The 115343-nt window shown below is 33.1% G+C and carries 114 protein-coding genes (2 of these 114 running past the window's edge); 41 read left to right on the forward strand and 73 right to left on the reverse strand.

Translation table 11 applies throughout. The features are described 5' to 3' along the window. Together Q0783_RS08635 and Q0783_RS08640 are read left to right on the forward strand one after the other, a co-directional pair. A protein-coding gene (locus Q0783_RS08635) for a hypothetical protein (RefSeq protein WP_298894489.1) crosses the window boundary here: on the forward strand, positions 1–1368 show its 3' end. It extends 1857 nt beyond the left edge of the window; only the last 1368 of its 3225 coding nucleotides appear in the window; its start codon lies beyond the left edge, outside the window; it ends in the stop codon at positions 1366–1368. 21 nt (positions 1369–1389) lie between these two features. Further along, entirely contained in the window at positions 1390–3342 is a 1953-nt protein-coding gene (locus Q0783_RS08640) for a prolyl oligopeptidase family serine peptidase (RefSeq protein ID WP_298894490.1), read from the forward strand. An 88-nt stretch (positions 3343–3430) separates the two neighbouring features. Here the strand turns inward: Q0783_RS08640 and Q0783_RS08645 are convergent, their stop codons facing one another. Further along, positions 3431–4252 (reverse strand): universal stress protein, encoded by an 822-nt coding sequence (locus Q0783_RS08645; RefSeq protein WP_298894491.1) that lies wholly within the window; start codon positions 4250–4252, stop codon positions 3431–3433. Positions 4253–4335: 83 nt separating this feature from the next. Further along, positions 4336–5700 carry an oxygen-independent coproporphyrinogen III oxidase gene (gene hemN / locus Q0783_RS08650; protein WP_298894492.1) on the reverse strand — a complete coding sequence of 455 codons (1365 nt, stop codon included), beginning with the start codon at positions 5698–5700 and terminating at the stop codon, positions 4336–4338. Positions 5701–5795: 95 nt separating this feature from the next. Between hemN and Q0783_RS08655 the strand changes: the two genes are divergently transcribed. The 5 genes from Q0783_RS08655 (at position 5796) to Q0783_RS08675 (ending at position 9411) form a co-directional block, all read left to right on the forward strand. After that, on the forward strand, positions 5796–6284 hold the full coding sequence (locus Q0783_RS08655) for a YdeI/OmpD-associated family protein (protein WP_298894493.1): 489 nt from the start codon (positions 5796–5798) through the stop codon (positions 6282–6284). An 82-nt stretch (positions 6285–6366) separates the two neighbouring features. Further along, entirely contained in the window at positions 6367–6990 is a 624-nt protein-coding gene (locus Q0783_RS08660) for a superoxide dismutase family protein (protein ID WP_298894494.1), read from the forward strand. Positions 6991–7074: 84 nt separating this feature from the next. Further along, positions 7075–7605 (forward strand): sigma-70 family RNA polymerase sigma factor, encoded by a 531-nt coding sequence (locus tag Q0783_RS08665; RefSeq protein ID WP_298894495.1) that lies wholly within the window; start codon positions 7075–7077, stop codon positions 7603–7605. A 1-nt stretch (position 7606) separates the two neighbouring features. Then, entirely contained in the window at positions 7607–8410 is an 804-nt protein-coding gene (locus Q0783_RS08670) for an anti-sigma factor (RefSeq protein ID WP_298894496.1), read from the forward strand. A 164-nt stretch (positions 8411–8574) separates the two neighbouring features. After that, positions 8575–9411, forward strand: coding sequence for a LapA family protein (locus Q0783_RS08675; protein WP_298894497.1), 837 nt, complete (start codon positions 8575–8577; stop codon positions 9409–9411). A 136-nt stretch (positions 9412–9547) separates the two neighbouring features. Here the strand turns inward: Q0783_RS08675 and Q0783_RS08680 are convergent, their stop codons facing one another. Further along, entirely contained in the window at positions 9548–10927 is a 1380-nt protein-coding gene (locus Q0783_RS08680; protein WP_298894498.1) for a serine hydrolase, read from the reverse strand. A gap of 10 nt (positions 10928–10937) precedes the next feature. After that, the gene (locus tag Q0783_RS08685) at positions 10938–11279 is read right to left on the reverse strand and encodes a DUF6249 domain-containing protein (RefSeq protein WP_298758692.1); all 342 of its coding nucleotides are present in this window, start codon (positions 11277–11279) and stop codon (positions 10938–10940) included. A 131-nt stretch (positions 11280–11410) separates the two neighbouring features. On the opposite strand from Q0783_RS08685, the gene Q0783_RS08690 reads away from it, so the two are divergent. After that, a complete protein-coding gene (locus Q0783_RS08690; RefSeq protein ID WP_298894499.1) occupies positions 11411–11977 on the forward strand; it encodes a sigma-70 family RNA polymerase sigma factor in 567 nt (188 codons plus the stop codon). A 6-nt stretch (positions 11978–11983) separates the two neighbouring features. Then, positions 11984–12457: a hypothetical protein gene (locus Q0783_RS08695; protein WP_298894500.1), complete on the forward strand. Its 474-nt coding sequence runs from the start codon at positions 11984–11986 to the stop codon at positions 12455–12457. Positions 12458–12634: 177 nt separating this feature from the next. Here the strand turns inward: Q0783_RS08695 and Q0783_RS08700 are convergent, their stop codons facing one another. From Q0783_RS08700 to Q0783_RS08715, 4 genes are all read right to left on the reverse strand, one after another. Continuing rightward, positions 12635–13120 (reverse strand): TonB-dependent receptor, encoded by a 486-nt coding sequence (locus Q0783_RS08700; protein WP_298894501.1) that lies wholly within the window; start codon positions 13118–13120, stop codon positions 12635–12637. Positions 13121–13123: 3 nt separating this feature from the next. Beyond that, on the reverse strand, positions 13124–14422 hold the full coding sequence (locus Q0783_RS08705) for a tetratricopeptide repeat protein (protein WP_298894502.1): 1299 nt from the start codon (positions 14420–14422) through the stop codon (positions 13124–13126). A gap of 93 nt (positions 14423–14515) precedes the next feature. Further along, positions 14516–15067: a DUF4331 family protein gene (locus tag Q0783_RS08710; protein ID WP_298894503.1), complete on the reverse strand. Its 552-nt coding sequence runs from the start codon at positions 15065–15067 to the stop codon at positions 14516–14518. A gap of 25 nt (positions 15068–15092) precedes the next feature. Beyond that, positions 15093–15746: a DUF4331 family protein gene (locus Q0783_RS08715; RefSeq protein WP_298894504.1), complete on the reverse strand. Its 654-nt coding sequence runs from the start codon at positions 15744–15746 to the stop codon at positions 15093–15095. A 96-nt stretch (positions 15747–15842) separates the two neighbouring features. On the opposite strand from Q0783_RS08715, the gene Q0783_RS08720 reads away from it, so the two are divergent. Continuing rightward, complete coding sequence (locus Q0783_RS08720) at positions 15843–17081, forward strand: LETM1-related biofilm-associated protein (protein WP_298894505.1); 1239 nt, start codon at positions 15843–15845, stop codon at positions 17079–17081. On the opposite strand, the gene Q0783_RS08725 is transcribed toward Q0783_RS08720, so the two are convergent. Beyond that, positions 17082–18686 carry a lipocalin-like domain-containing protein gene (locus Q0783_RS08725; protein ID WP_298894506.1) on the reverse strand — a complete coding sequence of 535 codons (1605 nt, stop codon included), beginning with the start codon at positions 18684–18686 and terminating at the stop codon, positions 17082–17084. It lies immediately after the preceding gene. A 148-nt stretch (positions 18687–18834) separates the two neighbouring features. Here Q0783_RS08725 and Q0783_RS08730 point away from each other — a divergent pair, with 148 nt between their 5' ends. Together Q0783_RS08730 and Q0783_RS08735 are read left to right on the forward strand one after the other, a co-directional pair. Continuing rightward, positions 18835–19857, forward strand: a complete 1023-nt coding sequence (locus Q0783_RS08730; protein WP_298894507.1) for a hypothetical protein — start codon at positions 18835–18837, stop codon at positions 19855–19857. Between the two features lie 6 nt (positions 19858–19863). Next, positions 19864–20307, forward strand: coding sequence for a DnaJ domain-containing protein (locus tag Q0783_RS08735; RefSeq protein ID WP_298894508.1), 444 nt, complete (start codon positions 19864–19866; stop codon positions 20305–20307). Here the strand turns inward: Q0783_RS08735 and Q0783_RS08740 are convergent. The 7 genes from Q0783_RS08740 to Q0783_RS08770 are packed head-to-tail and all read right to left on the reverse strand — an operon-like array spanning position 20304 to position 24521. After that, positions 20304–21059, reverse strand: a complete 756-nt coding sequence (locus tag Q0783_RS08740) for a LytTR family DNA-binding domain-containing protein (RefSeq protein ID WP_298894509.1) — start codon at positions 21057–21059, stop codon at positions 20304–20306. The genes Q0783_RS08735 and Q0783_RS08740 overlap by 4 nt on opposite strands. A gap of 54 nt (positions 21060–21113) precedes the next feature. Further along, positions 21114–21443: a 2TM domain-containing protein gene (locus Q0783_RS08745; RefSeq protein WP_298894510.1), complete on the reverse strand. Its 330-nt coding sequence runs from the start codon at positions 21441–21443 to the stop codon at positions 21114–21116. 22 nt (positions 21444–21465) lie between these two features. Next, a complete protein-coding gene (locus Q0783_RS08750; RefSeq protein WP_298894511.1) occupies positions 21466–21768 on the reverse strand; it encodes a 2TM domain-containing protein in 303 nt (100 codons plus the stop codon). Next, on the reverse strand, positions 21768–22106 hold the full coding sequence (locus Q0783_RS08755; RefSeq protein WP_298894512.1) for a 2TM domain-containing protein: 339 nt from the start codon (positions 22104–22106) through the stop codon (positions 21768–21770). The genes Q0783_RS08750 and Q0783_RS08755 overlap by 1 nt, the downstream gene beginning before the upstream one ends. A 12-nt stretch (positions 22107–22118) precedes the next feature. Next, positions 22119–23465 (reverse strand): 2TM domain-containing protein, encoded by a 1347-nt coding sequence (locus Q0783_RS08760; RefSeq protein WP_298894513.1) that lies wholly within the window; start codon positions 23463–23465, stop codon positions 22119–22121. A gap of 5 nt (positions 23466–23470) precedes the next feature. Beyond that, on the reverse strand, positions 23471–24094 hold the full coding sequence (locus Q0783_RS08765) for a hypothetical protein (protein WP_298894514.1): 624 nt from the start codon (positions 24092–24094) through the stop codon (positions 23471–23473). A gap of 4 nt (positions 24095–24098) precedes the next feature. Continuing rightward, positions 24099–24521 (reverse strand): DUF2141 domain-containing protein, encoded by a 423-nt coding sequence (locus Q0783_RS08770; protein WP_298894515.1) that lies wholly within the window; start codon positions 24519–24521, stop codon positions 24099–24101. A gap of 190 nt (positions 24522–24711) precedes the next feature. Between Q0783_RS08770 and Q0783_RS08775 the strand changes: the two genes are divergently transcribed. Next, entirely contained in the window at positions 24712–26508 is a 1797-nt protein-coding gene (locus Q0783_RS08775; protein WP_298894516.1) for a serine hydrolase, read from the forward strand. Positions 26509–26556: 48 nt separating this feature from the next. On the opposite strand, the gene Q0783_RS08780 is transcribed toward Q0783_RS08775, so the two are convergent. Next, positions 26557–26985 (reverse strand): hypothetical protein, encoded by a 429-nt coding sequence (locus Q0783_RS08780; RefSeq protein ID WP_298894517.1) that lies wholly within the window; start codon positions 26983–26985, stop codon positions 26557–26559. Between the two features lie 176 nt (positions 26986–27161). Then, complete coding sequence (locus tag Q0783_RS08785) at positions 27162–27590, reverse strand: hypothetical protein (RefSeq protein ID WP_298894518.1); 429 nt, start codon at positions 27588–27590, stop codon at positions 27162–27164. A 122-nt stretch (positions 27591–27712) separates the two neighbouring features. Between Q0783_RS08785 and Q0783_RS08790 the strand changes: the two genes are divergently transcribed. Further along, positions 27713–28093 carry a hypothetical protein gene (locus Q0783_RS08790; protein WP_298894519.1) on the forward strand — a complete coding sequence of 127 codons (381 nt, stop codon included), beginning with the start codon at positions 27713–27715 and terminating at the stop codon, positions 28091–28093. A gap of 60 nt (positions 28094–28153) precedes the next feature. Here the strand turns inward: Q0783_RS08790 and Q0783_RS08795 are convergent, their stop codons facing one another. Next, the gene (locus Q0783_RS08795) at positions 28154–29086 is read right to left on the reverse strand and encodes a peptidylprolyl isomerase (RefSeq protein ID WP_298894520.1); all 933 of its coding nucleotides are present in this window, start codon (positions 29084–29086) and stop codon (positions 28154–28156) included. 109 nt (positions 29087–29195) lie between these two features. Here Q0783_RS08795 and Q0783_RS08800 point away from each other — a divergent pair, with 109 nt between their 5' ends. Then, the gene (locus tag Q0783_RS08800) at positions 29196–29648 is read left to right on the forward strand and encodes a hypothetical protein (RefSeq protein ID WP_298894521.1); all 453 of its coding nucleotides are present in this window, start codon (positions 29196–29198) and stop codon (positions 29646–29648) included. 4 nt (positions 29649–29652) lie between these two features. On the opposite strand, the gene Q0783_RS08805 is transcribed toward Q0783_RS08800, so the two are convergent. The 5 genes from Q0783_RS08805 to Q0783_RS08825 form a co-directional block, all read right to left on the reverse strand. Beyond that, positions 29653–30258, reverse strand: coding sequence for a MarR family winged helix-turn-helix transcriptional regulator (locus Q0783_RS08805; protein ID WP_298758751.1), 606 nt, complete (start codon positions 30256–30258; stop codon positions 29653–29655). A gap of 49 nt (positions 30259–30307) precedes the next feature. After that, on the reverse strand, positions 30308–30571 hold the full coding sequence (locus Q0783_RS08810; protein ID WP_298894522.1) for a DUF2024 family protein: 264 nt from the start codon (positions 30569–30571) through the stop codon (positions 30308–30310). Then, positions 30571–31293, reverse strand: coding sequence for a hypothetical protein (locus Q0783_RS08815; protein ID WP_298894523.1), 723 nt, complete (start codon positions 31291–31293; stop codon positions 30571–30573). The genes Q0783_RS08810 and Q0783_RS08815 overlap by 1 nt, the downstream gene beginning before the upstream one ends. 69 nt (positions 31294–31362) lie before the next feature. Continuing rightward, positions 31363–31596: a thioredoxin family protein gene (locus Q0783_RS08820; RefSeq protein ID WP_298894524.1), complete on the reverse strand. Its 234-nt coding sequence runs from the start codon at positions 31594–31596 to the stop codon at positions 31363–31365. Positions 31597–31715: 119 nt separating this feature from the next. Continuing rightward, positions 31716–33917 carry an ATP-dependent DNA helicase RecQ gene (locus Q0783_RS08825; protein WP_298894525.1) on the reverse strand — a complete coding sequence of 734 codons (2202 nt, stop codon included), beginning with the start codon at positions 33915–33917 and terminating at the stop codon, positions 31716–31718. 86 nt (positions 33918–34003) lie between these two features. Between Q0783_RS08825 and Q0783_RS08830 the strand changes: the two genes are divergently transcribed. The 4 genes from Q0783_RS08830 to lptB are packed head-to-tail and all read left to right on the forward strand — an operon-like array spanning position 34004 to position 36938. Beyond that, positions 34004–34969 (forward strand): KpsF/GutQ family sugar-phosphate isomerase, encoded by a 966-nt coding sequence (locus Q0783_RS08830; RefSeq protein ID WP_298758765.1) that lies wholly within the window; start codon positions 34004–34006, stop codon positions 34967–34969. Beyond that, positions 34969–35802 (forward strand): twin-arginine translocase subunit TatC, encoded by an 834-nt coding sequence (tatC, locus tag Q0783_RS08835; protein WP_298894526.1) that lies wholly within the window; start codon positions 34969–34971, stop codon positions 35800–35802. Before Q0783_RS08830 ends, tatC begins: the two co-directional genes overlap by 1 nt. Next, positions 35795–36142: a carboxymuconolactone decarboxylase family protein gene (locus Q0783_RS08840; protein ID WP_298894527.1), complete on the forward strand. Its 348-nt coding sequence runs from the start codon at positions 35795–35797 to the stop codon at positions 36140–36142. Before tatC ends, Q0783_RS08840 begins: the two co-directional genes overlap by 8 nt. Before the next feature lie 52 nt (positions 36143–36194). Continuing rightward, positions 36195–36938 (forward strand): LPS export ABC transporter ATP-binding protein, encoded by a 744-nt coding sequence (lptB, locus tag Q0783_RS08845; protein WP_298894528.1) that lies wholly within the window; start codon positions 36195–36197, stop codon positions 36936–36938. Positions 36939–37008: 70 nt separating this feature from the next. On the opposite strand, the gene Q0783_RS08850 is transcribed toward lptB, so the two are convergent. The 4 genes from Q0783_RS08850 to Q0783_RS08865 are packed head-to-tail and all read right to left on the reverse strand — an operon-like array spanning position 37009 to position 39681. Beyond that, a complete protein-coding gene (locus tag Q0783_RS08850) occupies positions 37009–37428 on the reverse strand; it encodes a 5-fold beta-flower protein (RefSeq protein WP_298894529.1) in 420 nt (139 codons plus the stop codon). A 59-nt stretch (positions 37429–37487) separates the two neighbouring features. Beyond that, positions 37488–38084, reverse strand: a complete 597-nt coding sequence (locus Q0783_RS08855; RefSeq protein ID WP_298894530.1) for a hypothetical protein — start codon at positions 38082–38084, stop codon at positions 37488–37490. Positions 38085–38093: 9 nt separating this feature from the next. Further along, complete coding sequence (locus Q0783_RS08860; protein WP_298894531.1) at positions 38094–38927, reverse strand: tellurium resistance protein TerC; 834 nt, start codon at positions 38925–38927, stop codon at positions 38094–38096. 10 nt (positions 38928–38937) lie between these two features. Next, a complete protein-coding gene (locus tag Q0783_RS08865; protein WP_298894532.1) occupies positions 38938–39681 on the reverse strand; it encodes a CDP-alcohol phosphatidyltransferase family protein in 744 nt (247 codons plus the stop codon). 123 nt (positions 39682–39804) lie between these two features. Between Q0783_RS08865 and Q0783_RS08870 the strand changes: the two genes are divergently transcribed. Both Q0783_RS08870 and lnt read left to right on the forward strand, forming a co-directional pair. Next, the gene (locus Q0783_RS08870; RefSeq protein ID WP_298758789.1) at positions 39805–40869 is read left to right on the forward strand and encodes a PorV/PorQ family protein; all 1065 of its coding nucleotides are present in this window, start codon (positions 39805–39807) and stop codon (positions 40867–40869) included. Beyond that, positions 40869–42461: an apolipoprotein N-acyltransferase gene (lnt, locus tag Q0783_RS08875; protein ID WP_298894533.1), complete on the forward strand. Its 1593-nt coding sequence runs from the start codon at positions 40869–40871 to the stop codon at positions 42459–42461. Before Q0783_RS08870 ends, lnt begins: the two co-directional genes overlap by 1 nt. 10 nt (positions 42462–42471) lie before the next feature. Here lnt and Q0783_RS08880 read toward each other — a convergent pair whose 3' ends face one another. From Q0783_RS08880 to Q0783_RS09070, 39 genes are all read right to left on the reverse strand, one after another. Beyond that, positions 42472–43866, reverse strand: coding sequence for a sugar transferase (locus Q0783_RS08880; protein WP_230936170.1), 1395 nt, complete (start codon positions 43864–43866; stop codon positions 42472–42474). A 57-nt stretch (positions 43867–43923) separates the two neighbouring features. Then, positions 43924–44934 (reverse strand): glycosyltransferase family 4 protein, encoded by a 1011-nt coding sequence (locus Q0783_RS08885; protein ID WP_298894534.1) that lies wholly within the window; start codon positions 44932–44934, stop codon positions 43924–43926. Then, on the reverse strand, positions 44888–46249 hold the full coding sequence (locus Q0783_RS08890; protein WP_298894535.1) for an O-antigen ligase family protein: 1362 nt from the start codon (positions 46247–46249) through the stop codon (positions 44888–44890). Before Q0783_RS08890 ends, Q0783_RS08885 begins: the two co-directional genes overlap by 47 nt. 45 nt (positions 46250–46294) lie before the next feature. Then, positions 46295–47038, reverse strand: coding sequence for a hypothetical protein (locus Q0783_RS08895; RefSeq protein ID WP_298758803.1), 744 nt, complete (start codon positions 47036–47038; stop codon positions 46295–46297). A 180-nt stretch (positions 47039–47218) separates the two neighbouring features. Next, a complete protein-coding gene (locus Q0783_RS08900) occupies positions 47219–48346 on the reverse strand; it encodes a glycosyltransferase (RefSeq protein ID WP_298894536.1) in 1128 nt (375 codons plus the stop codon). Then, positions 48346–49446 carry a glycosyltransferase family 4 protein gene (locus Q0783_RS08905; protein WP_298894537.1) on the reverse strand — a complete coding sequence of 367 codons (1101 nt, stop codon included), beginning with the start codon at positions 49444–49446 and terminating at the stop codon, positions 48346–48348. The genes Q0783_RS08900 and Q0783_RS08905 overlap by 1 nt, the downstream gene beginning before the upstream one ends. Beyond that, positions 49439–50752 carry a glycosyltransferase family 2 protein gene (locus Q0783_RS08910; protein ID WP_298894538.1) on the reverse strand — a complete coding sequence of 438 codons (1314 nt, stop codon included), beginning with the start codon at positions 50750–50752 and terminating at the stop codon, positions 49439–49441. The genes Q0783_RS08905 and Q0783_RS08910 overlap by 8 nt, the downstream gene beginning before the upstream one ends. 42 nt (positions 50753–50794) lie before the next feature. Beyond that, positions 50795–52654, reverse strand: coding sequence for a hypothetical protein (locus tag Q0783_RS08915; RefSeq protein WP_298894539.1), 1860 nt, complete (start codon positions 52652–52654; stop codon positions 50795–50797). A 45-nt stretch (positions 52655–52699) separates the two neighbouring features. After that, positions 52700–53563, reverse strand: a complete 864-nt coding sequence (locus Q0783_RS08920) for a sulfotransferase (protein ID WP_298894540.1) — start codon at positions 53561–53563, stop codon at positions 52700–52702. Further along, positions 53556–54716: a glycosyltransferase family 4 protein gene (locus tag Q0783_RS08925; protein WP_298894541.1), complete on the reverse strand. Its 1161-nt coding sequence runs from the start codon at positions 54714–54716 to the stop codon at positions 53556–53558. The genes Q0783_RS08920 and Q0783_RS08925 overlap by 8 nt, the downstream gene beginning before the upstream one ends. 114 nt (positions 54717–54830) lie before the next feature. Further along, positions 54831–56267 carry an MBOAT family O-acyltransferase gene (locus tag Q0783_RS08930; RefSeq protein ID WP_298894542.1) on the reverse strand — a complete coding sequence of 479 codons (1437 nt, stop codon included), beginning with the start codon at positions 56265–56267 and terminating at the stop codon, positions 54831–54833. Further along, positions 56268–57377: a glycosyltransferase gene (locus tag Q0783_RS08935; RefSeq protein WP_298894543.1), complete on the reverse strand. Its 1110-nt coding sequence runs from the start codon at positions 57375–57377 to the stop codon at positions 56268–56270. Position 57378: 1 nt separating this feature from the next. Next, positions 57379–58755 carry an asparagine synthase-related protein gene (locus Q0783_RS08940; protein WP_298894544.1) on the reverse strand — a complete coding sequence of 459 codons (1377 nt, stop codon included), beginning with the start codon at positions 58753–58755 and terminating at the stop codon, positions 57379–57381. A gap of 23 nt (positions 58756–58778) precedes the next feature. Next, on the reverse strand, positions 58779–59957 hold the full coding sequence (locus tag Q0783_RS08945) for a glycosyltransferase family 4 protein (RefSeq protein WP_298894545.1): 1179 nt from the start codon (positions 59955–59957) through the stop codon (positions 58779–58781). Then, positions 59954–61789 (reverse strand): asparagine synthase (glutamine-hydrolyzing), encoded by a 1836-nt coding sequence (gene asnB / locus Q0783_RS08950; RefSeq protein ID WP_298894546.1) that lies wholly within the window; start codon positions 61787–61789, stop codon positions 59954–59956. The genes Q0783_RS08945 and asnB overlap by 4 nt, the downstream gene beginning before the upstream one ends. A gap of 6 nt (positions 61790–61795) precedes the next feature. Next, positions 61796–62545, reverse strand: coding sequence for a methyltransferase domain-containing protein (locus Q0783_RS08955; protein WP_298894547.1), 750 nt, complete (start codon positions 62543–62545; stop codon positions 61796–61798). 34 nt (positions 62546–62579) lie between these two features. Continuing rightward, complete coding sequence (locus tag Q0783_RS08960; protein WP_298894548.1) at positions 62580–63599, reverse strand: glycosyltransferase family 4 protein; 1020 nt, start codon at positions 63597–63599, stop codon at positions 62580–62582. 11 nt (positions 63600–63610) lie between these two features. Beyond that, a complete protein-coding gene (locus Q0783_RS08965; protein ID WP_298894549.1) occupies positions 63611–64471 on the reverse strand; it encodes a glycosyltransferase family 2 protein in 861 nt (286 codons plus the stop codon). After that, positions 64472–65194: a sulfotransferase family 2 domain-containing protein gene (locus tag Q0783_RS08970; RefSeq protein ID WP_298894550.1), complete on the reverse strand. Its 723-nt coding sequence runs from the start codon at positions 65192–65194 to the stop codon at positions 64472–64474. Positions 65195–65217: 23 nt separating this feature from the next. Next, on the reverse strand, positions 65218–66099 hold the full coding sequence (locus tag Q0783_RS08975) for a hypothetical protein (RefSeq protein ID WP_298894551.1): 882 nt from the start codon (positions 66097–66099) through the stop codon (positions 65218–65220). Between the two features lie 6 nt (positions 66100–66105). Next, entirely contained in the window at positions 66106–67020 is a 915-nt protein-coding gene (locus Q0783_RS08980; protein WP_298894552.1) for a glycosyltransferase family 2 protein, read from the reverse strand. 1 nt (position 67021) lies between these two features. Further along, the gene (locus Q0783_RS08985) at positions 67022–67855 is read right to left on the reverse strand and encodes a glycosyltransferase family A protein (protein WP_298894553.1); all 834 of its coding nucleotides are present in this window, start codon (positions 67853–67855) and stop codon (positions 67022–67024) included. Then, positions 67848–68705 carry a glycosyltransferase family 4 protein gene (locus Q0783_RS08990; protein ID WP_298894554.1) on the reverse strand — a complete coding sequence of 286 codons (858 nt, stop codon included), beginning with the start codon at positions 68703–68705 and terminating at the stop codon, positions 67848–67850. The genes Q0783_RS08985 and Q0783_RS08990 overlap by 8 nt, the downstream gene beginning before the upstream one ends. 311 nt (positions 68706–69016) lie before the next feature. Next, positions 69017–69976 (reverse strand): glycosyltransferase family 2 protein, encoded by a 960-nt coding sequence (locus tag Q0783_RS08995; RefSeq protein ID WP_298894555.1) that lies wholly within the window; start codon positions 69974–69976, stop codon positions 69017–69019. A gap of 84 nt (positions 69977–70060) precedes the next feature. Next, positions 70061–71008: a sulfotransferase domain-containing protein gene (locus Q0783_RS09000; RefSeq protein ID WP_366915436.1), complete on the reverse strand. Its 948-nt coding sequence runs from the start codon at positions 71006–71008 to the stop codon at positions 70061–70063. Beyond that, positions 71008–72111, reverse strand: a complete 1104-nt coding sequence (locus Q0783_RS09005) for a glycosyltransferase (protein ID WP_298894556.1) — start codon at positions 72109–72111, stop codon at positions 71008–71010. The genes Q0783_RS09000 and Q0783_RS09005 overlap by 1 nt, the downstream gene beginning before the upstream one ends. Before the next feature lie 21 nt (positions 72112–72132). Then, entirely contained in the window at positions 72133–73365 is a 1233-nt protein-coding gene (locus Q0783_RS09010) for a polysaccharide pyruvyl transferase family protein (protein ID WP_298894557.1), read from the reverse strand. Between the two features lie 9 nt (positions 73366–73374). Continuing rightward, the gene (locus Q0783_RS09015; RefSeq protein ID WP_298894558.1) at positions 73375–74616 is read right to left on the reverse strand and encodes an ABC transporter ATP-binding protein; all 1242 of its coding nucleotides are present in this window, start codon (positions 74614–74616) and stop codon (positions 73375–73377) included. A 33-nt stretch (positions 74617–74649) separates the two neighbouring features. Then, a complete protein-coding gene (locus tag Q0783_RS09020; protein WP_230936142.1) occupies positions 74650–75504 on the reverse strand; it encodes an ABC transporter permease in 855 nt (284 codons plus the stop codon). Then, positions 75505–77130 (reverse strand): hypothetical protein, encoded by a 1626-nt coding sequence (locus Q0783_RS09025; RefSeq protein ID WP_298894559.1) that lies wholly within the window; start codon positions 77128–77130, stop codon positions 75505–75507. It abuts the gene before it with no gap. After that, a complete protein-coding gene (rffA, locus tag Q0783_RS09030) occupies positions 77120–78247 on the reverse strand; it encodes a dTDP-4-amino-4,6-dideoxygalactose transaminase (RefSeq protein ID WP_298894560.1) in 1128 nt (375 codons plus the stop codon). The genes Q0783_RS09025 and rffA overlap by 11 nt, the downstream gene beginning before the upstream one ends. Next, on the reverse strand, positions 78244–79380 hold the full coding sequence (locus Q0783_RS09035) for an acyltransferase (RefSeq protein ID WP_298894561.1): 1137 nt from the start codon (positions 79378–79380) through the stop codon (positions 78244–78246). Before Q0783_RS09035 ends, rffA begins: the two co-directional genes overlap by 4 nt. A 22-nt stretch (positions 79381–79402) precedes the next feature. After that, the gene (locus tag Q0783_RS09040; protein ID WP_298894563.1) at positions 79403–80092 is read right to left on the reverse strand and encodes a GNAT family N-acetyltransferase; all 690 of its coding nucleotides are present in this window, start codon (positions 80090–80092) and stop codon (positions 79403–79405) included. Continuing rightward, entirely contained in the window at positions 80085–81017 is a 933-nt protein-coding gene (locus Q0783_RS09045) for a glycosyltransferase family 2 protein (protein WP_298758888.1), read from the reverse strand. Before Q0783_RS09045 ends, Q0783_RS09040 begins: the two co-directional genes overlap by 8 nt. 54 nt (positions 81018–81071) lie before the next feature. Further along, the gene (locus tag Q0783_RS09050; RefSeq protein ID WP_298894564.1) at positions 81072–82052 is read right to left on the reverse strand and encodes an SDR family oxidoreductase; all 981 of its coding nucleotides are present in this window, start codon (positions 82050–82052) and stop codon (positions 81072–81074) included. After that, on the reverse strand, positions 82052–83344 hold the full coding sequence (locus Q0783_RS09055; RefSeq protein ID WP_298894565.1) for a nucleotide sugar dehydrogenase: 1293 nt from the start codon (positions 83342–83344) through the stop codon (positions 82052–82054). Before Q0783_RS09055 ends, Q0783_RS09050 begins: the two co-directional genes overlap by 1 nt. 2 nt (positions 83345–83346) lie before the next feature. After that, positions 83347–83934 (reverse strand): sugar transferase, encoded by a 588-nt coding sequence (locus Q0783_RS09060; protein WP_298894566.1) that lies wholly within the window; start codon positions 83932–83934, stop codon positions 83347–83349. 10 nt (positions 83935–83944) lie between these two features. Continuing rightward, entirely contained in the window at positions 83945–86431 is a 2487-nt protein-coding gene (locus Q0783_RS09065; RefSeq protein ID WP_298894567.1) for a tyrosine-protein kinase, read from the reverse strand. 3 nt (positions 86432–86434) lie between these two features. Further along, entirely contained in the window at positions 86435–87226 is a 792-nt protein-coding gene (locus Q0783_RS09070) for a polysaccharide biosynthesis/export family protein (RefSeq protein ID WP_298758902.1), read from the reverse strand. Positions 87227–87329: 103 nt separating this feature from the next. On the opposite strand from Q0783_RS09070, the gene Q0783_RS09075 reads away from it, so the two are divergent. The 11 genes from Q0783_RS09075 (at position 87330) to Q0783_RS09125 (ending at position 101871) form a co-directional block, all read left to right on the forward strand. After that, a complete protein-coding gene (locus tag Q0783_RS09075) occupies positions 87330–89198 on the forward strand; it encodes an ABC-F family ATP-binding cassette domain-containing protein (protein ID WP_298894568.1) in 1869 nt (622 codons plus the stop codon). Between the two features lie 2 nt (positions 89199–89200). Continuing rightward, positions 89201–89971 (forward strand): class I SAM-dependent methyltransferase, encoded by a 771-nt coding sequence (locus tag Q0783_RS09080; RefSeq protein ID WP_298894569.1) that lies wholly within the window; start codon positions 89201–89203, stop codon positions 89969–89971. Between the two features lie 75 nt (positions 89972–90046). Continuing rightward, positions 90047–90730, forward strand: coding sequence for an ABC transporter ATP-binding protein (locus Q0783_RS09085; RefSeq protein ID WP_298894638.1), 684 nt, complete (start codon positions 90047–90049; stop codon positions 90728–90730). A gap of 2 nt (positions 90731–90732) precedes the next feature. Next, positions 90733–91149: a hypothetical protein gene (locus Q0783_RS09090; protein WP_298894570.1), complete on the forward strand. Its 417-nt coding sequence runs from the start codon at positions 90733–90735 to the stop codon at positions 91147–91149. A 116-nt stretch (positions 91150–91265) separates the two neighbouring features. Then, positions 91266–91841, forward strand: a complete 576-nt coding sequence (locus Q0783_RS09095; protein WP_298894571.1) for a cob(I)yrinic acid a,c-diamide adenosyltransferase — start codon at positions 91266–91268, stop codon at positions 91839–91841. Between the two features lie 150 nt (positions 91842–91991). Then, complete coding sequence (locus tag Q0783_RS09100) at positions 91992–92213, forward strand: DUF2795 domain-containing protein (protein WP_010177336.1); 222 nt, start codon at positions 91992–91994, stop codon at positions 92211–92213. A 178-nt stretch (positions 92214–92391) separates the two neighbouring features. Next, positions 92392–95748: a preprotein translocase subunit SecA gene (gene secA / locus Q0783_RS09105; RefSeq protein WP_298894572.1), complete on the forward strand. Its 3357-nt coding sequence runs from the start codon at positions 92392–92394 to the stop codon at positions 95746–95748. Positions 95749–96029: 281 nt separating this feature from the next. Beyond that, a complete protein-coding gene (locus Q0783_RS09110; RefSeq protein ID WP_298894573.1) occupies positions 96030–99656 on the forward strand; it encodes a COR domain-containing protein in 3627 nt (1208 codons plus the stop codon). A gap of 171 nt (positions 99657–99827) precedes the next feature. Next, positions 99828–100595, forward strand: coding sequence for a hypothetical protein (locus tag Q0783_RS09115; protein ID WP_298894574.1), 768 nt, complete (start codon positions 99828–99830; stop codon positions 100593–100595). A 156-nt stretch (positions 100596–100751) separates the two neighbouring features. Beyond that, positions 100752–101234 carry a hypothetical protein gene (locus tag Q0783_RS09120; protein WP_298894575.1) on the forward strand — a complete coding sequence of 161 codons (483 nt, stop codon included), beginning with the start codon at positions 100752–100754 and terminating at the stop codon, positions 101232–101234. A 199-nt stretch (positions 101235–101433) separates the two neighbouring features. Further along, positions 101434–101871: a hypothetical protein gene (locus Q0783_RS09125; protein ID WP_298894576.1), complete on the forward strand. Its 438-nt coding sequence runs from the start codon at positions 101434–101436 to the stop codon at positions 101869–101871. A 74-nt stretch (positions 101872–101945) separates the two neighbouring features. Here Q0783_RS09125 and Q0783_RS09130 read toward each other — a convergent pair whose 3' ends face one another. Beyond that, positions 101946–102332, reverse strand: coding sequence for a hypothetical protein (locus Q0783_RS09130; RefSeq protein WP_298894577.1), 387 nt, complete (start codon positions 102330–102332; stop codon positions 101946–101948). Positions 102333–102486: 154 nt separating this feature from the next. On the opposite strand from Q0783_RS09130, the gene Q0783_RS09135 reads away from it, so the two are divergent. The 6 genes from Q0783_RS09135 to Q0783_RS09160 all read left to right on the forward strand — a co-directional run bounded on the left by Q0783_RS09135 (position 102487) and on the right by Q0783_RS09160 (position 106470). Continuing rightward, entirely contained in the window at positions 102487–103308 is an 822-nt protein-coding gene (locus Q0783_RS09135) for a DUF695 domain-containing protein (RefSeq protein WP_298894578.1), read from the forward strand. 126 nt (positions 103309–103434) lie between these two features. Continuing rightward, on the forward strand, positions 103435–104214 hold the full coding sequence (locus Q0783_RS09140; protein WP_298894579.1) for a hypothetical protein: 780 nt from the start codon (positions 103435–103437) through the stop codon (positions 104212–104214). Between the two features lie 67 nt (positions 104215–104281). Next, positions 104282–104773: a hypothetical protein gene (locus Q0783_RS09145; RefSeq protein ID WP_298894580.1), complete on the forward strand. Its 492-nt coding sequence runs from the start codon at positions 104282–104284 to the stop codon at positions 104771–104773. Positions 104774–104827: 54 nt separating this feature from the next. Continuing rightward, a complete protein-coding gene (locus Q0783_RS09150) occupies positions 104828–105328 on the forward strand; it encodes a PEGA domain-containing protein (protein WP_298894581.1) in 501 nt (166 codons plus the stop codon). A gap of 94 nt (positions 105329–105422) precedes the next feature. Then, on the forward strand, positions 105423–105875 hold the full coding sequence (locus Q0783_RS09155; protein WP_298894582.1) for a DUF1761 domain-containing protein: 453 nt from the start codon (positions 105423–105425) through the stop codon (positions 105873–105875). 34 nt (positions 105876–105909) lie between these two features. After that, positions 105910–106470: a hypothetical protein gene (locus tag Q0783_RS09160; RefSeq protein ID WP_298894583.1), complete on the forward strand. Its 561-nt coding sequence runs from the start codon at positions 105910–105912 to the stop codon at positions 106468–106470. A 53-nt stretch (positions 106471–106523) separates the two neighbouring features. Here Q0783_RS09160 and Q0783_RS09165 read toward each other — a convergent pair whose 3' ends face one another. Then, entirely contained in the window at positions 106524–107483 is a 960-nt protein-coding gene (locus tag Q0783_RS09165; protein WP_298894584.1) for an alpha/beta hydrolase, read from the reverse strand. Between the two features lie 74 nt (positions 107484–107557). Continuing rightward, the gene (locus Q0783_RS09170; RefSeq protein WP_298894585.1) at positions 107558–108115 is read right to left on the reverse strand and encodes a TetR/AcrR family transcriptional regulator; all 558 of its coding nucleotides are present in this window, start codon (positions 108113–108115) and stop codon (positions 107558–107560) included. A gap of 210 nt (positions 108116–108325) precedes the next feature. On the opposite strand from Q0783_RS09170, the gene Q0783_RS09175 reads away from it, so the two are divergent. From Q0783_RS09175 to Q0783_RS09185, 3 genes are read left to right on the forward strand one after another with little or no spacing between them, the layout of a single operon-like run. Then, positions 108326–109144 carry a hypothetical protein gene (locus tag Q0783_RS09175; protein ID WP_298894586.1) on the forward strand — a complete coding sequence of 273 codons (819 nt, stop codon included), beginning with the start codon at positions 108326–108328 and terminating at the stop codon, positions 109142–109144. Then, the gene (locus tag Q0783_RS09180; RefSeq protein WP_298894587.1) at positions 109141–109974 is read left to right on the forward strand and encodes a hypothetical protein; all 834 of its coding nucleotides are present in this window, start codon (positions 109141–109143) and stop codon (positions 109972–109974) included. The genes Q0783_RS09175 and Q0783_RS09180 overlap by 4 nt, the downstream gene beginning before the upstream one ends. Before the next feature lie 6 nt (positions 109975–109980). Then, the gene (locus tag Q0783_RS09185) at positions 109981–112230 is read left to right on the forward strand and encodes a hypothetical protein (protein ID WP_298894588.1); all 2250 of its coding nucleotides are present in this window, start codon (positions 109981–109983) and stop codon (positions 112228–112230) included. On the opposite strand, the gene Q0783_RS09190 is transcribed toward Q0783_RS09185, so the two are convergent. The 3 genes in view from Q0783_RS09190 to Q0783_RS09200 are tightly spaced (at most 42 nt apart) and all read right to left on the reverse strand, a layout consistent with a single transcriptional unit that may run on beyond the window. After that, positions 112227–112919, reverse strand: coding sequence for a peptidoglycan DD-metalloendopeptidase family protein (locus Q0783_RS09190; protein WP_298894589.1), 693 nt, complete (start codon positions 112917–112919; stop codon positions 112227–112229). The two genes, Q0783_RS09185 and Q0783_RS09190, sit on opposite strands and share 4 nt — an antisense overlap. A 3-nt stretch (positions 112920–112922) precedes the next feature. Continuing rightward, on the reverse strand, positions 112923–114434 hold the full coding sequence (locus Q0783_RS09195) for a serine hydrolase (RefSeq protein WP_298894590.1): 1512 nt from the start codon (positions 114432–114434) through the stop codon (positions 112923–112925). A 42-nt stretch (positions 114435–114476) separates the two neighbouring features. Next, positions 114477–115343, reverse strand: the 3' portion of a protein-coding gene (locus Q0783_RS09200; protein ID WP_298894591.1) for a hypothetical protein. 705 nt of this gene lie beyond the right edge of the window; 867 of the gene's 1572 nt are visible here — the last part of the coding sequence; its start codon lies beyond the right edge, outside the window — the gene reads right to left on this strand; the stop codon is at positions 114477–114479.

Below are 115343 nucleotides of genomic sequence, written 5' to 3' on the forward strand. Positions count from 1 at the left end.
TTACTCATTGCAAATGATTATAGACGCTTTAATTATACACCTTATGCTTACCGAACAAAAGACTATGGAAAAACATGGCAACGAATTGTAGATGCCAACGACGCCCAAAGTTATACCTTATCTATTGTTGAAGATCCTATAGAAAAAAACTTGATGTTCTTAGGAACTGATGACGGTCTCTATATTTCATTTGATGCTGGAAATAAATGGACTAAATGGACCAATGGCTTCCCAACAGTTTCTGTAAAAGACCTAGTTATTCATCCGCGTGAACACGATTTAATTATCGGAACTTTTGGTCGTGCTGCTTGGGTTCTGGATGATATTCGTCCGTTACGTGCCTTAGCAAAAAACAAAGAAGTACTCAATCAAAAGCTTGAACTTTTTGAGCCTCCAACGGCCTATCAAGCTGCTTACCAACAACCTACAGGAAGCCGCTTTGGGGCAGATGCCATGTACCATGGTGATAATAGAGGTTATGGTGCCATTTTATCCTATTTTGTAAAAATCGATGTAAAGAAAAAAGCATCCGAAGACAAAAAAGGGAAGAAAGACAAGAAAGAGGACAAAAAAGATATGACTTCAGAAGAAAAAGAAGCTAAAAAAGTGAAATGGGATTCTATCCATCTTAAAATTTATGATGGTGATCGTTTAATAAGAACCCTAAAACGTAAGGCTCCAGATTCTACTGGTTTATATAAATGGACATGGTTTATGAATGAAGCTGGAGTAGATTTTCCTTCAAAGCGTATCAGGAAGCGTAATAGTGAACCAGGTGGCGTATCTGTAAAACCAGGAAACTATAAAGCAGTGATGAGTTTTGGCGATCAGTCTTCCGAAGAAATGGTAACTGTAAAACTAGATCCTAGAGTTAATGCGTCTATGGCAAACATCAATGCTGTTTACGATACCTCAAAACGCTTGGAGACCATGCAACAAACCGCTGCAGATGCTGTAAAACAACTTATCGAAAGTAAAAACATTGCAAAAGATTACCAATCTTTACTCGGTAAATTAGATAAAGACAAGTACAAAGATGATATTAAAGCTTCTAAAGAGGTTGTGAAAAACATCGATAGTATTGTCGATAAATTTTTAGGCAAAGAAGATAGCAGACAAGGGATTACAAGAAACCCTGAAGTCACTGTGATGCAACGTTTGGGGCTGGCTAGACGTTATGTTGGTTCTAGACAAAATGGCATTACAACTACCGAAACCACATTGATTAAAAACGCAAAAGAAGCTCTAGAAGACGTGCTTAATGAAGTCAATACGTTCTTCATTAAAACATGGGCTCCTTATCGTACAAAAATGGAACAGGTACAAACCAATCCATTTAAAGACTTAAAGACTTTTAAATTAGATTAGCAACACACTAAAACAAACATTATGAAAACAAAATTTTTAGGATTATGCATAGCTGTTCTCCTCTTTTCATGTAAAGAGGATGCTAAGGACAAGGCTATTGCCGAACGAGAAATTCAGCAATATACTATTGAACAATTTATGGATAACGAAGCCGTTGGAGGCGGAAGTTTTTCGGCAGACAATAGTAAATTACTGGTCTCGAGTAATCGTTCTGGAATTTACAACGTCTATACAATCCCATCAACAGGTGGTGAAATGACACCTATAACGCAATCGGATAGCACTTCAATTACTGCACGTTCATATTTTCCAAATGATGACAGAATGTTATTAAATGCTGATGGAAATGGTGATGAAATTGATCACTTATTTGTTAGAGAATTAGATGGTACAATAAAGGATATCACTCCAGAAAAAGGAGCCAAATCTAGTTTTTATGGTTGGTCAAAAGACGACAAATACCTTTATTTTGGTTCAAATAAAAGAGACCCTCGATTTTTTGACGTTTATAAAATGTCTATACATGACTATGCTTCTGAAATGATTTATCAAAATAATGACGGACTTAACTTTAGCGGTATGTCTGACGATGAAAATTATTTTGCGCTTTCAAAAACAGTGAATACTAACGATAGTGATCTATTTGTCTATGATTCAAAAACCAAGGAAATGGTACAGATCAATGATACACAAAGTGGAAATTCGGCTCAAGATTTTTCAAAAGACAATGGAATGTTCTATTATACTACAGATGATGGTGCAGAATTTTCATATTTAATGTCTTATAATTTGGCGACAAAAGAAAAGAAAAAAGTCGTAGAGAAGAAATGGGATATTATGGGTAGCGGATTTACTTCTGAAGGTTCTTATATGATCGTTTATGTTAATGAAGATGGAAAAAATGCCATTGAAGTTATTGATACCGAAAGTTCAATGCCTATAGACCTTCCAGATTTTGGTGATAAAAGTATTACTAGTGTTAGCTTTAGTGATGATGAACAATGGATGCGCATGTATGTTGGTGGCTCAAATTCACCTTCAGATTTATACACTTACAATTTAGATACTAAAGAACAACACAAGCTTACAGATGTTCTTAATGATGATATCAATGCTGAAGATCTAGTAACTGCAAAAGTGATTCGTTATAAATCATTTGATGGCACTATTATTCCTGCCATCTATTACCTACCACATCAAGCTTCGGCAGAAAACAAAGTGCCTGCTATGGTTTGGGTTCATGGTGGTCCAGGAGGACAAACACGTCAAGGATTTAGCTCTTTAATTCAGTACATGGTTAATCATGGCTATGCTGTATTAGCTGTTAATAATCGTGGAAGTAGTGGTTATGGAAAAACATTCTATCAAATGGATGATCTAAATCACGGAGAGAAAGATCTACAAGATTGCGTTGAAGGTAAAAACTGGTTAACGACTCAATCTGAAATTGATGGTGACAAAATTGGAATCATTGGAGGTTCATATGGTGGTTATATGACTATGGCTGCATTAACTTATACACCTGAAGAATTTGACGTTGGTGTAAATTTATTTGGAGTGACCAATTGGATACGAACATTAAAAAGTATTCCACCGTATTGGGAATCGTTTAGAGAATCCCTTTATAAAGAATTGGGTGACCCATTTTCTGCAGATTCTGTACGTTTAAAACGTATCTCCCCTCTATTTCACACAGATAAGGTAACGAAACCTTTGATTGTATTACAAGGTGCTCAAGATCCTAGAGTCTTACAGGTAGAATCTGACGAAATTGTTGCAGGTGTTAGAAAAAATAATGTACCTGTGGAATATGTCCTCTTTGAAGATGAAGGTCATGGCTTTGTTAAAAAAGAAAACCAAATTGAATCTTACAGTAGAATTCTTAAGTTTTTAGACACGCATCTTAAAAAAGAAAAAATGCCAATAGATGGAGAAACTGAAGGCACTGAAATTGAAGTTGAAGACAGCAAGTAGTCTTTATTAAAGCATAACACTAAAAAAGCTTGAGCGAATCGCTCAAGCTTTTTTTCGTTTTAGTAATTGACCTAATAACTAACTAAAACTATATTTTAAATGTAATCACAGGAAGAGATGCGTGATTAGCAACATCTTCAGAAACACTTCCTGTAAAAAAATGCGCTAAGCCCTTTCTTCCATGTGTAGGAACAGCAATAAGGTCAGCTCCTAAAAGATTAGATGCATTTAAAATTCCTTTCTCCACCGTATAATCTGATGTATAATGTACATCATTTAACTTGTCTAAATTGCCATCAGCTTTTTTAAGAAAATCTGCCACTTTCACTTCCATTTCCGAAGAACTACTAAAGCCCTCTCCTGGAACATTAACGTGAACTAATTTCAAATTATCGAACAATTGTCGTGCTTTTAAATAAGGTTCTACCATTTCAATAGAAAAGTCACTTGCGAATGTAACCGTATCAAAACTCAAATTCACTGGTTTCTGTTTCACCACCAACACTGGAATATCAGAGTGACGTACAACTTTTTCGGTATTCGAACCTACAAAAATCTCAGATAAACCACTTGCACCATGAGACCCCATAACAATCATATCAGCATTGTGTTCTTTGGCTACTTCGGCAACCTCACTAAATACTTTAAAATGTTTTACAATAGGTGTCACACTAACGCCTTCGAGATAGTCATTAGACAAAAAATTGTCAAATTTTTGTTCGGCCAACTTCAAGAAGAACACCATTTTTTCATTGAGTTCATTACTTGAATCGGTTACACGTCCTTTTTCAATCTCGAGCATATGTAATGCTAAAATTTCAGCATTATTTCGTTTAGCAAGAATAGCTGCAGTTTCTAAAGCGTATTCAGAATATTCAGAAAAATCTATTGGTACTATTATCTTTTTCATTTGATTATGTTTTTGGGTTAAGTGTTTGTAAGTTACATGTTATTGAGGTTTTTCTAAACCTCATGAGTTAATTTAACAATCATTTAAACTGTCATTGAAAACAATCTGGTTTCTGGTTGTCTTCGCTGTAGCAATACATCAAAGGCCATACATACATTTCTCACATATGGTTGTCCTTTTTGAGTTACTTTTATGGCATCTTTCTGAAATTCAACCAACCCATCATCTTCCATTTCTTTTAATTTAATAGCTATATCTTTTAGCTCATCTATATATAATGACTTATCTATCCATTGAGTTTCAAAATGACACATCAGGTTTAGGATGTGCTGTCTTACTATAAGATCTTCTGTATTTAAAATATGACCTCTATATACTGGAATTATGTTTTGCTCTACCAAGTGGTAATACTCTTCAATGCCTTTCACATTTTGAGCAAACCCATACCAACTATCACTAATAGAGGATACACCCAGACCAATCATTGCTTGAGTTTTAGAGGCTGTATACCCCATAAAATTTCGATGTAATGTATTAGTCTTCATTGCTCGGAATAATGAATCAGTTTCCAAAGCGAAATGATCCATTCCTATTTCATGATAACCTGTTTCATTAAGTAGACTTTTACCTAACTCGTATTGTGCGCGTTTTGATGCTCCTGATGGCAAATCTGCTTCCTTATATCCGCGTTGTCCATTTCCTTTTAACCATGGTACATGCGCATAGCTGTAAAATGCTATACGATCTGGCATCAATGCTTTGGTGAGTTCAATAGTTTTAGCAACATGAGCTTCGGTTTGAAATGGTAAACCAAAAATAATATCGTGACCTATAGACGTATAACCAATTTCTCTAGCAGAAAGTGTTGCCTGTTTTACATTGTCAAAAGGTTGAATACGATGAATCGCTTTTTGAACGGTTTCATTATAGTCCTGAACTCCAAAACTCACACGAGAAAAACCTAAGTTATAAAGTGTTTGCAAATGTTCACGGGTTGTATTATTAGGGTGCCCTTCAAAACTAAATTCATAATCTTCGACGAGATTTGCTTTTCGTAAAACCCCTTTAATTAAAAACTCTAAGTTTTCAGGAGAAAAGAACGTAGGTGTTCCGCCTCCAAGATGAAGCTCTTTAATTTTTGGTCGTCCATCTAAGAGATCACAATACAAACTCCATTCTTTTAGTACTGTTCTAATGTAAGGACCTTCAACATCATGACGTTTTGTAATACGCTTGTTACAACCACAAAACGTACACATACTTTCACAAAAAGGTAAATGAATGTAGAGACTAATACCCTCAGTATTATTGCTTTCGCTAAAAGACACAGATAATGACTCTTTCCATTGCTTTAATGAGAAAGATGTGTTGTCCCAATAAGGAACTGTTGGATAACTTGTATAACGTGGTCCAGCCACATTATATTTATTGACTAATGAATTGCACATACCTATAACAATTATAACTCAAAATTACGTGCATTTGTTTGCAAAAAACATGATATATATCATATCTTGAAAATAAATTAAATCGGATATCTTTTATGCTTAAAAGTGAACCCTTTGAAGTTACCTTAGCCAACAAACAGAGTATTATTTTACCTGAAGCTATTGCACATTTATTTCTGAAAAACAACCATAAACGGGTCAAAGTTGTGGCAACATTCAAGGAACAGAGCATCAATTATCATGGCGCTTTAATTCCTAAAAAAAACGGTTTATGTGTGATGTATTTTAGTAATGAAAAACAGAAAGCTCTTGGTATATTTATGAATGATTATTTTGAAATACAACTGTTTGAAGACCAGTCCAAATATGGTGTAGACATGCCAGAAGAGTTGGATGCAGTTTTGATGAGTGATCATGAAGCCTATACAATTTTTGAAGCGCTAACACCAGGTAGACAACGCAGTATCATATATACAATCAAACGCTATAAATCGACACAGACTAAAGTAGATAAAGCTATCTTGCTTACAGAAAACCTCAAACGAGGTGTCACAGATCCCAAACTATGGCTCAAACAATTTTGATAGAATTTTGAAGCAATTGTTTTTTATCATTTCAAATAATGATTATCTTTCAACTTCAATAACACTCAAAAACAAATAACTAATGAAACGTTCTATCGTATACATAACTATTTTAGCCCTATGCTTAAACTTCTCATGTAAAAAAGACCAAAAAGAAGAAGTGTCCAATGATGCAACTGAGGTCGAAACACCAGCTGAAGATGACACAAAAAAACGTCCAACTGTTACAGAGGAACCAGCATATTACAAAGACAAGAAAAAAGTAACGTTAGCGCTTGATTCTAAAAGCAATAGTAGCGTTACTGGAAATGTGGTATTTACTCAAGATCAAGGTGTAATTACAATGATTGCTGTACTAAGTGGTTTAACTGAAGGCGAGCATGCCATCCATATTCATGAAAAAGCTGATTGTTCATCTGATGACGGAAAATCATCTGGAGGACACTGGAATCCAACTGGACAAAAACATGGAAAATGGGGTGATGAAACAGGATATCACAAAGGAGATATTGGTAACTTTACAGCAAATGATAAAGGTCATGCAACTATCACCAAAGTCACTAACGAATGGTGTATTGGTTGTGGTGATGAGACAAAAGACATTCTTGGAAAAGCGATTATAGTACACCAAGGTGTTGACGATTTTAAATCACAGCCTTCTGGAGCAGCTGGAAGTCGTGTGAGTTGTGGTGGTATTATAGAATAATGAGTCACTACTATTAAGTTACTAGAAAAGCTACCATCGTGTAGCTTTTTCTTTTTATCTTTAACATTCATTATAGTGTTATTTATGTCATTAGACACCTTAGTTACACAATTTCAAAACAAAGACGAAAAAGCCTTTGAAAAGCTATATGCTATGTATAGCAATAGTATGCATGGTGTGATCTATAATATTGTGAGAGATTATGATATTGCAGAAGAAGTGATGCAAGATGTGTTTATTAAGGCATGGCATAAAGCCGATTCTTATAATTCTGGCAAAGGACGTTTTTTTACATGGCTTTTGAATATTGCACGTAATGCAGCCATTGATAAAACGCGATCTAAAGCTTTCAAGAACTCTGGCAAAAACCTCAATGCCGAATTTTTCGTAGATATTTTAGAAAGCCCTGAAAACCTGAACGATAAGACAGATGCTATTGGCATTACAAAATTTGTAAAAGCACTTGGTGAAAAATGTAAAAAAATAATAGAGTTCTTGTACTTTAAAGGCTACACTCAAAAAGAAGCTGCTGAAGAACTTGATATCCCAATAGGAACGATTAAAACAAGAAATAGAAATTGCATCAAAGATCTAAGAACTATGGTGCTGGAATAGTATGGATATAAAAGCTTACATAGATTCGGGAATACTAGAACAGTATGTCGCTGGTTCTCTTTCAGAACAAGAGAATAAGGAGATCTATGCACTTATGCAAGAGCATCCAGAAATTCTTCAGGAAGTGTTAGAGATCGAAGCTGCTGTAATCGAACTCTCTTCTGCCTTATCTCCTGTAGAAAACACTCAGCTTTTACAACGCATTAAAGACCAGTTACAATTTGATGAGGATGATACAAAGGTCGTAAAGATGTCACAATCACGGACCAATTGGCTTGCTTACGCAGGTTGGGCTGCTGCTTTAATAGTTGGCGCAGGGTTATTATGGACCATCAACCAAAACCAGCAATTGGAAAAGCAGGTTTCTGATATGGATATTGAAAACCTCTATCTCGAACAACAAATAGAACAAGCCAAAACCGATTTGGCTATAAAGGAAAATCTTTTAAACGTTTTACGTGATCGAGAGATTATCTCTGTGCCTTTAGGTGGTCAAGCAAATTTTGAAAATAGCTATGCTAAAGTCTATTGGAATAAAGCCGATAATACCATTTATCTAGATGCCCAAGGCTTACCCGAAGCACCATCAGGAAAAGTATGGCAAGTCTGGTCACTCACATTAAACCCCTTAACACCAACAAGTTTAGGGACTATTGACAACTTTAATAACGACGACAATAAAATATTTACAATTACTAACACCAACGAGAGTCAGGCCTTTGGTATTACATTAGAACCAGAAGGCGGAAGCGACACACCAACTATGGAACAACTCTACACCTTAGGTGTAGTCTCACAACCTTAAATGAAAAAGAAATTAGCTATTAAAAGGCATCAAACGTAAGTTTGATGCTTTTTTTTATAAAAATACGTAGAACTACGTATGGTATTCAACTAGATTTTATCATATATTTAAGACATCCAAATATCTATCTATCAATATATTACAATCAATTAAAGTAAAAAGTCATGGAAGATAAGAACACTAATTATTTTGTTAGAACATTAATTATTCTTTTATGCATAGGTATTTCCTCCATTATTGCTTTTAAATTCTTCTTCACAGAACCTAAGGGTGAAATTAGTGGAGGTCTAATTACGCTAATTATTTTTTTACTTGTGCTAGCATTGGCTGAATCTTTTGATAGTTTTTCAGTAGGCAAACTGTTATCGATTAAAAGAGAAATTCAAAAAAAGGAAAAAGAAAATCAAAAATTAGAGCGGAAAAATGAAGAATTGCTAAGTCAAATTTTTAATATTTCCAACAACCAAAAACAATCCACTACAAGTGTATTTGGCGATTATTACTCTGGTAAAAAGAAAGGAAATCAAAATAAAGATATAGATGAGAATGTTGTACAAGAATTGTTAGATGCTATAGGTAATTCTGTTGTTATCACAGAAATGGAGAACAACATCAAAAAAGAGTTAGATAACAAAAACTTACCATATGACACTCCAACAGACACTATCTTGATTAGGCATCTGGCCGGAACACAATTAGCTCTAAACTTTGAAACAATTCATAGTGCCATTTTTGGAAGTCAAATAATACTTTTAAAAGATCTTAATAGAGTTGCTCCAGACGGAATGACAACTACAGAAATTAGCAGTTATATAGCTGGTGTTTTTAAGCAATTCTCCGGTTCTTTTACCGATTGGGATGATGAGAAATATCTATCATATTTATATTCTTCTACATTAATTACTAAAACAGAAAATCAAAATATTCATCTTACAAATAAAGGTGTTGATTATCTATCATGGATTGTACGAAATGGGAAACGAGAAGATTTTTCTTTTTAGGTAAATGTCTCACGAAAAAAATCATTATATATACAGCCTCAAATTAGATTAAAAAAAGACACCTACATTCAAAGTGTAGATGTCTTCTATAAGTCTATTTATTAACTATAAGATAGTAGTTATTAAAACATACCTATTAGTAATACATAATGGCTTTTTGTAACTGTCTATCTTTTGAAAATATAGGTTTAATAGTGTACTTGGTCTCTTCGTCAGGAGCAGGTACAAATTGCATTGGAGTAACTAAATCTTCAGGGAAAAACGTATCTGTATCAATAGCAAATAACTTAAAAACACCAACGTTAGTTTCTAGAAACATTTTATGTTTTTCATTTCGTACTGTAAAATACCCTAGAAACGGATGCTTGTAGCTTCCTGCATATTTTTCCAAAGTAGAACGATCAAGTTTTATAGTTTTAGGCAAATTATAGCTTGGTGTTAACCTAATTGTTGCTGCGTCTTTCTTTCCTGCTCCTGATTTTGCATCAAGTATTCTTTCTACCAATTGTTTAATCTCACTTTCATTTACATTTTTGCCTTCATAAGTGTTCGCACGATGAACAACAACCAAGTCTGAATGAGGTAATACTATAATTCTATGGCCTCCAGATCCACTAGTATAATACATAGGCTCTCCTTTAATCCCTTTAGAAACCCACCACAGATAACCAAAACCTTCTCTATCTGCAAATCTTCCTAAATCTGAAGATACAATGGACGTAGATTTCAATATCCAATTGGCTGGTACGACTTGTTTAGATTTCCATTTTCCGTTGTTGAGATATAGCACTCCAAATCTTGCCATATCTCTAGTGGACATATTAAACAAATAAGCAGGATGCATAGATCGCTCTTTTTCATACCTCAAGAAAATATCACTCTGTCTAAAATCTTCCATTCCAATAGGTGCTGCAATCTCCTTAGCGAACACTTTAGAAAATTCCTTTCCGCTTTGCTGTTCAAAAATAGTAAGCAACACATTAAAATCCCAGTTGTTATAATACCAAAATGCACCAGATGCATGACTTCCTCTTTCTGGTAGGTTTTTTTCCATTCCTCTAGGAGAATAAGCTGACGGCAAGTAAACACCTGAACGTGCTGAAATTAAATCTTCTATGGTCGCTTTTTTCTCTTCTGATGTTAAAGGATTTACATCATCTATACCCATCGATTGGAGCGTCGCATCCAAATGGAGTTTGCTTTTGTTTACGTATATGCCATAGAGGGCATTCATAAATGCTTTCCTAATGGAATGTACCATGTATCGACGTGTGATATCACCATGAGAAATTACCACATTTCCTTTATGAACAATCATAAGTGCTGAACCCTGAGAATTATTGAATTGCTCACTTACCAAGGCAAGTTTCTGCTCAGAAAACCCTGCATCAGCTACATTTTGGTATTGCTCCCAGTGACGTCCAGGAATTTGTGCTTGAGCACCAACAGTCAAAAGAGCTACTAATAACACAATAACGTTGATAAGTTTATTCGATTTAAGATTGATGAATTTCATAATTATTGATTTAATTGTTATGTTTTTTATTATTGATCCTATAGAATAATAGTAAACCTAATCCTCCAAAGAGAAGAACTGAACCTGCATAAATAGAAGGATTATCGATAGATGTTAGAATGTATTCGTCTAACAGTAATGCAATTAAAAACCCTAAACCAATACCTACTAATAGCATACCAGCACGTAATGTTTGAGGTATAAATTGATCAATTAGATAGCTCTTAGGGTCTAGGTTTTTTTCCATTAAAGCCATTCTCTCCTTATGGCGCGTATTTGTAATAATATAGAATAGAGATACAATGAGAATTACACTTGTTAGAAATAGTAAAGCAACAGCAAATAGTTTCATAATGTCAAAAAGATTAAATTAAAGGTGTTCTATAATTAATGACGTTGTGACATTCACATTTGGTTACAATTAAAAAAATAATAATAGTTGTAACCAAGTAACTATTTAAACACGTCATTTATAATATATCAATGACAGACGACCAGCTATTAATAAAAAACATTATCGATTCGAACTCTCCAGGAGCGTATCGTGCGCTGGTTGAAAAATATGAACGTAACGTATTTACTGTCTGCATAAGAATCTTAAGAAATCGGGAAGAAGCAGAAGAAGTAGCACAAGATGTTTTTATAAAAGGATTTAAATCGTTGAAGACGTTAAAAGATCATACAAAGTTTCCTAATTGGATTCTTAAAATTGCTTATACCAAGGCTATTGATCGTAAACGACTAAAGCAGATAAAAAAAACAGACATTAGTCAAGTGAATGAGGCAGTATACCAACAATCAGAAACACCTTTTGTATTAGCGAGTCTTGAGAATAGAAAAGAATTGCTAATGAAAATCATTAATAAACTAGATACCCAAGAGGCTACTATTATAAGTTTATATTACTTACAGGATAGATCGGTAAAAGATATCTCTGAAATTACAGGAATGACAATAAGTAATGTAAAAGTAAAGTTATATAGAGCTCGAAATTCTCTCAGGTTAATGATTAGTAAAGAATTTAAACATGAAATTAACGATCTTTTATAATTAAAAATGAAACATATAGATAGTAATACCCTGTGGCACTATTTGGTTGGAGATACAAACTCAGACCAGACACTATTAGTAAAAAAACACCTTGCTAATTGTAAAGATTGTACGAGAGAATTTGAACTGCTTAGTCAAATTGAATCTACGCTTTATGAAGTAGATGAAGAAATTCCTTCTTTAGGATTTTCGGAAGCTGTAACCTTGAAAGTTGAGAACGAAATGACTGTGAATCGTAAAAACATACTTTCTACTAAATTTGTTCCGTATATGATTTTATGTGGTTTTGTTTTAGCCATTATATCAACAATTATAGGAAGTATAAAACTAGACATTGATTTTTCTCAAGTAGAAAACGTTTTAAACAGGGAGACTGCATTATTAATACTCATAGCATCTAGTCTATTGTGGGGATTCTTTTTTATAGATAAAATCTGCAAGAAGTTTTTTGTTCCAAGACAATATCCTCAATCATATTAATATATAAAGTTGTAGATTATTAATATTAGTACAAAAAGAAAACACCTGCACTAAAGAGCAGGTGCTTTCCACTAACAAAAAAACTCTGATATATCATAGTGGTCTATGATATATCTTTAAACCAATTCAATCTTATGTTAGTGTTCATCAATTAATCAATCCCAAAACAATTAATAATTAAAAGTTATAGCTAATCCCAAACGAAATCAAGGCATCCGTTTCATGAGAAAAGTAATAATTGTCTATAATCCCATTTGAAGATTCAACAATCGGGTCTATACTAAAACTATCATTATCCTGATTGAAAAGATTTTCAACAGACAAACTAAAACTAAGTCTGTTGATAGCATAGCTAATCCCAAAGTCCAGATAATAAAACCCTGTATAGTCATATCGATTATCCTCATAAGGTAGCTCCTCCTCTAACCTTGTGTTAATGGTCAGTGAAAACTTGTCTTTTGTAAAACTCAATACTTGCAAATTGTACAGGTCAGTGCCTAGTTGAAAAAGAGACACCTCTTTTGAAGTTATAGGTTCCTCAAAATTAGAGTCCACCACATCGGTCATCATGGTCTCAAAGTCTAGTGGCATTGGTCGCAACTCCTGTGAAAACACACAAAGACTTAAGCTAAATAATAAATATGTGATCCAAGTGATTTTCATCAGTTATAGCTTCATAATTTTAGACGTCATTGTTGGTCCTAATTCATAGATGCTCGCTAATAATTCCTCTTTGAGTGGCTCTAACTCTTTTCGTTTTCCAGCAGCTTTATAGATCTGGGCTACATGGTATAAAGTTTCTGGTTCGAAAGTTTTACCGATAATATGCTTTTCTACAATATCCAATGCAGCACCTAAATTTCCGTTGTTAAAATAAGACCAAGCCAACAGATCATACGATTGTGGTGTTGGTCTGTTATCAACTTCTATTTGAGCAATAGCTATTGCCTGTTCAAGGTTTATTTTTTCGTCAACATGTAGCAGCACATTGTATTTATTATACATATCTCCATAAGCTTCATCTTTCATGGCTGTTTTATACAACTCTAGTTCTGCCTCACTCATAACACCACGTCCCATATAATCTGCTATTTCAGCTTTTAGCAAATAATAATCTGGTGCTTTGTAGGATTGGCTTACGTAATTTAGTATTCGCAACGCTTCTGCTGGATTCTTTTCGTGGGAATAAACGATCCAAGCGATTCCTTTTTTTGCGTATGCATTGTTTGGATCCAGTTCTAGAGCCTTTAAAAAATATTGATAGGATTTATCAATCTCACCTGCATGACCATAAAAATCGGCTATATTGGTGTACGACCATTGTTTAAGGTATTTTAAATTAGACGACTCTGCTATTTCCATCGCTTTTTCCATGTATTTAATAGCAGCATCTAAATTGCCTTTGTGATCACTCCATTTTGATAAACGAATGAGATAATCGAAATCGTTAAGGTTTTCAAATCGTTTTAGGTATGATTGTGCTTGCTCATAATTACCTAGTTCCAAGTATACATCAAACAACATCTTTTGAGTCGTTTGAAGGTTTTCACCAAGTAACTCCGCTTTAATTAATAGCTTTAAAGCCTCTTTAAATTGGTGTTGTGAAATATAATTATAAGCAAGACCTCTTAAATAGGATGGATTTTCATAGGCTGTAATTTTGTTTACCTCAAGTAATTTATTTTCTGCCTTTTTTAAGTAGGCAACATCGCCTGTAGTCGAAAACAACTCGGCATAGGTTGATGCCAATTTCCCTAAATATGGGAATTGGTTTGGTGTTTGCTCTAGCTTTTGAGACCAGAATAGTTCGTCTTGTTTAGCGCGATCTAAGGTTAGATTTTTTGTAATAGCTAAATACGTATTATAGTCATTGGTGTCTGTGACTTTTCCTTCTGAGGTCTTTGCACAGTTAGTACATAACAATAGTGCTAGAGTCACGATTAGATAAAGATGTTTAGAATTCATTGGAATTGTGTTTTGAGTTTATAATCAGAATAGTTTTGAAAATAACTCTGAAATGAGCTTCGATGAGCCCATTTCAGAGTAAGGACTAATTCATTACCAAGGTGAAGCTAGGTAAGGAAATGATGACAGAAATGGTTTATCATTAGCATCAACATTATCGTCTGTTAATCCAGGGTTATCAGCTCCTGTTGGACCACCAAATATCAATAGTAATTCGGTTGAGATCACGTCATCTGCTAAAGTACGTCCAGTTAAAACATTCGTTCCGTCAAAAAATGTTGTCGTTCCTGTTAGAGATACAGTTAATACATCAGTCGCTAAAGCTCCCGTGAATGTGGCAGCATCAAAACCTAAAGCATTTGTTGTATAGCCTGGATTTAAACTTAAAAGCTTAGTTTCAAATTTCGATTGAAAAGCAGCGCCTTGATTCGAAGGCAAGGTTGTATTGAAAGTATTCTTATCGACCATCTCAACAAAAACCGTATTAATTGCAGGTCTTGCCATTTGATCTTGTTGAGCAAAGGTTCCAGTAAAGTTTGGCCCTGTTGGACCTGTTGGACCGTTATCATCATCATTACTACAATTGTATGCAGAAAATGATACTAGTAATGCGATTGCTACTATTTTTATATTATTGAATTTCATGTGTTTTGATTTAAGTTATTTGTAATTATTGTTTTCTTTTTGATTCTACCCATACATTCACAGAATCACCTGATCCTAGCATAGATTTAGGAAGCTCCACTACAACAGCAAGTACATTTGTGCCTTCAAAGGAATCTGATCCTGGACTGTTAAAACTCGTCGCATTTCCAGCAATGATTTCACTGTATTGAGCGAAATCGAAAAAGAATGGGTCATCACGCGGACCAGCAAAAAAGGTCATTCCATTGTTATTCTCGACAATAGCACTTCCGCCATATGCTGTGATGTCAACCTCATTACGTGTGGCTGTATCTGCCAAAATAGTACTGTTTAATCCCGATTGCGAAGGAGCTATTGGCCCAAAGAAATACATCTTACCATCTCTAGGTATGGCTTGGATCACTAAATCTTCAACGGCATCACCATCATTATCAATATTAAACTCTAGCAATACGTTTTCATCAAATGATGCACCAGCAGTACTTGCAGGACTCAGCATTCCTTGTACAGTTGTAGCTAATACTATATTATTAGTGTTTTGCCCTTGAAAAGCATAAACGTCAGCAATATCACTTGTACCGCCAATAACCGCAGGAGCGTCAATATGATCGGCTGCGATTGTAAAAAAGCCAGCAATAGTTAATACTGCAGCTCCAATTAAAATTTTTGATTTTTTCATAATAAATGAGATTTTGTTAATTGTTTATTTGTCTCTCTTCTACCTACGAAAAAATCACAAAGTGGGTTTTGTTAAAATTTTGTTAACCTAAAAAGCATGAGATTATTAAAAGAAAAAACTAACTTTACGCTATCTAAAATTGAAGAAATGAACCCATCTTCCAGTGGTTGGATTGAAAAATTTTGCTCTCAAATTTCTAAAAAGGGTATTCCTTTTGAGAACTACACTAAACTATATGCTAGTTTAAAAAACTATGGTTTTATTTATGGTGTTAATGTAAGTCTTACAGATAAAATTGAGAAGATTCATAACTATTCTGAAGATGAATTAGCTAAAGTAAATCTCATCACTGGCTTATACCATATCTATCATTTTCATAAGTCTACATTTACATCTAAAGAATTTATCAAAGACCTCCTAGGTTTTTATAAAGCCTTGGAGGTTGCTGATCTATCACTTTGGGACAAATTGGTGATAGGCAAAAGTGATCATTCAATGTTAGAGCGCCTTATTCATGATCGTATACAAATTGATGATAATATCTTAACACGGAATTTCAACAAATCAATCACCAACTCACTCTTATTTGTTGATGTACTAACCTTTGACAAATATTTATTAGAACAGATCGACCCAAAGGCCTATGCAGCTAATTTAGAGAGCATTATTGTTGGTACCTTGTATCAATCTTTAAATTCGAAAAGCAAGATTACCGATTATGACAAAGAGATTATTGATATTTTTGAATCGTCTACCTCTTTCCTTGAAGATGATGATACCGATATTGAAGACCTCATCTACGATATTGATTACAATATCAACTTCAATGAAAAAAAATATCTTATCGACCTCATGTGTTTGTCGGTTTGGGATGATGAGATCTTAGAAAAATCAGAATATCAATTTTTAAAACAATTGGCAAAACTGTTGACGATAGAGCTTTCAGAATTACAGGATTCTATTTTATGCGTCTCTAAATTTCATGATAAACATAAAAAGGAAGTCATGTTATTTTTACAGACCAATCCAATCAGTAATTTCTATGAGAATTCATCACAATTGGTAAATAAATTAATTAGACGTAATAGCAAACGTTTGGTTAAAGAGATGAAACAAAGTAAGGATTTAATGCGACTGATTACAAAATCCACACATTCAGACCTCAGTAAAGAGGAACAAAAACAGATGCAAGATCAACTTCTCGATATTTTAAAAACAGTTCCAAGCTTGGCTATTTTCATGCTTCCTGGAGGTGCTATACTATTGCCTCTATTTGCCAAACTGATTCCTAATTTGCTACCATCGGCGTTTGATGATAATCGTATCGAAGATTAATTACTGCTTGATAAATCTCAAGTTCGCCTGTCCTTCATCAGTCTTAATTATCATAAAATAAACGCCCGTTTTTAAATCTTTAGTTGAAACGCTAGTACTTTGAACATTTCCTATTTCCGAAGATAATATAATGCGTCCGCTTATGTCCACAATTGTATAATGCCCAGATTGTGCTGAAGCAAATGTTACATTAAAAACAGAGGTCGTTGGGTTTGGATAGGCTTTTATAGTATTTAGAAACGAATTGTTGGTTGATAATGTTGCCGACGATGACGATGCACTAACTACAGTATTATTTAAAACACCATCTATCGAGTAAGCTGTAATTCTAAACCACACATTATCACCTTCAGAAATACTAGGATTTTGCCATAAATATGATGGAGTGATTAGTGCTGTAGCAATAGGGTTAAAACTATTTTGATCATCTATACTATACTCTAGATCGTAAAAAATTGGACGACCATCATCTGGATTATTGAGATTCCAAGTAATTGGCATCGACGCATCATAAATTCCTGAAGATGGTGATGTAATGGTCACATCGGGATCTTCGTAATCATGAAGCAACTCTGCAAAACCAATTCCTGTAACAGACACACCATTTACGGTTCCTGTTATCGATGTGGCACCTTCAAAAAATCGAAATGGCAATTGTACTTCGGTATTATCATGCAAGGTTGTAATTATTAAATCTAAATTATTTACAGTAGAGGTCAATCTCCATTGTTTAGAGTAGCATTGTTCACCATCTGGCATACAATTGAATGCCAATCGTTCAATCTGAAAATCGTCTGTTGTGTATTGCGTGTTTTCATCGACGTAAGCAGATAAAATCTTGTATTTATCATTATCTGGAATCAATCGGTCTGGTGTAAAGATATTCCATAGATTTAAGTCCATGCCATTAGATAATTGCATACTAAACCATTCATATTTCTCACCTGTTAACGGATTAAAATTCCCATATTGTCTATCAATCCAACCTGTTCCAACCACAGTCTCTGTGGTGCCGTTAAACGTAATCGAACCTGTAATTTCATTCATGGTTTGCGAATAATAGTAAGTATAATTGCTTTGACCTTGAAGTAAATAACCATCATCACCCAGAATTAATGGACGTTTTAAAGTTTCAAATTCAATATCTAAACCAGCATTGGTTGTTGATGCAAAGAGTTCATACTCAAAAGGAATAGGTGTATTACTCATATCCTCTTTATTACGCCAAAATTCTGTCCCAGCTAAAAAGACTGAAGCTTCAATATCGAAACCAGTAGTGGATAGTGTCGTATAATTTAAAGGCTTTACATCTTGAAGGAATGTCCCAGTATCATCATCGGTGATATTTAAAATCCGGAATCCGTCAAATCCAGCTTGTGGATAATGAAAAAAAGTGTACATAAAGCTATAGCTCTTACCAGATGTTTGCCCAACAACATGTCCTGCTGAATACCACCATTCTATAGGTTCGGCTATATGACGCCCTTCATCTACTGGAAATGCAACTTGACCTGTTGGCGTGTAAGGATATATTTTCCAATCCTGAGCAAAACTAAGCGTACAGATCATGCATAAAATTGATAATAGACTGAATTTAAGTTTCATAGCTAAATTTTTGTTTCTGAAAACTATAACTTTGGAGATACAAGGACAAATATTTCTGCTAACATGTAATTTTTAGAGTTTTAAGTGTAAAAAAGAGTAACATTTTAGCACAAAAAACGTCCAACAATTGATATTAAAATGAGACGTTATGACCAAACCATCCTTTTTAAAACAAAATGCAATCGCCTTTTTAATTCCCTTCACTCTCATATTGGTATTAATACTCACTTTAAATTCGAGCGTATTTTCAACGCATCAAAATAAACTATCTGTATTTATAACTATAGATTTCCTTGTGACTATTCCATTTATCTATTTCTTATTAATTAGAAAACGTCAAATCTCAAATCTTACAATAGCACCTTTTCTCATACTTTGCGTGGTAGTAGCTTCGTATACTATTCCAACAGCAAATCAAGATACCTTAGATTTAGTTAAGACATGGTTAATCCCTATCATAGAGCTAAGTGTGTTCACTATTGTAATTTTGAAGGTTAGAAAAGCAATACGACACTACAGTTCCTTATCCAAACAACAATCTGACTTTTATAGCATTCTAAAAAAGACTTGCGCTTCAATATTTCCGCAAGGAGCAGCAAAGTTAGTTGCTAATGAGATTGCTCTTATCTATTATGGCTTTTTCAATTTCAAAAAAGTAAGATTAAAAGGCAATGAATTTTCTAATTATAAAGATTCGGGAATCTTAACCACTTTAAGTGCGTTCATTTTTGTAATTGGAATAGAAATGACAGTAGTTCATTTACTCGTTATAAGATGGAGTCCAGTTTTTGCTTGGATACTTACAGGATTAAGCTTTTACTCGGCTTTGCAACTAATTGGTATTATTAGGTCTGTGCCTAAACGTCCTCTTGTTATCAATAATGATTATCTATATTTACGATTTGGTATTTTAAGTGAAACGAAAATCCCTATTGATACTATAAAAACTATTGACTTCATCGGTTCCTCTGCTATTGACAAAAAAAATAAAGAGACGAAAACATTATCGCTGTTAGGTGAAATGGAAAATAGCAACATTATTATTCACTTAAAAACACCTCAACATTTAAATTTCCTCTACGGAAAACTAAAACCTTATACTACATTATTGCTATCTGTAGATGATAAACACGCCTTTAAAACTGAAGTAGAGCAACTGATTATAACATAAACTATCATGGAATTACAAAATTACTATCAGCTCCTTAATATTGAAAAAACAGCAGATTTAGAAACAATCAAAAAGGCCTTTCGCAAAGAGATTGCTATGTATCACCCAGACAAGAACTCATCTGAAGGTGCTAGAGCTCGTTTTGAACTCTTAGTAGAAGGTTTTAATATCTTGTCCAATAAAAAAAAGCGTGAGGCCTATGACCGTATGCTTAATACTTCGGAAACCAATAAACCTATGGTAGTTGCACCTAAAGCAGAACAGCAATATCAAGAATGGAAAGAGGAGTCCAAGAAAAAATCTAAGGATTATTGGAACACTTCACTTTCAGAATTATTATTACTCGACATTTTTTTAGAAACAGAATTACTTGGCGGTCTGTTCTCTGGCACAGAAGATCTATTAGACGGACTAGGTGATTCTTTAGGAGATATTTTCGATATATTTTAAGACAACCATTCTTTAAAATCTTTAACGCGCTCTCTAGCTACAATAACCTCTTGCTCATTAAATGTGTTCAGTTTAATCTGAAGTCTAGAGTTGGTATAACTTACCATATCATTGATTGCATTAATATTAACGTAGAACTTTCGACTAATTCTAAAAAATTTATGCGGCTCTAGTTCATCTTCTAATTGCTCGAGTGTTGTATCTAATAAATAGTTTCTTCCTTCGGAGGTATAAGCGTAAGTTCCTTTATTTTCACTATAAAAACATTCAATATCATCAATATTAACCAGTTTTAAATGCTGTCCAACTTTTACCGAAAAACGCTTTTTATATTCTCGTTCTATAGGATTGACCAATAGCTTTTTAATATCATTAAAATCTAAAGTAACCGATTGTTGTTTTGGTGCACGATTCTTATACTTTGACACCGCTTTAGCCAAGTCATCCTCATCGATGGGTTTTAATAAATAATCTATACTATTAAGTTTAAAAGCTTGCAAAGCATATTCATCATAAGCAGTAGTGAATATAACTGCCGAATTAATATCTATTGTTTCAAAGATTTCGAACGATAAGCCATCACTGAGTTGAATATCTAAAAATATAAGATCTGGATGCTCATTGTTTTGAAACCAATCTATGGATTCTTCAACAGAGTGCAGCATCGTATGAGCTTCAATTTGCAATTCTGCTAGCATACGTTGTAAACGTCTTGCCGATGGTTTTTCGTCTTCTATGATGATGATATTCATTAACCTTAAATTTATTTGATTTCTGTTTTAAACTTACTAAGTCTCTTAAAAGTTTTATTCCCAAAAAGTGGTCTCAACGTCCTCCTTTTCTTCCTTTAGAAACTTATCAATTTTTTTTTCGTCCCAACTTTTCTTAAAAAGAAGCCTACCTTTAAAAACACGCCATGCATGTATCCCGATAAACAGTGTCCATAACACTAATACTGAAACATTTAATGCGGTAATATTACTAGTATATGGTCCATCTTCAAGAATATAAAAATTATATGAAATGAGCGCGACAACTATAATATATAGCGCTAAATGCAAGTAGAATATTTTAATGCGTTCGACTTTTTCCTTCGCTTTTATGAATTGCTGTTGTTGGTCCTTTTTTAATTTCATAACTATATAATTACTCTCATCTTTAACGTTCATTTTCCATGAATTCTCTAATCTTACGTTCTTCCCATTGTACTCCAAAAATAAAGTTTGGAATAAATACTGAAGCAGCATGTATTAGAAGAAACATTCCCCAAACTGATAATGTGATAAAATTATGCCATTGAAAATAGCTTTCACCATCATCCAAATTTTTAATATTACTAAAGACAATTATGCTATTAATAATAATATAAATGATCAAATGAGTATAAAACCCTTTAAGTCGTTTTACTCTTCGCTCTGCAAATTTATAGCGTTCACGATATTTAGATGTACTTGTTTTCATTATTCCCAATGTTTATTTTCCTTATCCATCATTTCTTTAATCTTGCGTGCCTCCCAGTTCTTTCCAAATAAAAAATCTGCTCCAAAGACACCCAAGTAATGAAAGCCTAAACCGATTCCCCAAAAGAGTGCTGTAGCGAATGTTCCAAAACTGAATAGTTTTCCACCATTAACAACAATTACAATGATTATAAATAAATTGACAAGCACATAAGAGGCTAAATGCCAATAAAATCCGATAAGTGCTTTTACTTTTTTCTGTGCTCTTAAATAAGCTTCTTCTCTCTCAAAAGATCTTTGAGAATCTCCATTTCTGTATGGTTCTATATTGTTTTCCATAATTTCTAAACTTTAGTTCCAAGGTTGTTTTTCTTCCTCTTCGCGCATAAACTTTTCGATTTTACGCTTTTCCCAATTGTTTCCTAGCACACCATCATTCACATATACTTTATAAGCGTGAAATCCTAAACCTATTCCCCAACCCAACATAGGCCACCAAAACCATTGATAATGCCATGATGTATAATAATTAATAAATGCTAGAAAAGGGATAACTATACAGTAAGACAGTAAGCTGTAATAAAATTCTTTTAATTCTTCAACACGTTTACGTGCTCTTACATATCTATCGTCAAATTTTGACTTTGGTTCTATTGCTTTCATAATTGATACTTGTTTTGTAAGCATTGGTATTGCTACTGCAAAACTATTTGCTTGTTGATTGATTGATACTGTTTTATTTGATAATAAGTTATAACGTTGTTTGATATTCTCTAAACCAACGCCACTGCTCTTTTTTACTATCTGTTTTGGTTGAAGGTTATTCTCTACAACGAGCATACCATCTGTTTCAAAAATTTTAATATGCAATGGTTTACTGGTCGTTACCATATTATGCTTCACAGCATTTTCCAACAGTAATTGTAATGATAAAGGGACAACCTTGCTTTCAGGATTTGATGCATTTTCAGGAATTTCAAAAATGATACTATCTTCAAAACGCATCTTTAAGAGCGACATATACGTTCTGGCAAAATCTAGTTCTTCATCTACAGTAATTAGGTCTTTATTTTTTTGTTCTAGAACATAACGATATACTTTAGATAAAGAGGTTGTGAATTTTTGTGCATTTTTAGGATTCTCTTCAATTAAGCTTGTTAATACATTTAAACTATTAAATAAGAAATGAGGATCTAGCTGATTTTTTAAAGCATCAAACTTCGCACTTGCTGCACCAGCGATAACCTTTTGTTCTTTAATCTTGTTCTTTTGATATCTATTATAAAAGAAAATAATATGAAACACAGATACAATGGTTAGTGTGATCCAGAGCCCAAAACTATAACCTTGCCATGTCTCTCTCTCAATAAATGCATTAAAAGTATTACCATAAATAATAACTGAAATAAATACTCTTAAAAGAAATAGGACAATCAATGTGATTATTGTTGATCCAATGATTCCAACAAGAATACGCTTGATAGTATCACCTTTTTTCCAAGTACGGTTCTCCATGTAATCGAAGAATCCCATATTGCTATAACCTAATGCAAAAGAATACAATTGGTAAAATCCAAATTCAATTAAAAAGTCATTAACCGATTTAAAGTCAAACCCATCAGAAAATACATTTCCAATAACGAATACAACACATCCGATAACAAAAGTTAGAATGATATTTTTAATTGATTTTGTCATAATATTTACTCTTTACAAGATTTAACAACTTGTTCTGCGCGCTCTTTTCCCCAATTTGGGTGTAAATCACTTTCAGGTTTAAAGTTAGTAAAAAGTTCAATGGATTTTTCTATCTCAGCACAATAGGGCTTTGTATCCTGACCAAAATATTTAGCACTTCCCATTCCCCATTCGGCTTTGCCAAAAACAACTCTAGGGTTTTTTGGTGCTATTGTATATGCTTTACTATAAAGTTCTGCTATTTTCCCACCATATTTCATCCCATAGGTTCTCCCATCAAACGCAACCCAATTGGTTAAAACGTGGGCTTGCATTACCAATATTTCAGGATTATCTTTGCTTATCGACATAGCACTGTTAATATGCTCTTGTGCCTTGTCTAACTGAGCTTTCAAGACTTTCTCGTCTTTTTCCCCCCAACTTTTTAAACTGTTGATTTGGGCAATATAATAATGTGGAAGCCATTGATCTATCTCTGCGTTAGAGATGCGTTCAAACATGTTTTCGGCTTCATCGGTTTTATTGTCTTGCCAAAGCTTAAATGCTTTTTCCATTCCTTTTTCAAAATTAGTTTGAGCAGATGTAATTCCTGAAACCAATATGAGCGCGATAATGATTAATTTTTGCATAATATTATAGATTTATTGTTTGTGTTACTGATTTATTCTTTATTTTAAATTTTGCATCTTTCCATTTAGGAGGTCCCATAAATCCTTTTGCATTATTTGAACATCCATAATCTTCTTTAGGAATACCTAAAAAATTACTATCTAACTTATTATTATCATTTTCATCGTGATAAATTGAAATCGCATATATACCTTGAGGTATATTTTTAAAGGTCACTTCACAGGTATTATTATTTATAACACTCTTGGTGGATTTGAACCCATTATCTAAAAAAGAAATTTCAGAATTATACAAAGCCACATACACTTTCCCTTTGTTACTATCGAGGTTATTTATTTTGACCTTTACTTCCTGTCCTGATATGTCTTGAGCATTCAATATTTGACTAAATACAATAAAAACGATAATTTTTACTAGTGTGTTCATAATGATTTGTTTTAACTGAAATTTTCAGTGTTGATTGATGAAGCAAATATCATATAGAAGCTTTCATTAAAAAAAAGAGAATGACCGAATTGTAATTTTTAATAGACGAATTGTAAAAATTTCAAAAAAAGAGTAACTTATCTATTCACATAGCTACTAATGAAGTATCTATTTAACAAAAACCACAACAATGAAAAAATTAGCTTTACTCGTTCTCAGTCTATTTATAACATCTACAATCTCAGCTCAAGATAAACGTCTTAAAGGTGTTGAAAAAGAATTAAATAAAATCTTAGAAGCTACTAAAGCGCCTGGATTTGCTGTTGCAGTCGTTGAAGGCGAAAAAATCATCTATGCCAAAGGATTTGGTTACAGAGATTATGAGAATAAAATTCCTGCAGATGCTAATACCCTTTTTGCAATAGGTTCTTCAACTAAAGCGTTCACATCATCAATTTTAGGTTTGCTTAGAGCTGATGATAAACTATCATTTGATGACAATCCAAGAGATCATATTCCAGAATTAGAATTCTATAACGACGATATGAATAACAATATCATTATTAAGGATCTAATGCGACATAGTACTGGTTTGCCTAGACACGATGGGTCTTGGTATTATTTTCCGTCACATAGCAAGGATAGCCTTTTAATGCGAATGAAGCATCAAGAACCATTTACTGGAATTAGACAACAATGGTATTATAATAACTTTGGTTTTTTAGCCCAAGGCGTTATTGCCGAAAGAATAACTGGTAAAAGTTGGGAAGATAACATCAACGATTATTTCTTTAAACCATTAGATATGAACAGATCTAATGCGACCATAGCCGAAATGAAATCAAGCTCAAATGCCGCTTTAGGTTATGAACTTAAAAAAGGAGATGTAATTAGTAAAATGGATTACTATGATATTGCTGGCATGTCTCCTGCTGGAAGTATAAATAGTAGTGTAAATGACATGTCAAAATGGTTGATCACATGGATCAATGAAGGAAAATATAATGATAAGGAGATTATACCAGAAAGTTATATAAACGAAGCCATGAGCTCACAGATGGTTGTTGGTCCAAACACTCCTGATGAGGATTTTCCAGATATCCATTTTGCAAATTATGGTTATGGATGGTTTTTACAATCATTCAAAGGACATTATCGTGTGGAACATGGTGGAAATATTAACGGCTTTTCAGCTAATGTTGCATTTTTTCCAAGTGATAGCTTAGGGATTGTTGTATTAGCAAATCAAAATGGGTCTGCCGTTCCTTCTTTGGTAAGAAATACAATTTCAGATCGTATGTTAAACGAAGAGCGTTCTGATTGGGTTGGTCGTTATATAGAGCAACAGGAGAAAAACAAAAAGGCGCAAGCCGAGGCAAAGGAAGATTCGGAAACATCTAATGTAAAAAATACTAAGCCATCACATATTAATTTAGATTATACTGGTAGCTATTCTGACAAAGGTTATGGAGCATTTGAAATTGTGGTAGAAAATGACTCGTTGTTTACTAAGGTTAATTCAGACAAACTATATCTACATCATTACCATTATGATACATTTGAACTTATTGATATTATTGATGGAAAGATAGATACCACAGAATACGGACAATCATTAAAAATCACTTTTAATACTAATGATGCTGGTGATATTTCTGGGGCTAAATTAAAAATTGAACCTACTGTAGACGCCATAGTATTTAAACGCACTCCAAATACGATTGATGTAGATTCTAAAACATTAGAATTATATACAGGTGAGTATGATATTTCGGGAACAGGATTTAAAGTGTATATAAAAGATGAAGCGCTTTATTTATTCATCAAAGGGCAACCTGAATATGAATTGGTCCCAACTGCAAAACATAAATTCTCATTTAAAACATTGGAAGGATTTAAAATTGAATTTATCGAATCTGATGATGGTAAAATAAATGAGCTAAAAGCTATACAACCTAACGGAACGTTTACTGCTAAACGCAAATAATTACCAAACGTCTTAATTAAAAAAGCACTCTTTTAAAAGAGTGCTTTTTTAATTTTCAACTTCTGCTAATGCCCTATCCGTTGCCCATTGAATAGCAGCTTCTAAGCTATTAAAACGTTTTATTTTTTTATGAAAAAACAAGTTTTCTATAACTGTATTTAATACACTTCCTTGAGTATAACCAACAACACCATAGCCTTTTAAACCGTAACTATGTTTGAAAAACTTGAGCCAGTCATTTGGTTTTACAGCATACGAATATATACGATGAGAAATATAGACAACATCATTTCCGTCTGTATCTAGGAAAGAGGTCACATCTTCTACAATTTGCTTAGCATGATAATCCCAAGTAAAGGTAATACCTTGCTTAATTTCTGAAATAACATACCCATCAAAAACAAAAACATTACCGTAATCGTAATTAAATTCTTTTAGAATGTTGTTATATAAAGTGGAATCTTTAATGCTAGTCATTTGGTCAAAATAAAACTATTTATTGAAATAATTGACTTCAAAATCACATATTATTATGAAAAATCAAGTTTAAAAATCTCTAGATTTCTTTACAGTATTGAGAACCAAATAATTAGTAAAAGTCACATATAATAAGTAAAAATAGTAATGGAATTTTATAAGACAACTTATCCAAATTAATCTTCAAATTCTGCTAAAACTTTATCTGTTGCCCATTGAATAGCAGTCTCTAAATTGGAAAAACGTTTTATCTTTTTGTGAAAAAATAAATTTTCAATAACAGCGTTCAAGATACTACCTTGAGTATATCCAACAATACCATATCCTTTGAGTGTATAACTGTGTTTAAAAAACTTAAGCCAATCACTCGGCATTATAGAATAGGAATGAATACGATGAGAGATATAGATAAAATCTGAACCATCATTTCCTGTAAATTGAGCAATATCCTCAGACATTCTAATCATATGCTCATCCCAACCGATTGTGAGCCCCTCTTTCATTTCAGAAAGTATAAAACCATCAAACACGAAAATATCTCCAAAATCGTAATTGAATTCTTTTAAAACCTTATTATAAAAGGGGGTTTGTTTTACACTAATCATATACTGAATTTAACATTTTCAAGGCAAAAAAGCTAGTATTAATAGGAATTACTGCATTAAAATTTCTAATTTATAATAACAGATTAACTCATCCGTTCTATTGTAAACCATACCAACAACGAATGAAAAAATTACTTTTAGGTATTGCACTAATTGGGTTATTGATGCTAATTCTCTATGGAAGCTTACATGCTTTTGGAAGATATATTTATAACACACAATCCTGTGAACGTTTTAACATCGATAATATCGAATTAAGGACTGGTATTAATATTCCAGATATAACTTCAACAGAATGTACGTGTGAAAACAATAAAAAGATTTCAAAATTTACAATTGATACAGATAAAGTAGACTTAGATCATTATATTTCTAAAAATAAGTTGACGTTGGTTAATGAACTTTACATCAAAGAAAATGACACTAAAAACTCAACTTATAAAGTCACTTTTAATAAGAATACAGCAGAGTTAATTGTAGATTTAATCTATAAAAACAATTAGACTTAAATAGAAAAAAGCACCAAGATTCTGATGCTTTTTTATTTATATGTGGTATTAAGACTATTTTACATCCATTAATTCTACATCAAAAACTAATGTTGCATTTGGCGGAATCACACCTCCTGCTCCTGCAGATCCATAACCTAGATCGCTTGGAATAACTAAACGTGCTTTATCGCCTACATTAAGTAAACAAATCCCTTCATCCCAACCTGGAATAACCTGACCTACACCCACTTGAAAATCTAACGGTGCATTTCTTTTGTATGACGAATCAAATACAGTTCCGTCTGCTAATTGTCCTTTGTAGTGTACAGATACCATTTTACCTGCCTCGGCAGCTTTTCCACTTCCTTTTTGAATGATTTGGTAACGCAATCCGCTTTTCGTTTCTTCAAAACCAGCCGCTAATTTATCTAACTCAGCTTTTGCAGCTTCACGTTCTGCCTCAACTCTTTTTTCTCTAGCACCTTCAAACACTCTAAACGCTTCAATAGCATTAAAACTTTCAGCATCTGCTCCTACTTTCACAATTTCCAAAGTATCAATTTGATCACCTTGAGCAATAGCATCAACAACATCTTGACCTTCAATTACTTTTCCAAAGACTGTATGATTATTATCCAACCAAGGTGTCTCAACATGTGTGATAAAAAACTGACTTCCATTTGTTCCTGGTCCAGCATTGGCCATAGATAGTACTCCTGGTCCATCATGTTTTAGATCTGGATGAAACTCATCATCAAACTTATAGCCTGGATTTCCAGTTCCAGTACCTTGAGGGCAACCACCTTGAATCATAAAATCTGGAATCACTCTGTGAAATTTTAAGCCATCATAATAAGGAGTGCCTTGAGGCTTCACTGCATTTTCTAAATTTCCTTCAGCTAAAGCCACAAAGTTACCTACTGTACCTGGTGTTTTTTGATATTCTAAAGCGACTAAAATTTCGCCTTTTGTTGTATTAAATTTTGCGTATAAACCGTCTTGCATCGTGTTTTATTTAAATTGAGGTGCAAAGATAACAAACTCTATTAGAAGTGAGAAGCAAGATTTGGAATTTGAATGCTATAAGATTAGTTTTGTCAAAAACAACAATACTATGAGCTTCTTCACTAAATTGAAATCTGCCCTCGGAAATTCTAAACCATCAGAAACTAAAGCTGTTTTAGATACAGTTGAGGCTATTACTAATGACATCGAGCATGACCCTTATGCCATTTCTGATAAAAACGTTTTATATGCTGGATTAAACGAACTTGGCGGTTATTATTTCTTTCAAACGGTTATTGTTGGGAATTTTCATGTCAAAACAAAAGTAGGAGGGCAATTGATTATGATAGGTAAAAACTTTGAGCTAAAGTTAGAATCTGACTCGGTCGAATTTGAGTCTGACCCTACTGATGTAAAAGGACGTAGTATTACTAAAATTGATTTTCAAATTGAAGAAGAAGATGCAGCAAAAATTACCAATTCAAAACTGAATGAATTAGTCTTGACCTGTAAAAAGCACGAGATTACATTTTCAGTAATTAACGACAACAAAGAGAACTAATAAATTACTTTTCTTCAAACTCAGGACAATCGAGCCTAATATCTTTACTCAACAGTTCTTTCTCGAGTAATCTGCAATAATCTGATGTTTCATTTTTTTGATAAAATTGACATCCAAAGCAAGTCCGTTGCACAGTCAATACACCTGTTCTATTGAGTTTATAGATAAGCTCACTAATCGTTTCAAATAGGCTTTCTAATTCTGGTTGATTAAAATGATCTAGTTGAGACTTAAGAGGGTTTGCAAAATCATGTATTTCTGAAATCATCGTCTTTCCTGTAGCAGATAATTGAATTGTATAGCGACGACTATCTGAAGACGAGTAGTCTTTAATGATTAAGCCTTTTTTATCCAAAATCTTAATGGCATCACTAACTGTTGGCTTGGTCACGTTAAATTCTTTTGCCAGATGACTCACATTACACAGCTGTTCTTTATGAAAAGCAATAAAAACAAGAATTTGAATTTGAATTGGACTTAAACCCACAACTTTTGATTTCTCCCAAAGTAATATTTTAAATACTTCGGAGATACGCTCAAGACCTGTAACAATTTTACTTGACAAGTCCTTTTGCTGTTGATCTGGATTAAAAATACTATTGTTTTTCATAAAAAAGTCCCGCTTTAATTGCGGGACAAAGTTAGTCATCCTAATTAAATTAATCGCAATGTTCCATTTCTATAATAAAATAACCATTATTTAGAATGTCTTGCTCGATTTCTTGTGTTGCCTGCTCCATATGACATAAACGACACTCTTTTGCAGATAACACCTTGTTATTAATAGATTTACGCTTTAAATATTCATTTCCGAAGTTAAACACAGTAACCTCATCGGTAACCTCACTTGGCACCAGAATATCAAAATGCATTATCCGTCCGTCATCACGCTTTACATAGGTATCCCAAACTGAAACTCTCATTATTTCTTCACTTTATAAGGTAATGATAAATCTCCACTAGCAACACTAAACACATCATATACGCCTAGCATTGGTAGATTGTCATTACTCGTATTCACTTTCATAAAAGCAGTAACACCATCATAATTAAAATCAACTTGATTATTAATTCTATAATCTGGTACAACAACTTTAATTGTATTACCATTTGCTGTTACAGGATAGCCAGGAGAATCCATATACATAGGCATTCCAGGATTAGTTGGTGGTAAAACAACGGTTTTATCTGCTTTTTTAAATTGCTTAACTGAAATTCCGCCAGCCACTCTTTTGTCTTCATGTAAAACAACCCAATGCGGATGCCAAACAATACCATCATTATCATAGTTTCTATCGCTATTTTCATCCCATAAAGGTGTATCATCAAAATCGGGATGTGAGGTTAAAGCTAGCGCTACTATTCCATTGGTTTGATTAAAACCAACATCAGTAGGTTTTAAAGACGTAGGAAATACATAACCTAATACTGGAGCGCCATCTAATTGTCCTACTTTTATTGGAGTCGTATGCGCTGCCTTACCTTTTACTGCTATTTCCCAAACGGTTAGGCCTAAATCTGCTTTATGGGTTACTGTGACCTCTTTTATACTGAAGTCATCATTATTATATAGATGGTCTTGTGCACAAGACCATGTTGTACTTAAAATAAATACTGTTGTTATTAATACAATTATTGTTTTCATTTTGTTGTTGATTTAGAATAGTTAGGACTTCATTTAAATTAGGAGTCCTAACTATATAAATTAAAAAAATTAGCCTTTAACGTCTGCCATTGACGCTCCAAAATTGATATGTAATGTATTTCCGTTTGGAGTTACTAAAGCAGGAACAGATATTACGCCAGCGTTTTCAGCTTCTGAAATTCTAGATCGATCTTCGCCTATATTAACGATCTCAACGTTGTCTTTACCTACTAGATTAACAATGTCATGTTCTGCGCTTACACAAACTGAACAGCCTGCGTGGTAAAAAATTGATTTACTCATGTGATATATTTTTAGTTATGCATTATTGCGTAACAAATATAGTTAGGATTCCTAACTATAAAAAATATTTAACATTTATTTTTAAAATATACTCTAGTATTTAATAACTGATTTAAATTCTAGTTAGCGACTTCACTAATAAATTTGATGCGATAAAGTCGTAGTTCTTCATCATCATAATCACCATCAAATTCTTCAATGGCCTCTGAAATTTTATCCGTTTCAGATTCCATGAAATAGTCGTGAATTTCTTCTTGCTGATCCTCATCTAAAATATCATCTAACCAGTAGTCGATATTAAGTTTTGTACCAGAGAATACAATAGCTTCCATTTCTTTTATAAAATCAGGCATAGACATTCCTTTTGAAGATGCGATGTCTGTTAACGGTAATTTTCGATCTACATTTTGAATAATATATAGTTTGATAGCAGAGTTAGAACCTGTACTTTTTACAACAAAATCATCTGGTCTATCAATATCATTATCCTCTACATATTGAGCAATGAGAGCAACAAAATCTTTTCCATACTTTTTTGTCTTTCCATCACCAACACCATGCACATTACTCAATTCTTCTAATGTAATCGGATATTTTAGTGCCATATCTTCTAAAGAAGGGTCTTGAAAAATCACAAAAGGCGGAACTCCAAGACGTTTAGCATTTCGCTTCCGCAAATCTTTAAGCATTTTCATAAGAGCTTCATCTGCTACAGCTCCACCACCTTTAGCTGCCGTAACAATACCATCGTCACTACCTTCATCAAAGACATGGTCTTCGGACATCATAAATGATTCTGGTGATTTTAAGAATACTTTACCTGCATCTGGTAATCGTAAAACACCATAAGTTTCAATATCTTTTTTAAGGAATCCTACAACTAAAACCTGACGAATTAATGCCATCCAATAGCGTTTATCTTTATCTTTTCCTATTCCGAAGAACGGTTGCATATCTGTTTTATGAGAAGTAATCAAGGCATTGGTTTGGCCAATTAAAACTTGTACTAAATCTTTAGATTTGTATTTTTCATTTGTTTTGTCAACAGTTTGCAATAAAGTCACAACATGATCCATGGCCTCATGTTGTTTTTTAGGGTTGCGCACATTATCGTCCATATCACCACCTTCACCTGTAGCGTTGTCAAATTCTTCTCCAAAATAATGCAAAATGAATTTTCGTCTCGACACAGAACTTTCAGCAAAAGCGACAACTTCCTGTAATAAAGCATGACCAATTTCTTGCTCAGCAACAGGTTTACCAGACATAAACTTCTCTAATTTCTCAATATCTTTGTAGGCATAGTATGCCAAACAATGACCTTCTCCTCCATCTCGCCCAGCACGTCCTGTTTCTTGATAATAGCTTTCAATACTTTTAGGAATATCATGATGAATAACGAAACGCACATCTGGTTTATCAATTCCCATCCCAAAAGCTATGGTAGCAACCACAACATCACAATCTTCCATAAGGAACATATCTTGATGTTTAACACGTGTTTTTGGATCTAATCCTGCATGATATGGCACTGCTTTTATACCGTTAACTTGCAAGACTTGTGCTAATTCTTCAACACGTTTACGACTTAAACAATAAACAATACCTGATTTACCTTCATTTTTCTTTACGAAACGAATAATATCAGCATCTACGTTTTTGGTTTTTGGACGTATCTCGTAGTATAAATTAGGTCTATTAAAAGAGGCTTTGAAGGTTTTGGCATTTTGAATATCTAAACTCTTCAATATATCCTCTTGTACTTTAGGTGTTGCCGTAGCAGTTAGACCTATAATTGGGATGTTGTCTCCAATACGTTTAATGATGTGTCGCAGATTTCTATACTCTGGTCTAAAATCGTGTCCCCATTCACTAATACAATGAGCCTCATCTACAGCCATAAATGAAATGGTTACCGATCTCAAAAATTCTACATGTTCTTCTTTAGTTAAAGATTCTGGTGCGACATACAGTAGTTTTGTTACTCCATTAGTAATGTCTTCTTTTACGCGTTTAACTTCTGTTTTATTTAGTGAAGAATTTAAAACATGAGCAACGCCCTCTTCATTTGAAACACCTCTAATCGCATCTACTTGATTTTTCATTAGGGCAATTAATGGTGATACAATAATTGCTGTTCCCTCTTTTATCAATGCAGGAAGTTGATAACACAATGATTTACCACCTCCTGTAGGCATTATAACGAATACATCCTCACCAGCAACAACACTTTTAATAACACTTTCCTGAAGGCCTTTAAATTTTGTAAATCCGAAGTATTGTTTGAGTGCAGAATGTATATCAATTTCTTTTATACTCATTAATCCCTATTAGTATTTTTGATACATTTGCATAAACCTAAAGATAACAATTTCTTTAAACCCATCAAACTCAAAAAAAATTAATTTTGAACAGTATACAATCTATCCTAGAAACCGCTAGAAAGACCATAGATTTAGAGCGTGATGCCATTGCCAATTTAAGTCATTTATTAACCGACGATTTTGCTAATGCAGTTAGCTTAATATACAATTCTAAAGGTCGTGTTATCATTACAGGAATTGGTAAAAGTGCAATCATCGCTAATAAAATTGTGGCCACACTTAATTCTACTGGAACACCATCAGTTTTTATGCACGCAGCCGATGCCATTCATGGTGATCTTGGATTGATCTTAGAGGATGATGTTGTGATTTGTATTTCTAAAAGTGGAAATACACCTGAGATAAAAGTGTTAGTACCATTAATTAAAAATGCTAAAAATAAAATGATTGCTATTACTGGTAATGATTCATCGTTTTTAGCTCAGCAAGCCGATTTTATTCTCAATGCTTATGTTGAGCAAGAGGCTTGTCCGAACAATTTAGCACCTACCACGAGTACAACTGCGCAATTGGTCATTGGAGATGCTTTAGCCGTTTGCTTATTAGAATTACGTGGTTTTTCAAGCAAAGATTTTGCCAAATATCATCCTGGTGGTGCTCTTGGAAAACGCTTGTATCTTAGAGTAAGTGATTTATCATCAGTTAATCAAAAACCAAAAGTGGAACTCCATACTATTGCTAGAGATGTTATCGTTGAAATTTCAGAAAAAATGCTTGGCGTTACTGCTGTAGTTGACAATAATAAGATTGCAGGAATTATAACCGATGGTGATTTGAGACGAATGCTTACTAAAAGTGATGAATTCCTTCACTTAACGGCTAAGGATATCATGAGCAGTAGCCCAAAAAGAATTGATGAAGATGCCATGGCTGTTGATGCTATGGAACTTATGGAAACTCATGGTATCTCTCAACTACTAGTTGAAAAAAACGGTGAATATGCTGGTGTCATTCACTTACATGATCTAATAAAAGAAGGTATTATATAATGGCAAAAAAGAATTCCGAAGAAAAGGAAATGTCTTTTCTAGATCATCTTGAAGATTTAAGGTGGCATTTAATACGTATTACAGTGGCTATACTAATTTGTGCCACAGTAGCATTCATATTTAGTGATTTTATTTTTGAAGACATTATATTTGCTCCTAAACGCATGAGCTTTCCAACCTATCAATGGTTGTGTGACATATCGACAATGGTTGGGATAGAAGACACTACGTTCTGCGCGGCTGAATTTCCTTTTAAAATTCAAAACCCTAGTGTATCTGGGCAGTTTTCGGCGGCCATATGGACCTCAATTTTTGCAGGTTTTATTTTAGCTTTTCCTTACATTATCTATCAATTTTGGAAGTTTATCAGTCCTGGTTTACATGCAAGTGAACGTAAACATTCGAGAGGGTTTATTTTAGCGTCGTCATTTTTATTCTTTTTAGGTGTATTATTTGGATATTATGTTGTGACGCCACTTACTATAAATTTCTTAGGAAACTTTATAGTAAGCACAGAAGTATCTAATGAATTTGACTTGAGCTCTTTTATTTCGACTGTTAGATCATCATCAATAGCTGCGGGCTTCATCTTTGAACTTCCAATTGTAGTTTTCTTTTTGACTAAAATTGGGCTAGTTACTCCAAAGATTATGAGAAAGTATAGAAAATTTGCACTCGTACTTGTTTTAATCTTAGCTGCAATCATAACACCCCCCGATGTAACAAGCCAAGTTATTGTGGCTATTCCAATATTAATTTTATATCAAGTAAGTATTTACATTTCTAAAGTTGTTGTAAAAAATCAAAATAAAAAACAAAAAGCTAATGTCTGATCCAGTTTCTGAATTTAACGCGTATCGTTCTAAGATGAACGACGCCATTCTCGCCGATAATAACAAAATTATCAAGCGTATATTTAACCTAGACACTAATGCCTTTGCCGAAGGTGTACTTGATAAAAAAACTAAAGAACTTTTGGGGCTGGTAGCGTCTACAGTATTGCGTTGTGATGATTGCATCAAATATCATTTGGAATCTAGCTACAAAACTGGTCTAAATAAAGAGGAGGTTGTCGAAGCCTTAAGTATTGCCACTTTGGTAGGAGGAACAATTGTTATCCCACATTTACGCAAAGCCTATGAATATTGGGATGCCTTAGAGTCTCAGAGTTAAACTTTTAATAAATTAAAAAGCGAGTCATTTTGAATTTGCTATTTTAGCGTTTATGAAGACATTAAAAGCCAAAAATCTAATGAAGTCCTATAGTGGACGAAAAGTTGTAAAAGACGTTTCTCTTGAAGTAAAGCAAGGTGAAATTGTTGGATTGCTAGGTCCGAATGGAGCCGGTAAAACCACTTCTTTCTATATGATCGTTGGTTTAATAAAACCTAATGGCGGAACTATTTTTTTAGAAGGTACAGACATTACCAATTACCCAATGTACAAGCGTGCTCAAAACGGTATTGGGTATCTTGCACAAGAAGCTTCAGTATTTAGAAAATTGAGTATTGAGGATAATATCTTGAGTGTACTTCAAATGACCAAATTGAGTAAGAAAGAGCAAGAAAGGAAAATGGAATCCTTGATTGATGAATTCAGTTTAGGTCATATTAGAAAAAACAGAGGCGACCTTTTATCTGGTGGTGAGCGTCGTCGTACCGAAATCGCACGTGCACTTGCCACAGATCCAGATTTTATTCTTTTGGATGAACCTTTTGCTGGGGTTGATCCAGTTGCAGTTGAAGACATTCAACGTATTGTTGCACAGCTTAAAAAGAAAAATATTGGAATTTTAATTACAGATCATAATGTACAAGAAACGTTGGCCATTACCGATAGAACTTATTTGATGTTTGAAGGAAGTATTCTCAAAGCTGGAGTTCCAGAAGAGTTGGCTAGTGATGAAATGGTACGTAAAGTGTATTTAGGTCAAAACTTCGAACTGCGCAAAAAGAAGCTAGAATTCTAAACATTATTTAATTATCACATGTCATTAAAACTCGTTTCTGTTTTAACGAACTCACACGCTTTTTTATAATTCAATTCTGTTGGTTAAAATTGAAAAAGAAGAATGTGATAGCAACCCATTCTTTTTTGATTCCTTTAGCATAACCAATAGTTGAATAACTATTGTCTTGCACAGTTCCATTATCTTTTATGTAACCGATGGTTGAATAACTACTATTTTGAACCGTTCCATCTTTTTTTATGTAGCCTAGTGTAGAGTAGCTATTATCTTGGACGGTTCCATTATCTTTTATATAACCAATAGTTGAATAACTACTGTTTTGGATGGTCCCGTTATCTTTTATATAACCAATGGTTGAATAACTACTATTTTGGATAGTACCATCTTTTTTTATATAGCCAATAGTACTATAGCTACTTGATTGAAGCGTTTGAGCTTTAACAAAGCTCACAACAAACAATAACACCAAAACAATTAATAATCTTTTCATAATCCATTTAGTTTTCAACCACTATAGACATCAATAAAACAGATGCATTTCTTATAATGTTATCCTCTACGTCTTTCTAATAAGACCATCATCATAAAGCCTAGGATGATACGTTCATCATCGTCATTGTCTATAGGCTTAAGCTTTGATAGTTTGAATTTTCTTCCGAAGAAAGACGCTTGTTTTTTTAATTGACACACGGCTTGCCCCTTTAAATCGCTTACTGTATAACTAGGATTGAACAAGTAGCCTGTAAATCCACCAATTAGCGGTATCTGACCTAAAACGCCATCTAACACCTTCACCCAAGCGTTATCTTCTCTAATATGATATTGTAACTTCTGGTGCTGATCTATAAGCTCATAATGTGCTTTCCAAATGGAAGCCCAACCTTTTCTAGCGATTTTACCTATTTCCTTTCCTTGAGCATCTTTCATACTATATGCTGCGGAAAAATCGATCCATTTATCGGCTTTGATATTATGTGTAAGATTACTCTTGTTCTCATTATTATAGATATTGATGTCTTCTTTAAGTTTGAACATTTTTTGTCTTACATAGGCAATAGTTCTACCTGAAGCATCTGTTGCTGTAAAATCATTAGAAATTGTGGTCACATTAAATGTGAAATTAATGGGGAATTGTAAGTCTTTCATATGTATGATTTATGCGTCTTCTTTATTGGTTTTAGAATGCGATTCAATATGTTGTTGTTCTGCTATTAATCTTTTTTGGTAGCGACCTTGTACAATGTCTGTAACCACCAAAATAGCAATAACAAAATAGAATGTTGTTTTGCTCATTGGAACAATCTCATTTCCGAAGATCTTTAAATGTGCTAAGTGACCTCCTTCGGTAACTAACATAATACCAACAATAAATAAGATAAATAAACCTAGTACTTCATACATTCTATTTTTTGCTAAAAATGCCGAAATCTTGTCTGCTAATAACAGCATTAAAAGGCCACTCACAACAATAGCTATAGCCATTACAATAAAAGCTGTTGTTGAATTTTCTATTTCGTTAGTTAAGCCAATGGCTGCTAAAATAGAATCAAAAGAGAATACTAAATTCATAATAACTATACTCGTGATTGCAGCGTTTGCCGATTTTCTACTTTTCGAATCTTCTCCTACGCCATCGTGCAAATCTGCTTTACCTATCATATGCCAAATTTCTTTTATAGCTGTATAAATAATAAAACCACCTCCTGCTAAAACGATCAAACTATGACCATTAAATGCAAAATCGAGTACGTTTTCTATTTTTCCTGTCATAAATGAAAATGGCTCTTGAAAAAATTCTATTATAGATACCAAAACAAATAACAAAACAATTCTAAGAACGATAGCAATTAGTATCCCTACTTTTCTAACTCGTTTTTGATCAGATATTGGTGCTTTTTTAGATTCTAATGAAATGTAAAGTAGATTATCAAATCCTAAAACAGCTTGCAGCATAACAAGCATTAATAGCGTGAAAATAATTTCTAACATGAGTAATTGGTTATTTTTTAATTAGAGATAAAATGATGTACAAGATGATAATTATTGGAATTGCTAAAAAATGCAAAACAGCCAATAGGATTATTGTTGAGACAATAAGCAGATATCTGAACTTATTATTAGCAAGACTAAAATCTTTAAATTTTAAAGCAAACAATTTAATATTTGAATTTAGTAGAAAACAACTTAACACAGTAAAAGCAATTAAAAACCATTGATTCAAAATAAGAGTTGTAGCAAAACTGCTATTTTGAAACTCAATAATTAACGGCAAAGATAAAACGAGCAATGTATTTGCTGGAGTTGGTAAGCCTTTAAAATAGCTCTGTTGATCTTCATCAATATTAAATTTGGCTAGACGATATGCCGAAGCCAACGTAATACATAAACCTATGAGCGCAATAGGTGCTATATGTAAATCGTTAAAGTTAAAGTTTGTATTCCACTCTTTTTGCGTGACCACCTCAGGAGCGTCAACACTCATTGCTATAAGCTTATACATAACAATACCAGGTACCAGTCCGCTAGTGACCATATCTGCCAACGAATCTAACTGTACGCCCAAAGCACTTTGCACATTGAGTTTTCTCGCTGCCAATCCATCAAAAAAATCAAAGAAAATACCAAGAAAAACAAAAGCTGATGCCGCAATAAAGTTATTGTGTACAGCAAAAATAACGGCAATACTTCCACAGAGTAAATTAAGTAAGGTGATAAAATTAGGAATGTATTTTTTCACAGACATAAATAAGATTTGTGTAAAAATAGCAAACTATTTACGACAAACACAAAACAAGCACAATATCTAGTGTTATTTACAGTTTAATAGGTGAAAAATAATGTGCATCTTTGTAAAAAATTTTTGCTGTTGAAAAAATACTTATTCATTGTCTCGACTTTGATTACTTTTTTTTGCACTGCTCAGACCAAATATTCAAATGAATTTTTAAATATTGGTGTGGATGCAGCTGCTCTAGGTATGAGTAATAGTGTGGTTTCCCATACTGCTGATGTGAATTCAGGGTATTGGAATCCTGCTGGATTAGTTCATCTTGAAGACAACCAATTAGCACTCTTACACTCGAGCTATTTTGCGAATATCGCCAACTATAACTATATCGCTTTTGCTAAGCCTTTAGATGATAGAAGTGCTATTGCTTTGTCGCTTATAAGATTTGGAGTGGATGATATTTTAGATACCACGCAACTAATTGATGATCAAGGAAACATTAATTATGATCGTGTGAGTTTATTCTCTACAGCAGATTATGCCTTAACTTTTTCTTATGCTAGAAAATTACCGCTCGATGGTTTAAGTTATGGTGTAAATGCGAAGTTAGTACGTCGTATTATTGGTGATTTTGCAAATTCTTGGGGATTTGGATTAGATGCAGGTATTCAGTTTGAAACTCGAAATGATTGGAAGTTTGGAATCATGGCAAGAGACATTACTACCACTTTTAATGCTTGGTCCTTTGATGACGATAAACTGGCAGATATTCAAAATGCTATAGAAGGACAAAACCAAACAGTTCCTGAAAAAACAGAACTTACTATTCCAAAATTGCAAATTGGAATTTCAAAGAAATTTATATTTCATTACGATTACTCTTTATTAACATCATTTGATCTTAATGTAAGATTTGAAGAAAACAACGATATTGTATCTACATCTTTTGCCAGTGTAAATCCAGCGATAGGATTAGAATTTGGGTACACAGACCTCGTGTTCCTTAGAGCTGGAGTTGGTAATTTTCAAAATGAATTGCAAATTGATAATTCTGAAAACCTAACTTTTCAACCTAGTTTAGGGCTAGGTTTTAAATATAGAGGTATTCAATTGGATTATGCCTTTACGGATATTGGAGATCAAAGCGCTGCTTTATATTCAAATGTATTTTCATTAAAACTCGATTTTAGTATCTTTAGATAGTGAACCGAATTTTACTCGTCATAATTTCAGGAATACTCTTAGCTTTAGGCTGGCCAACCTATGGGTTTCCATTACTACTTTTTATAGGATTTGTGCCACTCCTACTTGCCGAACGACGATTAAGGTTTTCTGATACTAAACGTAAAGGATTGGCCATATTTGGACTCGCCTATCTCGCTTTTTTTATTTGGAACATTACTACTACTAGCTGGTTAAGACATGCCAGTTTATTTGGCGCTTGTTTTGCTGTTTTTGTAAACACAGCACTTATGGCAACCTTGTTATTACTGTATCATAAGTATGCAAAAAGACAATCGCAAAACCGAGCACTATTGTTTTTAGTTGCACTCTGGATTAGCTTTGAAAAACTACATCTAGGATGGGAATTTTCTTGGCCTTGGTTGAATTTGGGTAATGGTTTTTCAGAATTTATTACATGGATACAATGGTATGAGTATACAGGAACTTTTGGAGGCACTCTTTGGGTTTGGATATTGAACGTTATTGTTTTTAAAGGTGTACTCTCATATCAAAAAGAAAAATCTAAAGCAGTAGTAAAATCAACTTTACTGAAATGTGCTGCTCTTATTATTATTCCAATTGGGATTTCATTAGTCATCTATAACACCTATTCTCATAAAGGTGAGACTGTAAATATCATAGCGCTACAACCTAATATTGATCCTTATTCTGAAAAGTATGACATGACCAATATGAAGTTTTTAGACCTGTTAAAAGAGCTTGCAGACTCGAAGATGACAGATTCTACAGATTTCGTCATCGCTCCTGAAACATTTTTAGCAGAAAGCACACGTCTAAAGCAATTTGAAAACTCTTTATTGAGAAACAGGCTTGAAGGCTACGCTGCAAAACACCCAAACACGAACTTGCTTGTAGGCATATCATTTATTGACATATTTAAAGACAAGACTAAAGTGCGTTCGCAAACTAATCAATACAATACAACTACATGGTATGATGATTATAACTCGGCTATTTTGATAAACACGTCGGATTCGATCCAACAATACAATAAATCAAAATTAGTTGTTGGTATTGAAAATTTCCCCTATCAAAGCGTATTAAAACCAATTCTAGGTGATGTTATGATTGATCTTGGCGGTACAGTTGCTATGAAAACTACTCAAGATAATAGAGGTGTTTTTACATCATCAAATTCTAATTTTAAAGTAGGACCGATAATTTGTTATGAGTCTGTTTATGGTGAGTTTGTAACGGGTTATGTAAGAAATGATGCTAACTTCTTATCCATTATCACAAATGATGCCTGGTGGAATGAAACACAAGGTCATAAGCAACATTTGAGTTATGCACGATTAAGGGCTATAGAAACGCGCAGAGATATTGCTAGAAGTGCAAATACTGGTATTTCTGCAATTATAAATGCTAAAGGTGAGATTACTAGCAGTCTAGCCTACAATGAAAAGGGTGCTTTATCTGGTCAAATTACCACTAATGACCACATTACATTTTATGTTAAGGCAGGAGATTATATTGCCAGAATTAGCATTTTCATTTTAATCTTTGTCTTCTTGATTGGTTTTTTCCGAAGGAAAAAGGAAAAGTACTAATGACTACTATTTATTGTCCTCTATAATATAAAATAGTACTTAGTGTTTTTACGATAATATTTATATCTAAGAAAACACTTCTGTGCTTAATATAAAATAAATCGTATTGCAATTTTGTGAGGCTATCGTCTACAGATGAGCCGTAGCGAGTGTTGACTTGAGCCCAACCAGTAAGTCCTGGTTTTACAATATGTCGTGTTTCATAGAAAGGAATGATTCGAGAGAGTTCATTTACAAAAAATGGACGTTCGGGTCGAGGTCCAATTATACTCATATCTCCTCTCAACACGTTAATAAATTGAGGAATCTCGTCAATGCGTGAGCGTCTTAAAAACATACCAAATTTTGTGATTCTAGAGTCATTTTTCTGAGCCCATTTTGCACCACTTGTTTCGGCATTGACAATCATACTGCGAAGTTTGACGATTTGAAATAGCTTTCCATTTTGGCCAACACGCTCTTGAAAATAAAAGAGAGGTCCTTTATTGGCAATCAAATTTCCAATGAAAATAATTGGTAAAATACACAAGCCAAAAACCAAACCTAATATAGAAAAGAAAATATCAAAAGTTCTGTGAAAGAAGAGATACAACGTATTTTGGTTACTTCTACTAAAAGGGAAATATTTATAAAAGTCTTTTCCCACAAATTGAATTGGGACACGATATGTGATTTCTTCAAATACTTGTGTATATTCTCGTATCGTAAATCCTTGATCTAAAAGCGTTATGAGATCGTGATATATTTCTGGAGTTATGGTTTCAGAATTATAACTAGCAATCAATATTTCAGAAATTTTTTCTTTCTTGATCACGTTCATTAACTCATTAGATTCAAACTCTTTTAAACCTTTGAATTTAATTGGTGATTCAGATTCTGTTTCAGAATTAATAAAACCTACAATCTTATAATTTGGATCTGATTGATTAAGCGGCTTAATAATGTTTTCAATATTAGAAATTTCTCCTACTAGCAGTACTTTTTTATAAAACCTAGGTGACGATATAAATACAATGTAAGCCCATCTCCAAAGAAAAATCGTTGTGATAATGATCAAATAAAAATAAACGATTTGTAATCTTTGTTCTGGAAGAAAAGGCGTCAATACTGGTGTCAACAAATAAAATAGTACAGTTGTAGATGCGGTTAATACTATGTTTCTGAATGTGACATCTAACTTACTGGACTTTTGAAGGTCATAAATTTCAAAGATAGTTCCAAAAACGGTAATATATATTGCTAAAACAATGAGCGGAACAATATTTTCTTGAGAAATAGTTAGGTAATCATAATCGACACATTGTTCAAGAACATACAAACCTAAAAGAACAAGACAAACATCTAAAATTCGCAACAATATCTTACGTTCTGAAATCTCGAAATGTATATCTTTTTTACGACTCATTAGTTTGTTAGGGTGTTGTGTAAATATAATAATTAATGTGTGTTTTTAACACTTACCTTATTTTAAGATATCAAACCATTTTTTTTTGACATGGTTCCAATCTAGTTGTTCTACTTTATCTCTCGCATTTTTGATCATTACTTTTCGGGTTTCTTCAGCATTCATCACGGTTATTATAGCATTTACCATTTGAGTAACATCATTAGGTTTTACCAAGTAACCCTCATGATTATTTTCAATCAAATAGGGCATTCCACCAACATTAGTAGATACAACTGCCAGCCCTAAAGCCATAGCTTCAATAACGCTAAGAGGCATATTATCAAAATTGGTTGTATTTAAAAATATATTATAGTCTTTTGAGAGTTCTATCCATTCTTTCTTTTTTAACTTCCCTGTAAATCTCACCTCTAAGTTCTCTTCTTTAACCATATCTTTAACTGTCCCAAAAGTACCATCGCTATCAGGCCCTACCATACATAATTTGGCATTTGGGTACTTATCTTTTAAAGACTTAAAAACTTTGATGGCTAGTTGAGGATTATATAACTTTGAAAAAGAGCGTACCCATAGTAGTCGAGGCATATCAAATTCTTTAATAGAGAAGTTATACTCTTTAATCTCTAGCGTATTAGGAATATGAATAACACGCTTAAAACCATGTTGTTCAAATGCATTTTTAAGATAAGTTGATGGCGCTATATTATATACTGCATTTTTAAAGATTTTTTGACTCATCTTAGGATGAGATGTTAATCGAGACGGAAGGTTTCCTCCATGCAAGATAGGTATATAATCTAATTTTAAAAGTCGGCATATTTGGCTCACAATAAATGCATAATAGTAGTTTTGTGTACTGTACGTATCGATTAGTACTTTCTCCACTTTCCTACTATAGAAAACAACTTTATAAATCATGTGCAGCAACCTCATTATTTTATTATTATAACTAGACGCATAAAACACCGTGATCCCTTCTTTTGCAAGTAAGTCCCCTAGAATACTTATGTAAGACACATTACTATTGGTCTTGTTTAATTTGTTTCCTATGTATAGGATTTTTTTCATTTGTGATGTTTAAAAGTGCGAGTGCATACATAAATGATGGTGCTGCAATTCGCATTCCTGAGTGATTGATAGTTGCAAACCAAAAACTTAAAAAAGCATAGAACAGAAGGTTTTTTCTGTTTTTCCCGCGATAAGCTAATGGCGTAAAGATCAAAATTAGTAAAATGAGTATTCCTAAAATACCATGCTCAGACATTAATCGACCAACCTCGTTATGTGATGGTAATCCTGTACCATCTCTTTCGGCTCGTAAATCTTTCGTTTTATTAACACCAACACCTAAAAACGGACTGTCTTGAAACCCTTCTAATTCTTCTATAAAAAGGGTAATTCTACCTGATGTAATATCTTGTTTTTCTCTACCAAGAGCATCTTGATTTGCATAGCGTTTATCAATAAGACCAAAGGTTAGGTTACTACTTATAACCCATGTGACAATAACGGCAACAACAAACAGTGCAAATGATGTAATAATTTGGTTTTTTTGTTTTAAAGTAGATTTAAAGAACAAACTCCATAAAAAAGCGAGAATAACAATAATTGCCGCAACTACACCTCCTCGGCTAAATGTAATAATGGCTCTAAATGTCATCGCTGCAAGAATAGTAACATTAAGGATTTTAAGAATTAGCGAAGGAGATTTTAGAAAGAATCTAACCACCATCACAAACATACCCATACCTAAAACGGTAGCTACTTGATTGGGACCAAATCCACCAGAGGTAGCAGCATTAGATGCTGTTCCAGACAATGTTTCTTTAATACTAGGGTTGTATAAAAACAGATAAGTTGTTGTCGAAATTAAAGGGAGGGAAATATACTTGACTATTCGTATCAGATCTTTACTAGACACTTTTCTATCGTAGCAAAACAATGCCGCCACACCCAAACAAACCGGACCACTCAATACAAAAGCTACACTGGTTCTAAAATTAGCATTATAACTCAAAGTTACAGAAGCAACGAGAATAGCTGGCACGAGTAAAATGAGATACAAAAAGTAAGGGTATCCCTTTCCTGAAATGCCTTTATAAACCATCCCAATAATCATAAATAGAATGATTAAATATTTAGCAGATTCATATGCCAAGCTACTTTTAGTCATTCTAAAAAACACCTCAATACCAACAAAGTAAGCACATGCTAATAAGACATTAATGACTTTATCTTTACTTGGACCAAAAACTATCTTAATTAAAAAATAGAAGATAAGACCAACAAAGAAGAATTTTGCTGTAGCATTAAAAGTAAAAATTACAAAAGCGAGTGCTATATGGAGTAGAACCAACCCTATGTACGTATCATTTTTACTCACTTTCCATTCTATTATTACAATTTATATACTCCAATGACCAACTACTTAAGACGTAAACATTTCTTTGTAATTGTTAAGAGGGAATTTGTATTTATAACTTTTATTCAACACAAATAGTAAAAAATGGATTAGGAAAACTGGAGTAAACGGACGGAGTCTATTTAAAAATAGATCATACGTTTTATTCGAGTAATTAGTTACCAGAAAAGGAACAGAAGAACGATTGAGGTAATAATTATCTACTTTACTCATATTAACCTTTACAGTATCTATAAAAGAGTTATAAATGATTTTCTTTTCCGTTTTATTAATCTGATAAAGTTCTACAACAGAAAGCGGAATATCATTTCCTTCTTCATGTATCGTAATTCCTTTTGACACATCTATAAGCACCCATTTATTATAATCTTTGGAGAAAATTTCATTAACTGAATGCCCACCATATTTTCTATTGAAAGGAATAGTGGTTACTCCCCATTCTTTTACCTTGATATCATTTATGACACAAAAATTATTAAACACCTGTGCCATATCACTGCACACACCACCATCTCCAGCCAACATTGATTTAAGCACCTCATCAGATGACAAGCTCAACCCTCGTCCTCCTTTAATGTTCTCTAACAACCATACTGAAATTTGAATAGCAACATCTAAATCAGCATTTGGTTTTCCGTTTTTAAATATTTCTTCATTCACCTTGTGATAAATTTCAGGAATATCTTGTTTTTTGTTGATACGATTATAATTGTCTATTTCGGTTTGAGATTCTGATGAATTCTTAGACAATAATTTAAATCTAGTATAGTATAACAAAGGGTGTCTTTTAATAAACCATTTTATTTTTTTCTTTAATCCCAATTCAATAAGTAATTAATTAACATGCTAAATGTAAGTAAAATTTAATTTCTATTAAGAATAATCAACATAATGTTATTCAATTAGTTGAATCCAATGAGGTGTTCAAAATCAAACTTTATCTTCAACCAAACTTTTTATTCGATTGTTGTAATGCAAAAACGTAAAACGCTCTGCTATTTCTATATTATTTTTATTTATTCTTTCATAATCAGCATCATCAAAAGAAAACAGTTCTCTTATAGCTTGGGCAACTGTTTTAGATGTTATTTCTGATAATACTATTCCGTTGTCACCAGTCTTAATATAATGACCAATTGACGATATATTGGATACGACAGGAAGACATTTAAAGTTTATAGCTTCAGCAATAACTTTAGGAAATCCTTCAGATGCTGTAGTAGGCATCAAAAACACATGAGATGATTTGTAAATATCGTGTACTTGCTTTCGAGGTAAAAATCCGTGAAATTGAAAACTAATATCAGAGCTTTGAGCCAATGACTTGAAATAATCAACCTCAACACCGTTTCCTACAAGGTGAACTTGATCTACACGCGATCGTTCTTGAGGCGACAATAATAGAAAGGCTTTAATAATACGTTCTACGCCTTTTTCTCTTTCCAATCGTCCCACATAACAAAACGATATTTTTCCATTCAAAGATTTCAAAACTGTTTTCCCTACTTCTACATCTTCTACTGTTAAACATGGGTTTTCAAAAGACAAACAATGCTTAGGCTGTTGTTCCCACATACCATTTATCGTAACAGGTCTTGATTGGCGCTTAAGCATCCAACGTTGTATAGCATAACCTATTGGTGCGTTTTTCTGATTCCAATTTCCTGCATATTTAAACCAACCTTTCTTTTTGGATAATAATGTTAAATACGGAATTAAAAATACACCTATCCCTGTAGGAGTTCTTAACTGAAAGCAATCTACTTTTTTTAGAACAGAATTTACAGTTTTTAAAACTCTAGGTGCCTTAAAGATCACATTAAATTTAGCCTTAATTGTCTGTCCTCCAACTGATGGCATCGCCACAAATTTCACCTTATCAGAATTGTAAGGTAAAGCACTTGGAGGTGGCATCTCGTCATAAAGCATTGCGACATGATAAATTTCATCAAATATCTTCAGTAGATGATTAATTTCAGTAATTGTTGGTCCCCAACCCACTATGGTGCCATCGGCCATTAAATAATGTTCTGTATGCGATATAATTGCTAGTTTCATTATTTAATCACTTTAATGTATTGTTCAATAATGGTACTCCAGTCATGTTGATTTGCCCATTGCTTGGCTCTCTCATGATATAATTTATGGTCGTTCATTATGACTTGAATCGAAGCAATAAAAGCATCGCTATCATCATGATTTATTAATCGGCCTGATTTGTTATCATCTATGGCGTCTTCTATTCCGCAATTTAAAGCTCCTATAGCAGGTAAACCAAAATAATTAGCTTCAATAATAGCAATCCCAAAGCCTTCTACATCTCCTTCTTTTGTTTCGCTACTCAACATCACGAAAATATCAGATGAACTCAAGAACTGGACTAACTCTTCATTTGATACTCTACCATGAAACGTTATATAGTTCTCAACATTGAGTTGTTTTGCTATCTCTAGAAAAGCATTGGCTTGTGTTGGCAACCCAACGATATGATAGTGAATGTCTGGAAATCTTTTAATAAGCTTAGGTATGTGTTTAATCACATTTAACTGGCCTTTTCGATCGGTTACATTTCCGACTGTAATCAATTTTGGAGAACCAGATAAACCAATCTTGCTTACCTGTTTTTTTAATTGCGTACTATCAATCCCATTAGGAATAACAGTAACAGTACTTAACTCTAAGTCATCGATTAATTGTTTTGTATAGTTAGATACAGCAATAATTTTATTAAAACGTCTCAAAGCAAAATCAACTGTTCGCTTTAACAGTTTATTGTCGAAATTCACTTCACTACCATGTACAATGGCAATAAAATTACGGTTTAAGAATAAACTGTAAAATGCTACAATCCATAATGAAAACTTACCTGAAGCAATGATCGTATTATTTTTCTTTGCACGTCGAAATCCCAGAAATAATCTTTTAAAGTACATTAACCAGCGTATTGCTTGTAATTTGATTCGATATACTTTAAACTTTAATTGGCGATCAAAATCTAGTTCTTCTTTATTTTCTTTTGAGCGTTGATCAGATATTAATTCTACATTAAAGTCATGTTTTTGCAAAGCATTAGCCAGATTAAAAGCGTGGTTTCCTATTCCACCGGGCTGCGGAGGAAATTCGGAAGTCACTATTAATACCTTATCCTGTTTACTCATTACTTAGTGTTTCAACTTTAGGTCCTTCATCTAATTTTTTGAGTGATAATTTCCAAGATTTTCGTACTTGAAAAAGGACTAAAGGCAACACGACTAGAGACACTAAACTTCCTAGTACTAGCATTGCTTTATTTTTCTTGAATTTATATGGCATTATAGATATTGGTACAGTTCGCAGTAAAGCTAGTTTAGATCTGGTGCTTCCAAAATATGATCTATAAAAATATAGAACACTTGGTATGGGTCTTGGGTCAAATAAATTTTTAGTTCTAAATGCATCCCAGCTACCCATTTGTCTTAATCCACCTGTACCTACTTTTAAGTGCAAGCGTTTTGCATAAGGATTAGAAATATTAAGGTAATTATTCAAGTACATTCGCATACCATATTCACCATCTCCCATACGTTGCTTTTCAAATTGCCTATCAAATAATCCCAAGTCTTTGAATACTTCTTTTTTTATGAGCACATTACCTGTATCTAATTGATCACTAACTTTAAAAAACGAATAGTTAAGTGGTACTTTAGCACCAACTTTAGAGATAGAAACTCCTGAAGAGGCTTGGGCTTTAAAAAAATCTAAACATTTTAGATGCTCAGATATCCAATTGACATCTACTCTACTATCGTCATCAAACAGCAACAAATAACTGCCTTTAGAGCATTTAATAGCGGTATTTCTCGCTAACCATAGGGCTTTCTCTTTTTGGTGAATAAGATGTAAGTCCAAATTGAAATTTGAATAAAAATCTGCATCAAATGGTTCCGATTGATCCACAACTATGACTTCAAAAGTCTTATAATCTTGTTTTTCTAAATCTTCTAAAACGTCCTTTAGATATTCATATCTGTTTAACGTAGGAATTACAACCGTAACCATAGGTTGTTCCTCTATTAAATTCGATTTAAAATCGTTCCAGTTGTTAACGTCAAGAGGTTGATTTAAATACGAACTTCTTTTTACTGCTTTAGTCACATACCAAGCCTTAAGTTCTTTAAAAGGGTTTTTGAAACTAAATAAACGAAGCAATAAAACATAGCTCACCCACGCCTTATTAAAGTAACGCCTTATAAACGTATAATTGTCTATTAAGCTTGTAGGTTCTACCTCACCAATAGTTTCGGCATTACCTATATAGCCTTTCTGAATGGCTTGCCAAGACAAATCGTATTGTTTGGCATGTTCCGTTTGATACGCTGATTCGACTTCCAGTTGCTCCAATATGTGACTGTCCAACTGACTAGCAACAGGAAATATTGATCTGTCATTTTTCCTTAATACTGAAAAGTAATTTGTTGGTTGCAAGTATTTCAAAAAAGGAAACAACATATTGTTTTCAGGATACTATTATTTTATTAATGATTTGATGATATCGATTTCGATATTTAATGAACTTAACGACAATATATTTGAATTAGTAAGTGGCCAACGCTTTAGATCTCTTCTATCAATAATCCCTTTCTTTTGTTGCACTATATATTGATCTCCCAAATGACCTGGACTAAAATAAGCATCTAAACGTGCTTCCAAATTTTCGTGTTGATATGCTTTAACCCAATTGATACTTTTTAAAAGTCGGTACCTTCCTTTTGGATTTTTAGTTTTAAGTAATCGTCTAATGAAATATTGATCAAGTCTTGAACGAATTCCCCAAACCAAGAAAATTAAGATATTTGGTGCATTATGTGGAATAAAAGGTGTTTGGCTCGTCGGCACCCTATTTAAGGGACGTAATTCTTTTATATGCTTAAATAAGCCATTCATGAATCTATAATTCAATCTATTATTAGGATGTATAGCACTCGATTTCCTCAATATGTTTAGTGATAGTGATGGATTTATTCCGTTGAATTTTTGATTACAGATCAGTGTTTGCTTACCAATTGGAAAACGGCCATGAGTATACCATGCAAAAAGCTCATCGTATAGTTCAAAATAAGGCAATTGATGGCTCTCAATTCTTTTAAAAATCAATTCATAATCAGAGACGACTTCTTTAATAAGATGATCATAATCCATATCGATATCGAGCTTATCTATAGTTGCCTTTGTGTAACGCCTTAAGTACATTTTCAATCGGCTTTTCTTCCATGATTCGAACGATTCATCTGTAGCAGGCTGTAACTGAAAATCTTTATTTAAGACAATCGTATTGATAAACTTAGAAATTCTAGATTTTCTAGTCGATAAAGTCGAAATATTTCTAGCAGGCAAAATTTCACAGGGTTCACCTAGCATGATCGAAGCCGTTTTATCTTCTTCAATATGTTCTAGTATTTCCAACCAACTTGCGATATTAACAGATTCAGAATTTACAACGTAATCTTTTAAGAGTGTTCTATCTGGAAAGTACAAATCAATATCATAAAAGCTTTCAAAATCATAGCCCTTGAGCTTTGCTAATCGTTTTGCCAGTTTTACTTCGTAATTATCTTCATGACCAAAAGTCAAACATTTTATAGGCAAATCATTAGGTAGTGCACCTAATAAAATCCTGCTATCCATCCCACCGCTCAAAGCCAAATAATTCTTGTTGAATTGCGCCAGAGCATACTCAACCTCCTTTTTAAAATCTTTCCAGTAATTTACATAGTCTTTCTTCTTAGGTCGCCTAGTGTCGGTGATATTAAAAAGTGTATTATCATAGACCTTATCTAGCGTTTTGTTTTGAGGATTAAGCTTTATATATTCTCCAGGCAGTAGTCGTTTCACTTCTTTAAGAATGGTTCGATCTCCTAGGTTTAAAAACTCTTTACCAACCGCTTTTTGCACTATTCCAACTTCATCTAAATCAGATTTAGAAGCTATAGCTGCCAACATAAAATTGGAGGTTACAAAAAAGTTATTCTTGTTGGATGAATAAAACATCGGATAGACACCAATAGGGTCTGTACAAAATATAAGTTCACGATTTAATTTATTAAACGCCGCCAATGAAAAGCTTCCAGAAACAGAATCATCAGAAATTGGCCAATGTTCTAATATATGATCTATAGACTTTGCATACTGAAGATTTGTATTGCTCTTTTCAATACCTGTGTGACATAAATAACCACTAACAAATGCAAGAAAGTTATCTGTTTCATGCACTGCTCTTTCAGAATTATAATAGCAATAAAAATCACCGATACGCTTTTCTGAAAATGAATTAGAAAAAATATCAAATTCTGTATTTTGAATGGGCTTAATGGTTATGATAAAACTCATTATCCTAGGCTAACTTATATGTTAAGGGTCATTTAAATTTCTAAACTACCATTTAGAATTTTTTTCAAAGCCTAAATTAATCAATTCTTTGCCTGCAATAGCTTTAAAAGTCATCTTTTTTATAAGATTCCACTTTTTCCATTTATTAGAAAATTTAAATTTTGATTTATCCGAATCTGGTTTCCAATTAGGCTTTACCATTTTTTTAGATGACACTCCAAATGAACTCCCAACCACAGGCGCTTTTAAGCAGTTGTCTAAAATATCTTCATTCACATCTAGATCATAATGTGAGAGCAGATTAGATATTTCTGTTTTTGAATCATTAAGCATTTCATATTTAAATACTTTAACCTGATTATCTTGAGTAATAGAGGCAATTTGCCTAGCTGTTTTAACCCATTGTTTGGTATGATTTATAAACGACCTTCCTGAGAAAAAATTAACTCGCTTTTTCAGTTTTATACTTATGTTATGCCAGTCTCGTTTATCATTTGAAGCTCGTACTGAAGAAATCACATTGTCTCTCCCATCTCTACAAATTACAGCTATTTTTGAATCAGGAAACGCTAATTTCCATAAGTCGATATGTGCTACACTAGGTGATTTTATAAAAATAGTCTTATCACTTTCAATTCTGTACTTATCAATAAGTAGTGATAACCAGGCCTGGCCATAATTTTTTATAAATGTGGACTTATCTTCGCTAGTAAATTTCATTCCAAAACTATCTTTAACAATCTTATCATAGACGTCTGTTGTAACCGTATCGGTATAAAATAGATTAAATTCTCCCAGTGATATATCTTTTGGAAGTGTTGACACATGAGGATGCTGTGCAATAGTTGAACCAACAAAATTTGTCCCACTCCTAACCCGTTGTCCAAGAAGAATAATAATTTTATTCATAGAATTCCAAAAATTCTTTCTGTTGCTTTTCTAGATTGAATTGTTCTGCAACACGACTTTGAGCATTAGTTCGCATGTGTTGCTTCTTTTCATTAGGTAAAAGTAAGAGATTTTTAATTGCTTTAGCTAACAATCGTGGTTGACGTTTTGGAACAACGATACCAGTTTTTTCATCTATGACATTTTCTTTCAAACCGTCAGCATCTGAAACAACACATAATAGTCCCATTGCTTGCGCTTCTAGCACAGCATTACAAAATCCTTCTGAATCACTATATTGTATATATACACTTGCCTCAGACAAATACGTAACAACATCTTCTGGTGCTTTCTGTCCAACAAACCGAACTCGGTCTTCAAGTTGAAGTTGATAAACCGCAAACTTTAGTTGTTCTAATTCCTGTCCTTCACCAATAATAGTATATTGAAAATCAACACCTTCCTTTTTTAATAACGATAACGCCTCTAACGTATAGTCTAAACCTTTTATCCAATGCAATCTAGCAATCGTTACAAACTTAAAATCATCTCTTAGAATATCACTTGTTACCTCGAACTTTGTGTGATCTATTGCTGGTGTAATAATTTGAAAAGGCACAGCTTTTGAGAGTCCCGATTCTATAGCCTTTCTATAAGTATAGTTTGATATGGCATGTAATTTATCAATAGACTCCCATAATGCCTTATAACAATTGGGATGTTTTATAGGAAATACATCAACATCAAAACCTCTCACACTAACAGCAGATTTTGCCTTAATTGTCTTAGCGACACTTTCACTTTGTACAGCCATCGTAGCAAAACCAAAATGCAGCCAATCCAAATGTGATGTAATGATGTGCGCATTGGTATACAAATTCTTTAGCCATTGTATAGTTGATCGATTTCGCTTTTTTTCTAAGGAAATAAATGTAGATACACGATTAAAAAAAGGCAAAAGTTTTAATAGTACATACCCATATAAAACTACTTGTAAGACTCGATTTTTTGAAACTTTAGGAGCACAAATCACTTTACATAAATTGTAAGCATCAGGGTTTTCTTGAACAAATAAAACAACCTTGTATCCCGACTGTTGCAACCCTTTAATTTTAGAATTAAAAAAGGTTTCAGAATACTTAGGCGGCTTAGACAAGACAATTCCAATGGTCATTTATCAAATACTAAATGAATTATAAGTTAATGGTATTAATAACACACCACAATACATCAAATATACACACCCATAAGCTTATAAAAAATTGTTTTAATTAGAAATATAGATTCATTAAAACTGAAAATAGATAAACTCTTGTTCTTTACCACCATATAAGAAAATGAGAACTACCATTATCAAATATATGATCCATCTCAATACTCGAGGGTAACTCAACCATAATCGCTCTATTGCATAGAGTTGTCGTCGTCCTGACCATTCAATAACCAAGAAAAAACTAATAAAAATCATTAGATATAAAGGTCTAATTTCAGGAAGAGTAAAGAGTGATTTATTAGCCATCAAATTCAAATAATCAAATGCTTCCGTTATATTTTTGGCTCTAAAAAACACCCAAGCCAGAACAGTTAGAATAAAAGTCACAAGCATTAAAACAAACTCTTTAAAGCTTGGTAATAATCGGTTTTGTGCTACAATATCTGTATGTATTCTATTTTTTTTGAGTAAAAAAACAGGAAGAAAATATAAGGCATTTAAAAGTCCCCATACTATAAAAGTCCAATTCGCACCATGCCAAAAACCACTAATAACAAAAATCACAAATACATTACGTATTTGCAATACTTTTGAACCTCTTGATCCTCCTAAAGGAATATAGAGATAATCTCTAAACCATGTCGATAGTGAAATGTGCCAACGTCTCCAGAACTCTGCAATATCCCTTGAAAAATAAGGGAATGCGAAGTTTTGTTTCAAATTGAACCCAAATAACCTTGAGGTACCAATAGCAATATCTGAATATCCAGAAAAATCGCCATAGATTTGAAAGGCGAAAAATACGGCTCCAACAAATAGTGTACTTCCAGAGTAGCTAGCATGATTATCAAAGATCATATTAGCGTAGGTTGCACAATTATCTGCAATGACCACTTTTTTCGTTAATCCCCAAAGGATTTGTCGCAATCCATCAACAGCTGTGTTATACTCAAACTGTCGTTGTTTAAAGAACTGTGGTAATAAATTTGTAGCACGTTCGATAGGACCTGCAACCAACTGTGGAAAAAAGCTCACAAAAGCTGCAAAAGCGACAATATCATTGGTTGGTTCTAATTTCTTCTTATAAACATCGATTGTATAACTCAATGTTTGAAATGTATAGAAACTAATACCAACAGGCAAAATAATATCAAGTGTATTAGACTTAATTTCTTGTCCGAAAAAAGTAAAAACACTTGTAAAATTATCTATAAAGAAGTTGTAATATTTAAAGAATCCCAAAAACCCAATATTGACAGCAATACTGATCCAGAGGAGCCACTTTCTTTTGGAAGGTTGGGTTTCGGTTTTTAATAGTTTTCCTATGGAAAAATCAACTAAAGTGCTAAAAACAATTAAGGCTAAAAATCGATAATCCCACCATCCATAAAACACATAACTGGCAACAACAATCAATATATTTTGATACTTTAGATTTTTTTGAGTAACAAACCAATAGAGTACAAATACTATCGGTAGAAATACAGCAAAATCTATAGAATTAAATAACATTTAATCAATTTTTAAAATAGCTTTAAATAAGTCTTCATGCATATCCATAAAAATCTTTACCGATAAGTTTTGCTCTACATAACTGCGCATATCTTTGGCCAGTTGATCTCTGTCATTTTGAGACATGTCCCTAAAGGTTTTAATTTTATGTGATAGATCATCGACATTACTTGGTTCAAACTGACAATTTGGGAATGCTTTTAGTACTTCTCTTACACCAGTAATATCAGACCCCAAAACAATCCTACCACTCGCCATGGCTTCCATAGGCGCAATTGGCAAGCCCTCACGTCGTCCTTCATCTTTTGTTGGAATCACAAATAAATTGGCCACAGCCAAAAAGGGTCTAACATCGAGGTGTTTTCCAACGAAAAATATATGATCATAATCCTTATAATCTGAAATTAATTGGGCTCCATAATCGTTATTGGCATCACCAACTATTAAAACTTTAATCGACGAATCATTGAGTTGGTTAACTGCATCCAACAAAATTTCAATCCCTTTAACAGGAACTAAGTTAGCAACAGAAACAATGATAAAATCGTCTTCTTTAAACTGTTGTCCTGTAGGCACAGTGTATGTCTTTTTTAAAGGTGTAAAACGATTAATATCTACTGCTAGAGGAATTTGAACAACTTTGTCTTCCATACCAGTAAAAAAAGCAGATTTCATCTCTTCGTTGACGACTACAACTTTGGTGCTTAATTTAGAACGCCAAGTCCATGCTTTATTTCCCCAACCCATTGCTTTTTTAGAATAGATATAAGGTATTTTAGCAAGTTTTGCTGCTAGAGGCTCAGAAAAATCTGAACTCCAATGCCATGAATAGATCAAATCAAATTTATGGGTCTTAAAAAACTTCACAATTTTAAAAACTCGAAACGGAAATGTGAAGAATGGTCTATAATTTTCAGTAAAATTAAACAGATGAATTTTGACATCTAATGCTTTCAGTGCTTCAAATAGTTCCCCTCTGTCATGAAAACAACATACATGAGGTTCAAATATTGAACGGTCTATTCGGTTTACAATATCATATACCGATTTACCGCTTCCCGCTGTATCAAAATTTGGTATTGTAAGTAATAATTTGACTTTTTTATTCATTTTAATAGGTCTGTTTAAACTTTGAAAGCACTAATAATATATTTAATGGATGTGCATTTTCTAACGAGTTTCCGTTGTAAAAATCATTTAAATATGCTTCACTAACCGATTTAGACACCCATTGATTGAACGTATTATTTAACAAATAACTCGATAGCATCTCTTTATTAGCATCTCCTAAAAATTGTAATTCCCAATTACGTTGAACATAATCATTTCCAAAGATACTTTGCAGCACTCGTTTAGATTTATTGAGCAATTTATAGGGTAAATTATAAGGTATTTTATTCTTATGGTAATTGTACAGGTTAAATGGTCTTTGGTCTTGCCATTCAATCTTAGCTAATTCTGGCGATTTATTCTTAATATAGGCAATTTGCAACTGTCTATCTTTTAAAAATGCTTCAGGCACTGTACAAATAAATTGACACATCCTATCATCAAAATAAGGTAATGTAATAGGATGATGTGCCTCAAAAACACTTAAATTGATAGATGTCCATCTTGGTGCCCAATACAAAGATTTAAATGCCCGCAACTTAGCATTAGTATCATCAATATTAATCGCATTTAAAAGCGCTTCTATTCTTGTTTTAAAATACGTTTTGAAATCGCCTTCTAATGCCCACAAGTTCCATAGTGTTTCTGCAAATTCTAATCCGCCACGTTTAATTAATTTCTTAGATATCACATCAATTTCTTCATCATTAGACAACTGTGGTAAATTCATGGCATCAAATAACACATCGCCCCAATGCCCTAAAGAAAATACAGTTCCCATATCGGCATATGCATTAAAAACACCCATCTGACGCGGTGTTGTAAAATCTGAATACCCTTGATTGAGTTCAAAAAGTTGATCTATTGAATTCCACAAATAACCTCTTGATATGTCAAAGTCGCGATACTTGAATTGAGATGCCTTAGCTATCTTTTTAGCTATTGCTGTTTCGTTGTAGCCATTCTGAAATTTATAACTGTAAGACATCACATCTGCTCCAACTTGCTTGAGAGCTACAGCCTGTGTTCTACTATCTAAACCTCCTGAAAGTGGTAAAATAACGTGTTCACCTTTCGTTTGCTCTAGAATAATCGACTCTAGTAATGCAGCAAACTCTTGCTCTGCTTGTTCAAAAGGTATATCGCGAGGTGAATAATGCCATTCAAACCATGGTTTAGAATTAATACGGTTCCCTTTGTCATTTATAGAATGTACAGAGGCTGGACCTAATACAACTTCATTTTTCCAATATGTATCCTCATCTAAAAAAAAACCTATAGCCGCAAAAACACAAATAGCCTCAAGATTTAATTCACGAGGTTGATCAACCTTAGCAAAGGTTTGTGATTTTGGTATGATGGTTGTTTTTAACTCCATTAGTTAGGTTGCAACAATATAAATTATTTTAAAACAGATTGATACAATTCTTCAAATTTTCGGATACTATCTAACGCTTGAAAATGATGCTTTACAAAATCGTGCGCATTTTGAGTAATTTCTTTTAGTAGGTCCTCAGAAGATTGTGAGACTTTAATAATTGAATTTGCAATAGCATCAGCATCTCGAACTGGGATAAGCCAACCATTGGTATTTGTTTTTACTACCTCAGCCATTCCGCCACAATTTGTTGCAATCACAGGTAACCCAATAGCCATAGCCTCTAAAACAACATTAGCAATACCTTCTTCTAAACTAGATAACAATTGAACATTAAAGGTCTTCATAAGCCTAAATAAATCGGCCTGTGGTAATCCTTTTAAAATGGTCACGTGGTTTGTTAATTCTAACTGATGGATTTGAAAAAGAACAGCCTCAGATACTGGGTTTGAAGCGATAAATGTCAAATGAAAATCAAAACCTTTGTCTTTTAAAATTTTACAGGCATCTAACGCATATTTATAACCTTTTTTCCAATGAAATCGCCCTACAACACATATGTTAAAAACAGCTGACTCTGGCATTTTATATGCTGAAAAATGCTCAAATGTAGATGCAGGAATAGGCGAATGCACGACTTTAATTTTAGTCGCTTCGGCTTTATAGCGTTGTGCCTCTAGTGAAATTGCCTCAGAAACAGCGTGAAATGCATCCACTTTGGGAAAATTAATCTGATAGCTCTTTGCTAGTGCCTCATTTGCAATTGGTGAATAATTGATATGAGCGCCACGTAAACTAAGTACTAGTTTAACATTTAATGTTTCTTTTAGAAATACCCAATGCTCTAAATCTTTAGCCCATTGTATATGAAAAATATCAGGTTTGTGAAGTATAACTGGTAAAACTCTCACCAAAGTTCTACGTTTGTTATAAGTCCCTTTTTGTTTTTTTACTTCAGAAAATAGAACACTAAGACGTTTTGGATAACGAAACATTAGTATCAAAAACCGATAACATGATATCACAAGACTTTTAAATTTACTCTTGGGATTAGAATAGGTTTTTATACGATTGGAATGGTATTTTTTAGATTTTTGAAGTGTTCCAAATAATAACACGTCATGAGAATTGGCAATACCTTCAATTAAATGCTCAATAAAAGTTGTACTGGGAATGACTCCCGAAAAAACAGCTATTCTCATACTAATTGTTGACTAATTGCCCATTTCTGCCAAGCATAGATATGCCAAACTCCCCAAGCAGACTCATGTTTATTATTGTAGAAATCTTCAATATATTTTTTTACTGCCTGTAAATTAATAATTTCTGCTCCATAAAAAGGCGTTTCTAAGATCACTTTTTCAACATCTTTCTTTAACTCATGTCGTAGCCATGAATTAATTGGCACAGAGAACCCCTTCTTTTGTTTATTTATAAGTGATTTTGGATAATGAGTTTCCATTACCAATTTTAATGGCCGTTTTAAATCCTCTTCATTCTCAAAATTTTCAGGAAGATAATGTAAGGCTGTATCTATAACCTCTTTATCTAAAAAAGGAACTCTAACCTCTAAACTATTTGCCATACTCATTCTATCTACTTTTATCAATACGCGCTGCATATGTGCATAAAACTCGTTATATCGTAACCAACTCAATGTGTTTGAATGATTAGAAACAGTGTACAGTTTATGCATCTCTTTAGACAATTTTTGGTCTTTAAAAAACCCATTCAGTTTATCTTTAAAAATGTAAGTATGCTTTTCTTTAACCCATTCGTCTATAGTTTTGAAATGATATGGTGCCCAAGAATTAGTAATCTTCAATCGATTGGTTAAACGTATTAGAGGCCTACGTAGTGCAAATGGTATTTTAAACCAATGTGCTTTATGCATGACATCTAACATTCTTGGGTAACCAAAAAACAATTCATCTCCTCCATCACCAGATAACATAACTGTATTTGTTTCTCTGGCTTTTTTTGAAATTAAATACGTTGGAATACTGGAATAATCACCAAAAGGCTCAGGAAATTTGCTAAAGTGTTCATCAATTAAGTTGACTAACTCTTCGGTTTTAACATGCTCAACCTTATGATTAACGTTTATATGTTCAGCATAGGCCATTGCATCGTCACTTTCATCAAGTTGCTTATCTTCTACTGAAACTGTAAAGGCTTCAATATTTGGATGCTCTTGTTTGGCGATAGCTGTAATTAACGGACTATCAATACCTCCACTTAAAAAAGTGGCCAAAGGCACATCACTCATTAATTGTCGTTTTACCGCTTTATTAATTTTAGTCTTTAAATCGTTGACAATAGTATCAGACTGTCTTGAAGTTGGCTTTACATCATTAAACACACTGTATTGCTTTTCTTCTATTGATTGATCTGAATTGATCTGAATAAAAGTTCCTGGATTAACTTGAAAAATAGTATCATAGATCGTATTAGGTGATTGCATATAACCAAATCCAAAATACTCCTTAACCAATTCTGAACGCAATTGTAAGTGGTCTTTAAACCACATATGCTTAAATACTTGATCAAATTGGGATGCAGCAACAATACCTTTACTAGACACACCGTAGAATAGAGGTTTAATTCCAGCAAAATCTCTTATTAAATAAATATTTCCTGTTTGCAGATCTTTTACAGTAATAGCAAACATACCATTAAGTTCTGTTATGGTTTGTTCTACACCTATTTTATCTAATAGATGTACTAATACTTCAGAATCTGATGTAGATCTTAAGTTGGAAAGTTCATATCTAATTTCTAAATCTTTGTAGTTGTATAGTTCTCCATTAAAGACAACATGATAGCGCTTTGACGGACTCTGCTTAGGCTGATTTCCGTTAGGAGACAAATCCAATATAGAGAGTCTGTTAAACCCTAATTGATAATTAGAGCCTTTTTCGGTTTGAGTTGCATCAGGACCTCTATGTTTAGATAGACTTAACAGGTTTTGAAAATGTGCAGCTTCAGATACCGATGTTGTTCCAAAAGTAAATTCTGCTAGAAAGCCACACATAGAGTTTTATTTTTTTTCAAAAATAGCCAATATAGTCGAAGAGAACTGTTTTGATGGGTATTTATTCACCCATTTATTTGCTATTTTTTTAAAGAACAAGCGATGTAATTTATAGATGACCTTTTGTACGATATTTAATTCTTGATGTACTGCATGTGGAAATCCCCCAAAATAAGTGAGCTCTTTAATTTTTAGATTGTGTCTAGCAGCAAAATCTCTAAAAACATCTAAGGACATACATTTTAAATTATGAATCGCTAAATTCTTAGGATCTACAAGTCGTTTATAGAGCTTAATGTATCCTTTCATATTAGGAATCATGATAAGCATCTTCCCATGTTCATTTAGATAGCTTACATGATTATCAAGTATGCTGTTGAAATCTTCAAAATGCTCAATAAAACCATTGGAAATTACATAGTCATAAGTTTTTGGTGTCTCATATGTTGTAAAATCTTTTTGAAGAATATCATAATCATTAACATCCAACACATTAAAACTAGCCTCTATTTGTTTTGCATCAGAATTATAGTCTAAGCACGTAGGTTTCACATTGTATTTTGATGCTAAATAGGCTAGATAGCGCCCAGGAAAGCCTCCAATCTCTATTAAGTCTTTACCTTCAGGTCTATCGCCAAAAAGCAAATCCCAATAAGTGTCGTACTGAGAGCAAACATTTATAATTTGTTGCTTCGATACATTATTACGCTTGTAATATGCTTCCCAATATTCTTGTGTTGTGAGTTTATCATCCATAGTTTAAATGAGATTCATCATAACCTTTAATGGTTTAAAATAAGAAATCTTCAGTCATTTTAGATACTTTTTCCCAAGTGTAGGATTGTGCCAATTTGATATGTTTTTTTGAAACGTCATTTAAAAAATCATCATCAGTAAATAATCGCGAGATATAATCTACTGAAGCTTCTATGTCATTCGTCTCAAAAAGCTGTATCCCACTCTCTTCAGTTATATATTCTTTCACTGCTCCAACATTGTTCATTACTAAAGGGCAACCTGTAGCTAAAGCTTCTAAGATTACATTAGAGGCTGTGCACTCTTTAAACGACATTAACACCGCCTTAGATGTTTGATAAAAATCGAGCAGCTCTACATCGTTAATATTACGCGTAATGATTTCAGCGTTTTCGATATGTTCGTATAATTTGGCATGCTCTTCAAACATCACAATAATAAACCTTACATCTAAAACCTCATTGACCCGATTGATTATTTTTAAATTTCTATCATGATCACGATGCGATATACCAAAGATAAAAATCTGGTTTTTTCGCTCACCTTCTATAGCCGGCGGTCTAAAATAACTAGTATCAATACCATGTGGAATGAACTTTATTTCGGCATTGGTATATTGTTTCAAAAACGGAATTTGATTAGATCCCATGACAATAATTTTATCCAAGGCTCCAAGCACTTCTTTTCGATTGTATTGCAACCTGTTTTCAAGCTCATATGGTGGATGATGAAATGTTGCTGAGAGTATGTTTTTTTTAGAACCAAACGGAAATTTCTTCAACAATTTAAGGTAATAATAATCCATTTCGCCATAGATAATATGGACTCTTCTTGTCGTAAATGCCTTCAAGAGTATTTTAAACTCTTTCGTTATATTTTCTCCTTTATAATTAACCAAATTGGTCTTCTTTACAAAGTATCGTCTAATTCTATAAGGCAAGTTATTATGTAGTACTAAACTAAAATCAACACTCAAAAAGTTAATGATTTTTTGATACCCAGAGTACTTTCCAGATCTGGCCCAATCTTTAGAGATGATATAAATTTTAGACATTTACAATGATACTAATTAATGAGCATTTCATATTTGTATTTCAGAAAAATAATAAAAAAGCGAGGTGATAATTTTTCATTAAACGTTTTACGATGCATAATTTTATAAAACCGCCTTTTGATATAAGGTTTTACTAAGTGTTTAATCGTTCCTTTTTCAATTGTATTCACGTATTTTATAAATCGAATATGCTCAACCAAGTACTTATGAAAATACCTCATACTCTTAGTTGTTAGATTTGACAAACCAAACTGCCTGAAATAACTTGTAGTATCGATATTTTCGGTGATATTAAGCGTATTAAAGAATTCAAAATAGAACACTAAATCACCAATCAAGTTATACTCTGAAAATGTAGATGCTTCGAGTTTTGCCTTATCTATAGTTTTAAACATAGCTGTACTTACATTCGAAATTGGACAATTTACAAAGTGCTTTGCTGTAATTGTAAGCTGTGATTCATTAACTACAATTGGATGCTCTAAAGCTTTATTCGTTTTACCTTCTTCTGATATGATTAATGTTTTTGCAACTGAAACATCAAACTTTTGAAGATGCTTCACATGTGTTTCTATAAAATCTAACTCACAAGAATCATCACTTTCAGCAATCCATATATAATCACCTGTAGCTAGATTTAGCCCTTTTTTCCATTGTAGAAATGGAGATCCTGAATTGTTTTCATTGATAATAAAATGAGATACTTTTTCATGTGATGCATAGCGATTTAACACCTCCAGACTGTTATCTGTTGAGGCATCGTCTAGAATAATAAGCTCAAAGTTCTGATACGTTTGATTGACAATACTATCTAGCCTCTCTTCTAAATAATCTGCATGGTTGTAGTTGGGTAAGATTACAGAGACTTTCATCTATTTCTTTAGAAGTTTATTAGTATTGATGATATCGTAATAAGTAAACGGCACCCATGCTTTTCCATCCTCTTTCTTTTTATTCTGAAATATGTAGTCAAGTTTAAGAATATCTTGCTGATATAAATGTTCAAATAATTGCTTTCGTTTTGCGCTAAAAAAGTAGGAATAATGCAACTTATCTTTTGTTTTTATATTCTCATGAAAATCAAATACCTCATCTGCTTTTATAAGCTTAAGTATTTTTTCCATGTCTGCAGAAAACGTTTCAAAATTACCAATGAAATCCATTTTATACTGGTCATCATCAAAAAAATCTGTTTGTGGTCTTAAATGATCACCTCTGTAATCAAAGTTGGTATCATCATTTAAAATACTTGAAAAATTCCCAGATTTATTAAGGTAGTTTATAAATGTATCATTGATCTTCGCTGTTTTTCTTATCCATAAATAATCTGAATACACGCGATCCCACGGATTTCTAATAAAGGTAAACTTAAAATACGTGTTCCATTGCTCTGGAGAGATCAAATCTAATTCAACCAGCTGTTTCGACGTAGCGTGCTGCATATGAATTTTTCTATCAGGACACCAACCATAATGGATATCATAATTTGGTGTTCTGAAATCAAATTTTACATCTGGATTAAAAAATTTATAGACGCTAGTTCCTGCGCATTTTGGAATATGAATAAAAATGATTTTATGCTTATGGTCTATCATCTACTGTCTTCAAAAATTTTAAATTATGGATTGAACTGATTATCAACATATGTTGAGAATTTTATAGCACCTTGACTATTTAAATGCTCTAAATCTGCAAAATCTGCATCTTCTAAAGGAAAGTCAATAAAATCTAAAAATTCTATATCATTAAAATACTCTAATCGTATGCGTTGAAAGGTGTCTTCATTTTTGCGATCATTGTTCTTGCGATGAAGCGGACTCCTAATCAAAGTGATCTTTTTTCCTTTTTCTTTACAATAATCGATTAGCTTCTTTAAATATAAAACATTATGAACTGAAATAGAATCCTTTGAAATTATGTTTGCTGATTCTACTTCGCTCTCAGTAATTTTGTCTAAATCTAATTGGTGATTAAGAGCTTTATATCCTCCAATGATCTTGGTATGATCATTTTTGTCATTGATTAATTTGAGTAGATTTTTATTGGTTGCTACAGCAACCACATTTATATATCCACGAAAATTATGAGTTAATAATAAACGTTGTTCTTTCATCGTCATAAAAGGTGTGTATTTAGGGTATTTATCAGACAAATAGTTATCACCCCAAATCCAATCGTTCTTATTTAACTTTATTTGATCGTTTGTAAACTCAACATAAATATGTTCTATAGCTGGATTATCTTCAATTAATTGTCTTGCTTTTATAAATGTATAGAGATAAGACTCTCCAGATTGCGCATAATTTGATGTGTTTTTTATGTAATTATCATTATACGCACACTCTGCATGTGAATGGCCTAATACAATTGAACTACTGACTGTATCAATTTTAAAATTCGCATTTTTATTAACTAAATTATTAATAAGCACTACAGTACCAACGATAGTTACCACCGCAATCAGTAAGAATAATATAAGTTTATTTACAAATGTCTTCATTACTATTTAAAACTTCATAAAGCGTTTAATTCTCATGAAAATATACTTTATAAAGTAAAAATCTTGATATAAGATAAAATAATATATTCCATAGAAAAAGATATTAAGTTTAGTATGGTGACCAAGTTCAACTTTACGATGTACTTTTAAAGCCCTTTTATAATCGCTATCCTTAACAATATTTGGAAATTCGTCTCTAAAATCCATCAACAGTCGCCTAGTAGTTTCATGCTGAAGGCTTTTATTTCTTGTTACAGAATCATTATTAGCATCTCTACTCATCACAACTAAAACCTCATGAATACCATAAATATTAGAAACCAGTGAAAACCTCATGATAAAATCCCAATCAATGTTCATATTAGGATACTTATCGGTAAATTTTAAATTGTGTTTCTCATGAGTAGATTTACGCCACATCATACAAGTATTGACGACTTTGAGTTGATACTTATATAACAGTAAAAATAGCTCTTCCCCTTTAGGAAATTGCTTTTTATCGATGAGTATTCCAGGAAAGAAAAAGCTCCCATCCTTACTTTTGTACTCAACAATACCAGAAACTAATCCAACGTCTTCTTTTTCGTCCAATACATCAATTTGCCACTGCAAACGTTCTGGCACATAATAGTCGTCCTGCTCAGCCATCGCAAAATATTTTGAACTTGGATGAGCATACTTGATAATAGCATTTAGATTTGGTCCTAGTCCAAGATTCTTGGGATTTTCAAAAATTTTAATTCGTTTGTCACCAAAGCTTTCTGCAATAGTTTTGGAACCGTCCTTTGTACCATCAATACCGATTAGTACTTCAAAATTAGTAAAGGTTTGATTGAGCAAGCTATCAAGTGTTGCCTTTAATGTGTTTTCACCATTATAGACAGGTAAAATAATGCTTATGTATGGTTCTTTGTCTTTCAATTTAAAATTTAAAAAAGCGCGTAACTGGTTTCAGTAAAACGCGTAATGCATTTTTTTTACTATTTACAAGTACTTTAAGTTCATCATTTTCTTTCAAACCTTGAGACATAAATTCTTTAAATGATCCAAGCTGGTTCACGAAAAAATCGGCATGTTTAACACTCACATATCTATAGAGTTCCATTTTATCATCGACAGCAATATCTTTGATCATTGAGTTTTCTTTAATTCTATAGAAAAAACATACCTTATCGATCTTAAAGACTTCGCCTCCAAACTTTAAAATATGTATCCAAAACTCCCAGTCTTCCAGACCTCCTCTCATATGTTCGTCATAACCACCTACACGTTCCCAATCCTCCTTTTTAAACACTGCAGAACAAAATATCACATTGCTTTTTGCTAAATTAAAAAGAGAAAAAGGTCTTAAATTCCATGTTTTATTTTCTAGGCCAAACTTCTCTGCATTACTGTAAACAACCTTTAATGCTGCATCTTCTTTAAAGGCCTTAATCGCCAAATCTATGTAGTCAACACCAATTCTATCATCAGCATCCAGAGGCAGAATATATTCACCTTTCGCGTAACTTATTCCAAAATTTCTAGCGCCTGAAAGTCCTTTATTATCTTGTTTTAAATATGAAAATCGTTGATCTTTTTCAACCCAAGCCTTAGCGATAGCTTCGGTATGATCTGGAGAGTCATCATTAACAATAATACATTCCCAATTCGTATAGATTTGATCTAAAACAGACTGCAAGGCTTCATCTAAATATTGTGCCTGATTATAACATGGCACAACTACAGAAACTAATATGTTTTGATTACTACTCATTGGTTAACAACGTTCTGTAAACTTTATTAAATTGCCGAATTCCAAAGTTTGATTTTGCATAATCTAAGGCATTAGAATGTAATTCTTTTTTAAGTTCAGAATCGTTTGATAAAACTACTATTTTTTCTGCTATTGTCCTTACTATTTGGTCTGGATCTGTTTCAGTTATTAACATCCCATTCTCATTGGTTTTTATATGTTCGCTAATACTTCCAACATTGGTTGCCATAACAATAACACCATAACTCATAGCTTCCATAATTACCAATGGAAAACCTTCTCTATAAGACGTAATTACTAAAATGTCAATACTTTTATAAAAATCTGAAATCGCGCTTTTTTCAGAAAGTTCTCCCAAATACTCCACATTAGAATTTTCTATATGAGCTTTATGAGGTTCGAGAGCCGTTCCTGCCATTTTAAAATTAACAGTTCTATTTTGGTCACCAAGGTGCTTGGCAACTTCTAAAAATAATTGTGGTCTTTTTTCTTTTGACCACCTTCCAAAGAAACCAACAGTTAAGTCTGAAGTCTCATTCCTATGTATACTATTGGTTTCAATGTCAATTCCATTAGGAATACATATGATATGATCTAATCGCTCTTTAGAAATAGTATGCTCTAAATATTGCTGTTCAAAATCCTTCTTTGTTTTAGTATTAATAACGACTCTGTAATCTAAGTGACCAACAAAAGGTATACTGAATTGCTCTAGCCCGTAATCTGGTGCCGAAAACGCATGCGTAAGATCTATTCTTTTTATGTTTGTATTTACATGAGGTAAGAATTGATAATAAAACTCCGTATTACAACCAAAAACCGATATTAATTGCGAACTCTCATTAAGCAATCTTTTTAGTTTTTTAATAAATAAAGTCTTGATATATCCATCATGGCGAACAAATTGAAAAACATCTGAACAACGAGATACTTGATTAAATTTATTTAAGAGCGTGGACCTTTTTGATTGCTTTGTAAATAGCGTGTAGCTTTTAGTCTCTCTTATGGACTTAACAATTTGTAAGTGTACATTTTCGGCACCTCCAATATGATAATACGGAAAAAAGAATACGACTTTAGCCTGTTTTATCTTTTTGGATTCAAACAGAAAAAAGTTTAATAATCGTATGAGTAGTATAACTTTTTTGATTGGTATAAAATTTAGTTATAAAACGTTTTTCGCCTTAACCTATTCCTAAATCGTTGAAAAAAATAATTATAAAATGAATAACCGAGTAAATTATATTTGAGTTTCAAAGACTTTGAAAACGATAAAACTCCTTGCTTTCTAAACAATTTTATAAGATCCAAAGATTCTTTTAACCGACTCGTTTTTAACGGCAAATAAAAACTTTTAAACCAAAGCAAAAGGTAATTTAACAAGTGTTTTTTATGGTCAGATTTTTTGTGATCATCCAGAGTTTTACAAATATCTGGAATAAATAACTTTAAGCTTTTATAGACTTTGTCCTTGTATATCTTCTTATCCATTTCTGCAGGCACATAAACCGTATCATAATCTAGGTCATGACACACTTTAAATTTAACCTCATCTTGTATTAGAGCTCTAATCATTAACTCTGGATCGTTAAATCTTGGGTAACCTTCGGTATAACCATTAAGCATTTTAAGAAATGATCGTTTCCAAATAGGACACATAATTGACCACGCCAATTTAAAGGATAAAAAATCGATTAGATATGAGTCGCTAGGTTCTATACCTTTTTTGGTCACTTTACCATAACCTTTCATACCCATAGGGAAGACTAAAAAATCGTGATCTTGATGATTTTGTATTTGATCTACACGCTGTTGTAAACAAAACGGCATTAAATAATCATCAGAATCTAAAAAGATCACATAATCACCATGTGCATGTTCAAGACCAATATTTCGGCACGTGGGAGCACCCTTTGGTGCTCTTTCTCTTTTGTAATAACTAATACGTTGATCTTTTTTGTGAAATTGCTCTAACAAGTTTAGAGAGTCATCTGTAGAACCATCATCTACCACTATACATTCCCAATTGCTATACGTTTGATCTATAATAGAATTCAAAGCCTTATCAATAATATGAACTCTGTTATATGTGGGAATTATAATGGAGACGGTTGGCGTCATATACTAATGTATTAAATATGTATGCAATATAATAAATTGAGACAGGTTTAAACCGCATTCCTCAATTTCAAATTACAGCTTATATCAACATTTAGGATAAGCATCAAAAGCTGTATAATTTTTAACACCAAAATGGTCCAAAATATCTTGAATCCGTTGTAACTCATCTTGATCGAATTTTTCTAAAAATGATTCAATATGCAAATTGGCATCAGATTTTAAATCATTTTTATCATACACCGTTCGGCTAGGTTTTTTAAAATCTATGTTTTCTAATTTGGTAGTATCATAATTCAAATTCCAAGTTTCAAAAATATGGCTTAGAGATGTTTTAGGATCTAAAATGAAGTTCTCATAATAAACAGAAAGCCATTGGTTATTATCATTGTGATTAATAATTTCAATGTTATCAATACACCAAATGGCGACGTGTTGTTCTAAACGTGTCTGTAAACCGTTTATATAATCTACATGTAGATCATACCTGTCGTTATTGAGTGTTTTCGGCATTGTGAAATTCATTAATTCCGAAGCATTATTAGAAAAAGATTTAATAACAGACAAAGCCGTTGGTATTGGATGTCGTAACAAGTAAATAGGCTTATATTCAAAATCGAACGTATTAACAAACCAAGGCAATAGATTATTAGCTCTTACAAATTTCGTGATGACATATTTTGCTGTAATAGCTTGTTTGAAGCCACAGTACCAAGTAGTCCATTGGTTAATAGTTTTAAATCGAAAAACACGATCAAAAAATCTTTTGTAAGAAAAACTTTTAGAGTTTACAGGTATTAAAGGTTTTTCACCCAAAAAAAATGACACTGGCACAACGCCTTTTTTAACATGGAGCGGTTCCCAATTTACAATGGTATTAGGATAGGTATTTATTTGTTCCATGATCCAAGTACTTCCACTCCTAGGATAACTACATATGAACATTGCCTTTTTAGTTCGGAAAGATTTCAACTTTAAAATAGTAGAAATCATTACAAAACGAAACGATTTAAACAACCTGTTTTTCTTAATCATTAGGATCTAATGGCTTTATCAATGCTGTTATTTAACACTGAAATATGTTTTTCCATACTAAAATTTTGATGGATTCTTTGCTTTCCTGAACGCCCAAGTTCTCTAGCAAAAGACTTATTTACAATCAATTCTATCATATGAGTAGTCATAGTTTGAATATCGTGTTCTTCACATAACAAACCTGTTTCATTGTGGATAATAACATCTTTTATACCAGCATGTCTTGTAGACACTACAGGTAAGCCTGCAATACTTGCCTCTAACACTGATACTGGAGTTCCTTCTTGATCTCCATTTTCAGCTGTTATAGAATGCTGGACAAAAGCTAATGACTCTGCTAGTAAAGTCTTAAATTCTTCTGGTGAAATCACACCTAAAAACCTAACATTATTTTCTAAGCTAAAAGCTTTTACCAAATTTTTACAAGTTTCTAATAATGGTCCGCTACCTGCTAAAAGCAAGGTCGCTTTTGGATATTGAGTTACAACCGATTTAAATGCCAAAATAGAATAATAAGGCGCTTTTTTATCTGTAAATCGTCCAACTGCTAAAAACTGTTGTTTGGTAAACAATGGATCTATATTGTAAAAACTCTTATCTGGAGCACAAGGGTTATAAATAACTTTGTGTTCTGGGCATCCCATTTCAATGAGGTTTTGCTTCATATCATTTGACACAGCAATAACATAATGCGATACTTGAAAAACGGTCTTATAAAAATCATTTGAGGCAATAACGCTTTTCATACTAGCATCATAACCGTGAAAATGTGTAATCAAAGGAATTTTCAAATACTCACATAACCTAGCAACTTTAGTTGCCGTAGGCCCATACTGTGCGAGTACTAGTTCCACTTGATTTTGTTTTAGTGAACTTATAATCTTTTTTTCTTGTAAACTGAAATTGGAAGCACTTATTTTATTAGAAATACGGTCAAAAACGGTAGAATTAATAGAAGTAACTTCTCCTTTATATTCAAAGTGTTTTGGTAATTTACCTCCAAAATAAAAAAATACATCGCCATCCAATTTATCTTTTTGAGCTTTAATAAATGTCTCCGAATATAAATCCTTGGCTGGCGCAATGATGGCTATTTTACTCATTTTTTGAATTCGTTACTCAAATTAAACTATAGTTTTTAACTCAAGAAGGTGCTGTTTAACAATCTTTTCCTGAGCCTTCTTAATGTCTGAAATATTATTCAAATACGATGCATGATTCAAAAAAAAGTTGTCAACTTTTTCCGTCCAAACCGGAAATTCTTCTTTAAAAGAAAAGCAAAAATCAGCAAGATTCATCGTATCGTAAATGCCTAAAGTTTTATCTTCATATGCTATATTTAAAGCTGGAGTATTTGACAAAAGAGAAAGAATAGCACCATGTAATCGCATACCAATATATGCATCATAAGAACTAAATTGGTGCACAAGCTCATTTAACTCGAATTTCTGATCATTTAAAACACATTTCTTTTGTTCTTCAGTATCTAATAAAGCGATAATCTGTTTTGCAAAAATAGAATCGTCTTTATAATCTTTAACCCCTTGACAGGTGGATATGAAATGTAAATCATAGCCCTCTTTAATAAGATATTTACATAATAATAGAGCTTTGTCTTTAATGTGTTCACCTTCTTCTTCATAGGGCCACTCCCTAAAATTCAAAGCAATTTTATGTATTCCAGAACCTACTTTCATTGTCTCAGAAAACTCAGAATTTAAATAGAACGCTAGATCTGTACTCACAACAACATTGTCACCATCATAACCGATAGATTTTAAGTGAGACAATGAATATTGTTCTCTTAGAATCACTTTGTGGGCATTCTTAAAGAAATGTATCAGTTTAGGATAATTTTGGGTATTCCAGAATGGTCCAACAGATTGAAAAAAAACGGCATAGGGTTTATTTAATTTTTCATTAATAAGCCTTACAGTTTCTAATCGCTTATCAAAACCATAATGATCGTGAATATAACCTCCTGCGCTTAAAATTACAGCGTCAGATTCTTTTAAAATAGCATACACTCTTTTTTCTCGCTTTGATGCCAACAATCTAGACCAAAAGCTAGTGTAAGGCACAGCGAAAGTAGTATTAAAAAATTGTCTTACTTTCTTTTTAACTTTATGAAAGAATTGGTTTTCATCGGCATCTGCTTTAAGTAATGCATACTCCCAATCATAATCAAATTTAGTATAACCTATATAGTGTCTAGCTAACTCTGGATTATCACTTAAGACTTTTACTTGTGGAGTATCGAAAACAGCATTTAATCCTTGTAATGTTGCATATAATAAAGCTTCATCACCTCCATTAACAGGAACAGAATTTATAACGACTATTTTCTTTTTTTGCATTTTACACTATTAGTTAGACGACCAAGAATGGTCCACAAATACATTTATCTTTTCTAGTCTAGGTAGCTTATTCGTATTGAAGAAATCGCCATTAACCACTGAAAACCTCAAACATTCATTATGTTTTTCATGTTCATCTTTATTGTATTGTAATACTATGTTTGTGTAATAACTTCCTTGTATTAGTGGATTCTTATCCAAGTGGCAAACAATTTCACCTTTAGCATTCATTTCTAGGCTATTCATAAAGTCTTTACTCGATAAATGCATAACCTTTTCATCTTTTTTATTGTAAATCCCAATGAGTATATTAAAATCTCCTTTAGGTTTAGAGTTCATATTTATCTTGAAACTTAGTGTACTTCCAGTTAAAAAAGTTTTGTTCTCACTTAAAACTTCAATGTCTTTTACATGAGTATTTTCATCTTTGCTTACATAATGCATAACATCATGATCTTCTTCACCTATAGAAAGATATTTATTAATAGCTTCATCTGTGTCACCATTATAAACAATTTCTCCATGTTCTAATACAATTGTTCGTGAGCATAGACGTTTTACTGCAGCCATATTGTGACTTACAAAAAGAACCGTTCGACCGTCTCCTTGAGAAATATCTTGCATCTTACCTACAGCCTTCTTTTGAAACTCAGCATCTCCAACCGCTAAAACCTCATCGATTACCAAAATATCTGGCTCTAAAAATGCAGCTACAGCAAAGGCTAGTCGCACTCTCATACCAGAACTATATCGTTTTACTGGTGTATCTACATAACGTTGGCATCCTGAAAATTCAACGATTTCATCTAATTTGTTAGAAATTTCAGATTTATTCATTCCTAGAATAGCGCCATTTAAAAAGATGTTTTCTCTTCCTGTTAATTCGGGATGAAAACCCGTTCCTACCTCAAGCAATGAAGCAATTCGGCCTCTAGTTTTGATCTCACCAATAGTTGGTGTTGTTACTCGAGATAATATTTTTAACAGTGTTGATTTACCAGCTCCATTTTTTCCGATAATTCCAAGTACTTCTCCTTTCTCCACTTCAAAATCAACATCGCGTAAGGCCCAAACATAATCACTTTCGGCTTTTGTACTTCTATCGTTACTATCACCTACTCTTAGGTATGGATCTTCTTTGCCTCTTAGTTTATGCCACCAACGATTAAGATCATGGCTCAAAGTCCCAGTACCTATAAGACCAAGTCGGTATTGTTTTGAAATATTTGATGCCTTTAAAATAACACTCATAGTTTAGCTTATTCTAAGATTTTTGAACACTTATTATACTGTATCTACAAAAGTTCGCTCTGTTTTATTAAAAATAATGAGTCCGAAAAACAAAATCACTAATGTCACAACTAATGTATATATGAGTCCGTTAATGGACAATGTACCATCTGAAAGCAACATATATCTAGCTGCTTCAATAACATAGGCCAACGGATTATATTCCACCAACCAAGCAAATCTAGGTAGCTTATCACGCATTAAAGCCAATGGATACATAACAGCAGATACATACATCAATAATTGAACTCCAAACTGTACTAAGAATTTAAGATCTCGATATTTGGTAACTAAAGATGAAATGATCATTCCCATTCCTAATCCTAATAACCCCATAACCATAACTAGCACTGGAAATAAAATTAACCATCGGTTTATAGATATACTGGCTCCAGTCGTATAATAATAGACATAAAACCCAAAAAAGATAAGAAGAGAAATGCCAAACTTTACCAAATTAGATATCACAATAGACATTGGCAATATGACTCTGGGGAAATAGACTTTGCTAAAAATATTGGCGTTAACCTTAAATGTATCTGAGGTAGCCGTAAGACAGTTCTTGAAATAATTCCAAATAGAAATACCAGCAAGATTAAATAAAAACGGAGGAACACTTCCTGTTTCAATATTTGCAACCTTGTTAAAAATTAATGTAAATGTAAGTGCCGTAAATAAGGGTTGGATCAAATACCATAAGGGTCCTAAAATAGTTTGTTTATATACTGTAACTACATCTCTTTTAACAAATAAAACTAATAAATCTCTGTACTGCCAAATCTCTTTTAAATTGAGATGTAGCAATTTTTGTTTAGAAGAAATAGTATATAACCACGGATTTTCTTTCATTTAATTATTCAATATTAAAATACCCCAAAACGCTCCTTGTTGCTTAAATTGATCTCCATATTTAGATTTCAACTTAGTGATGATATTAGTATATGAAGAATAGACAACAACCTTCTGGTTTTTTGATAAATATGAGTTCATTAATTCATTATTAAACAGTGCTTTTTTGTTTTCTAGCACGTCAATACTAATCCTAGTATCTACATTGCTAAATGTTCTGTGCACTCCCAATTCGTTTGATGCATTTAATCTGTCTTTAGTAGTAAAACCTAACTCACATAGTTTGGATGCAATAAACGAATGATTAACGTCCTGCAAAATATTACAATTATTTTCAATAGCATAATTAACAGCGGATTCTCTTTCGTTATTATTGTCTTTCACAAATTGGTTCCAGCCAGATAACATCACACCTCCAAATCCAAAAAGTGGTCGAGGTCCTTCCGAAGTTGGCATAGCCATACCTGAACCGAAAACAACCCTTACATCTGATATTGAGGTCGACTTATCCGGATTAAAATTATTAGCATCTATGGCATTATTTTCAATAGCTCGCACTTCAAAACCTGGTCCCCAAGCTGTATTATTCTTTACTTGAAGGCCAAATATCCATGGCAAAAAAACGATAGCTATTACAGCTATTTTCAAATTTTTATTCGTAATAATCTTATAACCGTAAATTAAAATCACTACCAATGGAACAACAAGTGTAATCAAGTATTTATACATAGGCACCATTCCTAAAAAAACATATGGCAAACTAGAAAACATCAATAATAACAGTGGTATGTATATCTTTTTTTTCAAACAATGATATATACCAAAAACCAATAAAACTAAAAAAGCTGGTGTTGAAAATGAGATCATTGAGGCTAGCGAAGAGAGTAAAGAGAACTCTTTATCTTCTATATAACTAGATCCATAAAGATATACATCGATAATATCTTTTACTGAATACCCCGAGATTTGAATCCAAATCATAACCGAAAGTATATAAAAAGGAAATATGACAAAACCTGTTTTTAAGCTTTTCAACTTAAACATATCTTTAATGTACTCTACGTTATACAATACATAATAACCATACAAAACGAATAAGTAAAATCCATTACTCCATCTAAAACTAACACCTAATCCAAAAAGTAAAACAGAAAAAATTAATGTAATTATACTTTGATTTTCTTCATATTTTATAAGCAGTACATGTGACGCCAAGATAAGTGCGAACGAGATATTTGTTGGGTTAATAAACAAACCACTTAAAAGTGTTTCGGGAATTATAAAAGGCAGTACTATTAAAAACAAAACCAAGCCTTTTATATCAGTTTTAAAGACGCGTTCAAAAATCTTGGTCATAAAAACAAGCACAAAAAAACTGGATATAAATGTTAGTGAGATACTGAAAATTCGGAGTGTGGTTTCATTGGTAGTTTGAATAACAGCCAACAAAGTATCTATCATAGAGTGATATGGAGAGTATGGTGGCTGAAAGCTAGCATCTCTTCCAAAGACATGGTATAGTATTGTTCTAGCATCATCTCCTTCAACATAATTAAAATTAAGCGTCAAAAGACCAACTATTACAAATAGAAATAGGTAGTACAAATAAACCCTTTTAATTTTCATAAAACGATTGGATTTGAGATACGATATAATCTATATCATTTAATTCTAGTTCATAAAATAAAGGAAGCCTTAACAAGTGATCGGCATAATAATCTGTCATTTCTAATGCTCTACCATCATGTTTATCTGTATAGTAACTGCTTTTATGCAAGCTTAAATAATGAAATACGGCTTTAATATCTTTAGACTTCAAAAACTCAATAAGTGCCTGACGTTCTTGATTAGTCTTGCAAACAATATAAAACAAATGCGCATTGTTAGAAGCATATTCTTCAATCTGTGGAAGCTTAAAATAACCTGCTCGAGCTAACATTTTTAAAGCTTTGTTGTAAGCATTCCAAAGTTGCTTTCTTTTGTTTTGAATGCTCTCCAAATTTTCTAATTGTGCCCATAAAAAAGCTGCAATAACTTCAGATGGTAAAAATGAAGACCCTAAGTCTACCCAACCATACTTATCAATTTCTCCTCTAAAAAAAGCAGACCTATTAGTTCCTTTTTCCCAAATAATTTCAGAACGCTCAATAAACCGTTCATCATTTATGGCTAATAATCCACCTTCACCTGAAATGATATTCTTCGTTTCATGAAAAGAAAAGGTTGCCAAATGGCCAATACTTCCTAATGGTCTTTCTTTATAGTAACTATCAATGGCCTGAGCGGCATCCTCAACAACATAAATATCATGTTTTTTTGCAATGCTCATGATGGCATCCATATCACAAGATACACCTGCATAATGTACCACGACTATTGCTTTAGTTTGTTTTGTAATTAAGGCTTCAATTTTTGAAGCGTCAATATTTGGATGATGTTTTGAAGCGTCTGCAAAAACAATTTTAGCACCTCTAAGTGCAAAAGCATTGGCTGTAGATACAAATGTATACGACGGAATAATAATCTCATCTTCTGAAGTAACATCTAAAAGTAATGCACACATCTCGAGGGCATCAGTACAAGACGTGGTGAGTAAAGCCTTTTTAATTCCAAATTTAGATTCGAAAAAATGCTGACACTTTTTTGTGAACATCCCATTTCCAGAAATTTTCCCAGAAGCTACTGCTTGCTCAATGTATTTTGTTTCGTTTCCTGTTAAAAAAGGTTTATTAAATGGGATCAAATTGTTTTGAATTTAGTATCCTTTATCATTATGAATTTAGACTCAATAAATCTGTAGGACAATATACTAACTATAATTGTAAGTATGTAGGTAAATATATAGAGCATTAGGTTATAAAACACACCACCTTCAACATGATTTTCAACATATTTATTTACAACTGGCATAACTAGAAAAATCATAAAAGGATGATACATATAAATTCCATAGGAAATCTTACCTAAATAAGCTAATGGTTTACTTCTAAGCGCTAATCTATTAGTGCTATTAATGGTCATCAAAATAAGTATCATATATCCTATTGCTAATATAAATTCTTGAATTTTCAAACCAACAACTGGCACAGCCATTAAATAACCTATACTCACAACTAAAATTGCGTAGATGTATTTAGAGTTTGTCCATTTTTTAATCATTTCCGAATGAAAAAAGTAAAGATAACCGCCAATAGCACCAATAGTAAGGTATTGAATTTTAAAGAATTTAAAAATCTTATAAACGATGGTTTTATAGCTTAGATAGTCATGTACAAAAAACGTCGCTACCGAATAACAAATTAGTGTCACTATTAAAAGTCTTAAGAACCACTTTTTAGTAAGTAAGTGCAATGCCAATGGTATAAACAAATAGAATTGCTCTTCTATTCCAATAGACCAAGACTGAGCCACACCAAGCACTGGTTTAGCAAATTGTGGCAAAAAACCTAAGTACAATGCGATATTGGTTGCTGAATAATTATCAGCATTTTCGATAACTTGACATAGGTTAGCAACGTTTTCAAAAATGTCAAAATTAGAAATATATGGTATAACAATAAACCCGATAAACATGATAAGGTAATACAACGGCCATATGCGATAGATACGCCTTAAATAAAACTTTTTGATATGAATTTTACCATTATTTTGTTTTTCCTGGAATAGTAAATAGGTGATTAGGAATCCACTTAGCACAAAAAATAAATGCACGCTAGATTTACCAAGACTATGCACTAAATAATGAAAAGGTGTATCAAAGATTTTGATTCCATCTAACTTTTTAAACTGCTCTAAATGATGTACAATCACACCAAATGCCGCAATCGCTCTTAATTCGTTAAGTCCGTTAAAAAATATCTTCTTCTTTCCTATCATTTAGATTCGTTAAAATAGCTTTTTAATTCACTTTCCAAAAATGGGAAATATGCAGTACGTCGTGGACATTAAAACCGTTCTTTTCATAAAATATGCACGCTTGAGAATTAGACTTTTGAGTCGCTACATAGAGTTGTTCTACGTTATGATTTGCACAATAACTAATCACAGCATTCATGAGTCTAGTACCAATTTTTTGACCTTGAAATTCGTTTCTTACACCAATTAATCCTATTTGAGCAGCGAGTTCATTTTTTTTGAGTGTCACAAAACCTGTAATTTTATCATTGTTCCTCGTGTAAAAGGTTTTTGTTGCCATCTTTTTATTTAAACTATTGATAATCCACGCCTTATAAAGTCTTTCAAATTGATCTTTTGAAAAATTTGAATCTAGTTTAAATCTACTATACTTACCACTCTCAAAAGCCAAATCAAATAGTTCATTTTCAGAAATTGGATTTATATCATGGTCAAACACAGTCAAATCTACATCTTTTATATTTGTGATATCAATAGGTTTAGAATATGTAATTTTGGATTCTGAAAAGTTAGGATAAAAACCTTCAATAGCTATAGATTGCTCTTCTTCAGTCTTAAGAACTATTAAATCGAATGCATTGTTTTGATCATTAGATAATGTATCCAAACCATTATGAAGATATTCGGCTATCTCAAGTGCAAAGAAATCTGAATCCCAAGAAAGTCTATTCAACTGGCTCATCATCTATAATATATAAAGGCCTACTTTTAGATTGATTAAAGGTTTTACCTAAGTAAATTCCTATGACACCTAATACGCTAATAATAATTCCGGAGAAAAAACATATACTTATAAAAATAGAACTATAGCCTAATATTTCAATTTCGCCATTTAGTGCTTTAATGAGTATCCTAATAGCACCAATAAATGACAGAAAAGACGTGATTAATCCTATATTAAGAAATAGACGCAATGGTTTATCAGAAAAGGATATAATTGTATTAAAAGCTAGTTTCAGCAACATAAAAAAACTGTAACTAGATTTGCCTTCACTTCGCTTAGAATGTTCAACTTCTATTGAAGTTTGTTTAAAACCTACCCATTTCACAAACAACGGAAAAAACACTAAAGCATCTCCTATGGATAGAATACTTTTAATCACTTTTTGATTGTAAATACCAAAATTTGCAACTTCTTTATCAACCTCAATATTGGTGAAAAAAGCGAAGCATTTATAAAACCATTTCGACATTATTTTTTTGAAAAACCCATCTTTTCGCTGCGACCGTTTTGCTAAAACAGAATCAAATCCTTCTTGAGCTTTTTTATAGAGCTTAGGAATTTCACTTGGTTTATCCTGCAAATCACAATCCATAACCACAGTCCAGCGACCTTCTGCCTTAGATAAACCAGCCATGATCGTTGGATGTTGTCCAAAATTACGACTTAGCTTAAATACCTTTAGGTTATCTCGACGTAAAGCAAGTGCTTTCATGACTGTCCACGAATTATCTGGACTACTATCATCTACTAATACAATTTCATATGGAATATTAAGCGGACTAAGTGCTTGGTCAATTTCCTGAACGAGTTCTGTAATGATACCCTCAGCTTTATAAACTGGGCTTACTACCGAAATTTCAGGTTGTTCAATCATATAATTAAAGATTTAATTCTTCAATTTATATAAATAAAATAAATTACTAAAGCGTTATGAACTAAAACTGTCCCAAGTTAATTTTAAGCCTTCTCTAACTGTGTAATTAGGATCGTAACCCAACAAGCTTTTGGCTTTAGAAATATCTGCTAATGAGTCTCTTACATCACCTTGTCTTGGAGGTCCGTAAATCACTTCTACTTGAGAGTTAGCGGCAACTTTAAGTGAATCCCAGAGGTAATTGACACTAATACGCTCGCCACAAGCAACATTAAACACTTGATTTTTGGCTTTTTCCGTAGCAAAAAAACCGCGAACATTAGCTTGTACTGCATTATCAACAAACGTAAAATCTCTAGTTTGTTCGCCATCGCCATTAATTTTAGGAGATTTCTCTTCCTTTAATGCTTGCATGAACAACGGAATTACTGCTGCATAAGCACCATCCGGACTCTGTTTTGGTCCAAAAACATTAAAATACCTCAAACCAATAACATCGGTATCATACGTTTTTCCGAAGACATCAGCATACAATTCATTGACGTATTTAGTCACAGCATATGGTGACAGCGGATTTCCAATATGATCTTCTATTTTAGGTAATGACTGACTATCACCGTAAGTTGAACTCGAAGCTGCATAAACCATTCGTCTTACAGTAGACGACTCTTTTAGAGCAATCATCATATTTAAAAAACCTGAAATATTTACAGCATTTGTTGTTGCTGGATCATTGATAGAACGAGGTACCGAACCCAAAGCTGCCTGATGTGACACATAATCGATATCTACCATAGCATCTTTACATGTTTGTAAATCTCTAATATCACCTTCTACAAGTTCAAATGCTGGATGATTATGAAACTCAGTTAGGTTCTTTCGATGTCCGTTTGAAAAATCATCTAAAACCCGAACACGCTTTGCATTATATTTTAAAAGATACTCAACGAGGTTAGAACCTATAAAGCCTCCACCTCCAGTAACTAGAAACGACAACTGACTTAAGTCTTGGTTATGATATTTATGTTCGTACATTATAATCTAGCGTCTACAGAATGCTTAGGAAGTAAAGATTTCACATCAAAAATAACTCCTATATCCGATTTTAATTTTTGTAAGTCCAATTCTAAAAATTCGTTATGAGATACTGCAAGAACAATAGCATCATAGTCACTTTTTAATTGCGACTCATTATCTAATAATTCGAAACCATATTCATGAGTCACCTCATCTTTAGATGCCCAAGGGTCATAGACATCAACATTAATATTGTAAGTTTCAAACTCTTCTATAATATCTATAACTCTAGAGTTTCTTATATCTGGACAGTTTTCTTTGAAGGTAATTCCCAAAACGAGCACATTAGAATCTTTTATTCTTGCCCCTTTTTTAATCATCATCTTCACAGTTTCTTGAGCAACGTAACCACCCATGCTGTCATTCATTTTACGACCAGCGAGAATAATCTCAGGATTATAACCAGACTCAATAGCTTTTTGAGCGAGATAATAAGGATCAACACCTATACAGTGGCCTCCAACCAAACCTGGTGTAAACTTTATAAAATTCCATTTGGTTCCGGCAGCTTCAAGAACTGCTTTAGTATCTATATCTAGTAACCTAAATATTTTTGATAACTCATTCACAAATGCAATATTGATATCACGCTGAGAATTTTCAATAACCTTGGCTGCTTCTGCTACCTTAATTGATGGTGCCGAATGTGTTCCAGCTACAATTATAGATTTATATAAGTCATCAACTTCTTTAGCTATTTCTGGTGTAGAACCAGAGGTCACTTTGAGAATCTTTGTAACCGTGTGTTTCTTATCACCTGGATTGATACGCTCTGGAGAATATCCTGCAAAAAAATCTTCGTTGAATTTTAAACCAGATTGTTTCTCTAATATAGGGACACAAATATCTTCTGTTACACCTGGATAAACCGTAGATTCATAAATAACAATATCATCTTTTTTCAATACGGCTCCTACACTTTCACTAGCTTTAACTAATGGTGTAAATACAGGTCTTTTAAGTTCGTCTGTAGGCGTTGGAACAGTGACAATATAGATATTAGAATCTTTTGTATCGTTAGTATCGCTTGATATAAATAGTCCTGTTTCAGAATTTGGATTTGAGGTTAAAACTGATTGCAAATGATCATCTTCAACTTCCAGTGTATTGTCAACACCGTCCCTAAGTTCTTTGATTCGTTTTTCATTGATATCAAATCCAATGACCATGTATTTTTTGGCAAACTCAACAGCGAGTGGTAAGCCTACATAGCCTAGTCCTAGGATGGTTATTTTCTTATTGGAATTCATTTTCAGTTAAGTATAGATTTTATTATAAAGGTCAAATCTAAATAAAAACTCCAATTTTGCACGTATTTTTTATTGATTTCAACCTTATCTACCCAAATAATCGTTCTATTGTAAGTTTCAGGGTCAAGTTGTTGAGACAAAATATCTTCTTCATCTTTGTATTTTAAAGTTGCTGGGCCTGTTATGCCTGGCTTAACCTTTAAAATAATTCTATCATCACCTGTTAACTCATCTGCAAAGCCTTGAATATCAGGTCGCGGACCAACAAAACTCATATCACCTTTAAGAACATTAAATAACTGTGGTAGCTCGTCAAGCTTCGTGTGTCGTAAGATTTTACCCAAACGTGTTGCACTCTTATCGAGATGTCCCAATTCATGCTTTTCCTGTTTTAAAGTTCGCAACTTGTAAATCTTAAAAAGACGACCATGTTGACCAACACGCCATTGTGAAAAAATACCATATTGCCTAGTATCTAAAGTCGACATTAAAACCAAAAGAATAATAGGGATAATTAAGATAGGTAACAGAAAAATAGACAATATAAGATCAAAAATACGTTTCGCTAAGAGTTGTTTTCTTCCTATCACTTTTTAAGCTTTAAATACGCTTTAAAAAACGTTTGATACGTTTCCACGTAGACTCATCTTCTCTTTCATGATACGCATTACCATATACGCCATAACCGTAGCCATAACCATAGCCATAACCGTAGCCATAGCCATAATTATGATTTGATTTATGCTTATAGAAGTTTAATATAAAGCTAATGTTCTTTACCTCACCAATTTTATACTTAGCATTAATAAGAGACAGCATTCCTTTTTTGGTATAATCTAATCTTACCATAAAAATTGAAGCATCTGCATATTGGGTTAATTCAAGAGCATCAGTAACTAAGCCTAAAGGTGGAGTATCGAGAATAATCATGTCATATTCTTGACGCAAGGTCGCTATAAGTTCTCTCATTCGATCACCCATCAATAATTCGGAAGGATTTGGAGGCACTGGTCCTGATGGTATCACATCCAGATTTTCAATATGTGTGCTATACTTCACATTTTCTAAATCACTCTCGCCAATTAAGAAGTTTACGACGCCTTTATCATTGGTGATATTGAAATCTCCAAAAATCTTTGGTTTCCTTAAATCCAATCCCAATAAAATCGTTTTTTTCCCTGAAAGCGCATACACTGTTGAGATATTAATAGAGCAAAACGTTTTACCTTCACCACTCACCGAAGAGGTAATCATTAATGTTTTTCCAAGCCCACCTTCTTCTTTACCTAATTTCTTAAAAATGAATTGTAAACTCGATCGTATAGATCTAAATGATTCGGCAACAGCAGATTTTGGTTTTTCAAAAACAACTAAATTATTTTTGTAATTGTATTTCCCTACAACACCTAAAATTGGAATCTTAGACAAGCGTTCTATCTCATCAGAACCATGAATTGTATTATCTAATAGAAAGATGATAAAAATGAGAAACATTGGCGCAAAGAAACCTACCATAAGCGCCATCATATAATTTAAGGTCTTATTTGGTCCGATAGGTCTATTTCCAATATCTTTTGCTTCATCAATAACAGCAATATCAGATACATTGGCAGCCTTTACAATTGCCGCTTCACCACGCTTTGCCAAATACACATCATATGCTTCTTGACTTAAATTAAGCTTTCTCTGAATTTTTAAATACTCCTGTTGATCTTCGGGCAAATCTCCCAATTGTGCTTCAAACCTTGCAATATTTGTATTTATAGTACCTAACTGTATATTTATTGTACGTTTTGTTGCATCAATAGTCTCCAGCAATACATTCTTTTTAGCATCTATACGTCTATCTATATCCTTAAATACCGTAGATCCTTCCTTTGTGGTGTATTCTAATTTTTGGCGTTCTGCGGCTAGCCCACTCAATTCACTAACAATACTTAAAATATTACTCTCATTGATCCCTACCGATGTTGGTGCAGCAATTTTCGTGTAATCATTTTTCGATTGTAGGTACCTTTCAAGCGTATTTAAATAATTGAGTTTTGATTTACCCTCTTCTTTCTTAAAATCTAACTCTTTTAATTTTTCGGTAGTCTCTGTCATTTCATCATCAATACTGAAGACTTGATTTTTCTTTCTGAAATCGTTCATCTCAGACGTCACAATCTTCAAATCATCGTCGACGGCTGCAAGACTGCTATCAATAAATTTTATAGTGTTAGTAGCGTAAAGATTCTTTCGCTCTAATTCTGTAGCACTTAAAATAGCAATGGTCGCATTTAGATAATCGGCTATTTTAGCTTTATTATTTCCAGCTAAGGACAATTTAAGTACTGATGACGATTTAGCCGAAGGCGCAATAACCGTATTACCTTTATAGTGGTTAACGACGTTATCAAAATTTAAAAATTGTAAAAAGTATTCATGAGTTGGTGTTATTAAAGCACCTTTAACTTTTGAAACTGTTCCACTAAAGAAAGAAAGGTTTACGGGTTCTCCAAATTTATGAGTGCTCTTATATGGACCTGTAGGTACATTAACTAAATATTTCTTCTTATCTAAGTAACGCTGTACATTCTTTCTATTACCACCAAACTCAGTAAAAATCTCAAACTCATCAGTACTGATCATTCGTATACCTATAGGTTGGCCGAGCATTTGCCCTTTAGATTTGTCAATTTTAACAGTAAATGGCGTTTTCTTATACACATCAACTTTTCGGTATTTACCTTGTTCAAGGTAAACCATGTAATATTGCAAAGAGTCTACTACTTTTTCATTATGACTTCGTGTATTTATCGCAGTCATTACTTTACCTACTTTCCCAGAAACACCTCCCCAATTAAAGGAGATACTTGTATTAGCAGTAAAAAATGGGTTTTGATCATTCTCAACAGAGATAAGAGAATCTAGCCTATACACACTTTGCTTTCTTACATTCACAAAATAAGCCACAATAAGCGCAATACCTATACATAGAAATACGAGTTTCCATAAATTTAGAGCCTTAAATAAAAAGCCTCTAAAATCGAAAGACACATTACTCTGGTCTGCATTGTCAATATCTTGAAACTCGCTGTTCGACATAAATTATCTATTTATTACCAGGATGATCGTTGTTAAAAAAGACACCACAGAAAATAACGTTGTTAAGGTTTGAACTCCTGTAGTTCCTGTTCCCCAGATTTTTTGTTTTAATGGTTTTACATAAATGATATCATTGGGCTGGATATAGTAATAAGGCGATTGCATCACATTGGCATCTGTTAGATCTAAGTGATGTATTTGCTGTCCTTGAGGGTATTGCCTAATAATTTGCACATCTTTCTTATCACCTGTTAAAGGTATTTCTCCTGCATTAGCAATGGCTTCAAATATATTAACACGCTCTTGATAGACCACTTGAGTTCCAGGACTACCAACTTCTCCACTTGCCGTATATCGTAATCCTGAAAGTTTTACAGTTATAAAAATGTTTGCAGTTGATTTAAATTGATCTTCTAAAAGTTTGTCTTTGATAAGCGTCTCAATATCTTCACAGGTATACCCTAGAACATTAAATTTACCTAGATCTGGTATTCTAATATTTCCGTGAATATCAACTGTAAAGCCATCAAAGTAAGCACGTTCCTCTCCTGACGCATTCAAGCTTCCTTCACCTACTGGATTAAAAATAGTGACATTTTCTTGGTCTAATACTTTGATTCTGATATTTAAAATATCATTAATTTGAACACGATATAACTTAGGTTGCTCAACCAATGCTTGTGTGGAATCAATAGCAGTATTTTTATTTTGGAGATAAACAATATCCTTATGTGGAATACAAGATGTAGATAGGATACACAGTAATAATCCTGTAAGCAATAATAATCTATTCATTGTAAAGTTGCTTGTTGCTTCACAAATATAGTTTATCACTATTAATAACAAAACAATTCGTCGTTTTTTTGAGTAATATCGCTTTCTTTGTAAAAAATTTAGTTTGAACTATCTAACTGTAGAAAATATTTCGAAATCTTATGGTGAATTAGAGCTTTTCTCTGATCTCTCTTTCAGCATTCATAAGGATGATAAAATTGCATTCGTTGCCAAAAACGGAAGTGGCAAGACCTCAATTCTTAATATTCTGTCAGGAGCAGATACACCTGATTCTGGTCAAATTGTGATGCGAAATGGTTTGCGTATTTCTTTTTTATCACAATCACCACAATTTGATAACAGCTTGACCATAAATGATACTATTTTTAATTCTGATTCGCCTCAGTTGAAGATTATTGAAAATTATGAGAAAGCGCTCCAAAATCCAGAAAATACTGAAGCCTATCAAAAAGCTTTCGAGCAAATGGATATTCATAACGCTTGGGAATTTGAACTGCAGTTCAAACAAATCTTATCACAGCTAAAACTTGACGATCTCAATCAAAAGATTAGTACAATGTCGGGCGGACAAATAAAACGATTGGCGCTCGCTCAAGCCTTGATTAGTAATCCTGATTTACTCGTTCTTGATGAACCTACCAACCACTTAGATTTAGAAATGATCGAATGGTTAGAACAGTATTTTGCAAAATCACAGTTTACCTTGTTTATGGTCACGCACGACCGTTATTTTTTAGAACGCGTGTGCAACGAAATTATAGAGCTCGATCATGGAAAGCTATACACCTACAAAGGCAACTATTCGTATTACTTAGAAAACAAAGAAGCCCGAATTACTCAAGAGCAGGTCGAAACTGGAAAGGCCAAGCAACTCTATAAAAAGGAGCTAGAATGGATGCGCCGTCAGCCCAAAGCACGAACTACCAAATCAAAATCACGAATTGATGATTTCTCAGATATAAAGAAACGTGCACACCAACGCAGAAAAGATCACAAGATCCAACTTGAGATCAATATGGAACGATTGGGCAGTAAGATTGTAGAATTCCATAACGTATCTAAGGCCTTTGATGACAAGATTATTCTTGACGGATTTGAATATGTCTTTAAACGTGGTGAACGTATTGGTATTATTGGAAAAAACGGGACTGGAAAATCGACCTTCCTCAACATGCTCACGCACAGCCTTATTCCAGATACTGGAAAGATCATCATTGGAGATACCGTAAAATTCGGCTATTACACTCAAGGTGGTATTGAGATCAAACCACAACAAAAAGTGATTGATGTTATCAAAGAATTTGGCGAATTTATCCCACTTACTAAAGGCCGACAAATTAGCGCCAAACAGTTGTTAGAACGTTTTCTTTTTGATGGAAAAAAGCAGCACGACTATGTAGAAAAATTAAGTGGTGGTGAGCAAAAACGTTTGTATTTGTGTACTGTTTTAATTCAGAATCCTAATTTCTTGGTCCTTGATGAACCGACTAACGATTTAGATATTGTCACCTTAAATATTCTTGAAGATTTCCTTCTCGATTTCCCAGGTTGTTTGCTTGTGGTATCCCACGACAGATACTTTATGGATAAAATCGTAGATCATCTTTTTGTGTTTAAAGGCGACGGACAAGTACAAGATTTTCCTGGTAATTATTCCGATTATCGCGAGTATGATGCCTTACATCCTTCGGAAGCAAAAACAGAATCTGTCGATAACTCTAGTTCAGAACAAAAGGAAGATCAGAACAAAAGTCAGAAATTATCATACAACGAACAGAAAGAGTATAAAAATCTCGAAAGCAAAATACGTGCGCTCGAATTAGATAAAAAAGCACTCGAAGACCAATTTAACGACGCTTCATTGAGTCAGGAGAAAATTAACGAATTGTCGCAGCAGCTTCAGGGTATTATTGATGATATCGAAGCTAAAGAATTACGTTGGTTCGAACTATCAGAGAAATTTGAATCTTAATTATGTTTCAAATTATTGAATACATCAAATTTTTATTCAAGTCCACCAACCAACATGGTGTCCATTCTCCTTTTGTCTATGATTTGATCACCAAGTGCTTTTATGACAAAACGAAGTACGATGATTATGCAAAGCTTTTATCGTATAGAAACGCCTTATTAAAAAACACACAATCTATAGACATCACCGATTTTGGTTCAGGCTCAAGAGTGTTCAAATCAAATTCCAGAGCGATCAAAGCCATGGCCAAAACGTCTGGGACTCCCGTAAAAAGATCACAATTACTTTATAGATTAGTTCGTTATTTTAAACCTGAACATACCTTAGAACTTGGGACTTCATTAGGTATTGCTACTCATGCTATGGCGCTTGCCAATTCGAAAAATAAAATTACCTCGGTAGAAGGTTGCCCAAACACAGCTACATTTACAAAACATCAATTTGACGATTTCAATATCAACAATGTCACGCTTGAGAATAGTGAATTTGAAACTAGCCTTCCGAAGTTAAAAAACAATACCTACGACCTTGTTTTTTTTGATGGCAATCATAACAAAGAGGCGACACTTTACTATTTTAATGAGTTGGTTGATTCGGCACACAACGATTCTGTTTTTATTTTTGATGACATTCATTGGTCGAAAGATATGGTAGACGCTTGGAAAACGATTAAAGCACACCCTAAAGTCACGGTGACCATTGACACCTTTTTTTGGGGATTTGTACACTTCAGAAAAGAACAGGTGAAAGAAAATTTCGTCATTAGATTGTAACAACATTTAATGTGTTGCGTCATATGAAGTGAAATCTGTATCTTGCAGACACATCAATTAAAAGTATATTCCAGTATGGGAAACGTTATTGAAATTAGAGACATCATTCGTGATTTTCAACTCGGTCAAGAGACCGTTCATGTGTTAAAGGGCATCGATTTAGACATCGAATTAGGAGACTATGTTGCCATTATGGGACCTTCAGGTTCGGGAAAATCAACACTTATGAACCTATTGGGTTGCCTAGATACACCAACGGCTGGCTCTTATATTCTCAACGGTAAAGATGTGAGTCAGATGAGCGACGATGAATTGGCCGAAATTAGAAATACTGAAATTGGCTTCGTGTTTCAAACGTTCAACTTATTACCACGAACTACGGCTTTGGATAATGTCGCTTTACCAATGGTATATGCAGGTGCTTCAAAATCGCAACGTACAAAAAGAGCTGAAGAAGTACTAACTGATGTAGGTCTTGCCGATCGTATGGATCATAAACCTAACCAACTATCTGGTGGTCAACGTCAGCGTGTGGCTGTTGGTCGTGCACTTGTCAATAAACCATCTATTATTTTAGCCGATGAGCCTACAGGAAATCTAGATTCCAAAACAGGTCACGAAATCATGACCTTGTTTGACGAAATCCATCAAGCAGGAAATACGGTAATCATGGTAACGCATGAAGAAGATATTGCAGCACATGCGAAACGTGTGATTAGACTTCGTGATGGCTTGATAGAGAGTGATACGCGAAATTAAAAATGACTCCGTTTTGGCTTATTACTATTTTTGTGGTAGTTGGTTTGTATTTAACTTACCGAGATAATAAGAGTAAGCTTAATACAGAATTCTATAAAAACCTTAATATCAGTCAACTCCAACATGAACTACTTGATGTATTGGATAAGATATTAGAAAAGCACGATTACAACTCGAATTTCATATATGTAGATTTTGAAAATTTTGAGGCTCTCGATAAAGAAATTGCCAATTACAAAGCAGCAATTATTGATAACGACTGGAGCACTATTTATAAGCTAAGTGGGGAATTTAGACTTAAAGGCAGATTTCAAGTATTATCTGAAGATAATAACTGGCAAGAAGACTTCATTGTTTTAAATAAAAAATTCATTAACCATTTTAATGCATTCGAGAGTTACTACGAAAGTAGAAATTAGAATGCACGTCTTTATCATTAGAATTTCTTTTATTAGAAATTCAGGAAGTTTACTAGTCGAGAACAAGCACAAATAATTGTCTTGCCAGTTCTCTCATTACTTTTTAACTTGCATCTATGAAAATATATACAAAAACTGGAGACAAAGGAACAACGGCATTGTTTGGTGGCACACGTGTTCCAAAACATCATATTCGTATTGATAGCTACGGAACTGTAGACGAACTCAATTCACATTTAGGACTCATAAGAGACCAAGACATCAATAATCATTATAAAGATGTGCTCATAGACGTTCAGGATAGATTATTTACCGTTGGTGCTATTTTAGCAACCGATCCTGAAAAGGCCACACTCAAAAATGGAAAAGAGCGGTTAAACATCCCTAAAATTTCCGAAGCCGATATTGAGCAACTCGAACAAGAAATGGATACCATGAACGAATCATTACCACCAATGACGCACTTTGTGTTACCTGGCGGACATCAAACGGTGTCATTCTGTCACATCGCTCGCTGCGTGTGCCGTAGAGCCGAACGTTTAGCAAGTGCGCTTAATGATCTGGAACCTTTCCAACCGGAAAGTTTAAAGTACCTCAACCGACTTTCTGACTACCTATTTGTATTGGCACGAAAGTTGTCACATGATTTGCAAGCCGAAGAAGTAAAATGGATTCCGAAGAAAGAATCCTAGAGTACCACTTTGCAGAATAAATTACTAGTTCTACTAGGCTTAAAGCATAAAAAATATAAGTTCTTTAAAATTATTATTTAATTAATTCGTTTTTTTCTTGACTTTTTGAACTATAATTTTATTTTTGCAAAAAAATAAACACATTAAGAAATGTATTGGACATTAGAATTAGCATCGTATTTAAGTGATGCGCCTTGGCCAGCAACAAAAGACGAATTAATAGACTACGCTATTAGAACAGGAGCTCCATTGGAAGTTGTTGAAAATCTACAAGCGATAGAAGACGAAGGCGACTCTTACGATTCCATCGAAGAAATCTGGTCAGATTATCCGACAGATGAAGATTATCTCTGGAATGAAGATGAGTATTAAAGGTAATTGAAACAAAAATTACCATTAATGATATAAAAAAGTTAAAAAGTCTCTCATTGAGGCTTTTTTTGTGCCCGAAATTTTCAGTATAACTAACACAAATCATATCTTTGAAATTCCAGAATTTTTAAAGATAAAACGTTGTTCGCAACGTTTCTAATAACATAAATAAACACGAATGAGTTTTTTAAATTCAGTACTTAAAGTATTTGTAGGAGACAAAGCCAAGCAGGATGTGAAGGCGCTTACTCCTATTGTAGATCAAGTGAAATCTTTTGAAAGTGCACTTGAGCAGTTATCTCACGACCAATTGAGAGCCAAAACTGCGGAGTTCAAAGACAAAATAGCCGAAGCGCGTAAACCGCTTCAAGACAATATAGATCAATTATTAAAAGATGCTGAAGCCACTGATGATATTGACAAAAGAGAAGACATCTACCTTGAAATAGATAAAATCAAAGATGACATCTACGAGGTCTCTGAGGTCGTTCTTAATGATATTATGCCTGAAGCCTTTGCCGTAGTTAAAGAAACAGCAAAGCGTTTTGTTCACAATACCGAAATCCCAGTACAAGCTAATGAGTTTGACCGTTTAGTGTCTGGTGATAAAGATTATGTAACACTTCAAGGCGATCAAGCCATTTGGGCCAATTCTTGGGATGCCGCTGGTAAGCCAATTACTTGGGACATGATCCATTACGATGTACAGCTTATTGGTGGAGCAGCAATGCACCAAGGAAAAATTGCAGAGATGCAAACTGGTGAAGGTAAAACCTTAGTAGCAACCCTTCCTGTATACTTAAATGCCTTAGCTGGAAAAGGTGTGCATTTAGTAACGGTTAACGATTACTTAGCCAAACGTGATAGCGCGTGGATGGCTCCTATTTTTGAGTTCCATGGATTGAGTGTCGATTGTATTGATTACCACCAACCAAACTCTGAAGCAAGACGTAAAGCCTATAAAGCAGATATTACCTACGGAACAAACAACGAATTTGGTTTCGATTACCTAAGAGATAATATGGCACATTCGCCAGGAGATTTGGTACAGCGTCCACATCACTATGCGATTGTTGATGAGGTCGATTCTGTATTGGTCGATGATGCACGTACACCATTAATTATTTCTGGACCGATTCCACAAGGTGATCGTCACGAGTTTACAGAGCTTAAGCCAAAAGTCGATACGATTGTTAGTGCACAACGAAAAGAGCTTGTTGGCGTATTAGCTGAAGCTAAAAAATTAATTGCAGAAGGTGATACCAAAGAAGGTGGGTTTTTATTATTGAGAGCCTACAGAGGTATTCCTAAAAATAAAGCTTTAATTAAATTCTTAAGTGAAGAAGGGATTAAGGCCTTACTCCAAAAAACAGAGAATTTCTATATGCAAGATAACAACAGAGAAATGCCTAAAGTTGATGCAGAGCTCTACTACGTTATCGAAGAAAAAAATAATCAGGTGGAGTTAACCGATAAAGGTGTTGAATTCTTATCTGGTAAAGAAAATCCAGACTTCTTCGTCATGCCAGAAATTGGTATGGAGATCTCAAAGATTGAAAGCAAAGGCTTATCTAAAGAAGAGGAAGCTGCCGAAAAAGAAGAGTTGTTTAGAGACTTCGGAATTAAATCGGAACGTATCCATACACTCAACCAATTATTAAAAGCATACGCTTTATTTGAAAAGGACATCCAATATGTGGTGATGGACAATAAGGTGATGATCGTTGATGAGCAAACGGGTCGTATTATGGATGGTCGTCGTTATAGTGACGGACTCCACCAAGCGATTGAAGCGAAAGAAAATGTAAAGATCGAAGATGCAACGCAAACCTTTGCTACAGTAACTTTACAAAACTACTTTAGAATGTATCGTAAGCTATCTGGTATGACAGGTACTGCGGTAACAGAAGCTGGTGAATTCTGGGAAATCTATAAATTGGATGTGGTGGAAATTCCAACCAACCGACCAATTGCACGTGATGACCGTCAGGATTTAGTTTACAAAACAAAACGTGAAAAATACAATGCTGTTATCGATGAGGTTACCAACTTATCTCAAGCAGGACGACCAGTATTGATTGGTACAACAAACGTTGAAATTTCCGAGCTTTTAGGAAAGATGTTATCGATTAGAAAAGTACCGCATAATGTACTTAACGCGAAACTCCATAAAAAAGAAGCCGATATTGTTGCCGAAGCTGGACAACCAGGACAGGTAACTATCGCAACCAACATGGCAGGTCGTGGTACCGATATTAAATTATCAGACGCCGTAAAAGAAGCAGGTGGTTTGGCCATCGTCGGTACAGAGCGTCATGATTCACGTCGTGTCGATCGCCAGTTACGTGGTCGTGCAGGACGTCAAGGAGATCCAGGAAGTTCACAGTTTTATGTGTCTTTAGAAGATAACCTCATGCGTTTATTTGGTAGTGAGCGTATTGCCAAAATGATGGATAAAATGGGATTAAAGGAAGGTGAAGTGATTCAGCATTCTATGATCTCAAAATCGATTGAGCGTGCACAGAAAAAAGTAGAAGAAAACCAATTTGGTGTTCGTAAGCGTCTCTTAGAATATGATGATGTGATGAATGCACAGCGTGAAGTGGTGTACAAACGTCGTCGTCATGCCCTACATGGTGAGCGTCTTCGTGTAGACTTAGCAAATATGATCTACGATACCTCTGAAGGGATTGCAGAAAATAATAAAGCAGCTGAAGACTTCAAGAATTTCGAGTTTGAATTGATTAGATACTTCTCGATGAGCTCGCCTATTTCCGAAGCAGATTTTAAAAAGTTATCGGTTCAGGATATTGCTGGAAAAGTCTATAAATCTGCCTTTGAGCATTACAGAGAAAAAATGCAACGTAACGCCGAGTTGGCATTCCCAGTGATTGAGAATGTGTACTTGAATCAACGTGATAAATACAAGCGTATCGTGGTACCGTTTACCGATGGTGTGAAGAACTTACAAGTGGTAACAGACCTTGAAAAGGCTTATGAAACCAAAGGCACACAGTTAATCAACGATTTTGAAAAGAACATTACTTTGGCGATTGTTGATGATGCTTGGAAAACACATTTACGTAAAATGGATGAGTTAAAGCAGTCGGTACAATTAGCGGTTCACGAGCAAAAAGATCCGTTATTAATCTATAAGTTTGAAGCTTTTGAGTTGTTCAAGGAAATGATTGACCAGGTGAATAAGGATGTAATCTCGTTCTTATTTAAAGGCGAATTACCTTCGGAAACACAAAATAACATCCAGGAAGCAAAAGCACGTAAGCAAGAGAAGCTTGAAACGCAAAAGGACGAAATCCCTAATATGGATGAACGTGCTGCACAAAGTAGAGCTGCTGGTGCTGGTGCATCTCGCCAACAGCAACAAGTGGTTGAAACTATTGTTAGAGAGCAACCAAAAATTGGTCGTAATGATAAAGTTACGATTAAGCATGTGATGAGTGGCGAAAATAAAACGGTCAAGTATAAACAAGCCATTCCCTTAATAGCTAAAGGTGAATGGGTCTTAGTCGAGTAGTCGCTAAGCGACATTTGACTTCTCACTCAGACGCAATGACGTTTGACAAGACTTGGTCAAACGACAAGCCGTATGTCACACTGAGCACAGTCGAAGTGTCTCATAACAACATAAACATCAAAATCCCGAGTATAACACTCGGGATTTTTTATTTGAAATATACGTAGAACTACGTATAAATTGTACAGCTTATTGTTATAGCTTTATAAGCTATAAAATGGAACTTAATTTTTGTTTTTGGGAAGTATATTACCAAAAATAGGAACTTTTGTCTTCATATAATGAGTTGGCAACAAGCGCTCATAGAAGACAAGAAACAAATCAAAAAAAGACAAGGAATCATATTTACTATGAATAAATTTAAATGTAATCTTTATGTCCTTGGTAGTCCAGGAGTTGGAAAGACTTTTCTAATAAAGATTATTGAGGAATTCACTCAAATTAACAATCAATTAAAAAAAGATATACAGAAAGAGACTGATTGGATTATTAGAACAAAAACTGATGAAATCAATGTAGAAATCAAAGAAAAAAGAAATATTGATTTAGTTGCGAAAGAACTAAATGATAAAAAAGTAAAAAACTTTATTATTTACATAGTTGAAGCTAAAAAAAATGGTTTAAATCCTGTAATAAATAGTAATCATATTGAGCAATTAAAAATTCTTTCGAAGAAATCAAAAATAATTGTTGGGTATCATTTTGGATTTGATCATTTTGATAGGAAAGTCAGTCATAGTCCTATAAAAAAATATTTTCCTTTTGTTGAGTATTTTCTACCTATTAATGGTTTGAATTTTCGTGAATATGAAGGATTATATCAATTAGGTCCTGTTCTAAGACAAATTATTATTAATTCTCTTTCAAATTCGCTTGAATATGCAAAAGGACTTATAAAATCAAATTTTGAAACAAAAGAGTTAACCTTGGATTTAGGGAACTGTGGCTTGACAAGTTTAAATGATATAAAAGAGTTATTTAATAATACACATCTAAAAACTTTGATTCTAAGCAACGAATGGGGAGAATACCTGAATGGAGCTTGGGTGAGAAAAACTAGCAATAATAAATTAGATTCAAATGTATTATTCAGTTTTCCATCAGAATTAAAATACTTAAAAAATCTAGAAGTCCTTATTTCGGGAGGAAATTGGAAAAATTCTTATAGAAGTAAAAGGTCTTTTATCTCAAATTGGAGTATTACTGATATCAAACCATTATCTAATTTAAGAAAACTCTCAATCTTAAACATTAGTAATAACGAGATTAATGCAGTATCACCATTATCAAGATTATCCAATTTAACTAAACTGTACTTAAATAACAATTGCATAAGTCGTTTCTCAACTATTAATAAATTCCCAAATTTAAATGAGCTCTATTTAAGTAACAATAAAATAAAAAGTCTTATTTTTCTATCTTCTGAGTCGAACATTCAAACCATTGATTTGCACTCAAATCAGATAACTGACCTTTCTCCGATTAAAAATTTAATCTCAAGAATTGATATTAAAGATTCAAGATGGGAGAACAACACAATTAGTATTGCAAGCAACCCTTTATCAATACCGCCAGCTGAAATAGTTGCAAAAGGTAAAAAAAGCGTGATGACATATTTTTCAAAGCTCGAATCTGAAAAAGAAATTCAGATTGAACCTTATATAAATGGAGACATTAAGCTCATAATGGTTGGTAATAGCAATGTAGGTAAATCGACTTATGTTAATTGGTTAAAAACTGAAAAAGTAAATAAAAAAATAGCAACTACTGATTGGCTAGATTTTGGAATCTGGAAAGCACAAAAAAACTCTAAAAGCTACAATGTTAGAATTTTTGATTTCGGAGGACAGGAATATTACCATGACACTCATCATCTTTTTTTTACTAACAGAACTGCATATATACTTTTATGGGAAAGTTCTTCTAATTATTTTGATGAATTAGAAATAAACCAACTCCAAAGTGATGGAAATAAAAAGAAAGTAAAAATTGAAACTTTTCCCATTGAATATTGGCTTGATTCAATCAGATATCATACACAAAAAAGAAAATTAACCCAAGTTGAAAAATCAATAACAAAAATTCTAGATGAGCGAGATCAGCAAATTGAAGAATCAGTTTTAAGTAATACAGAATGGACTAAACACGTCTTAGAATCTACTAACAAGTTATCTAAACCCATTGAAGATGAAGAGAATATATTGGTGCTTCAAAATAAAGCAGATTCAAAAGAACTAAAATCATTTCTAAACGAGGCATCTATTAGAATTAATTATCCGAAAATATATGACTTCGATCAAGTTTCAGTATACAATAATAAAAGACTTGATCTATCAAAAGATATGTTATTTGATATTTTTGATAGTCTGGACGTTTTAAATCGACAGTATCTTGGAACTTGGAATTATATTAAACAGGATATTGAAAAAAGGGAATTTAAGAATCACTTTTCGATGGACGATTTTCTTAAATATTGTAATTCAATAATTGAAAAAATCCCTGAATTAAAAGGAAAGTCACAAAAACAGAAAAACACGATAATTTTCAATAAAGAAGATGCCCTAGTTTTTGCAAACTTTTTAGCAGATATAGGATTATGCCTCTATTATCCTGAAAGTAAAACCTTGAATAAAAAAGTGTTTTTGAATCAAAATCAAATACTTAAAGACTTGAATCAAGTACTTCTAAAAATAAATAAATCTACTGGAGAAATTAAAAAATCTGAAATTATAAGTGCTTTAGGAAAAAACGAGTCAAGTAGTGAAGTTTCAGATTTAATTAATTTAATGCTTCATTTTAAAATTCTTTTTAAGCATCCACTGGAATTAAAAAAATCTTTTGTTGCCCCACTTTATTTACCACAAAACCCACCTCAAAGTATAAGAATATTTAATTCACTTTTTAAAAGACCTGTTTATCGCTTTCAATATGAAACCTTTATTCATAAAAGTGTTATTCTTGATTTCTTTGCTGCTTACGGATCAAAAGCATTTAGCGAAACAAATGATGACTCCTTGTTTTATTTTTGGAGAAATGGTATTGTTATTAAGGATGAAAGCACCAATGAAATTGTGATGGTTAAGTTTATTCCTGGAAATAATAAAAGTAAATCCGCTTATCTAGATATTTATGCTGTAAATAATACTGATGACAAATTCATAAAAACAATTGTAGATTATATTGACTCAATAAATCAAGGTATAAAAGTTAAAAAGCTAGTGCCAGTTGAAAATTCAACGGAATATATTCCATTGGAGACAATATATCAAAACGAAAAAAACAACAACTTAGTCTTTTACTACGACAAGAAAATTTACCGATTAACGGAATTTAAAAAACATTTAAACACTCCAATGAAAATGAAAAAAATATTCATATCATATTCCAAACAAGATCTTCGATTAGTGAATAAATTTATTGAGCATCTTTCTGCATTGAAAAGGGATGGCAAAGTTTCTCATTGGTATTGTAGCGAATTAGAAGCTGGATCTGTCTGGAGTGATGAAATTCAAAAAAACCTAATGGAATCAGATATAATATGTTTTATGATTAGTCCAAACTTTATGAAAACAGATTATATTCATGAGCACGAAATAAAAAAAGCTTTTGAAAGAAAAGAAGAAGATCCAAGCTTTAAAATTGTACCAATTATTTTGAATTTTTGTCGATGGACAACTACTAAGAACAACTTAGGCTCTTTCACAGGTCTACCCTACACTGCAAAACCAGTAATGGATTTTGATAACCAAGATATGGCATGGTATATAGTGGAGGAGTGTCTTCGTCTCATGATTGAGGATGATCTTAATCCAATTGGAGATGATTTTTACAATGATAAGTTACCTGGAGATGTTTTGAAATTATATACGAGAATTATTGAGGGTAAAGTTGATAAAAATACCGATTAATTATTAATGAAAAAATTCCAGCTGGTAACAATGAGTATAGTTAATAGTTACAGATGGCTAAGACGACAATCTTTGTGTCCTTTTTACTATATTATATTGCGGAAAATAAGGCGTGTACTTTTCCGTAACAAATCATACACGAACACGTTAGACATAATTTAAATTTCACCTATGAAAAAAACACTTTTAATAATAACAATTGCTTTTTTTGCTATTTCTTGTCAATCAGAGTCGGAATTTAATAAAAAAGGGAAATTCTATAAAGGAATCGATGGTGAATTAGAATTATACTTGACATTTATTAATGACACAATAGTCGCCATCAATTCAGATAGTTTAAAAATTTGCAGATGGAATTTTATGAAATTCAAGAATAGCTCTAACGGACTTTTTAAAACCAACGAATTAAAGACCGATACAACATGGTTTAAATCGAAAAACAAATATGTTGAATTGTATTTTGAAAATCAAAAAATAGAATTTAAAGAAACTGAAATACCAAAAAGCCATATTGAAAAAACAAAAAGAGAATTGGAATTCGTTCGTAAGTTTTCTGATAAGGGAATAACCTTTGAATGCGATTATAGCATAAAGCAAATTGGATATTTCTATGAGGAAGCAATTAAAGAAGTTAAAGATAATCTTAAGAATCCAAACACGGCAAAATTCAATGAGACATATATTCATAAATACAAAATGTTTAATGATGAAAATGAATACGTAAAAAGTAAAACTACTCTTGTGTCTTTGGAAATAGAGGCGAAAAATGGTTTTGGCAACTTTACAGAAGACAAGTATTATGTCTTTTTCACACCAATGGAAAAGGATGAATCAAAATACGATGTAAAGTTTAGTGATTCACCAATTTTAGAATATGATATAACAGAACGATATAAAGAAATCATAGATGAATTAGGAGAATTAGAACTAGAAGAATAAAACTATGCCTGAGAGCATATATAATTAATTGCTTGGTTCTAGACCACTCGGAAAACCCTACCGATTCCCCTCTGGTTCGTTTTCTTTTACTAACTTAGTTCTTAACCATACACAACGAAATCATATACGAACATGTTAGCATCAATTTGTAAAAACATGAGACATAGACAAATATTAACCGTTTTTTTATTGTTCACTACAATCAATTTGAGTGGGCAAGATTTATTCTTTATAGGTGAAAAAAGTTATCCATGTACTGAAACAATAGTCCTAATTTCAAATAAAGAAGACTCAGATGACTTGAAAATTCTTTTTGCGAAAGATGATTCTTCCAAATATGTTGCAGTTTTCACAAAACCAAAATTGAATTCTGATTTCACTGGAAAATTAATTATCTATCTTGATGATGGAACAGTCATAGCATGTGAGAATTTAATCGAATCTGATTTTGTTGATGATATTGCTAAGGCAGTTTTTGTTTTAAACGAAAAAGACTTGAGTAAGTTAAAAAAAAGCAATATAAATACTGTTAGATTTACGCTAAGGGTATTAGATCTAAAAGATGTTAATCATTCAGCCTCAAATAAAAATTCCCATAAAACCGATTTTATGAAGATTATTAATGAATTCTTTGATTAAAAAACAGGTGCCATCAACGTGTATTGTCAATTGCTGATTCTGTGAGTACTCAGACACGAGCGTAGCAAACTGGCGCTAGCAAAATCCTACGGATTTTCCTCTGGTTCGTTTTCTTTCTTTAAATTTAATGAATCAAAGAACAACTAACGCTTTGAGGTTAGTATTTCGTTTTTATGTAATCATTTAAGTATCTAAATCTATGGACAAATTATTAGAGATTGACTTTTCACTCGTTCTTGCAACTGTTGCACTTATCATTTCCTTTATTTCATTCAAAAAGACGAAAGACTATAATTCTGCTAGTTTCTTTATGGAGTTAATAAGAGAATTCAGAAGCCCAGAATTTGTTGATCATCGTCTTTATGTGAAAAATCAGTTGTCCCAAGAAAATATAACTGTGCTTTCAAAAACTGGACATCATCATGTGATGCAACTCTGCCATTACTTTGATACCTTGGCGTTATTGGTTAACAATAAATTGATTAAAAAAAATATTGTAAAAAAGTTCTTGGGAAAAAGCATATACGAATACTGGGTTATTGTAGAACCTTATATAAAAGATCAGAGAGAAAAAAGAAACTTCCCAGACTATCAAGAAGAATTTGAGAAGCTAGCGTTAAGTTGCAAAAACTCTTAAAAGAACAGATTTCTAATATCTCAACACTCTAATATTATCCTATTTATCATTCACCCATTATCAAACAATACAACCTAATTCTGCATCCTATAAACCACATAAGGCGCTATCGTGGTCCAAATCAGAACAAAGATCCAGACACGACCTTCGAGAATATTATAATCATTAAACAATTTGCTCCAAGAGTGACCTGCCACATAGTGTCCAAATAAAAACTCAAAAACAACAGTGCAGCCTAACCAAAAGACACCTAGTTGTAATGCCTCCTTAGCAGATTCTAGTTTTAAAAAACGCAGGAGGATCCAAACATAGATTCCAAATAAAACAATTAACGTCACTGTAGATAATTGATGTGCGACCAATTCTTTAAAACGACTTGCTAAAACTTTTTCACGAAACAATCCGTTTAAAATGGCAATGAATACCATAGGAATCCAAGCGAGTAGATATTTCCACATCATTGATAGAGTTGTATTATTATACTAATTTACGACAAGCTATATTATAATTCATAGTTCAAATATCTTTTTAGAAAATCATGTGAGCTTCCCAACATTTCAGTTTTATTTGTTAACTTAGTTCTAACCAGCAATTAAGCACACACAAACACCTAATATGAATAAACTATACACACTTCTCATTTCCATATGCTTTTGTAGTCTATACACTTTTGGACAAAACGAGGTTGAAAATTGGGAATCCTATATAGCATCATACGAAGAAAACAAACCTGGATCGACTACAGTTAGGATGGACATTTTCGATCAAACACCCTTACCAGAATATCCTTATGTATTGGTAACTGGAATAACATACGAAAGTAAAAGAGAAGACGGATTTCCCGAAGATGAAACCTTTCGATTATTACACAAGATTGGAGATGAACTTATTACATTAATCAATGAGAATTCTGAACATATATGTGTTGGCTCATTCATGTTTAATTACGAACGCCTCGAATACTTTTATCTTAAGAGCAGCAACGGAATTGAAAATAAACTAAAGGAATTCTATACATCAAACTACCCAAACTATGACTATTATATAAATCTTAAGGAAGACAAAAACTGGACTTATTATAGAGAGTTTCTTTATCCAAATGAAGAAATCATCGAATATCTTGGAGATCAAAGTGTAGTTGAGACTCTAATAGAAGCTGGAGATAATTTGAGTAAAGCCAGACGTGTTGATCATTGGGCATACTTTGACGATGAATCAAAAATGGAATCCTTTAAAAAAGAAATTAAAAAATTGAAGTTTAAGGTTGAAAACTCTACAAAAATTGAGAATGAATCCAAACCATATGTCATCCGTTTTTATAGAACAGACAAAGTTGACCTTAATTCTATTTACACCATTACGTCCTCGCTAAGAAAATTAGCCATATCCTACGACGGTGATTACGACGGATGGGAAACTTCGGTTGAAAAAGAATAGCTAAAAACATATAACAACGTGTATAACTAATTGCTAGTTCTATGCATACTCGGAAACGAGCGTAGCAAACTGGCAAAGCAAATTATCAACGGAATGATATTTGATGCAACTCAGGAAACTCACATCATGAAAAAAATTATCATTCTTCTACTCTTGAGCTTGAGCTTCAACTCAGCCATTGCAGACTGTACATCCAACGGCATGTATTTCTTTCCCGAAACTAGGGAGATTAGCTTAAATTCAATGTTTATTATTCAAGGCTATGCCTTTAGTCAAAAAACAATAAACAGTTTTAAAGAGCGTACTATTTATCTGGAAAGTGAACATGGAGAGTTAATTGAGCTTCACCTCCAAGATATCTTAAAAGGGCAAATGCAATTAACACAAGCTATTTTTTGTCCTGTTTCCGAATTAAAACCCAATACAACCTACGTGCTTAAATACACAGACCAAACCAATAGTGAAGGCGCAGAAATGTCTAAATACAATCGTAAAAAAAAGAAAAGAGAAAAAGTCTATTGGACGACGACTGGCGATACATCAAGTACTCCACTCCATTCTAACCTAACACTTGAATTTAAAAATTCTGAAGTTGCTTATTATGGTTGCGGACCATCAGCACACGCGGTCTTCAAAATTAAGCATATGCCAGAATCTGAAGTTTGGTTTAAAACAGAAGTGGTTGAAGTGAGCACTAATACAAGCACGACATTTTACTTAATAGGAAGAGAAGACCAACTCTATATTGGACACGGCATGTGTTCTGGAGCGTTTCGATTTAATGGAAAAGGCAAGTATAAAGTGAGGTTTACACCAATGAACATAGATGGGAAATCGCTAACAACAACAGCATGGAAAACATTTGAAAGTCCGTTCGCGACTGCTAAAAATCCGTATGGGAATTAAAACCCTTATGCATTTTCCTACATTGTGGTTTTATTTACTAATTTAGTTCTGGTCAACACATCTAACAATGAGATTACTGAATTTCTTTAAAAAAGATCCCAATATGCTGGTTAAAATGGTGGTGCTTTATGTGAGTTCCGAATTGAACTCGATCTTAATCGCTCCGCAATATGTTGATGAATCTTGGATACGATATGAACAAGAGGATATTGAGCAATTAGACTTTGACTGCACAGATGAAAGCTTGGGTGAAGCGATCAAAAGAAATTTCGACAAGTTTGCGGTAAAAAACATGCCAAATACAAAAAGAACGACTAAAGACTGGCCTGCATATCAAGCCAGTAAATTAAAGACCGAGACGGAATTTGAACACCACTATTTCAAGATTTCCATTAATGGCGCTAACGACGCAAATATCATCATGGTGTTTGAAGCCGATATGAAATCGAAGCATGATATTAATGTGACTAGTTCTGTCTCTGCTCATGCTGAAAACCACAAACTAGGAAGACTCGTCAAACAATTACACGACATTCAAATTAACCGAACCATAGAATAAAAGTTAACCCATTTACATAAATTTAAATACAAACCAATCAAAAATCAATCGCACATGACACGAAAAATTACAGCTCTTTTTTTAGCAAGCATCATTTTATTTACAACCAGCTGCGCTAGTATTGTTAGTAAATCAAAGTATCCTATTTCCATTGACAGTTCTCCTTCGGGAGCAAAAATTACGATTACGGATAAAAAAGGTAACGACGTCTACACTGGTAATACACCTGCAACCTTAAAATTAAAAGCAGGGAACGGTTATTTTTCTAAGGCCAGATATGAGGTGAAATTTGAAAAAGAAGGCTATGATGTTAAAATTGTTCCTGTTGAGTTCAAACTCGACGGTTGGTATTTTGGTAACATTCTTATTGGTGGATTGTTAGGAATGCTCATCATTGATCCAGCATCTGGAGCCATGTACAAGTTGGATACAGAATTCTTAAATGAAACGCTCACCCAATCTACTGCTAGCGTTGAGAAGGACGGATTAAAAGTGTATGCGCTTACCGATATTCCAAGTGAATGGAAAGCACATTTGGTGGCTTTAGATAAATAAATCAAAAAGTTCAAACATCGCTTCAAAATAAAATTTTGGTCGACTAGCACTTATACAGTATCTTGAAAAGATTAATCAAAACACTTCTTCAATCATGGACGATATTAATTGGCTTTCAATGATTTTGGCGACACTAATGCCACTACTCATCGGATTTCTCTATTACCACAAAAATGTATTTGGTAATGTATGGATGGATTCGGTAGGTATGACCGAGAATCAAGCAAAAAAACCAAATGCGATAGTGACACTTATCGTCGCTATTGTGCTGTCTTTTTTTCTATCCTTTTTTCTTTTGAATTTTAATAACTCTGGTATTAATCAGGAAGGTGATTTTGACACCTTTGCGCATGGTGCTTGGCATGGAACTTTTATTGCCATTACAACCGTTGCCCCTGTTATTGTAGTCCAAGGTTTTTTCGGACGCAGAAAATGGAAACATATGCTTATTAATATTCTCTATTGGATTATTACGCTTGTACTGATGGGCGGAATTTTGGATAGCATGAATCATTGGCAAAACATTCCAATGCCAGATGGATTTTAGCGGAAGGAAAAACGCATACCAATAGCATATAATTATGAAAAAAATACTAGTCGTAATATTTATCTCCATAGGTTTACTATCGTGCTCAAAGACCGAAAATGAAGTGTTGAGTAGTGACATAGAGACATTTATTAAAGCTAATAATGAAAATGATTTTGAGACTTTGGTAGACTATTATCCAGAATTCTTTTTTGACTCTATCTCTAAAAGCGAAGTCTTGGTCGAACTTAAAAAGTTTTATTCGGAAGACACAAAGAACAAAATGGTGTTGGATTCTGATTTTAAAATTGATACTATAATTTACAAGAACTCACGACATTATGCTCGTATCCAAAGCGGTCAAACCATAACTATGGATTTGACGGAATTTGAAGATGAAAATGGAATGGATTATGCAGTTTCAATGGCCTATAATCTTTTTGTTAGTCAGTATGGTAAAGATAACGTGACATACAATAAAGGCGAATGGATATTTCATATTCGGTCTGAAAAACCACTCTATGGGATGAAAAATGAACATGACAATTGGAAATTTATAGAATCAAATCAAGACACGGGAAAACATATTCCGATTGAAATCATAACCTCCCAGTAATTATAAACTAAAAAGCCTGATAGAAATTTATCAGGCTTTGGTTTTACTTATTTTTACTTTAAATTCTTCCTTAAGAATTTAGAAATATAGTTGGCAATTTCATCACCTTTCTCCTCCAAAGCAAAATGCCCAGTATCTAATAAATGAAACTCCACATTTTTCAAGTCTCTCTTATAAGGATAAGCACCTTCAGCCGGAAAAATAATATCATTCTTTCCCCAAACAATTAATGTTGGTGGTTGGTGTTTTCTAAATAGCTTTTGCCACTTTGGGTATGAGCTTACATTAGTACGATAGTCATAAAACATGGCTAATTGAATTTCATTATTCTCTGGTCTACTGAGGTGTTGCAAATCAATATGCCAATTATCAGGACTCACTTTAGAGATATCTTGCACGCCATGAGTATACTGCCATTTTAGACCTTCTAATGAATGAAACCCTTCTAATGCCTTTCCATTAGCTATAGTATAATCATTCCAATAGGTTCTTAAAGGATTCCAAAACTCTGTTAGTCCTTCTTTATAGGCATTCCCATTTTGTACAATAAAAGCTTCAACGCGCTCAGGATGCCTTTCAAAGATTCTGTATCCTATAGGAGCACCATAATCCATTAAATATAAACTATAAGTATCAACTTTAAGTTTCCCTAAAAATTTTTCTATAATGATAGACATATTTTCAAAAGTATAGTCAAAATCTTTCATTGCAGGTTGTGAACTTCTACCATATCCAGGGTAATCTGGTGCAATTAAATGATACTCTGATGACAGATCTTTCATTAAATTACGGAACATGTGAGATGATGTTGGATAGCCATGTAGTAAGACTAAAGTAGGTGCATTTTTAGGGCCAGCTTCTCGATAAAAAATATCCAAACCATCAACTTTCACAGTATTATAGCTGGTAGGATAGGTTTTCTTTGAATGGGTCTCTTTGTGTGATTGACCTTGAACTAAGATTGTACTTAGGGTCAAAATAAAAATCATTGCATAAGTTTTCATTGTTTTCATTGTATTCATTGTTTTTAGTAATTGTGATTATATTTAATTACCGAACATTCGGTAAAATTTATATTTAAATTTTTTTAATGATATCTGTTTCTAATGTTATCTAGGATATTCATAAAAGGTTGTGTTGATCCAATCGATTTAGACATTACAAGACTACCTTGAATATCAATAAATGTTTGATTTGCTTTTTGTGTGGCTTCTTTTTTACTCATGCCTTTGTCCACACCAAAACTTATAAAACCATTGATCCAAAGATCTATCCCTTGTTTTATTTGATCTCCAAACAAAGAAATTCCAGAATCAAGGGAAAGTGATCGATACATACAAGTTTCAAGACCTCCATTATACATATCATTTATACTAGAAAGCACTGTATCAAGTCGTTCGCTATGTGATATATTCTCATCCACAAGTACTTTATAAATACTTCGTTTTACCATACTTTCCAAGTACGCAAGAACCGCAGAGGCCATATCTTTCTTTCCTCCTTCAAATCTATGATAAAGACTTGCTTTTTTTAATCCTGTAGCTTCAGATAACTCTTTAAGACTAGCACCATCATAACCTTTAGATCTCATAACAGACATTAGTCCGTTTAACATTTGTTCATCTTGTACTTTTTGTGGTCTCATAGTGCAAATGTAAAATTATTTAATATTTTACCAAACGTTCGGTTATTATTTAACATTTTATTAACTAACTACAACAACTAATACCTTTACAAAACAGGTAGATATACTCTTCAATATACGTAGAACTACGTATAGGATATATATCTAAAATCCTCTATTTTTATTTTGTTAAATTAGAGCTCTTCTGAGAATAAAATCTAGTTCATCTTAATGAAAAACTATACTATTACCGTTGATAAAAAGCATTTAGAAGATACCTTGACGCATTGGTCAAGCCTTTCTAGTCATACCAAACAAATAGTTGAAAACATAAAAAATGAACATTTCTTAGAAGCGTCGGCAATGAACGATATACTTACTGAAATTGTCAATAACAAAGATGATTTAACATTACTAGAAAAAAAATTAACCGATTTTGTAAGAGCTAATTCACTTAGAAAAGGTGATGTTATAAAAAGAGATTGTCCAAATAAACTTGGTACAGTTATGCCTTTGAGTTCTTTCAAAAGACATTTGGATTCGTATTATCCAGATAGATTCATTACGTATACCATTGATGATTTCCTAACTGCATTGAAAGCAAATAAAATTAGAAGCAAGGATAAAGATCTAATGATCAAAGCTCCTAATAGGTCGATATGGTTTACTTGGAATGAAAATGAGTGTAGAGCAGATCCTTTTTCATTTATGGAAACAGAATTTGCAGAAGAAGCAAGACTTGCTCTCGGACTTGGCTACAATGACTATAAGACAACTAATTTTATAGCCTTTATTTTTAAAACAGATCTTAAAAAAACACTTTACAGGCCAACATTTGCAGATAGCGATTTGTCTGAATTTTTTCGTCCTACCGAATTAAAATTTAAAAATTATGGTAAAACTTATATTCTGAATGAGGGAAAATTCAGAACAAAAACCGTAGATTATAAAATTGAAAACGTATCGTATCTGCCTGAGGCTATAAATGTATCTCAGCTCTTCAAAATTGAAGATTTAGAATATGTTAAAATACTACATGCAATAAAATGAAAATTCAGGATATTCTTTCTAATAATTTAGATCCTTTCGAGGCACTTACTAATGATGAATTAGAAGCGTTTTTGACTATGATCTTAAGCAAACAAGACCATATTTTAGTCCAATGGTTTAGCTCAGATAAAGGTATAACTGCCTCAGACAAAGCAATTGATTACTTGCTTGAATTTCCAACATATAGTTTTGAAAAAAGAACGGAACTCTTTGAATATATGTTCAATAATGAATTTTATAAAGATCAAGAATCAATCATTATTAAAGGCATCCTATTATTTTGCAGATCAAATAAAAGAGCGTTAAGCAATCATTATATCTATTCTAAATTGACATCGGCCAAAACATCGACCCAATTAAAAATGCAACTAGCATATATTTATTATCGGTTGAATAATAGAAAACTAAAAGAGTTAAATTATTTAAGTGATATACATAAGAAGGTAGTATTACCTCTTTTTATATCTAAGCATTCAAAATCGAATTTATCAGATATTGAAACCTTTGTTGACAAAATGGTCATTCCCGAAGATCAAGTAATAGATGAGTTATCTAATTATTATAAAACTAGCTTTTTTGATTTGTTTGAGTCATTAAATGAACAAAAGGATGCTTCAATAACTATTAAGTTAATTGAACGTTTTCAAAATTCAAAAGCTTTTAGCATTATTAATGAAATACTTGATTATGATGAGTTTAAAGATTTAAGAGAAAGAATAGATGAATTCGAAAATTTTATTGTGGAAACCAAAAAAATTGAAGAATTTAAAAAAGAAGCAGCTAATGTCATGAGTTTACCTGCCACAAAACATATTGCGTTTTATAATTAAATTAATATGGAGAACATTACTTACCAATCAAAGTTAGATGAGATTCTGTACTATTATAGAATTCAAGATTCTGAAGATTTAGATAAAGCGGAAAACAAGATTCAAATCAAATTGTATTTTGACACTTATGACATTATTACAATGATTCTTGGTTTATGTGCATTAAGTAAACCAAATTCAATTGACATTAATGAATTTGATCAAAATGAATCCTTATTGATTTATGCTTCTGTCGTAAGAGGTTGGTTAGATAATATTCATCTTTTAAAATCACATCAGGATGAATTTTTAATAAAATTAAATGACTCTGACCTTATGTTTACTAAAGATCAAATTGTAGAAGATTTGAAATTGGACTTCATAGGTAGAATAGATATTGATAATATAAAAAACAATCTAAAAACTGCAGATTCGACCAAAAATTATTTTGAACAGATACAGGTTAATTGCGAATCATTATTCAAAATCAATTATCTTCTAAATCCTACGAAATGGATCGATCGATCAAAATTGTATTCTAATAATGTTATCTTTTTTAAAAAATATAAACTAACATATGAAGAGTTAGGAAAAACAGAAATATTTAAAGATGCATTAAGTATCTTAAATACTATTAGACCTAAAGTCAAACAAATTCGAAGTAACTATATTGATGCCATAGCTATTTCTCAATTACAACAAGAACTTGATCTATTTAACTCGAAGAAAACTAAAACACTACCCCTTTTTTATAAATCAACTAGTACTCTTGGAAAAGCGCTAGACGAGCTTACGAAATTAGAGAAAGATTATCTTACTTACAAAAGAGGCTCTGAGAAGATAAGTATATTTAGAGGATCAGATTATTATAAGATCGATTCCATTTTTAATGCTCTAAAAAAACAGGAGTCTTCAGAGATTATTGAAGATCTAGAAGCAATCAAAAACGAGATTAAAAACACGTTTAATAAAGAAGTAAGTGGTAATTCTCTAATCGATGATCCTGAAAGAACATTAGAGCTTATAAAAAACGATATCAATATAAATTTTTATGAGAAAATTTGGTTTGATAATGATGGGTATAAAGAGATCTTGAAAACACTTTCTTCTCTTACTGAAAATAACAATAAGTTTAATAAAAAAGATGTCCAAACCATAATCTCAAGATATAAAAAAGAGGTTAGTAAAGAATACAAAAATGAAATTGAGTATCTAAAGAATCTAAATGATGTTTGGGATCAGTTCAAGCATATAGATTTTAACAAACTGAAAGATCTACTTCCAGAAAAAAGAGATATTAATCTTTATACAGATTTTGCATTAACGCGATTTCCTCTTTCAAGCAAAGCCTATGATATCGTCACAGAAAGCATGGAAAATTTGTTTGGTAGTCTTGAGAAAAATGATAATCTAGAGTTTCAAACAAATATTATTAATGGTCTGGCTAATTGCTTATATGCAGAAAAAATTAGTGATAGACATGTTTCCTATTTTGTTATTTTATGGATTTTAGGAGAATATGATTTAATCTGTAGCCTATTTAGTTTTATCATCAAAAAAAGAAAGTTACTTAAAACTAAACCTAACAAATGGAAATTTGAAGAAATAGGTGTTCTTAGTATATATGGCGCATCATTGATTATGTGTTCCCCTCCTCAAAGAGATGAACTTATTGACCTTATCAACCTATTTAAACTAATAGATCAACCCAAAGATGATCTTTATAGGATACATATGCTTATTGCTTATTTTAGTTTTCAGGTTTGGGACAATGCCTCTAAAATAATTATCCCAGAAATGACCAATAAAAAACTCGATGACATTCCATATCGAGCATTTTATGATAATGCTCTAGACTATGGTGAATTGACCAAGGATAAATTATCTACTTTAAAAGATAAAGGTGAGGATAAATTATTCAAAGAACGAAAATATTATTATATGATAAATTCAATCCTATATTATACGACTAGAGGTGGAAATTTATCAGACTTTGAAAAATTAGATGTGTTGTATTTTGAATTGATAAGTATCCAAAATGAAAATTATTTATGGCAAGGAAGGTTTTGGGATACATTTGCATGGTATCATTTTAGAGAGGCGTATATTTTAAAACAAAAAGACGAAAACTATTCTAAAGAATTAAAACAAGCTTACGAATTTAATCAAAAGTGCTTTTCTTATCCAAATACCAAAAGAGAGTTAGGTATTTATAATAAATTAAGAACCCTAATACACAAAATCGACACTTATAATATCGTCCCACGAGTGTCTTAATTAGAGTTCATGCTTAACCATAATAAAGGATCTGGGCAGTTTTCAGCATAAAATTCTAAATCCAACTTAGAACACACACCAGGATAATCACCTTTATAACCTTGTAGATTTTTAATAATCTGAAAGTGTAAATGTGGTGGATAATCGCCATTCACACTTGCATCTCCAAGTGTCGCTATTTGTTCGCCTTGCTTGAATTGTTGTCCAACTTTTAGGTTTTGGATAGACGCTAAACTTAAATGTCCATAAAGCGTATAGAAGTCTATGCCTTTCACACGATGTTTTAATAATATTGTGGGACCATAATCACCAAAATTGGTATTATTTTGAAAGCTATGCACTTCGGCATCCAGTGGTGCATAGATCGGCGTGTCTGCAGCAATCCATAAATCGAGTCCCAAATGAATATTGCGTTCGGTATCAGGATTGGCATCTTTAAAATATGTACTCCTACTATAGATATTTCGGGTTTCGAGATAGCCACCATAAGCCACTTTTCCATGATGTTCTTTAATATGAGTATTGATGTAAGCACCTAAGGTTTCCGAAGAGGAAACATCAACAGTTTTTAGTGCTGCGTTGGTGACCGACAAATCCAAAGCCACATAATCTTGTTTCGTTATTGACGGGTCTAACACATGGCAGGCAGGCAAATTCTTTAAAAGGGTTTCCAGAGCTAATACCTCCATAATCTATTCTCCAAACTTATAGGCAATTTCAAGAGCTTCTGCTTTATCCTTTGCATATTGCAAGGTACTATCCATTTCAAAACACTTTCTGTAGTTTTTTAAAGCGTTTAATGTATCTCCTTTTATAACTAGCGCATCGCCATAACTATCGTAAGGGTTTGCCGATTCTGGAAACTGTTCGGTATTGAGCTTAAATATTGCCACAGCAGCATCAACACGGTTTTCGTTGAGCAAACCGTAACCTAATATATTAAGTTCGGTCTCGGCAAAATTATAGGCGTCAGGACTATTAGATTTTAAGTTCTTATACTGCGCTATGGCCTTGTTAATGTTTTCCTCAAAGATTGTTTTGGCTAAAACATTTTTAATATTCGGTTTTGGTTTCTCATAAGCCTTACCCGATCTAATATTCGCAATACCTCTTAAAATATCACCAAAATGTTCGGTAGAATTATTAGTAAGCACAATGAATCCGCTTTTGTCGTCCACTTCATTATGCAAAAAAGTTCCAAAACCTACCCATCCACCAGAATGAAAAACAGTTTTGGGTTGCGTCTCATCTTGACCTAAAAACCATCCAAACCCATAGTTAGTCTCTTCTCCATTATTCAATTTTCCAGGTGTCCATGCTTCATCTAAATAGGACTTTGGTATGATGGTATGATTGGCTAATGCTAGATTCCACTTATATAAATCGTCCAATGTAGAATAGATACCACCATCACCTCTTACATCATTAACGATATTATAATCATTAGCTACAAGGTCCGTTTGATTAAGGGTTTTTTGATAGCCAAATACACGATTTGGCATATTAGGGTCTGCCTCTATTTGATAGTTATATAATAGTGTGTTAGACATGCCTACAGGATCTGTAATCTCATCTTTTAAGAACGTTCTAAAGTGTTGTCCTGAGATCTTTTCTACAATTGATGCCAATACCAAATAGCCTGTATTACTGTAATCCCACTTTTCTCCTGGTTGAAAATCGAGTTCTGGGTCGACACGATAAAAAATGTCTAAGATTTCATTATTTCCCAAAATGTATTGTTTTGTCTCGTCTTCACGAACAAAATGCGAATCTACGATACGCTCATAATCTGTTAATCCAGAGGTATGATGCAGGAGCTGACGAACTGTAATGTTATCATAAGGAAAGTCGGGCAAAATGGTATTTACATTTTGGTCATATTCTAATTTCCCTGCTTCTTTTAGTTTCATAATCGCCATTCCTGTAAACTGCTTGCTTACTGAAGCTAATCGAAACTGCGAATTTAAATCTAAAGAATCAATAGGTGTTATAGATCGCAGACCATTAGAACTTTTAAAAACGATCTCGCCATTTTCATATACAAGGATATTTCCTGTAGGAATACCTTCAGCTGTCATAGTGCTAACAAACTCGGCAAATTCACTTGCAGTATCATCAACGTTGGAGGTATTGGTTTCGTTTTTACATGAAAAAAAGCATGCCGAAATGAGACATACTAGTGCAAGTTGTTTTAAAGAAGTCATTATGATATATTTAAAGTAGTTTTATATCATAAAAATAGGGTTTTAATTTTTAAGTACAATATCGCTAAACTTAGCATTAAGCACAATATTCTTCACATTGCGATTTCCATTTGGATAAAATTCGATCGTTTTTTGACTAGTCATTTCATCATTTAAGCGCGAACGATTGCCTTTAAAATACACACTATAATCCGTTTTTGGTAATTTGATGATGGCTTCACTATTTTCTAAAACTACATTAAGATTCGTGAATGAATCTGTAATATTAGAAATAGATAGGTCTCCAAAGCTTCCATCAATAATAGCATTACCAGTAAGTTCATTAATATGCAAATCTGATGAATTGCTATTGAGTCTCAAAATACCCACTGTATTCAAATGCGCATCTTCAACATATTTTAAGTTGAGCTCGCCATTACTCCAAGTCACTACATCAACTGGAGAATAAGACACACTGATGGAAGTCTCGCTTCCATCAATGTGATTTGCTACTAGTGTAGCGTGTGATATATCTGCTTTTAGGTTGTGAATTACCGAAGACATTTTTAACTCCCCATGTCTTACATTTAAATCCAATTTAGCATCTTTAGGCATTTTGATCTTGATCGTTCTTTTTACCTTATCGCCTCTCATTTCTAATCGTCTTGCTAAGCTCTCACGACGTGCTTCATGTGCTTCTCTGCGTGCCTCATGTGCTTCTCTACGTGCTTCGTGACGCTCTTCATGACGTTTCGCCAATTTTTCTCTACGCTTCTCCATCTCTTTTTCTCGTTTGGCCATACGCTTTTCAATCTCTTTACTTCTTTTTTCCATTTCTTTTCCATACTTCTCTCCCCATACTTCCATTTTCTTAGACCATTCTTTATCGAATTTCTTTTCAAATTCTTCGCCCCAAGCTTCCATTTTCTT

It is taken from the genome of uncultured Psychroserpens sp. (genome assembly GCF_947500255.1).
GTDB lineage: Bacteria > Bacteroidota > Bacteroidia > Flavobacteriales > Flavobacteriaceae > Psychroserpens.

Bases quoted from the DNA above. Each gene is read 5' to 3' on its own strand.
- Q0783_RS09045 (WP_298758888.1), bottom strand. From the start codon at position 81,017: ATGATTGAACAACCTGAAATTTCGGTAGTAAGCCCAGTTTATAAAGCT.
- Q0783_RS09150 (WP_298894581.1), top strand. From the start codon at position 104,828: ATGACACGAAAAATTACAGCTCTTTTTTTAGCAAGCATCATTTTATTT.
- Q0783_RS08975 (WP_298894551.1), bottom strand. From the start codon at position 66,099: ATGAAGACATTTGTAAATAAACTTATATTATTCTTACTGATTGCGGTG.
- Q0783_RS08685 (WP_298758692.1), bottom strand. From the start codon at position 11,279: ATGAAACTATTTGCTGTTGCTTTACTATTTCTAACAAGTGTAATTCTC.
- Q0783_RS08810 (WP_298894522.1), bottom strand. From the start codon at position 30,571: ATGAGAGTTTCAGTTTGGGATACCTATGTAAAGCGTGATGACGGACGG.
- Q0783_RS09020 (WP_230936142.1), bottom strand. From the start codon at position 75,504: ATGAAAGAAAATCCGTGGTTATATACTATTTCTTCTAAACAAAAATTG.
- Q0783_RS08940 (WP_298894544.1), bottom strand. From the start codon at position 58,755: ATGGAGTTAAAAACAACCATCATACCAAAATCACAAACCTTTGCTAAG.
- lptB (WP_298894528.1), top strand. From the start codon at position 36,195: ATGAAGACATTAAAAGCCAAAAATCTAATGAAGTCCTATAGTGGACGA.
- Q0783_RS09165 (WP_298894584.1), bottom strand. From the start codon at position 107,483: ATGAAAACAATGAAAACTTATGCAATGATTTTTATTTTGACCCTAAGT.
- Q0783_RS08800 (WP_298894521.1), top strand. From the start codon at position 29,196: ATGAGCTTCTTCACTAAATTGAAATCTGCCCTCGGAAATTCTAAACCA.
- Q0783_RS08885 (WP_298894534.1), bottom strand. From the start codon at position 44,934: ATGAAAAAAATCCTATACATAGGAAACAAATTAAACAAGACCAATAGT.
- Q0783_RS09015 (WP_298894558.1), bottom strand. From the start codon at position 74,616: ATGAGTGTTATTTTAAAGGCATCAAATATTTCAAAACAATACCGACTT.
- Q0783_RS08715 (WP_298894504.1), bottom strand. From the start codon at position 15,746: ATGAAAAAATCAAAAATTTTAATTGGAGCTGCAGTATTAACTATTGCT.
- Q0783_RS08735 (WP_298894508.1), top strand. From the start codon at position 19,864: ATGGAATTACAAAATTACTATCAGCTCCTTAATATTGAAAAAACAGCA.
- Q0783_RS08690 (WP_298894499.1), top strand. From the start codon at position 11,411: ATGACAGACGACCAGCTATTAATAAAAAACATTATCGATTCGAACTCT.
- Q0783_RS08670 (WP_298894496.1), top strand. From the start codon at position 7,607: ATGGATATAAAAGCTTACATAGATTCGGGAATACTAGAACAGTATGTC.
- Q0783_RS08855 (WP_298894530.1), bottom strand. From the start codon at position 38,084: ATGAAAGACTTACAATTCCCCATTAATTTCACATTTAATGTGACCACA.
- Q0783_RS08970 (WP_298894550.1), bottom strand. From the start codon at position 65,194: ATGATAGACCATAAGCATAAAATCATTTTTATTCATATTCCAAAATGC.
- Q0783_RS08655 (WP_298894493.1), top strand. From the start codon at position 5,796: ATGCTTAAAAGTGAACCCTTTGAAGTTACCTTAGCCAACAAACAGAGT.
- Q0783_RS08785 (WP_298894518.1), bottom strand. From the start codon at position 27,590: ATGATTAGTGTAAAACAAACCCCCTTTTATAATAAGGTTTTAAAAGAA.
- Q0783_RS08700 (WP_298894501.1), bottom strand. From the start codon at position 13,120: ATGAAAATCACTTGGATCACATATTTATTATTTAGCTTAAGTCTTTGT.
- Q0783_RS08865 (WP_298894532.1), bottom strand. From the start codon at position 39,681: ATGTCTGTGAAAAAATACATTCCTAATTTTATCACCTTACTTAATTTA.
- Q0783_RS09010 (WP_298894557.1), bottom strand. From the start codon at position 73,365: ATGCAAAAAAAGAAAATAGTCGTTATAAATTCTGTTCCTGTTAATGGA.
- Q0783_RS08955 (WP_298894547.1), bottom strand. From the start codon at position 62,545: ATGGATGATAAACTCACAACACAAGAATATTGGGAAGCATATTACAAG.
- Q0783_RS08675 (WP_298894497.1), top strand. From the start codon at position 8,575: ATGGAAGATAAGAACACTAATTATTTTGTTAGAACATTAATTATTCTT.
- Q0783_RS09055 (WP_298894565.1), bottom strand. From the start codon at position 83,344: ATGAATTCCAATAAGAAAATAACCATCCTAGGACTAGGCTATGTAGGC.
- Q0783_RS08780 (WP_298894517.1), bottom strand. From the start codon at position 26,985: ATGACTAGCATTAAAGATTCCACTTTATATAACAACATTCTAAAAGAA.
- Q0783_RS09095 (WP_298894571.1), top strand. From the start codon at position 91,266: ATGAAAATATATACAAAAACTGGAGACAAAGGAACAACGGCATTGTTT.
- Q0783_RS08645 (WP_298894491.1), bottom strand. From the start codon at position 4,252: ATGAAAAAGATAATAGTACCAATAGATTTTTCTGAATATTCTGAATAC.
- Q0783_RS09195 (WP_298894590.1), bottom strand. From the start codon at position 114,434: ATGACTTCTTTAAAACAACTTGCACTAGTATGTCTCATTTCGGCATGC.
- Q0783_RS08850 (WP_298894529.1), bottom strand. From the start codon at position 37,428: ATGAAAAGATTATTAATTGTTTTGGTGTTATTGTTTGTTGTGAGCTTT.
- Q0783_RS08665 (WP_298894495.1), top strand. From the start codon at position 7,075: ATGTCATTAGACACCTTAGTTACACAATTTCAAAACAAAGACGAAAAA.
- hemN (WP_298894492.1), bottom strand. From the start codon at position 5,700: ATGTGCAATTCATTAGTCAATAAATATAATGTGGCTGGACCACGTTAT.
- Q0783_RS09155 (WP_298894582.1), top strand. From the start codon at position 105,423: ATGGACGATATTAATTGGCTTTCAATGATTTTGGCGACACTAATGCCA.
- Q0783_RS08720 (WP_298894505.1), top strand. From the start codon at position 15,843: ATGAGATTATTAAAAGAAAAAACTAACTTTACGCTATCTAAAATTGAA.
- Q0783_RS09175 (WP_298894586.1), top strand. From the start codon at position 108,326: ATGAAAAACTATACTATTACCGTTGATAAAAAGCATTTAGAAGATACC.
- Q0783_RS08815 (WP_298894523.1), bottom strand. From the start codon at position 31,293: ATGAAAACAATAATTGTATTAATAACAACAGTATTTATTTTAAGTACA.
- Q0783_RS08680 (WP_298894498.1), bottom strand. From the start codon at position 10,927: ATGAAATTCATCAATCTTAAATCGAATAAACTTATCAACGTTATTGTG.
- tatC (WP_298894526.1), top strand. From the start codon at position 34,969: ATGGCAAAAAAGAATTCCGAAGAAAAGGAAATGTCTTTTCTAGATCAT.
- Q0783_RS09005 (WP_298894556.1), bottom strand. From the start codon at position 72,111: ATGAGTAAAATAGCCATCATTGCGCCAGCCAAGGATTTATATTCGGAG.
- Q0783_RS08840 (WP_298894527.1), top strand. From the start codon at position 35,795: ATGTCTGATCCAGTTTCTGAATTTAACGCGTATCGTTCTAAGATGAAC.
- Q0783_RS09120 (WP_298894575.1), top strand. From the start codon at position 100,752: ATGAGACATAGACAAATATTAACCGTTTTTTTATTGTTCACTACAATC.
- Q0783_RS09100 (WP_010177336.1), top strand. From the start codon at position 91,992: ATGTATTGGACATTAGAATTAGCATCGTATTTAAGTGATGCGCCTTGG.
- Q0783_RS09125 (WP_298894576.1), top strand. From the start codon at position 101,434: ATGGACAAATTATTAGAGATTGACTTTTCACTCGTTCTTGCAACTGTT.
- Q0783_RS09065 (WP_298894567.1), bottom strand. From the start codon at position 86,431: ATGTCGAACAGCGAGTTTCAAGATATTGACAATGCAGACCAGAGTAAT.
- Q0783_RS09180 (WP_298894587.1), top strand. From the start codon at position 109,141: ATGAAAATTCAGGATATTCTTTCTAATAATTTAGATCCTTTCGAGGCA.
- Q0783_RS09085 (WP_298894638.1), top strand. From the start codon at position 90,047: ATGGGAAACGTTATTGAAATTAGAGACATCATTCGTGATTTTCAACTC.
- Q0783_RS08760 (WP_298894513.1), bottom strand. From the start codon at position 23,465: ATGACAAAATCAATTAAAAATATCATTCTAACTTTTGTTATCGGATGT.
- Q0783_RS08935 (WP_298894543.1), bottom strand. From the start codon at position 57,377: ATGAATAAAAAAGTCAAATTATTACTTACAATACCAAATTTTGATACA.
- Q0783_RS08695 (WP_298894500.1), top strand. From the start codon at position 11,984: ATGAAACATATAGATAGTAATACCCTGTGGCACTATTTGGTTGGAGAT.
- Q0783_RS08985 (WP_298894553.1), bottom strand. From the start codon at position 67,855: ATGAGTAGTAATCAAAACATATTAGTTTCTGTAGTTGTGCCATGTTAT.
- Q0783_RS09170 (WP_298894585.1), bottom strand. From the start codon at position 108,115: ATGAGACCACAAAAAGTACAAGATGAACAAATGTTAAACGGACTAATG.
- Q0783_RS08750 (WP_298894511.1), bottom strand. From the start codon at position 21,768: ATGAAAACAAGTACATCTAAATATCGTGAACGCTATAAATTTGCAGAG.
- Q0783_RS09140 (WP_298894579.1), top strand. From the start codon at position 103,435: ATGAAAAAAATTATCATTCTTCTACTCTTGAGCTTGAGCTTCAACTCA.
- Q0783_RS08965 (WP_298894549.1), bottom strand. From the start codon at position 64,471: ATGAAAGTCTCTGTAATCTTACCCAACTACAACCATGCAGATTATTTA.
- Q0783_RS09135 (WP_298894578.1), top strand. From the start codon at position 102,487: ATGAATAAACTATACACACTTCTCATTTCCATATGCTTTTGTAGTCTA.
- Q0783_RS09025 (WP_298894559.1), bottom strand. From the start codon at position 77,130: ATGAAAATTAAAAGGGTTTATTTGTACTACCTATTTCTATTTGTAATA.
- Q0783_RS09115 (WP_298894574.1), top strand. From the start codon at position 99,828: ATGAAAAAAACACTTTTAATAATAACAATTGCTTTTTTTGCTATTTCT.
- Q0783_RS08765 (WP_298894514.1), bottom strand. From the start codon at position 24,094: ATGCAAAAATTAATCATTATCGCGCTCATATTGGTTTCAGGAATTACA.
- Q0783_RS08900 (WP_298894536.1), bottom strand. From the start codon at position 48,346: ATGAAACTAGCAATTATATCGCATACAGAACATTATTTAATGGCCGAT.
- Q0783_RS09080 (WP_298894569.1), top strand. From the start codon at position 89,201: ATGTTTCAAATTATTGAATACATCAAATTTTTATTCAAGTCCACCAAC.
- Q0783_RS08930 (WP_298894542.1), bottom strand. From the start codon at position 56,267: ATGTTATTTAATTCTATAGATTTTGCTGTATTTCTACCGATAGTATTT.
- Q0783_RS08705 (WP_298894502.1), bottom strand. From the start codon at position 14,422: ATGAATTCTAAACATCTTTATCTAATCGTGACTCTAGCACTATTGTTA.
- Q0783_RS09190 (WP_298894589.1), bottom strand. From the start codon at position 112,919: ATGGAGGTATTAGCTCTGGAAACCCTTTTAAAGAATTTGCCTGCCTGC.
- Q0783_RS08825 (WP_298894525.1), bottom strand. From the start codon at position 33,917: ATGAGTATAAAAGAAATTGATATACATTCTGCACTCAAACAATACTTC.
- Q0783_RS08995 (WP_298894555.1), bottom strand. From the start codon at position 69,976: ATGACGCCAACCGTCTCCATTATAATTCCCACATATAACAGAGTTCAT.
- Q0783_RS08775 (WP_298894516.1), top strand. From the start codon at position 24,712: ATGAAAAAATTAGCTTTACTCGTTCTCAGTCTATTTATAACATCTACA.
- Q0783_RS08925 (WP_298894541.1), bottom strand. From the start codon at position 54,716: ATGACCATTGGAATTGTCTTGTCTAAGCCGCCTAAGTATTCTGAAACC.
- Q0783_RS09185 (WP_298894588.1), top strand. From the start codon at position 109,981: ATGGAGAACATTACTTACCAATCAAAGTTAGATGAGATTCTGTACTAT.
- Q0783_RS08745 (WP_298894510.1), bottom strand. From the start codon at position 21,443: ATGAAATTAAAAAAGGACCAACAACAGCAATTCATAAAAGCGAAGGAA.
- Q0783_RS08805 (WP_298758751.1), bottom strand. From the start codon at position 30,258: ATGAAAAACAATAGTATTTTTAATCCAGATCAACAGCAAAAGGACTTG.
- Q0783_RS09130 (WP_298894577.1), bottom strand. From the start codon at position 102,332: ATGATGTGGAAATATCTACTCGCTTGGATTCCTATGGTATTCATTGCC.
- Q0783_RS08710 (WP_298894503.1), bottom strand. From the start codon at position 15,067: ATGAAATTCAATAATATAAAAATAGTAGCAATCGCATTACTAGTATCA.
- Q0783_RS08660 (WP_298894494.1), top strand. From the start codon at position 6,367: ATGAAACGTTCTATCGTATACATAACTATTTTAGCCCTATGCTTAAAC.
- Q0783_RS08905 (WP_298894537.1), bottom strand. From the start codon at position 49,446: ATGAGTAAACAGGATAAGGTATTAATAGTGACTTCCGAATTTCCTCCG.
- Q0783_RS09070 (WP_298758902.1), bottom strand. From the start codon at position 87,226: ATGAATAGATTATTATTGCTTACAGGATTATTACTGTGTATCCTATCT.
- Q0783_RS08790 (WP_298894519.1), top strand. From the start codon at position 27,713: ATGAAAAAATTACTTTTAGGTATTGCACTAATTGGGTTATTGATGCTA.
- Q0783_RS08860 (WP_298894531.1), bottom strand. From the start codon at position 38,927: ATGTTAGAAATTATTTTCACGCTATTAATGCTTGTTATGCTGCAAGCT.
- Q0783_RS08795 (WP_298894520.1), bottom strand. From the start codon at position 29,086: ATGCAAGACGGTTTATACGCAAAATTTAATACAACAAAAGGCGAAATT.
- Q0783_RS09090 (WP_298894570.1), top strand. From the start codon at position 90,733: ATGACTCCGTTTTGGCTTATTACTATTTTTGTGGTAGTTGGTTTGTAT.
- secA (WP_298894572.1), top strand. From the start codon at position 92,392: ATGAGTTTTTTAAATTCAGTACTTAAAGTATTTGTAGGAGACAAAGCC.
- Q0783_RS08880 (WP_230936170.1), bottom strand. From the start codon at position 43,866: ATGAGTCGTAAAAAAGATATACATTTCGAGATTTCAGAACGTAAGATA.
- Q0783_RS09110 (WP_298894573.1), top strand. From the start codon at position 96,030: ATGAGTTGGCAACAAGCGCTCATAGAAGACAAGAAACAAATCAAAAAA.
- Q0783_RS09035 (WP_298894561.1), bottom strand. From the start codon at position 79,380: ATGATAGGAAAGAAGAAGATATTTTTTAACGGACTTAACGAATTAAGA.
- Q0783_RS08725 (WP_298894506.1), bottom strand. From the start codon at position 18,686: ATGAAACTTAAATTCAGTCTATTATCAATTTTATGCATGATCTGTACG.
- Q0783_RS09050 (WP_298894564.1), bottom strand. From the start codon at position 82,052: ATGTACGAACATAAATATCATAACCAAGACTTAAGTCAGTTGTCGTTT.
- Q0783_RS08770 (WP_298894515.1), bottom strand. From the start codon at position 24,521: ATGAACACACTAGTAAAAATTATCGTTTTTATTGTATTTAGTCAAATA.
- Q0783_RS08755 (WP_298894512.1), bottom strand. From the start codon at position 22,106: ATGGAAAACAATATAGAACCATACAGAAATGGAGATTCTCAAAGATCT.
- Q0783_RS08640 (WP_298894490.1), top strand. From the start codon at position 1,390: ATGAAAACAAAATTTTTAGGATTATGCATAGCTGTTCTCCTCTTTTCA.
- asnB (WP_298894546.1), bottom strand. From the start codon at position 61,789: ATGTGTGGCTTTCTAGCAGAATTTACTTTTGGAACAACATCGGTATCT.
- Q0783_RS08820 (WP_298894524.1), bottom strand. From the start codon at position 31,596: ATGAGTAAATCAATTTTTTACCACGCAGGCTGTTCAGTTTGTGTAAGC.
- Q0783_RS09145 (WP_298894580.1), top strand. From the start codon at position 104,282: ATGAGATTACTGAATTTCTTTAAAAAAGATCCCAATATGCTGGTTAAA.
- Q0783_RS08730 (WP_298894507.1), top strand. From the start codon at position 18,835: ATGACCAAACCATCCTTTTTAAAACAAAATGCAATCGCCTTTTTAATT.
- Q0783_RS09160 (WP_298894583.1), top strand. From the start codon at position 105,910: ATGAAAAAAATACTAGTCGTAATATTTATCTCCATAGGTTTACTATCG.
- Q0783_RS09000 (WP_366915436.1), bottom strand. From the start codon at position 71,008: ATGATTAAGAAAAACAGGTTGTTTAAATCGTTTCGTTTTGTAATGATT.
- Q0783_RS08960 (WP_298894548.1), bottom strand. From the start codon at position 63,599: ATGTCTAAAATTTATATCATCTCTAAAGATTGGGCCAGATCTGGAAAG.
- Q0783_RS08915 (WP_298894539.1), bottom strand. From the start codon at position 52,654: ATGAGTTTTATCATAACCATTAAGCCCATTCAAAATACAGAATTTGAT.
- Q0783_RS08945 (WP_298894545.1), bottom strand. From the start codon at position 59,957: ATGAGAATAGCTGTTTTTTCGGGAGTCATTCCCAGTACAACTTTTATT.
- Q0783_RS08740 (WP_298894509.1), bottom strand. From the start codon at position 21,059: ATGAATATCATCATCATAGAAGACGAAAAACCATCGGCAAGACGTTTA.
- Q0783_RS08920 (WP_298894540.1), bottom strand. From the start codon at position 53,563: ATGAATAAAATTATTATTCTTCTTGGACAACGGGTTAGGAGTGGGACA.